General features: G+C 61.2%; 109 protein-coding genes and 1 pseudogene (2 of these 110 cut by a window edge). 72 read left to right on the forward strand and 38 right to left on the reverse strand.

Features of this window, described 5'->3' with window-relative positions; translation table 11 throughout:
- The 3 genes in view from F8N66_RS09710 to F8N66_RS09720 are tightly spaced (each overlapping or abutting the next) and all read left to right on the forward strand, a layout consistent with a single transcriptional unit that may run on beyond the window.
- A protein-coding gene (locus tag F8N66_RS09710) for a xanthine dehydrogenase family protein molybdopterin-binding subunit (RefSeq protein WP_150769949.1) crosses the window boundary here: on the forward strand, nt 1-88 show its 3' portion. 2234 nt of this gene lie to the left of the window's left edge; only the last 88 of its 2322 coding nucleotides appear in the window; its start codon lies beyond the left edge, outside the window; the stop codon is at nt 86-88.
- Nucleotides 88-1071, forward strand: coding sequence for an XdhC family protein (locus F8N66_RS09715; RefSeq protein ID WP_150769950.1), 984 nt, complete (start codon nt 88-90; stop codon nt 1069-1071). The genes F8N66_RS09710 and F8N66_RS09715 overlap by 1 nt, the downstream gene beginning before the upstream one ends.
- Nucleotides 1068-1661: an NTP transferase domain-containing protein gene (locus tag F8N66_RS09720; RefSeq protein ID WP_150769951.1), complete on the forward strand. Its 594-nt coding sequence runs from the start codon at nt 1068-1070 to the stop codon at nt 1659-1661. Before F8N66_RS09715 ends, F8N66_RS09720 begins: the two co-directional genes overlap by 4 nt.
- 142 nt (nt 1662-1803) lie before the next feature.
- Here the strand turns inward: F8N66_RS09720 and rne are convergent, their stop codons facing one another.
- Nucleotides 1804-4995: a ribonuclease E gene (rne, locus tag F8N66_RS09725; protein WP_150769952.1), complete on the reverse strand. Its 3192-nt coding sequence runs from the start codon at nt 4993-4995 to the stop codon at nt 1804-1806.
- Nucleotides 4996-5696: 701 nt separating this feature from the next.
- Between rne and rluC the strand changes: the two genes are divergently transcribed.
- From rluC to F8N66_RS09740, 3 genes are read left to right on the forward strand one after another with little or no spacing between them, the layout of a single operon-like run.
- Nucleotides 5697-6659, forward strand: coding sequence for a 23S rRNA pseudouridine(955/2504/2580) synthase RluC (gene rluC / locus F8N66_RS09730; protein WP_150769953.1), 963 nt, complete (start codon nt 5697-5699; stop codon nt 6657-6659).
- Nucleotides 6646-7308: an HAD-IA family hydrolase gene (locus tag F8N66_RS09735; protein ID WP_150769954.1), complete on the forward strand. Its 663-nt coding sequence runs from the start codon at nt 6646-6648 to the stop codon at nt 7306-7308. Before rluC ends, F8N66_RS09735 begins: the two co-directional genes overlap by 14 nt.
- 24 nt (nt 7309-7332) lie before the next feature.
- Nucleotides 7333-8322: a S49 family peptidase gene (locus F8N66_RS09740; protein WP_150769955.1), complete on the forward strand. Its 990-nt coding sequence runs from the start codon at nt 7333-7335 to the stop codon at nt 8320-8322.
- 95 nt (nt 8323-8417) lie between these two features.
- Here F8N66_RS09740 and F8N66_RS09745 read toward each other — a convergent pair whose 3' ends face one another.
- A complete protein-coding gene (locus tag F8N66_RS09745; RefSeq protein WP_150769956.1) occupies nt 8418-8996 on the reverse strand; it encodes a Maf family protein in 579 nt (192 codons plus the stop codon).
- Between the two features lie 106 nt (nt 8997-9102).
- On the opposite strand from F8N66_RS09745, the gene F8N66_RS09750 reads away from it, so the two are divergent.
- From F8N66_RS09750 to F8N66_RS09890, 27 genes are all read left to right on the forward strand, one after another.
- Nucleotides 9103-9630, forward strand: a complete 528-nt coding sequence (locus F8N66_RS09750; protein ID WP_007942001.1) for a YceD family protein — start codon at nt 9103-9105, stop codon at nt 9628-9630.
- A gap of 13 nt (nt 9631-9643) precedes the next feature.
- Nucleotides 9644-9826, forward strand: a complete 183-nt coding sequence (gene rpmF / locus F8N66_RS09755) for a 50S ribosomal protein L32 (RefSeq protein WP_003179396.1) — start codon at nt 9644-9646, stop codon at nt 9824-9826.
- Nucleotides 9827-9830: 4 nt separating this feature from the next.
- Entirely contained in the window at nt 9831-10841 is a 1011-nt protein-coding gene (plsX, locus tag F8N66_RS09760) for a phosphate acyltransferase PlsX (protein ID WP_150769957.1), read from the forward strand.
- A gap of 126 nt (nt 10842-10967) precedes the next feature.
- Nucleotides 10968-11906: an ACP S-malonyltransferase gene (gene fabD / locus F8N66_RS09765; RefSeq protein ID WP_150769958.1), complete on the forward strand. Its 939-nt coding sequence runs from the start codon at nt 10968-10970 to the stop codon at nt 11904-11906.
- Between the two features lie 16 nt (nt 11907-11922).
- Complete coding sequence (fabG, locus tag F8N66_RS09770) at nt 11923-12666, forward strand: 3-oxoacyl-ACP reductase FabG (RefSeq protein ID WP_007942004.1); 744 nt, start codon at nt 11923-11925, stop codon at nt 12664-12666.
- A 192-nt stretch (nt 12667-12858) separates the two neighbouring features.
- Nucleotides 12859-13095, forward strand: a complete 237-nt coding sequence (gene acpP, locus F8N66_RS09775; protein WP_007987170.1) for an acyl carrier protein — start codon at nt 12859-12861, stop codon at nt 13093-13095.
- 108 nt (nt 13096-13203) lie between these two features.
- Nucleotides 13204-14448: a beta-ketoacyl-ACP synthase II gene (fabF, locus tag F8N66_RS09780; protein WP_150769959.1), complete on the forward strand. Its 1245-nt coding sequence runs from the start codon at nt 13204-13206 to the stop codon at nt 14446-14448.
- Complete coding sequence (pabC, locus tag F8N66_RS09785; RefSeq protein WP_150769960.1) at nt 14448-15263, forward strand: aminodeoxychorismate lyase; 816 nt, start codon at nt 14448-14450, stop codon at nt 15261-15263. Before fabF ends, pabC begins: the two co-directional genes overlap by 1 nt.
- 3 nt (nt 15264-15266) lie before the next feature.
- On the forward strand, nt 15267-16523 hold the full coding sequence (mltG, locus tag F8N66_RS09790; protein ID WP_150769961.1) for an endolytic transglycosylase MltG: 1257 nt from the start codon (nt 15267-15269) through the stop codon (nt 16521-16523).
- A gap of 19 nt (nt 16524-16542) precedes the next feature.
- A complete protein-coding gene (gene tmk / locus F8N66_RS09795; RefSeq protein WP_150769962.1) occupies nt 16543-17175 on the forward strand; it encodes a dTMP kinase in 633 nt (210 codons plus the stop codon).
- A complete protein-coding gene (locus F8N66_RS09800; protein WP_150769963.1) occupies nt 17168-18154 on the forward strand; it encodes a DNA polymerase III subunit delta' in 987 nt (328 codons plus the stop codon). Before tmk ends, F8N66_RS09800 begins: the two co-directional genes overlap by 8 nt.
- Before the next feature lie 55 nt (nt 18155-18209).
- Nucleotides 18210-18566, forward strand: a complete 357-nt coding sequence (locus F8N66_RS09805) for a PilZ domain-containing protein (protein ID WP_150769964.1) — start codon at nt 18210-18212, stop codon at nt 18564-18566.
- A 13-nt stretch (nt 18567-18579) separates the two neighbouring features.
- Nucleotides 18580-19365, forward strand: a complete 786-nt coding sequence (locus F8N66_RS09810; RefSeq protein WP_150769965.1) for a TatD family hydrolase — start codon at nt 18580-18582, stop codon at nt 19363-19365.
- A 342-nt stretch (nt 19366-19707) separates the two neighbouring features.
- On the forward strand, nt 19708-20346 hold the full coding sequence (locus tag F8N66_RS09815; RefSeq protein WP_034149949.1) for a TetR/AcrR family transcriptional regulator: 639 nt from the start codon (nt 19708-19710) through the stop codon (nt 20344-20346).
- Nucleotides 20347-20484: 138 nt separating this feature from the next.
- Nucleotides 20485-21453 (forward strand): GTP 3',8-cyclase MoaA, encoded by a 969-nt coding sequence (locus tag F8N66_RS09820; RefSeq protein ID WP_150769966.1) that lies wholly within the window; start codon nt 20485-20487, stop codon nt 21451-21453.
- Between the two features lie 169 nt (nt 21454-21622).
- Complete coding sequence (locus F8N66_RS09825) at nt 21623-22231, forward strand: DUF4823 domain-containing protein (protein ID WP_150769967.1); 609 nt, start codon at nt 21623-21625, stop codon at nt 22229-22231.
- Between the two features lie 15 nt (nt 22232-22246).
- The gene (locus tag F8N66_RS09830; protein ID WP_150769968.1) at nt 22247-22807 is read left to right on the forward strand and encodes a DUF1285 domain-containing protein; all 561 of its coding nucleotides are present in this window, start codon (nt 22247-22249) and stop codon (nt 22805-22807) included.
- A gap of 193 nt (nt 22808-23000) precedes the next feature.
- Nucleotides 23001-23717 carry a FadR/GntR family transcriptional regulator gene (locus F8N66_RS09840; protein ID WP_150769969.1) on the forward strand — a complete coding sequence of 239 codons (717 nt, stop codon included), beginning with the start codon at nt 23001-23003 and terminating at the stop codon, nt 23715-23717.
- 152 nt (nt 23718-23869) lie between these two features.
- Nucleotides 23870-24745 carry an SMP-30/gluconolactonase/LRE family protein gene (locus F8N66_RS09850; RefSeq protein WP_150769971.1) on the forward strand — a complete coding sequence of 292 codons (876 nt, stop codon included), beginning with the start codon at nt 23870-23872 and terminating at the stop codon, nt 24743-24745.
- A 281-nt stretch (nt 24746-25026) separates the two neighbouring features.
- Nucleotides 25027-25845 carry an SDR family oxidoreductase gene (locus F8N66_RS09855; protein WP_150769972.1) on the forward strand — a complete coding sequence of 273 codons (819 nt, stop codon included), beginning with the start codon at nt 25027-25029 and terminating at the stop codon, nt 25843-25845.
- A gap of 143 nt (nt 25846-25988) precedes the next feature.
- Nucleotides 25989-26993 (forward strand): substrate-binding domain-containing protein, encoded by a 1005-nt coding sequence (locus tag F8N66_RS09860; RefSeq protein ID WP_150769973.1) that lies wholly within the window; start codon nt 25989-25991, stop codon nt 26991-26993.
- A gap of 64 nt (nt 26994-27057) precedes the next feature.
- Nucleotides 27058-28605: an L-arabinose ABC transporter ATP-binding protein AraG gene (gene araG / locus F8N66_RS09865; RefSeq protein ID WP_150769974.1), complete on the forward strand. Its 1548-nt coding sequence runs from the start codon at nt 27058-27060 to the stop codon at nt 28603-28605.
- Between the two features lie 12 nt (nt 28606-28617).
- Nucleotides 28618-29586 (forward strand): L-arabinose ABC transporter permease AraH, encoded by a 969-nt coding sequence (gene araH, locus F8N66_RS09870; RefSeq protein ID WP_150769975.1) that lies wholly within the window; start codon nt 28618-28620, stop codon nt 29584-29586.
- A gap of 198 nt (nt 29587-29784) precedes the next feature.
- Nucleotides 29785-30498, forward strand: a complete 714-nt coding sequence (locus F8N66_RS09875; protein WP_150769976.1) for a GntR family transcriptional regulator — start codon at nt 29785-29787, stop codon at nt 30496-30498.
- Nucleotides 30495-31493 carry an ADP-ribosylglycohydrolase family protein gene (locus F8N66_RS09880; RefSeq protein ID WP_150769977.1) on the forward strand — a complete coding sequence of 333 codons (999 nt, stop codon included), beginning with the start codon at nt 30495-30497 and terminating at the stop codon, nt 31491-31493. The genes F8N66_RS09875 and F8N66_RS09880 overlap by 4 nt, the downstream gene beginning before the upstream one ends.
- A gap of 220 nt (nt 31494-31713) precedes the next feature.
- A complete protein-coding gene (locus tag F8N66_RS09885; RefSeq protein ID WP_150769978.1) occupies nt 31714-33180 on the forward strand; it encodes a purine-cytosine permease family protein in 1467 nt (488 codons plus the stop codon).
- The gene (locus F8N66_RS09890; RefSeq protein ID WP_150769979.1) at nt 33173-34102 is read left to right on the forward strand and encodes a PfkB family carbohydrate kinase; all 930 of its coding nucleotides are present in this window, start codon (nt 33173-33175) and stop codon (nt 34100-34102) included. Before F8N66_RS09885 ends, F8N66_RS09890 begins: the two co-directional genes overlap by 8 nt.
- A gap of 98 nt (nt 34103-34200) precedes the next feature.
- Here F8N66_RS09890 and F8N66_RS09895 read toward each other — a convergent pair whose 3' ends face one another.
- The 3 genes from F8N66_RS09895 to F8N66_RS09905 form a co-directional block, all read right to left on the reverse strand.
- Entirely contained in the window at nt 34201-34455 is a 255-nt protein-coding gene (locus tag F8N66_RS09895) for a hypothetical protein (RefSeq protein WP_150769980.1), read from the reverse strand.
- A gap of 43 nt (nt 34456-34498) precedes the next feature.
- Entirely contained in the window at nt 34499-34837 is a 339-nt protein-coding gene (locus F8N66_RS09900; protein WP_150769981.1) for a hypothetical protein, read from the reverse strand.
- An 84-nt stretch (nt 34838-34921) separates the two neighbouring features.
- Entirely contained in the window at nt 34922-36127 is a 1206-nt protein-coding gene (locus F8N66_RS09905) for an MFS transporter (protein ID WP_150769982.1), read from the reverse strand.
- 289 nt (nt 36128-36416) lie between these two features.
- Between F8N66_RS09905 and F8N66_RS09910 the strand changes: the two genes are divergently transcribed.
- The 6 genes from F8N66_RS09910 (at nt 36417) to F8N66_RS09940 (ending at nt 42270) form a co-directional block, all read left to right on the forward strand.
- Entirely contained in the window at nt 36417-36899 is a 483-nt protein-coding gene (locus F8N66_RS09910; protein ID WP_150769983.1) for a GNAT family N-acetyltransferase, read from the forward strand.
- A 194-nt stretch (nt 36900-37093) separates the two neighbouring features.
- Entirely contained in the window at nt 37094-38086 is a 993-nt protein-coding gene (locus F8N66_RS09915; protein WP_150769984.1) for a 2-dehydro-3-deoxygalactonokinase, read from the forward strand.
- Between the two features lie 19 nt (nt 38087-38105).
- Entirely contained in the window at nt 38106-38726 is a 621-nt protein-coding gene (locus tag F8N66_RS09920) for a 2-dehydro-3-deoxy-6-phosphogalactonate aldolase (RefSeq protein ID WP_150769985.1), read from the forward strand.
- Between the two features lie 47 nt (nt 38727-38773).
- On the forward strand, nt 38774-39922 hold the full coding sequence (dgoD, locus tag F8N66_RS09925; protein ID WP_007903915.1) for a galactonate dehydratase: 1149 nt from the start codon (nt 38774-38776) through the stop codon (nt 39920-39922).
- 173 nt (nt 39923-40095) lie between these two features.
- A complete protein-coding gene (locus F8N66_RS09935) occupies nt 40096-41406 on the forward strand; it encodes an MFS transporter (protein WP_150769986.1) in 1311 nt (436 codons plus the stop codon).
- A 60-nt stretch (nt 41407-41466) separates the two neighbouring features.
- A complete protein-coding gene (locus F8N66_RS09940) occupies nt 41467-42270 on the forward strand; it encodes an IclR family transcriptional regulator (protein WP_150769987.1) in 804 nt (267 codons plus the stop codon).
- Between the two features lie 6 nt (nt 42271-42276).
- Here F8N66_RS09940 and F8N66_RS09945 read toward each other — a convergent pair whose 3' ends face one another.
- Together F8N66_RS09945 and F8N66_RS09950 are read right to left on the reverse strand one after the other, a co-directional pair.
- On the reverse strand, nt 42277-42552 hold the full coding sequence (locus F8N66_RS09945; RefSeq protein WP_150769988.1) for a hypothetical protein: 276 nt from the start codon (nt 42550-42552) through the stop codon (nt 42277-42279).
- Between the two features lie 184 nt (nt 42553-42736).
- Nucleotides 42737-43471 carry a DUF899 domain-containing protein gene (locus F8N66_RS09950; RefSeq protein ID WP_150769989.1) on the reverse strand — a complete coding sequence of 245 codons (735 nt, stop codon included), beginning with the start codon at nt 43469-43471 and terminating at the stop codon, nt 42737-42739.
- A 175-nt stretch (nt 43472-43646) separates the two neighbouring features.
- Between F8N66_RS09950 and F8N66_RS09955 the strand changes: the two genes are divergently transcribed.
- Nucleotides 43647-44036, forward strand: a complete 390-nt coding sequence (locus F8N66_RS09955; RefSeq protein WP_150769990.1) for a transcriptional regulator — start codon at nt 43647-43649, stop codon at nt 44034-44036.
- Between the two features lie 121 nt (nt 44037-44157).
- Here the strand turns inward: F8N66_RS09955 and F8N66_RS09960 are convergent, their stop codons facing one another.
- The 3 genes from F8N66_RS09960 to F8N66_RS09970 form a co-directional block, all read right to left on the reverse strand.
- Nucleotides 44158-45027 carry a DUF6279 family lipoprotein gene (locus F8N66_RS09960; protein WP_150769991.1) on the reverse strand — a complete coding sequence of 290 codons (870 nt, stop codon included), beginning with the start codon at nt 45025-45027 and terminating at the stop codon, nt 44158-44160.
- 77 nt (nt 45028-45104) lie between these two features.
- The gene (locus tag F8N66_RS09965; RefSeq protein ID WP_150769992.1) at nt 45105-45827 is read right to left on the reverse strand and encodes a TorF family putative porin; all 723 of its coding nucleotides are present in this window, start codon (nt 45825-45827) and stop codon (nt 45105-45107) included.
- Between the two features lie 214 nt (nt 45828-46041).
- Nucleotides 46042-46230 (reverse strand): hypothetical protein, encoded by a 189-nt coding sequence (locus F8N66_RS09970; protein ID WP_172668627.1) that lies wholly within the window; start codon nt 46228-46230, stop codon nt 46042-46044.
- A 349-nt stretch (nt 46231-46579) separates the two neighbouring features.
- Here F8N66_RS09970 and F8N66_RS09975 point away from each other — a divergent pair, with 349 nt between their 5' ends.
- Both F8N66_RS09975 and F8N66_RS09980 read left to right on the forward strand, forming a co-directional pair.
- Nucleotides 46580-47416 carry a S1 RNA-binding domain-containing protein gene (locus F8N66_RS09975; protein ID WP_150769993.1) on the forward strand — a complete coding sequence of 279 codons (837 nt, stop codon included), beginning with the start codon at nt 46580-46582 and terminating at the stop codon, nt 47414-47416.
- Nucleotides 47417-47558: 142 nt separating this feature from the next.
- Nucleotides 47559-48491, forward strand: coding sequence for a DMT family transporter (locus F8N66_RS09980; RefSeq protein WP_150769994.1), 933 nt, complete (start codon nt 47559-47561; stop codon nt 48489-48491).
- Here the strand turns inward: F8N66_RS09980 and F8N66_RS09985 are convergent.
- A complete protein-coding gene (locus F8N66_RS09985; RefSeq protein ID WP_150769995.1) occupies nt 48436-49614 on the reverse strand; it encodes an MFS transporter in 1179 nt (392 codons plus the stop codon). The two genes, F8N66_RS09980 and F8N66_RS09985, sit on opposite strands and share 56 nt — an antisense overlap.
- 103 nt (nt 49615-49717) lie before the next feature.
- Between F8N66_RS09985 and ptrR the strand changes: the two genes are divergently transcribed.
- Both ptrR and F8N66_RS31955 read left to right on the forward strand, forming a co-directional pair.
- The gene (ptrR, locus tag F8N66_RS09990; RefSeq protein ID WP_150769996.1) at nt 49718-50611 is read left to right on the forward strand and encodes a putrescine utilization regulator PtrR; all 894 of its coding nucleotides are present in this window, start codon (nt 49718-49720) and stop codon (nt 50609-50611) included.
- A 139-nt stretch (nt 50612-50750) separates the two neighbouring features.
- Nucleotides 50751-50879, forward strand: a complete 129-nt coding sequence (locus F8N66_RS31955; protein ID WP_007914492.1) for a PA1414 family protein — start codon at nt 50751-50753, stop codon at nt 50877-50879.
- Nucleotides 50880-51016: 137 nt separating this feature from the next.
- On the opposite strand, the gene F8N66_RS09995 is transcribed toward F8N66_RS31955, so the two are convergent.
- From F8N66_RS09995 to speB, 6 genes are all read right to left on the reverse strand, one after another.
- Nucleotides 51017-51268 (reverse strand): acyl carrier protein, encoded by a 252-nt coding sequence (locus F8N66_RS09995; protein WP_150769997.1) that lies wholly within the window; start codon nt 51266-51268, stop codon nt 51017-51019.
- 54 nt (nt 51269-51322) lie between these two features.
- A complete protein-coding gene (locus F8N66_RS10000) occupies nt 51323-52048 on the reverse strand; it encodes an MBL fold metallo-hydrolase (protein WP_150769998.1) in 726 nt (241 codons plus the stop codon).
- An 85-nt stretch (nt 52049-52133) separates the two neighbouring features.
- Complete coding sequence (locus F8N66_RS10005) at nt 52134-53513, reverse strand: sodium:solute symporter (RefSeq protein ID WP_150769999.1); 1380 nt, start codon at nt 53511-53513, stop codon at nt 52134-52136.
- 157 nt (nt 53514-53670) lie between these two features.
- Nucleotides 53671-55182, reverse strand: a complete 1512-nt coding sequence (locus F8N66_RS10010) for a purine-cytosine permease family protein (RefSeq protein WP_150770000.1) — start codon at nt 55180-55182, stop codon at nt 53671-53673.
- Between the two features lie 54 nt (nt 55183-55236).
- On the reverse strand, nt 55237-55659 hold the full coding sequence (locus F8N66_RS10015) for a YybH family protein (RefSeq protein ID WP_150770001.1): 423 nt from the start codon (nt 55657-55659) through the stop codon (nt 55237-55239).
- Nucleotides 55660-55668: 9 nt separating this feature from the next.
- On the reverse strand, nt 55669-56619 hold the full coding sequence (gene speB / locus F8N66_RS10020; protein WP_150770002.1) for an agmatinase: 951 nt from the start codon (nt 56617-56619) through the stop codon (nt 55669-55671).
- A gap of 325 nt (nt 56620-56944) precedes the next feature.
- Between speB and F8N66_RS10025 the strand changes: the two genes are divergently transcribed.
- Both F8N66_RS10025 and F8N66_RS10030 read left to right on the forward strand, forming a co-directional pair.
- Nucleotides 56945-57838, forward strand: a complete 894-nt coding sequence (locus F8N66_RS10025) for a LysR family transcriptional regulator (protein ID WP_150770003.1) — start codon at nt 56945-56947, stop codon at nt 57836-57838.
- A gap of 4 nt (nt 57839-57842) precedes the next feature.
- Nucleotides 57843-58439 carry a tRNA-uridine aminocarboxypropyltransferase gene (locus F8N66_RS10030; RefSeq protein WP_150770004.1) on the forward strand — a complete coding sequence of 199 codons (597 nt, stop codon included), beginning with the start codon at nt 57843-57845 and terminating at the stop codon, nt 58437-58439.
- 63 nt (nt 58440-58502) lie between these two features.
- On the opposite strand, the gene F8N66_RS10035 is transcribed toward F8N66_RS10030, so the two are convergent.
- From F8N66_RS10035 to F8N66_RS10045, 4 genes and pseudogenes are all read right to left on the reverse strand, one after another.
- Nucleotides 58503-59858 (reverse strand): HlyD family type I secretion periplasmic adaptor subunit, encoded by a 1356-nt coding sequence (locus F8N66_RS10035; protein WP_150770005.1) that lies wholly within the window; start codon nt 59856-59858, stop codon nt 58503-58505.
- A gap of 9 nt (nt 59859-59867) precedes the next feature.
- Nucleotides 59868-62027, reverse strand: a complete 2160-nt coding sequence (locus F8N66_RS10040) for a type I secretion system permease/ATPase (RefSeq protein WP_150770006.1) — start codon at nt 62025-62027, stop codon at nt 59868-59870.
- Between the two features lie 26 nt (nt 62028-62053).
- Nucleotides 62054-62143: pseudogene (locus tag F8N66_RS31690) on the reverse strand (outer membrane lipoprotein carrier protein LolA); the annotation flags it as partial.
- Nucleotides 62144-62162: 19 nt separating this feature from the next.
- On the reverse strand, nt 62163-63521 hold the full coding sequence (locus tag F8N66_RS10045; protein ID WP_150770007.1) for a TolC family outer membrane protein: 1359 nt from the start codon (nt 63519-63521) through the stop codon (nt 62163-62165).
- A 595-nt stretch (nt 63522-64116) separates the two neighbouring features.
- Here F8N66_RS10045 and F8N66_RS10050 point away from each other — a divergent pair.
- Nucleotides 64117-71280, forward strand: coding sequence for a retention module-containing protein (locus F8N66_RS10050; RefSeq protein WP_150770008.1), 7164 nt, complete (start codon nt 64117-64119; stop codon nt 71278-71280).
- 135 nt (nt 71281-71415) lie between these two features.
- On the opposite strand, the gene lapD is transcribed toward F8N66_RS10050, so the two are convergent.
- The 4 genes from lapD to F8N66_RS10070 all read right to left on the reverse strand — a co-directional run bounded on the left by lapD (nt 71416) and on the right by F8N66_RS10070 (nt 75240).
- Nucleotides 71416-73356, reverse strand: coding sequence for a cyclic di-GMP receptor LapD (lapD, locus tag F8N66_RS10055; protein ID WP_150770009.1), 1941 nt, complete (start codon nt 73354-73356; stop codon nt 71416-71418).
- Nucleotides 73357-73378: 22 nt separating this feature from the next.
- Nucleotides 73379-74086, reverse strand: coding sequence for a cysteine protease LapG (lapG, locus tag F8N66_RS10060; RefSeq protein ID WP_150770010.1), 708 nt, complete (start codon nt 74084-74086; stop codon nt 73379-73381).
- A gap of 169 nt (nt 74087-74255) precedes the next feature.
- A complete protein-coding gene (locus F8N66_RS10065; protein WP_150770011.1) occupies nt 74256-74642 on the reverse strand; it encodes a YbaN family protein in 387 nt (128 codons plus the stop codon).
- A gap of 10 nt (nt 74643-74652) precedes the next feature.
- Complete coding sequence (locus F8N66_RS10070; RefSeq protein WP_007975277.1) at nt 74653-75240, reverse strand: YecA family protein; 588 nt, start codon at nt 75238-75240, stop codon at nt 74653-74655.
- 273 nt (nt 75241-75513) lie between these two features.
- Between F8N66_RS10070 and recQ the strand changes: the two genes are divergently transcribed.
- The 4 genes from recQ (at nt 75514) to F8N66_RS10090 (ending at nt 80380) form a co-directional block, all read left to right on the forward strand.
- Nucleotides 75514-77640: a DNA helicase RecQ gene (recQ, locus tag F8N66_RS10075; protein WP_150770012.1), complete on the forward strand. Its 2127-nt coding sequence runs from the start codon at nt 75514-75516 to the stop codon at nt 77638-77640.
- A 120-nt stretch (nt 77641-77760) separates the two neighbouring features.
- Nucleotides 77761-78195 (forward strand): MarR family transcriptional regulator, encoded by a 435-nt coding sequence (locus F8N66_RS10080; protein ID WP_150770013.1) that lies wholly within the window; start codon nt 77761-77763, stop codon nt 78193-78195.
- Nucleotides 78196-78317: 122 nt separating this feature from the next.
- Nucleotides 78318-80000 (forward strand): FimV/HubP family polar landmark protein, encoded by a 1683-nt coding sequence (locus F8N66_RS10085; protein WP_150770014.1) that lies wholly within the window; start codon nt 78318-78320, stop codon nt 79998-80000.
- Between the two features lie 92 nt (nt 80001-80092).
- Nucleotides 80093-80380: a SelT/SelW/SelH family protein gene (locus F8N66_RS10090; protein WP_150770015.1), complete on the forward strand. Its 288-nt coding sequence runs from the start codon at nt 80093-80095 to the stop codon at nt 80378-80380.
- Here F8N66_RS10090 and F8N66_RS10095 read toward each other — a convergent pair.
- Nucleotides 80374-81267 (reverse strand): DMT family transporter, encoded by an 894-nt coding sequence (locus tag F8N66_RS10095; protein ID WP_150770016.1) that lies wholly within the window; start codon nt 81265-81267, stop codon nt 80374-80376. The two genes, F8N66_RS10090 and F8N66_RS10095, sit on opposite strands and share 7 nt — an antisense overlap.
- Nucleotides 81268-81337: 70 nt before the next feature.
- A complete protein-coding gene (locus F8N66_RS10100) occupies nt 81338-82102 on the reverse strand; it encodes a helix-turn-helix transcriptional regulator (RefSeq protein WP_150770017.1) in 765 nt (254 codons plus the stop codon).
- A 146-nt stretch (nt 82103-82248) separates the two neighbouring features.
- Here F8N66_RS10100 and F8N66_RS10105 point away from each other — a divergent pair, with 146 nt between their 5' ends.
- Nucleotides 82249-83064: a UDP-2,3-diacylglucosamine diphosphatase gene (locus F8N66_RS10105; protein ID WP_150770018.1), complete on the forward strand. Its 816-nt coding sequence runs from the start codon at nt 82249-82251 to the stop codon at nt 83062-83064.
- 154 nt (nt 83065-83218) lie between these two features.
- On the opposite strand, the gene F8N66_RS10110 is transcribed toward F8N66_RS10105, so the two are convergent.
- Nucleotides 83219-83809, reverse strand: a complete 591-nt coding sequence (locus F8N66_RS10110; protein WP_150770019.1) for an HD domain-containing protein — start codon at nt 83807-83809, stop codon at nt 83219-83221.
- Nucleotides 83810-83824: 15 nt separating this feature from the next.
- Nucleotides 83825-84136: a DUF962 domain-containing protein gene (locus F8N66_RS10115; RefSeq protein ID WP_034146218.1), complete on the reverse strand. Its 312-nt coding sequence runs from the start codon at nt 84134-84136 to the stop codon at nt 83825-83827.
- 160 nt (nt 84137-84296) lie between these two features.
- On the opposite strand from F8N66_RS10115, the gene F8N66_RS10120 reads away from it, so the two are divergent.
- Nucleotides 84297-85358, forward strand: a complete 1062-nt coding sequence (locus tag F8N66_RS10120; protein ID WP_150770020.1) for an AraC family transcriptional regulator — start codon at nt 84297-84299, stop codon at nt 85356-85358.
- Here the strand turns inward: F8N66_RS10120 and F8N66_RS10125 are convergent.
- Nucleotides 85315-86769 carry a TrkH family potassium uptake protein gene (locus F8N66_RS10125; protein ID WP_150770021.1) on the reverse strand — a complete coding sequence of 485 codons (1455 nt, stop codon included), beginning with the start codon at nt 86767-86769 and terminating at the stop codon, nt 85315-85317. The genes F8N66_RS10120 and F8N66_RS10125 overlap by 44 nt on opposite strands.
- 121 nt (nt 86770-86890) lie before the next feature.
- On the opposite strand from F8N66_RS10125, the gene F8N66_RS10130 reads away from it, so the two are divergent.
- On the forward strand, nt 86891-87457 hold the full coding sequence (locus tag F8N66_RS10130; RefSeq protein ID WP_150770022.1) for an NAD(P)H nitroreductase: 567 nt from the start codon (nt 86891-86893) through the stop codon (nt 87455-87457).
- Nucleotides 87458-87568: 111 nt separating this feature from the next.
- On the opposite strand, the gene F8N66_RS10135 is transcribed toward F8N66_RS10130, so the two are convergent.
- The 6 genes from F8N66_RS10135 to F8N66_RS10160 all read right to left on the reverse strand — a co-directional run bounded on the left by F8N66_RS10135 (nt 87569) and on the right by F8N66_RS10160 (nt 91893).
- Entirely contained in the window at nt 87569-88912 is a 1344-nt protein-coding gene (locus F8N66_RS10135) for a sensor histidine kinase (RefSeq protein WP_150770023.1), read from the reverse strand.
- 174 nt (nt 88913-89086) lie between these two features.
- Nucleotides 89087-89536 carry an LTXXQ domain protein gene (locus F8N66_RS10140; protein ID WP_150770024.1) on the reverse strand — a complete coding sequence of 150 codons (450 nt, stop codon included), beginning with the start codon at nt 89534-89536 and terminating at the stop codon, nt 89087-89089.
- A gap of 252 nt (nt 89537-89788) precedes the next feature.
- Nucleotides 89789-90466: a response regulator transcription factor gene (locus F8N66_RS10145; protein WP_150770025.1), complete on the reverse strand. Its 678-nt coding sequence runs from the start codon at nt 90464-90466 to the stop codon at nt 89789-89791.
- 7 nt (nt 90467-90473) lie between these two features.
- Nucleotides 90474-90887 (reverse strand): translation initiation factor 2, encoded by a 414-nt coding sequence (locus F8N66_RS10150; protein WP_150770026.1) that lies wholly within the window; start codon nt 90885-90887, stop codon nt 90474-90476.
- A gap of 108 nt (nt 90888-90995) precedes the next feature.
- Nucleotides 90996-91295 carry a YciI family protein gene (locus F8N66_RS10155; protein WP_084320523.1) on the reverse strand — a complete coding sequence of 100 codons (300 nt, stop codon included), beginning with the start codon at nt 91293-91295 and terminating at the stop codon, nt 90996-90998.
- 1 nt (nt 91296) lies between these two features.
- The gene (locus F8N66_RS10160) at nt 91297-91893 is read right to left on the reverse strand and encodes a septation protein A (RefSeq protein ID WP_150770027.1); all 597 of its coding nucleotides are present in this window, start codon (nt 91891-91893) and stop codon (nt 91297-91299) included.
- Nucleotides 91894-91980: 87 nt separating this feature from the next.
- On the opposite strand from F8N66_RS10160, the gene F8N66_RS10165 reads away from it, so the two are divergent.
- From F8N66_RS10165 to F8N66_RS10195, 6 genes are all read left to right on the forward strand, one after another.
- Nucleotides 91981-92844 (forward strand): PHP domain-containing protein, encoded by an 864-nt coding sequence (locus tag F8N66_RS10165; protein ID WP_150770028.1) that lies wholly within the window; start codon nt 91981-91983, stop codon nt 92842-92844.
- A 13-nt stretch (nt 92845-92857) separates the two neighbouring features.
- Nucleotides 92858-93487 carry an L-threonylcarbamoyladenylate synthase gene (locus F8N66_RS10170; protein WP_150770029.1) on the forward strand — a complete coding sequence of 210 codons (630 nt, stop codon included), beginning with the start codon at nt 92858-92860 and terminating at the stop codon, nt 93485-93487.
- Between the two features lie 120 nt (nt 93488-93607).
- Nucleotides 93608-94306 (forward strand): segregation and condensation protein A, encoded by a 699-nt coding sequence (locus F8N66_RS10175; RefSeq protein WP_191622970.1) that lies wholly within the window; start codon nt 93608-93610, stop codon nt 94304-94306.
- Between the two features lie 11 nt (nt 94307-94317).
- On the forward strand, nt 94318-95289 hold the full coding sequence (gene scpB / locus F8N66_RS10180; RefSeq protein ID WP_150770031.1) for an SMC-Scp complex subunit ScpB: 972 nt from the start codon (nt 94318-94320) through the stop codon (nt 95287-95289).
- Between the two features lie 267 nt (nt 95290-95556).
- Entirely contained in the window at nt 95557-96789 is a 1233-nt protein-coding gene (rluB, locus tag F8N66_RS10185) for a 23S rRNA pseudouridine(2605) synthase RluB (RefSeq protein ID WP_150770032.1), read from the forward strand.
- An 860-nt stretch (nt 96790-97649) separates the two neighbouring features.
- Nucleotides 97650-99068: an amino acid permease gene (locus F8N66_RS10195; RefSeq protein ID WP_150770034.1), complete on the forward strand. Its 1419-nt coding sequence runs from the start codon at nt 97650-97652 to the stop codon at nt 99066-99068.
- 175 nt (nt 99069-99243) lie between these two features.
- On the opposite strand, the gene F8N66_RS10200 is transcribed toward F8N66_RS10195, so the two are convergent.
- The gene (locus tag F8N66_RS10200) at nt 99244-100908 is read right to left on the reverse strand and encodes an electron transfer flavoprotein-ubiquinone oxidoreductase (RefSeq protein WP_150770035.1); all 1665 of its coding nucleotides are present in this window, start codon (nt 100906-100908) and stop codon (nt 99244-99246) included.
- Nucleotides 100909-101455: 547 nt separating this feature from the next.
- Between F8N66_RS10200 and F8N66_RS10205 the strand changes: the two genes are divergently transcribed.
- The 12 genes from F8N66_RS10205 (at nt 101456) to F8N66_RS10260 (ending at nt 114208) form a co-directional block, all read left to right on the forward strand.
- Nucleotides 101456-102205 carry an electron transfer flavoprotein subunit beta/FixA family protein gene (locus tag F8N66_RS10205; protein ID WP_007987229.1) on the forward strand — a complete coding sequence of 250 codons (750 nt, stop codon included), beginning with the start codon at nt 101456-101458 and terminating at the stop codon, nt 102203-102205.
- Nucleotides 102206-103135, forward strand: a complete 930-nt coding sequence (locus F8N66_RS10210) for an electron transfer flavoprotein subunit alpha/FixB family protein (protein ID WP_096512851.1) — start codon at nt 102206-102208, stop codon at nt 103133-103135. It abuts the gene before it with no gap.
- Between the two features lie 204 nt (nt 103136-103339).
- On the forward strand, nt 103340-104164 hold the full coding sequence (locus F8N66_RS10215; protein WP_150770036.1) for a substrate-binding periplasmic protein: 825 nt from the start codon (nt 103340-103342) through the stop codon (nt 104162-104164).
- A gap of 9 nt (nt 104165-104173) precedes the next feature.
- A complete protein-coding gene (locus tag F8N66_RS10220; protein WP_150770037.1) occupies nt 104174-104530 on the forward strand; it encodes a DUF4398 domain-containing protein in 357 nt (118 codons plus the stop codon).
- Complete coding sequence (locus tag F8N66_RS10225) at nt 104527-105339, forward strand: OmpA family protein (protein WP_150770038.1); 813 nt, start codon at nt 104527-104529, stop codon at nt 105337-105339. Before F8N66_RS10220 ends, F8N66_RS10225 begins: the two co-directional genes overlap by 4 nt.
- Nucleotides 105340-105549: 210 nt before the next feature.
- Nucleotides 105550-106989 carry a PLP-dependent aminotransferase family protein gene (locus tag F8N66_RS10230; protein WP_150770039.1) on the forward strand — a complete coding sequence of 480 codons (1440 nt, stop codon included), beginning with the start codon at nt 105550-105552 and terminating at the stop codon, nt 106987-106989.
- A 99-nt stretch (nt 106990-107088) separates the two neighbouring features.
- Nucleotides 107089-107556: a translation initiation factor 2 gene (locus tag F8N66_RS10235; RefSeq protein ID WP_150770040.1), complete on the forward strand. Its 468-nt coding sequence runs from the start codon at nt 107089-107091 to the stop codon at nt 107554-107556.
- 165 nt (nt 107557-107721) lie between these two features.
- Entirely contained in the window at nt 107722-107976 is a 255-nt protein-coding gene (locus F8N66_RS10240; RefSeq protein WP_150770041.1) for a YkgJ family cysteine cluster protein, read from the forward strand.
- Between the two features lie 41 nt (nt 107977-108017).
- Nucleotides 108018-108623 carry an START domain-containing protein gene (locus F8N66_RS10245; RefSeq protein ID WP_150770042.1) on the forward strand — a complete coding sequence of 202 codons (606 nt, stop codon included), beginning with the start codon at nt 108018-108020 and terminating at the stop codon, nt 108621-108623.
- Nucleotides 108624-108889: 266 nt separating this feature from the next.
- Nucleotides 108890-110989 carry an LTA synthase family protein gene (locus F8N66_RS10250; RefSeq protein WP_150770043.1) on the forward strand — a complete coding sequence of 700 codons (2100 nt, stop codon included), beginning with the start codon at nt 108890-108892 and terminating at the stop codon, nt 110987-110989.
- Nucleotides 110990-111456: 467 nt separating this feature from the next.
- Complete coding sequence (locus tag F8N66_RS10255) at nt 111457-113520, forward strand: PQQ-dependent sugar dehydrogenase (protein ID WP_191622948.1); 2064 nt, start codon at nt 111457-111459, stop codon at nt 113518-113520.
- Complete coding sequence (locus tag F8N66_RS10260; protein ID WP_224790455.1) at nt 113426-114208, forward strand: DUF1552 domain-containing protein; 783 nt, start codon at nt 113426-113428, stop codon at nt 114206-114208. Before F8N66_RS10255 ends, F8N66_RS10260 begins: the two co-directional genes overlap by 95 nt.
- 64 nt (nt 114209-114272) lie before the next feature.
- Here the strand turns inward: F8N66_RS10260 and F8N66_RS10265 are convergent, their stop codons facing one another.
- Nucleotides 114273-114410 carry the 3' portion of a DUF3309 family protein gene (locus tag F8N66_RS10265; protein ID WP_170948722.1) on the reverse strand. The gene runs 21 nt beyond the window's last position, so the window shows 138 of its 159 coding nt (coding positions 22-159); the start codon falls outside the window, past its right edge; the stop codon is at nt 114273-114275.

Raw genomic sequence — 114410 nt, forward strand, 5'->3', positions numbered from 1 at the left:
CAACGCGATTTTCGCCGCCACCGGTAAACGCATCCGCGACCTGCCGGTTCGCTACCAGTTGCAGGGCTGGCAGAAGGCCGGGGCCTGATGGACAGCGTCGATCTGAACGTTCTGCGCAGCGTGCTGGAATGGCGCCGCGCCGGTCAGCGGGTGGTGCTGTACAGCGTGGTCCAGACCTGGGGCACCGCGCCCCGGGCACCTGGCGCCATGCTGGCCTTGCGCGAGGATGGCGTAGTGATTGGCTCGGTGTCAGGCGGTTGCGTTGAGGACGACCTGATCGCGCGATTGCATGACGGTCGCATCCCTACGGACGGTCCGCCCGTGCAACTGATCACCTACGGTGTGACCCGCGAAGAGGCCGCTCGCTTTGGTTTGCCATGCGGAGGCACGTTGCGCCTGACGGAGGAACGCGTCGGCGACCCGGCGTGGGTCGCACAATTACTGGCGCACTGCGAGGATCACCAGATCGTCGCCCGTTCGCTGGATATTGCGACCGGTGAAGTGGTTTTACAGCCAGCCGACAAGACGGATGTACTGACATTCGATGGCCGTACGCTTCGGGCGATTTACGGCCCGCGCTGGCGTTTGTTGCTGATCGGGGCGGGGCAACTGTCCCGCTATGTTGCCGAAATGGCCCGGTTACTGGATTTCGAAGTGCTGATCTGCGATCCACGCAGCGAGTTCGTCTACGGTTGGGAACCGCAGCACGGCCGATTCGTCTCGGGCATGCCCGACGAGGCGGTGCTGAACATCCAGACCGACGAGCGCACAGCCATCGTCGCCCTGACTCACGACCCGCGCCTGGATGACATGGCCTTGCTCACGGCCCTTGATTCCAGGGCCTTTTATGTCGGTGCGCTGGGTTCACGGGTCAACAGCCAGAAGCGCCGGGACAACCTGGCGCAACTAGGCTTGTCTCGACAGGCCATCGAACGGCTGCACGGCCCGATCGGCTTGCACATCGGCAGCCATAGCCCGGCGGAAATTGCCTTGTCATTGATGGCCGAGATTGTGGCAATCAAGAACGGCGTCGAGTTGAAACAGAAAAAGCCGTTGCGGGAGGGCGTATGAGTGAACCCGTCGGTGTCATCGTCCTGGCGGCGGGGCAGGGCAGTCGGTTTCGCCAGGTGGCGGGCGATGACAGGGACAAGTTACTGGCCGATTGCACGGGGCGGGATGGCGTGGTCCGTTCGGTGATCGAGCACGCACTGCTGAATGTGCCGACCGCGCTGGACAGGCGCGTGCTGGTGACGACAGCCGATCGGCCGCAAGTCATCCGTATGGCCAAGGCCTATGGCTGCGAGATCGTGCTGATCGAGTCAACCGGAATGGGCGACAGCATTGCGGCCGGGGTGGCGGCGTGTGCGGGGCTGGCTGGCTGGCTGATGGTGTTGGGGGATATGCCGTTCGTCCTCCCATCGAGCATCGAGCAGGTCGTTGCGCGGGTGGCGGATGATTGCATCAGCGTGCCGTTGCAGGAGGGTGAATTTGGGCATCCAGTGGGTTTCGGGCGCAGCTTTGGTCCGGAATTGATGGCGCTGTCGGGTGATCGGGGGGCAAAACCGCTGTTTGCCCAAGGGCGGGTGATTGAAGTGGCGGTGGATGATCCTGGCGTGTTGTGGGATGTGGATGTGCCCGAGAAGTTGGTGTTTAGGCTATAGCAAAAAGATCGCAGCCTTCGGCATCTCCTACAGGGTGTACGCCATTTCAATGCAGGAGCTGCCGACGGCTGCGATCCTTTGACTGGACATAAAAAAGCCCCGCCTGGGTTCACCAGGCGGGGCTTCTTATTGGCTGGAGGAATCAGACGAGGGGTTTAGGCTCGTGCTCTTTTTCCTGGGCCTGTTCGTGTTGCTCCACCGCGTCCTGAACGGAGCGAGGTGCTTCGTGGATCACGGACTCGGCAGGCTCGGCAACCACTTCGGCAACCGGGGCAGGTGCTGCCTCGACCACGTCAGCGACAATCGCTTCAGCCGGAGCAGCAGCGGCAGCCAGTTCGGCTTCTTTCTGCAGGCGCTCGGCTTCACGCTTGCGACGACGCACTTCACGTGGGTCGTTCGGCGCACGGCCACTTGGCGTCAGGCTGCTGACAGCGGCAGCTTCGACTACGGGAGCAGGCACTTCGGCAACCACCGGCGCTTCAACCGCCGGCGCAGGCTCGGCAGCGGCAACCACTGGCTCGGAGACCACGGCTTCAACCACTTCGGCTTCAACGACGGGGGCGGGTGCTTCGGCAGCGGCTGGTTCGGCAACCCAGTTGAACGCGGTTTGCTCTTCGCGAACCTCGCGAACGGCTTCGGTCACGGTTTCGGTCACGGTTTCTGCGGCAATCACGGGTTCCGCGATGACGGCAGGTTCGGTGACCGCTTCAGCCACAGGCTGAGCTTCAGGGGCTGGCGCCAGTTCGATTTCCGGCGATGCGGTAGCTTCGACCGGTGTCGTCGCTTCAACGGCTGGCGCTTCGACTGGAGCAGTTTCCAGGCTGGCGGCAGTGGCGCGTTCGGCTTGCTCGTTGGCTTGGGCTTCGGCAGGAGCGCTGATCACGGAGCTGGCGACAGCAGCAGTCACCGCCAGGCCGGCGGCCAGGTCGGCAGCGCTTGGCGCTTCGCTGGTCTCGTTGGCGTCGCCGGACTCGGCATCATCCGAACCTTCGATCACGTTGCCATTGGCATCACGCTGACGCTCACGGCGGTTGCTGCGACGACGCTGACCACGCGAACGGCGGCGTGGGCGATCGCCTTCGGCGCCGTCCTGACCGTCTTCCTGCAGTTGCTCTTCGCTGGTTGGCAGCTCTTCTTCGGCAACGGCGGCAGCGGCTTGCTCGGCGCGCGGTTGACGTTCTTCACGCGGTGGGCGTGGAGCGCGTTCTTCGCGTGGCTGGCGGGCTGGACGCTCTTCAGCGGTCACAGCGGCAGCCGGAGCAGCATCCAGAGGTTCACGCAGTTCACGTACGCGTTCTTCACGCTCGCCACGTGGCTTGCGATCTTCACGTGGAGGGCGCGGAGCACGTTCTTCACGCGGTGCACGTGGCGCGCGTTCTTCGCGAGCGACGGCTGGCGTTTCTTCACGGACTTCACGGACTTCGCGCGGCTGACGCTCTTCGCGTGGTTCACGTGGTGCGCGCTCTTCACGCGGTGCACGTTCTTCGCGAGGCTTGCGTTCTTCGTCACGGCGACCGTTACGGTTGCGGGTCTGCTGACGACCGTTGCGACGCTCTTCGTTGCGAGCCGGACGCTCGGCGGCCGGTTTTTCAACCGCGACCGGAGCAGCTGGCTCTTCCTTGGTGGCGAACAGGCTCACCAGGGATTTCACCAGGCCTTTGAACAGGCTTGGCTCTGGCGCAGCCACTGGAGCGGCAACCGGAGCAACAACTTCAGTCGGCACCGGCGCATTGGCGCGGGCCGGTGCAGTCTTGACCGCGGCTTCCTGGCGAACCAGGGTGCGGGTCGCGGCGGCCGGCTGGACTTCTTCCACGTCGGCAGCGGCAGCGGCGATTTCGTAGCTGGACTGGTTGGTGGCGGCTTCCGGGCTGTCATCGCGCAGACGCTGGACTTCGAAATGCGGCGTTTCGAGGTGATCGTTCGGCAGAATGACGATGCGGGCGCGGGTGCGCAGTTCGATCTTGGTGATCGAGTTGCGTTTTTCGTTGAGCAGGAACGCGGCCACCGGGATCGGCACCTGGGCACGAACTTCGGCGGTTCGGTCTTTCAGGGCTTCTTCTTCGATCAGGCGCAGGATCGCCAGCGACAGCGATTCAACATCGCGGATGATGCCGGTGCCGCTGCAACGCGGGCAAACGATGCCGCTGCTTTCACCCAGGGATGGGCGCAGGCGCTGACGGGACATTTCCAGCAGGCCGAAGCGCGAGATGCGGCCGACTTGCACGCGAGCGCGGTCGGCTTCCAGGCATTCGCGGACTTTCTCTTCCACGGCGCGCTGGTTCTTGGCAGGGGTCATGTCGATGAAGTCGATGACGATCAGGCCGCCGATGTCGCGCAGGCGCAACTGACGGGCGATTTCTTCGGCGGCTTCAAGGTTGGTCTGCAGGGCGGTTTCTTCGATATCGCTGCCTTTGGTGGCGCGCGCCGAGTTGATGTCGATGGACACCAGGGCTTCGGTCGGATCGATCACGATGGAGCCGCCGGAAGGCAGTTCGACGACGCGCTGGAAAGCGGTTTCGATCTGGCTTTCGATCTGGAAGCGGTTGAACAGCGGAACGCTGTCTTCGTACAGCTTGATCTTGCTGGCGTACTGCGGCATCACCTGGCGGATGAACGTCAGGGCTTCGTCCTGGGCTTCAACGCTGTCGATCAGCACTTCGCCGATGTCCTGGCGCAGGTAATCGCGGATGGCGCGGATGATCACGTTGCTTTCCTGATAGATCAGGAATGGCGCGGAACGGTCCAGGGACGCTTCTTTGATGGCGGTCCACAGTTGCAGCAGGTAATCGAGGTCCCACTGCATTTCTTCGCTGCTGCGGCCCAGGCCGGCAGTGCGCACGATCAGGCCCATGTCGGCCGGTGCAACCAGGCCGTTCAGGGCTTCACGCAGTTCATTGCGCTCTTCGCCTTCGATGCGACGGGAAATACCGCCGGCACGCGGGTTGTTCGGCATCAGCACCAGGTAACGACCGGCCAGGCTGATGAAGGTGGTCAGGGCTGCGCCCTTGTTGCCACGCTCTTCTTTTTCGACCTGAACGATGACTTCCTGGCCTTCGCTCAGGACGTCCTTGATGTTGACGCGGCCTTCGGGGGCTTTCTTGAAGTATTCGCGGGAAATTTCTTTGAGGGGCAGGAAGCCGTGGCGCTCAGAGCCGAAATCGACAAAGGCAGCTTCAAGGCTTGGTTCGATGCGAGTGATCCGGCCTTTATAGATGTTGGCTTTCTTCTGCTCGCGTGCACCGGATTCGATGTCCAGGTCGTAGAGGCGCTGGCCATCTACCAGTGCAACACGCAACTCTTCGGGTTGAGTTGCGTTAATCAGCATTCTTTTCATGTAGTACCGTCGGTTTCCGGGCTGCCGGAAACGGCGTTCGGCACACACGACTTCTCACGGTCGGTGTCAGGTGCGTCGGGAGTGGTTGGCCAATCCCGTGTCCAGCGATGTCCGGCCAATGTGGGCCTGCATCGCGACGTACGCGTCCTGCTTGCTGTGGCTACTTAAGCACTCAGTCAGGAGGAGGAATCAACCGGCGGCTGTGGACGAGATGAAGCGTCTTGATAAAGCCTAATGCTACACAGTCCAGCGGTTGTGCATCTCCACCCTACACGTATCCCTGATAATTCGGGTGCTGCCGCGCGCAGAATCCGCAGCGGGTTGGCATTTACCGTGAGCTCCGAAAGGGGAGGTCACGCATCATGGCTAATTTAGGCGTTGTTTCCGAAGCGTTCGCTCGGGGTCATTCGCAGCTGACTGCACTTTGTGAACTGGCCATGAATATGGGCTCGCATAGCGAGTGAAAACTCTGCTCTGCGGCGTGATTCAGGCCTCATGTCACCTGCGCTTGTTACACCTGCAAACTCCACCGTTACGTAGCGAAAGCCCCGTAGGACGGCCTCGCGTCCTGGTGAATTGCGATGGTCAGGGCCGGTTTTTGACCGTTGGTCCGCTGTCCAGGCCGCTTTTGGCGGCGTTCGCGACTATAGCAGTAATGATTAAGTGCTTCAATTCCATAAAAAATTGATATCATCCGCGTCATGACGACTACTGCCCCCTCGACCCCAGGCGTACAACTGCTTGAGGTCTCGCCGGAATATGCCGGCCAACGTATTGATAACTTCCTTCTCGCTCGGCTCAAAGGCGTGCCCAAGACCTTGATTTACCGCATTTTGCGCAAAGGCGAAGTGCGGGTGAACAAAGGTCGGATCAAGCCCGAATACAAGCTGCAGGCGGGCGATATCGTGCGCGTGCCGCCGGTTCGCGTGCCTGAGCGTGACGAGCCGGTGCCCCTGGCCCAAGGGCTGCTGCAGCGCCTCGAAGCCTCGATTGTCTATGAGGACAAGGCGCTGATCGTGGTCAACAAGCCTTGCGGAATTGCCGTTCACGGCGGCAGTGGCCTGAATTACGGTGTGATCGAAGCATTCCGCCAGCTGCGGCCGGATTGCAAGGAGCTTGAGCTGGTTCATCGTCTCGACCGTGACACCTCCGGCCTGCTGATGATTGCCAAAAAACGCAGCATGCTGCGCCACTTGCACACAGCGTTGCGCGGCGATGGCGTCGACAAGCGCTACATGGCGCTGGTTCGCGGTAATTGGGCCTCTTCGATCAAGCAGGTCCGTGCCCCGCTGGGCAAGAGCAATCTGCGTTCCGGTGAGCGTATGGTCGAGGTCGACGAGGAGGAGGGCAAGGAGTCGGTGACCGTGTTCAAGGTCCTGCGTCGCTTCGGTGACTTTGCCACCATGATCGAGGCCAAGCCCATCACTGGTCGAACTCATCAGATTCGCGTCCATACCCTGCATGCCGGCCACTGCATTGCCGGTGACACCAAGTACGGCGATGACGATTTCAGCAAGGAAATCCGTGACCTGGGCGGTAAGCGCCTGTTCCTGCACGCCTACATGCTGACTGTACCGCTGCCCGATGGTGGCGAGCTGAAGCTTCAGGCGCCCGTCGATGAGATGTGGGCCAAGACTGTGGAGCGCCTGAGTGCACCCTTCTGATTACAAGCTGCTGGTTTTCGATTGGGATGGCACGCTGGCCGATTCCATTGGTCGGATTGTCGAAGCGATGCACGTGGCATCCGAGCGCTCCGGTTTTGCATTGCGCGATGATTTCGCTGTCAAGGGCATCATCGGCCTGGGGCTGCCCGAGGCGATCCGCACCTTGTATCCCGACATCGGCGATGCGGAGCTGGTAGCTTTTCGCCAGCACTATGCGGATCACTACATCGCTTCGGAGGCTGTGCCTTCGCCCTTGTTCGAGGGCGTGGTTGAGTCGATGGAGGCGTTTCGGGTCGAGGGTTATCACCTGGCGGTCGCGACCGGCAAGGCGCGTCGCGGGCTGGATCGGGTGCTGAAGTCCCATGGTTGGGAAGACTATTTTGATATCACGCGTGCGGCTGACGAAACCGCCAGCAAGCCGCATCCGTTGATGCTTGAACAGATCCTTGCCCATTGCGAAGTTCGTCCGGAGCAGGCGCTGATGGTTGGCGACTCGTCCTTCGACTTGCAGATGGCGCGCAATGCGGGCATGGACTCGGTGGCTGTCAGCTATGGCGCCCAGTCGATCGAGGCACTGAAACTGTTCGAGCCACGGCTGGCCATTGATCGCTTTTCAGAATTGCATGCCTGGCTGAGTCAGCGGGCTTAATACGTTTTTGCTGGGGTAGATGGCATGACCGACGAATGGAAAGCGCCCGCCAAGGCGAGCGCAGAGAACGGTGACGACAAAAGCTGGAAGCTGCTGGAAAAGACACTGCTGGCCGGTGTGCAAGAGCAGCGTCGGTCCCGTCGCTGGGGGATTTTCTTCAAGCTGCTGACCTTTGTTTACCTGTTCGGCGCGCTGCTCCTGTTCACGCCGCTGATGGATATGGAAAAGGCTGCCACTCGCAGCGGCAACTACACGGCGCTGATTGATGTGATCGGCGTGATCGCCGACAAGGAGCCGGCCAGCGCTGACAATATCGTGGGCAGCCTGCGCGCCGCCTTCGAGGATGACAAGGTCAAGGGCGTCATCCTGCGAATCAACAGTCCGGGTGGCAGCCCGGTGCAATCGGGTTACGTCTATGACGAGATTCGTCGTCTGCGTGGCCTGCACCCGGAAACCAAATTGTATGCTGTGATTTCGGATCTGGGTGCGTCCGGTGCCTATTACATCGCCAGCGCGGCCGATCAGATCTATGCCGACAAGGCGAGCCTGGTGGGTTCCATTGGTGTGACGGCGGCCGGCTACGGCTTCGTGGGCACCATGGAGAAGCTGGGGGTCGAGCGTCGCACCTACACCTCTGGTGAGCACAAATCGTTTCTTGATCCTTTTCAGCCACAGAAACCCGAGGAAACAGCGTTCTGGCAGGGTGTGCTCGACACCACGCACAAGCAGTTCATCAACAGCGTCAAGCAGGGCCGTGGCGAGCGCCTGAAGGACAAGGAGCATCCGGAGCTGTTCTCCGGGCTGGTCTGGTCCGGTGAGCAGGCGCTGCCGCTGGGGTTGATCGATGGCCTGGGTAATGCCAGCTCCGTGGCGCGTGATGTGATCGGCGAGAAAGAACTGGTGGACTTCACTGTTCAGGAATCGCCGTTCGACCGCTTCTCGAAAAAGCTGGGTGCCAGCGTGGCGGAGCATTTGGCGATGTGGATGGGCTTTAACGGTCCATCGTTGCGCTAACGGTCCGGTTGCATAAAAAGATCGCAGCCTTCGGCAGTTCCTACAGGAAGACATGAATCCTCGTAGGAGCTGCCGCAGGCTGCGATCTTTTGCTTTCAGGGAATCTGCGCGCCTTCCGTCAGTAGCATGTCCACCAGGCGAATCAGTGGCAGGCCGACGAGGCTGGTCGCATCAGGGCCTTCGGTGCCCTGAAACAGGCTCACACCCAGGCCTTCAGCCTTGAAGCTGCCAGCGCAGTCGTAGGGTTGTTCTGCGTGCAGGTAGCGTTCGATGCGTGCGGTGTCGAGCGTGCGCATGTGTACGGTGAAGGGGATGCAGTCGACCTGGCAATGGCCGGTCTGGCTGTTGAGCAGGGCCAGCCCCGTGAGGAACGTCACGCTGGTGCCGCTGGCGGCCAGCAGCTGTTCGCGGGCTTTTTCGAAGGTGTGTGGCTTGCCGATGATCCGGTCGCCGAGCACGGCGACCTGGTCAGAGCCGATGATCAGGTGGGCGCCATGGCGGGTCGCCAGCGCCCGCGCTTTTTGTTCGGCGAGGCGTTTTACCAGATCAACGGCACTCTCGCCTGGGCGATGGCTTTCGTCGATATCCGGCGAGCTGCAGGTGAACGGCAGTTGCAGGCGGGCCAGCAATTCCCGGCGATAAACCGAGCTGGAAGCGAGTAATAAAGGCAGCATGTGTATCTCCGTCAGGCAGGTGCGGATTCTAGCGGAGGCTTGCAAGTGACGGACAGGGCTGAATTTCCTTTGACAAGGGCGGGTGCATCCCTATAATGCTGCGCCTATGTTGAATGACCCGATTCCACCTCACGTTGACCCGCGCAAATTGGCTGATCGTGGCACCACCCTTCAAGGTGAAATGCTGCTGGCCGATTTGGAGAGACTCTGCGACCCGCTTTCCGACAATGTCGGTACGGTGCAGGCTAAATTCGTTTTTGAACGAGATGAACGTAAATCTGTGGTGATCCACAGCTTTATCGACACTGAAGTCAAAATGGTTTGCCAGCGTTGTCTTGAGCTGGTCACCCTGCCGATCCATAGCGAATGCAGTTATGCTGTGGTGAAGGAGGGTGCGAATACCCAGTCGTTGCCGAAAGGTTATGACGTGCTGGAACTGGGCGAAGATCCATTGGATCTGCAGTCACTGATCGAGGAGGAGCTTCTGCTCGCCTTGCCCATTGTGCCTGCTCATCATCCGGAAGAATGCCAGCAGCCGGCGGGAGCAGATGAGCCCGAACCGAGCGAGGACGAGGTAACGCGGTCCAACCCGTTCAGTGTATTGGCGCAGTTAAAGCGTGACCCAAACGTTTAGGAGTTAATCAATTATGGCTGTTCAGCAGAACAAAAAATCCCGCTCTGCCCGTGACATGCGCCGTTCGCACGACGCTCTCGAGGCTAGCACCCTGTCTGTAGAAAAAACCACCGGTGAAGTTCACCTGCGTCACCACGTATCGCCAGAAGGCGTATACCGTGGCCGTAAAGTGATCGACAAGGGCGCTGACGAGTAATCACTTGTCCGCTCAAGTCATCGCGATTGACGCAATGGGCGGGGACTTCGGTCCCCGCAGCATTGTCCAGGCCAGCCTCGCTTGCCTGTCTGCTACGCCCTCGCTGTACCTGACCCTCGTCGGTCAACCCTCCCTCCTTGAAGAATTGATCGCTGGCCAATCGGCTGTGGATCGCGCGCGCCTGTCGATTGTCCCGGCGTCCGAAGTCATCGCCATGGACGAAAAACCGGCCCATGCCCTGCGCGGCAAACCTGATTCGTCGATGCGCGTGGCGCTCGAACTGTTGCGTGACGGCAAGGTCCAGGCGTGTGTCAGTGCCGGCAATACCGGGGCGCTGATGGCGTTATCGCGATTTGTCCTCAAGACGTTGCCGGGTATTGATCGGCCGGCCATGGTCGCGGCGATTCCGACGCAGAAAGGTTACTGCCAGTTGCTTGACCTGGGCGCCAATGTCGATTGCAGCGCGGAGCACCTGTTGCAGTTTGCGGTAATGGGCTCGGTCGCCGCAGAAACCCTGGGGATCGTGCGCCCGCGCGTGGCCTTGTTGAACATCGGCACCGAAGACATCAAGGGCAACCAGCAGGTCAAGCTGGCTGCAACCTTGCTGCAACGTGCCCGTGGTATCAACTACATCGGTTTCGTCGAAGGCGACGGCTTGTACCGTGGCGAGGCGGATGTGGTGGTGTGTGACGGCTTTGTCGGCAACATCCTGCTCAAGTCCAGCGAGGGGCTCGCCACCATGATCGCCGGGCGTATCGAGGCGCTGTTCAAGAAAAGCCTGCCGTCGCGTATGGTCGGCGCATTGGCCTTGCCGCTGATGAAGCGCCTGCAAGCCGACCTGGCCCCGGCCCGGCATAACGGTGCCAGCTTCCTCGGGTTGCAGGGTATTGTGGTGAAGAGTCATGGTTCTGCGGGGGTCCAGGGGTTTCAGAGTGCAATTTCCCGTGCCTTGATCGAGATTCAGGAAAACCTGCCGGAACGCATACACGGTCGTCTCGAGGATTTGTTGCTTTAGGCGTTTTCGTCGGACAATGCTTAAATGTGACCGCTCAGTTCAATTGGCCATCCAACTGTCAGTTTCTTGCGTCCCCCCGAGCGGGACGTCAATTCTCCGACGACAAGATCATTAGGGGCTTGTTACATGTCTGCTTCCCTCGCATTCGTCTTTCCGGGACAGGGTTCGCAGTCCCTCGGCATGCTGGCCGAGTTGGGCGCGCAACATCCGGTTGTCCTCGAAACATTCAAAGAAGCTTCCGATGCCCTGGGTTACGACCTGTGGGCGCTGACCCAGCAAGGGCCGGAAGAGCAACTCAATCAAACCGATAAAACCCAACCGGCCATTCTGACCGCCTCGATCGCCTTGTGGCGCCTGTGGCTGGCGCAAGGCGGCGCGCGTCCGGCGTATGTTGCCGGTCACAGCCTGGGTGAATACAGCGCGTTGGTCGCGGCGGGTAGTCTGAGCCTGGGCGACGCCGTGAAGCTGGTGGAAACCCGCGGCAAGCTGATGCAGGAAGCCGTACCGGCTGGGCAGGGCGGCATGGCTGCGATCCTGGGGCTGGACGATGCCGATGTGCTGGCAGCCTGTGCCGAAGCGGCGCAAGGCGAAGTGGTCAGCGCGGTCAACTTCAACTCCCCGGGTCAGGTGGTGATCGCCGGTGCCAAGGCGGCGGTCGAGCGTGCCATCGAAGGCTGCAAGGCGCGTGGTGCCAAGCGCGCCATGCCGCTGCCGGTCAGCGTGCCGTCTCACTGCGAGCTGATGCGTCCGGCCGCCGAGCGATTCGCCGAATCGATCGCCGCGATCGACTGGCAGTCCCCACAGATTCCTGTGGTGCAGAACGTCAGCGCCGAGGTGCCGGCTGATCTGGAAACCCTCAAGCGTGATCTGCTTGAGCAGCTCTACAAGCCTGTACGCTGGGTCGAGTCGGTCCAGGCGCTGGCCGCCAAAGGCGCGACCCAACTGGTCGAATGCGGGCCTGGCAAAGTGCTGGCCGGTCTGAACAAACGCTGCGCCGAGGGCGTGTCGACTTCCAACCTCAATACCCCAGACGCTTTCGCTGCCGCCCGTGCAGCGCTGGCCTGAATCAGGAGAAACTTGCATGAGTCTGCAAGGTAAAGTTGCACTGGTCACCGGTGCAAGCCGTGGCATTGGCCAGGCTATCGCCCTGGAATTGGGTCGTCAGGGCGCCATCGTCGTTGGCACCGCGACCTCCGCTTCAGGGGCCGAGCGCATTGCCGCCACCCTGAAGGAAAACGGTATTCAGGGCACCGGCCTGGAGCTCAACGTCACCAGCGACGAGTCCGTGGCGGCTGTCCTGGCGAGCATTCAGGAGCAGTTCGGTGCGCCGGCGATCCTGGTCAACAATGCCGGTATCACCCGCGATAACCTGATGATGCGCATGAAAGACGACGAGTGGCATGACGTTGTCGATACCAACCTGAACAGTCTGTTCCGCCTGTCCAAGGGCGTTTTGCGCGGCATGACCAAAGCCCGCTGGGGACGAATTATCAGTATTGGTTCGGTTGTGGGTGCCATGGGCAACGCAGGCCAAGTAAACTACGCTGCCGCCAAGGCCGGCCTGGAAGGTTTCAGCCGCGCACTGGCGCGTGAAGTCGGTTCGCGTTCGATTACGGTAAACTCGGTAGCCCCAGGGTTCATCGATACCGATATGACCCGCGAACTGCCCGAGGCACAGCGTGAAGCCTTGCAGACGCAGATTCCGCTGGGTCGTCTGGGGCAAGCTCAAGAGATCGCGTCTGTGGTCGCTTTTCTTGCGTCCGACGGTGCGGCTTACGTGACTGGGGCTACAATCCCGGTGAACGGCGGGATGTACATGAGTTAAATGTGACGGATTGCTTCAAAAAAATGTCATACGAGCTGTCTAAAATCCGTTATAAAGCTGCAATCTATTTATAGGCAGAGGGTCACCGGGTTTGAGGAGTGAAGCTTTTCAGTTGAAAAGCTGAAAAGTCTTTCTATACACTTACCCACTGGCCAGCTGCCTGAATTTGTCCATTAGGAGTGAAAACAAGGTATGAGCACCATCGAAGAGCGCGTCAAGAAAATCGTTGCCGAGCAACTGGGCGTTAAAGAAGAAGAAGTGGTCAACACTGCTTCCTTCGTTGAAGACCTGGGTGCTGACTCCCTTGACACCGTTGAGCTGGTGATGGCTCTGGAAGAGGAATTCGAGACCGAAATCCCTGACGAAGAAGCTGAGAAGATCACTACTGTACAAGCTGCAATCGACTACGTTACTGCCCACCAGGCGTAATAGTTTGTAATCGTTGCTTGCTGTCATGGAAAAACCGCACTGCCATCATGGCGTGCGGTTTTTTCTTTAGGCCTGATGCAAAGTCGTCATTAGAAAAAGGAGAGTGCTGTGTCGCGTAGACGCGTCGTAGTCACCGGTATGGGTATGTTGTCGCCACTGGGCACGGATGTGCCAAGCAGCTGGCAGGGCATTCTGGCTGGCCGCAGTGGCATTGGTCTGATCGAACACACCGACCTTTCTGCCTATTCCACCCGTTTTGGCGGCTCGGTAAAGGGCTTCAATGTCGAGGAATACCTGTCGGTCAAGGAAGCCCGCAAGCTCGACCTGTTCATTCAGTACGGTCTGGCCGCAGGTTTTCAGGCAGTGTGCAACGCCGGCCTGGAAGTCACCGACGCCAACCGCGAGCGCATCGGCGTCGCCATGGGCTCGGGCATTGGCGGGCTGACCAATATCGAAGAAACCAGCCGCACGCTGCACGAGACCGGTCCACGACGGATTTCTCCGTTCTTCGTCCCCGGCTCGATCATCAATATGATTTCCGGTTTCCTGTCCATCCACCTGGGTGCACAGGGGCCTAACTACGCCATCGCGACAGCTTGTACCACCGGTACCCACTGCATCGGCATGGCTGCCCGCAACATCATGTACGACGAAGCGGACGTGATGATTGCCGGCGGCGCCGAGATGGCGGCCTGCGGCCTGGGCATGGGCGGCTTCGGTGCCTCCCGTGCGCTGTCGACCCGCAACGACGAGCCGACTCGCGCCAGCCGTCCATGGGACAAGGGCCGTGACGGCTTCGTGCTGTCCGATGGCGCCGGTGCGCTGGTGCTCGAAGAACTGGAGCACGCCAAGGCGCGCGGCGCGACCATCTATGCCGAGCTGATCGGCTTCGGTACCAGTGGCGATGCCTACCACATGACGTCGCCGCCCGCCGACGGCGCAGGTGCTGCACGTTGCATCACCAACGCCTTGCGCGACGCGAAGATCAATGGCGATCAGGTGCAATACGTCAACGCCCACGGCACGTCGACCCCGGCCGGCGACCTCGCTGAAGCCAATGCGATCAAGTCGGTGTTCGGCGAACACGCCTACAAGCTGGCCGTCAGTTCGACCAAGTCCATGACCGGTCACCTGCTGGGTGCGGCCGGTGCGGTCGAGGCGATTTTCAGCGTCCTGGCGATCAACAGCCAGGTCGCGCCGCCGACCATCAACCTCGATGAGCCGGACGAAGGCTGCGACCTCGATTTCGTGCCGCACACTGCGCGCAACATGGACATCGATGTGGTCCTGTCCAACTCCTTCGGTTTTGGCGGTACCAACGGCTCGCTGGTGTTCCGCCGGTTCGCAGGTTGATGGACACCTGGGTCGATGGTCAGCCGGCAGACGCACTGTCGCTGAAGGATCGCGGCCTGGCGTACGGCGATGGGCTGTTCGAGACCATCGCCGTGCATGATGGCTTTCCGGTCTTGCTGGATCGTCATCTGGTGCGGCTGGCCAAGGGCTGCCGGCGGTTGGCGATCAATCTGGATCAGGGGGTTGTGGTCGCCGAAGTGTTGACCTATGCCGAGCAACTGAACGAAGGTGTGCTCAAGCTGATCGTGACCCGCGGCGACAGCCTGCGCGGTTACGCTTTTGATCCTTCGGCCCCGGCCCGGCGCATCCTGTCGGGCAACCCTCCCGCGGTTTATCCGAGCGCCCATGCAGAGCAGGGCATTCGCCTGTTCCCGTGCACCACGCGACTTTCCTTCCAGCCCCTTCTCGCAGGTCTCAAGCACTTGAACCGTCTTGAGCAGGTGATGGCGCGCGCCGAATGGCAGGACACCGAACATGCCGAAGGCTTGATGCTCGATCAGGCCGGTCGCGTGATCGAGGGCGTTTTCAGCAACCTGTTCCTGGTGCGTGACGGCGTATTGACCACAGCGGATTTGAGCTGCTGCGGCGTTGAAGGTGTGATGCGTGCCGAACTATTGTCCCAGGCCGAATCGTTGGGCATCCCCCTGCACATCACCGATATCACGCTCGAGCAGCTGCAAGGCGCTGACGAAGTCTTTGTCTGCAACAGCGTCTATGGCGTTTGGCCGGTGAATGCCTATGCCGCACTGAGCTGGCCGGTTGGGCCGCTCACCCGTAAACTCCAAACCATTGCCCGCGCGCTACTGGATGCTTGATACGTGAGACGTAAATTCTTGCTGCTGCTGGAAACCGGACTGGTTCTGGCAGGGCTGATGTTGGGCGCTTCGGCCTGGAAAATTCACTCGGCGCTCGTGCAGCCGCTGAATATCACCCAGGAAGAACTGCTGGAGGTGCCAAAGGGCACCACACCCAACCGTACTTTCCTGCGCCTTGAAGCCGATGGCCTGATCAAGGACGCTTTCTGGTTGCGCGTCTATTGGCGCTTCAACCTGCCTAAACAACCCCTGCACAGCGGTGAATACCGCATGCTGCCCGGCATGACCGTCGAAGGCCTGATCGAGCTGTGGAAACGCGGGGAAATGGTCCAGTACAGCGTGACCCTGGTCGAGGGCTGGAACTTCCATCAGGTCCGCGCCGCCCTGGCCCGAGAGGAAAAGCTGGACCACACCCTGGAAGGGTTGAGCGACAGCCAGGTCATGGACAAGCTCGGCCATGCCGGGGTTTTCCCTGAAGGGCGCTTCTTCCCCGACACCTACCGCTTCGTGCGGGGCATGACCGATGCCGAACTGTTGAGGACAGCCTATGATCGCCTCGATGAAGTGCTGTCGAAAGAGTGGAGCCAGCGTGCGGCCGACGTGCCGTACACCGAACCGTATCAAGCCCTGATCATGGCCTCGCTGGTGGAGAAGGAAACCGGTGTGCCACAGGAGCGCGGGCAGATTGCCGGCGTCTTCGTGCGGCGCATGGCGATCGGCATGCTGTTGCAGACCGATCCGACGGTGATCTATGGCCTGGGCGATCGATACAGCGGCAAATTGACCCGCGCCCATCTCAAGGAACCGACGCCCTATAACACCTACGTGATTGCCGGCCTGCCGCCGACCCCGATTGCGATGGTGGGCCGCGAAGCGATCCATGCGGCGTTGAATCCGGTGGCGGGCAACAGCCTGTACTTCGTGGCGCGTGGTGATGGCAGTCACGTGTTCTCCGACGACCTGGACGCTCACAACAACGCCGTGCGAGAGTTCCAGCTCAAGCGACGCGCCGATTATCGCTCCAGCCCGGCGCCGGTCGGCGCGCCCGAAGCTTCGCCAGCGCCGGCTGCGGAGTCACAGGCCGCCGACGCTCAAGCGCCGCAGACGCAGGCTGTACAGGATGAGGCGCCGATCCCGGCCGCTTCGCCGAACACCGCGCCCGAGGCTCTGCCGCCGGTGCAGCCGCAAGAACCCGCACCTGAACCTGCGCCCGCCACCGCGCCCGAGCCGGATGCAAACGCACCGCAAAGCCCGCAATGACTCTGATTAAGGACTGCCTGTGACTGGCTTGTTTATTACGCTGGAAGGCCCGGAAGGCGCTGGCAAGAGTACTAATCGCGAATACCTGGCCGAGCGCCTGCGCGCCGCCGGTATTGAAGTGGTGCTGACCCGCGAACCGGGTGGCACGCCACTGGCCGAGCGCATCCGAGAGGTGCTGTTGGCACCCGTCGACGAAGTGATGAACCCGGATACCGAGTTGCTCTTGGTGTTCGCCGCGCGCGCCCAGCACCTGGCCGAAGTGATTCGCCCGGCATTGGCTCGCGGTGCGGTGGTGCTGTGCGATCGCTTCACCGATTCCACTTATGCCTATCAGGGCGGCGGCCGCGGCTTGTCACTGGAGCGAATCGCGACCCTGGAAACCTTTGTCCAGGGAGACCTGCGCCCGGACCTGACGCTGATTTTCGACCTGCCGGTTGAGGTGGGGCTGGCCCGCGCCAGCGCCCGTGGGCGCCTGGATCGTTTCGAGCTGGAAGGCCGGACCTTTTTCGATGCCGTGCGCAGTGCCTTCCTCCAGCGCGCAGCGGCGGAGCCGGCGCGTTATGTGCTGGTCAACGCGGCGCAACCGCTGGCGCAGGTCCAGCAATCCCTGGATGACCTGTTGCCGCGCCTGCTGGGGTTGACCCGTGGCTGAAGCCTATCCCTGGCAGGACAGCCTCTGGCAGCAGCTGGCCGGTCGCAAGCAGCACGCTCACGCCTATCTGCTGCATGGTCCGGCGGGAATCGGCAAGCGGGCCCTGGCCGAGCGATTGATGGCCAGCCTGCTGTGCCAGCGCCCGACCGCACAGGATGCCTGCGGCGAATGCAAATCCTGCCTGTTGCTCAAGGCCGGCAGCCACCCTGATAACTACATTCTGGAGCCGGAAGAGGCCGACAAGGCGATCAAGGTGGACCAGGTCCGGGATCTGGTCGGCTTCGTGGCCCAGACCGCACAGCTGGGTGGCCGCAAGGTGGTGTTGATCGAGCCGGTCGAGTCGATGAACATCAACGCCGCCAACGCCTTGCTCAAAAGTCTGGAAGAGCCCTCTGGCGACACGGTGCTGCTGCTGGTCAGCCACCAGCCCAGTCGTCTGTTGCCGACCATCAAGAGCCGTTGCGTGCAACAGGCTTGTCCGCTGCCGAGCGAGGCCATGAGCCTGGCCTGGCTGGCGCAATCCTTGCCCGACTGCTCGGAAGAAGAACGCATCGAACTGCTGACTTTGGCCGCCGGGTCGCCCTTGGCCGCCGTCAATCTGCAGGCCCAGGGCGTGCGCGAACAACGCGCGCAGGTGGTCGAGGGCGTGAAGAAGCTGCTCAAGCAACAACAATCGCCGACGCAGCTGGCCGAAGGTTGGAATGCGATTCCCCTGTTGCTGCTGTTCGACTGGTTCTGCGATTGGTCGAGCCTGATCCTTCGCTACCAGCTGACCCAGGATGAAGCAGGGTTGGGGCTGACGGACATGCGCAAGGTCGTTCAATACCTGGCGCAGAAAACCGCGCAGGACAAGGTGCTCGATATCCAGGACTGGATCCTCGCCCAGCGCCAGAAAGTCTTGAGCAAAGCCAACCTCAACCGGGTGTTGCTGCTGGAGGCACTTTTGGTGCAATGGGCATCGTTGCCTATCCAGAGGTGAGTGTCTGCGCCTAGACTCTGCTGGTCATCAGAAGCGCTCAGCAGTGGAGTTCCGCATGAATGAATCTGTCAGTCCGGGGCCGCGCAACGGTATTTTGTCGCTGACCATCAAGGACAAGTCCGTGCTTTACGCGGCCTACATGCCGTTCATCAAGAACGGCGGCCTGTTCATCCCGACCAACAAGAGCTACAAGTTGGGCGACGAAGTGTTCATGCTGCTGCACCTGTTCGACGAGCCAGAAAAGATCCCCGTGGCCGGCAAGGTCACCTGGGTCACCCCCAAGGGCGCCCAGGGCAACCGCGCGGCCGGGGTCGGCGTACAGTTCAACGACGGCGACAACACCGCGCGCAGTCGAATCGAAACCCATTTGGCCGGAGCCCATAAATCCGACCGTCCCACTCACACGATGTAAGTTGCAGCCCTTTATGCTCGTAGATTCCCATTGCCACCTCGACCGCCTCGACCTCGCCGCCCATGACGGCTCACTGGATGCTGCCCTCGATGCGGCTCGCCTGCGCGGGGTCGGGCACTTTCTGTGTATCGGTGTGAGCGTCGACAACGCTGCCGAGGTCAAGGCCCTGGCCGAGCGCTATGACGATGTCGATTGCTCGGTCGGCGTGCACCCGCTGGATGTACAACCGGGTGCGGCACCGGCGCTGGACTGGCTGCTGCAGGAGCTCAATCACCCACGCGTGGTGGCGATCGGCGAAACCGGCCTGGACTATCACTACGAGCCGGAAGCGGCGCAGTTGCAGCAGCAATCCTTCAAGTTGCACCTGCAAGCCGCGCAGCAGACCGGCAAGCCGGTGATCATCCATACCCGGGGTGCCCGCGCCGACACCTTGAACCTGCTGCGTGAGGCGGCGCTACCCCAGGCGGGCGTGTTGCATTGCTTCACGGAAGACTGGGACATGGCCAAGGCCGCACTGGACATGGGTTATTACATTTCCCTGTCCGGGATCGTCACGTTCCGCAATGCCGATGCGTTGCGTGATGTGGCGAGCAAGGTGCCGGCCGATCGTTTGCTGGTGGAAACGGACTCGCCGTACCTGGCGCCGATCCCCCATCGTGGCAAGCCAAACCTGCCGCAGTACGTACGTGAGGTGGCGGAATTTCTGGCAATGTTGCGGGGTGAGTCCTACGACCGGTTTGCCGAGCAGACGACGCAGAACTTCAAGCGCCTGTTCCCGCTGGCGCATGTGAAAGGTTAAATCGCAGGCAAAAAAAACCCGGGTTCTGGGGGGTGAATCCGGGTTAAGACCATTAGGAGTAAAACAATGGCACGCGGTCCGTTGGTACCAATATCGGCGTGACACTTGGGGGAGATGTACCGCCGACAGTTGAAGTATTGATCAGTATTTCTCCGAGTCCAGTTTGTCGGGCACGGTTTTTAAACAAATTTGGAATACGGGCGCTTCAGAAGAGTTCTCATCAACGGCCGAGCCTGCCGGAAATACTCACGAAACACATATATGGTCGGATGATCCGTGCATTTTTGCGTAATTTAGGCATAATACGCGGCTTCGAATTTTGACCCCTACAGACCTTTTCTTATGCATAAAGAACCTCGTAAGGTCCGTGAGTTTCGTCGCCGCGAGCAAGAAATTCTCGATACCGCGCTCAAGCTGTTCCTCGAACAAGGTGAAGACAGTGTCACCGTCGAGATGATTGCTGATGCCGTCGGTATCGGCAAAGGCACAATCTACAAGCACTTCAAGTCCAAGGCCGAGATCTACCTGCGTCTGATGCTCGACTACGAGCGCGATTTGAACGAGCTGCTGCACTCGGCCGACGTCGACAAGGACAAGGAAGCCCTGTCCCGCGCTTATTTCGAATTCCGCATGCGCGATCCGCAACGTTATCGCTTGTTCGATCGCTTGGAAGAAAAGGTGGTCAAGGGCAATCAAGTGCCGGAGATGATCGAAGAGCTGCACAAGATTCGCGCCTCGAACTTCGAACGCCTGACCCTGCTGATCAAGGGCCGGATCAGCGAAGGCAAGCTTGAAGACGTGCCGCCTTACTTCCACTACTGCGCGTCCTGGGCGCTGGTGCACGGTGCCGTGGCGCTGTATCACTCGCCATTCTGGAGCAATGTGCTGGAAGATCAGGAAGGTTTCTTCCAGTTCCTGATGGACATCGGCGTGCGCATGGGCAACAAGCGCAAGCGCGATACCGACACCCCGAGCAGCTGAATCATTCAGCAGCCTGATTGCGCCATTAATTCGCTATTGGGCGCAGTACCGCAGGAATATACTCAGGCATGGGACTTGCTAAAACTTGATTTGTGAGTCAAGTTTTAGCGGTCCGAATATTCTTCCGCCGGAGTGATCATGATCGTTGACCGTCAAGGCAGGCGTTTTCGCAATTTGCGGGTCAGCCTGACCTCCGCCTGCAACTACGCCTGTACTTACTGCGTGCCCAACGGCAAGCGGCTGGTGGCTGCGCAGGATGAGTTGTCGGCCGAAGCCATGGCGCGCGGCGTGGCCTATCTGATCGAAGCGGCGGGTATCGAGCGTTTACGCATCACCGGTGGCGAACCGCTGGTGAGCCCGAAGCTCGAAACCTTCATGACCGCAGTCGGGCAGATGGGCCTGGACGACATCAGCCTGACCACCAACGGTCAATTGCTGGCGAAAAAGCTGCCGCTGCTGGTGGACGCCGGCATCCGGCGCATCAACGTTTCCCTCGATACCCTGGACGCCAGTGCCTTTCGCGGCATCGCCCGTGGCGGCGACCTGGCAACCGTGCTCGACGGCATGGAACAGGCCCGGGCGGCCGGCCTCAAAATCAAGGTCAACATGGTGCCGCTGCGCGGTCAGAACCTCGACCAGGTCATGCCGCTGCTCGACTACTGCCTGGAACGCGGCTATGAGCTGCGCTTTATCGAGCTGATGCGCATGGGCCACCTGGCCAGTGACTCCAACGCCTTCCTGCAACAGTTCGTCAGCCTGCAGCAGTTGCTGAGCCTGATCGGTGAGCATTACGAGTACCTGCAGGCCGATGCGCCGGTGGATGCGACGGCGGTGCGCTACGCGATCCCGGGGTTGGGGCATTTTGGCGTGATCGCCAATGAAAGCGTGCCTTTCTGCCGTACCTGTTCACGGTTGCGCCTGTCCTCCACGGGCTGGCTGCACGGCTGCCTGTCGTCGAGTAACCGGCACTACGTCGGCGACTTGCTGGACAAGCCGCGTCATCAAGCCTTGCCGGCATTGCAGAGGCTGTTGGTGAAAGCCTTGGGTGACAAGCAGGAAGTGGCGTTCTCGGGTGGTGCGACCGTCATGAAAATCATCGGCGGCTGATCCGGCCTTTTCGCGGGCAAGCCTGCTCCCACAGGGTTTGCGCAATTCCTTGTGGGAGCGGGCTTGACCGCGAAGAGGTCAGTTCAGGCACCGCTGAACACGAGCTGGCGCAAAAGCTGCATCCCACGACCATTCGCCGGTTTTCCGACACCGGCCTCTGGAGGATAGGATGCGTAGCCTGGTTTTGCTGCTGGCCGTTTTGGCGCTCGGTGGCTGCATGAATGTCAGCGATATGGCCGAAGGGACTCGCTACCATATGAGCGACGCGGGCCTGCTGGATCACAGCGACAGCCGCCGCGTGAACAACCTGCGCATTCAGCCGGACTCGTTCGTCTACATTGCCCAGGGCGCCTTCGTACCGCCGGGCAGCGCCGTTTACCCACGCCCCAACGTCATCGCCGAAGTCGCCTTCGACGGCTTTGTCGAATACTTCCCGATGGTCCGCCGCGCGCGCACCCCGGAAGGTCTTGACCAGGCCATGGGCGAAGCCCGTGCAGCCGGTGCCCATTACCTGCTCTATACCCGCTTCGCCAAGTCCGATGACCGTATCGGCAACTCCGATGAATGGCTGGATCAAGAGGCCGTGGATCGCCTTGGCATCGATTCCGGCGTGATTCAGATCATGTTGATCGAGACCAGCACCCAGTATTTGATTGATACTGCACGTATCAAGAGTCGTGGCGGTTTACTGACGTTCCACGACGAAAAACCAGAAGACCTGATGGGCCCGCCGCTTGAGCAATATGCTCGCAGCCTGTTGGGGCTCAGCGACCAGTAATCCAAGGAGATCGCCATGAGTGGCCCGCAAAAAGCCAACGACCTGCTGGGGCAAATCCCCAAGACCCAAGGCTTGCCCCCGGTCCACCTGTGGAACCCCGATTTCTGCGGCGACATCGACATGCGCATCGCCCGCGACGGCACCTGGTATTACCTGGGCACGCCGATCGGGCGCAAGCCGATGGTCAAGCTGTTCTCCACCATCATTCGCCGCGACGGCGATGATTACTTCCTCATCACCCCGGTCGAGAAAGTCGGCATCAAGGTCGACGACGCGCCCTTCGTGGCGATTGCGCTGGAAGTGGAAGGCGAGGGCGAGAATCAAATCCTGCGTTTCACCACCAGCGTCGACGAGACCGCCGAGGCCGGTGCCGAGCACCCGATTCGCGTGATGATCGATCCCGACACCCAAGAGCCCGCGCCCTACGTGCATGTGCGCACCAACCTCGAAGCGCTGATCCATCGCAATGTGTTTTATCAACTGGTGGAGTTGGCGGTGAGCCGGGAGATCGACGGGCAGCGCTGGCTCGGCGTGTGGAGCGGCGGCGAGTTCTTCCGCATCGGTCTCGAGCCCTGACCGATGACCCTTGTGGGAGCGGGCTTGCTCGCGAAGTGGGTGTGTCAGTCGACATCAACGTTGACTGACACACCGCCTTCGCGAGCAAGCCCGCTCCCACATTGGATGTTCGCCGTTTTCTGAAAAATCAAATTGACACCCAATCATATGATGATTAGCGTGAGCCTCCACAGCCAGCGGCCTTGAGGTGTTCATGTCCAGCAGTTTTCACGCGTCGACGGTCGATTGGCTGGGCTGCTGGATCGCCACCGGGCAGGTCAGGCCGGGTGAGTCGCTCAAGGTCGAGGCCGACCTCGGCGAGCAACTCGGTGTCAGTCGCACGGTCATCCGCGAGGCCATCAAGACCCTGGTCGCCAAAGGCATGCTCGAAGTGGGGCCGAAAGTCGGCACACGGGTGTTGCCGGTACGGCGCTGGAACCTGTTCGATCCGCAGGTCGTGGGCTGGTTGTCCCGCAGCGGTTTGCCGGAAAACTTCGTCGACGACTTACTCGACCTGCGCCGCACCATCGAACCGATGGCCGTGCGCTGGGCCTGTGAGCGCGCAACCGTCCCGCAGGTGGAAGCTATCCTGCTGGCCTATAACGCCCTGGAGCGGGCAGTGGACAGTGGGGTCGATTACAACCGTGCCGACCAGTTTTTCCACGAGTGCATTCTGGCGGCCAGCCACAATCAATTTATCGAACAGATGATCCCGGCCCTCGGCGCCTTGCTGGCGGTGTGTTTCGAGGTATCCGCTGCCGACCCGGCCGAACTGCGTCGCACCTTGCCGATTCACAAGGACATGGCCGACGCCATCGCCGCCCGCGATGCCGCGCGGGGTGTCTGGGCCTGCATGACCCTGATTGACAACGCCGACCTGGCCATCAAGCGCTACTACCCGCAGGTCATGGCCGATAAAAAAGTGAGCTAGCACGATGAGCCCCTTGTGGGAGCGAGCCTGCTCGCGAATGCGGTGTATCAGATAGCAGAGAAGTTGAATCCAGCGACGCCTTCGCGAGCAAGCCCGCTCCCACATAAAAACTAATCGATTCAAATGAAAACAATAAGAAAGCAGGAGGTTTCATGGAGTGGACCGCAGTCACCGAACACCGGGCCCTGCTCGGCGAAGGCCCGTTCTGGGATGCGCCAACCCAGGCGCTGTATTGGGTGGACATCGCCGGCAAGCAAGCGCTGCGGCTGATCGGCGCCAATGTGCAGATCTGGCAAATGCCGGAGCACGTGTCGGCCTTCATCCCCTGCACCGGCGGCGATGCGCTGGTGACCTTGAGCAGTGGCGTCTATCGCCTCGACCTGGATTCACCCGGCCTCGACCCGCGCCTGACATTGTTTTGCGTTGCCGACCCGCAACCGGGCAATCGCGCCAATGAAGCGCGTTGCGATGCCCACGGCCGGCTCTGGCTCGGCACCATGCAAAACAACATCGGTGAGAACGGTGAAGACCTGCCGATCGAGCGGCGCTCCGGCGGCTTGTTCCGTATTGATCGCGACGCCCGGGTGACGCCGTTGCTGCGTGGTCTGGGCATTCCCAATACGTTGCTGTGGAGCGATGACGCCACCGCCGTGTATTTCGGCGACAGCCTCGATGGCACGCTGTATCGGCATTTCATCCGCACTGACGGCAGTCTTGAACCGGCGCAGCCCTGGTTTGGCCCGCATGGGCGCGGGGGGCCGGACGGTTCGGCGATGGATGCCGAAGGGTTTATCTGGAATGCCCGTTGGGATGGCCGTTGCTTGCTCAGGCTGGCCCCGGACGGTCAGGTGGACCGGGTGATCGAACTGCCCGTCAGCCGTCCGACCAGTTGTGTGTTCGGCGATGCCGATCTTAAAACCCTGTACATCACCAGTGCGGCAAGTCCGCTTGGCCATCCGCTGGATGGAGCGGTGCTGGCCCTTCGTGTCGATGTGCCCGGAAAACTCTGTAGTCGATTTTCCGGGTAAATCCCTAAATATGGGATGCAAAATTATATATTGAGATTAATCGGTCGCCGGGTTTATAGTCGGCACCATCGTTCCACGCTCAGTAACACGCACTCACACTTAAAAAAACAAAACAGGTGAAGTGATGCAGCGATATTTCCCCGCACTCCTTTGTGGAGTCAGCGTTTCAGACCGTCCCGGTGCTGAAACGTTTTCGCGCCTGCCTGATTTTCCGACGCTTTTGGACCGGACATCGATGGATGCCCGGTTTTCGACGTGCTTACGATCAGGAGCCTTGTGCCATGGCTGAGCCTCTCTCGCTGCCAGCGATGCCCGAGCCGCCCCAGGGCGAGCGCCTGAAAGACAAGGTCGTGCTGTTGACCGGTGCTGCCCAGGGGATTGGCGAGGCGATTGTCGCGGCGTTCGCCGCTCAGCAAGCCAGGCTGGTCATCAGCGACGTCCAGGCTGAAAAAGTCGAAACAGTCGCCGCGCACTGGCGCGCGAAAGGGGCTGATGTCGTCGCGATCAAGGCGGACGTCTCCCGCCAGCAAGATCTGCACGCCATGACCCGGTTGGCCGTCGAACGCCACGGGCGCATCGACGTGCTGGTCAACTGCGCCGGGGTCAACGTGTTCCGCGATCCGCTGGAAATGACCGAGGACGACTGGCATCGCTGCTTCGCCATCGACCTCGACGGCGCCTGGTATGGCTGCAAGGCGGTGTTGCCGCAAATGATCGAGCAGGGCATCGGCAGCATCATCAACATTGCCTCGACCCATTCAACCCACATCATTCCCGGCTGCTTCCCGTACCCGGTGGCCAAGCACGGGTTGCTCGGCCTGACTCGCGCCCTGGGCATCGAATATGCGCCCAAGGGCATTCGCGTCAACGCCATCGCGCCGGGCTATATCGAAACCCAACTGAACGTCGACTACTGGAACGGTTTTGCCGATCCCCACGCCGAGCGTCAGCGGGCCTTTGACCTGCATCCGCCACGCCGCATCGGTCAGCCCATTGAAGTGGCGATGACGGCGGTGTTCCTGGCCAGTGATGAAGCGCCGTTCATCAACGCTTCGTGTATCACCCTCGATGGCGGGCGTTCGGTGATGTACCACGACTGAATGACCGTGATGACAGGCGCATTACCACGCCTGAAATCCAATCATCATACGATATGACTATTGGTAGCACTGTTTCACCGACCATGGATTTTCCAGAAGAACGCTTTCAAAGAATGCTCACAAAAATAACAAGGAGACACCTTATGAATCGTCGTCATGCCATCCGTTCCCTGTGCTGTGCCGCTCTGGCGGTCGGCGCGGTCAGCCTGAGCAGCACGCTGCTGGCGGCCGAGGAAGTGAAAATCGGTTTCCTGGTCAAGCAAGCGGAAGAGCCCTGGTTCCAGACCGAATGGGCGTTCGCTGAAAAAGCCGGCAAGGAGAAGGGCTTCACCCTGATCAAGATCGCCGTGCCTGATGGCGAGAAAACCCTTTCGGCCATCGACAGCCTGGCGGCCAACGGCGCCAAGGGCTTCGTGATCTGCCCGCCGGACGTGTCGCTCGGCCCGGCAATCATGGCCAAGGCCAAGCTCAACGGCCTGAAGGTGATTGCCGTCGATGACCGCTTTGTCGACGCCAGCGGCAAGTTCATGGAAGACGTGCCGTACCTGGGCATGGCCGCTTTCGAAGTCGGCCAGAAGCAGGGCAGCGCCATGGCTGCCGAAGCGAAGAAACGCGGCTGGGACTGGAAAGACACCTATGCGGTGATCAACACCTACAACGAGCTCGACACCGGCAAGAAACGCACCGACGGTTCGGTCAAGGCACTGGAAGACGCCGGCATGCCGAAGGAGCACATCCTGTTCTCGGCCCTGAAAACCCTCGATGTACCGGGCAGCATGGACGCCACCAACTCGGCGCTGGTGAAACTGCCGGGCGCGGCGAAAAACCTGATCATCGGCGGCATGAACGACAACACCGTGCTGGGCGGCGTGCGCGCCACCGAGAGCGCCGGTTTCGCCGCAGCGAACGTGATCGGCATCGGCATCAATGGCACCGACGCCATTGGCGAACTGAAAAAGCCCAATAGCGGCTTCTATGGTTCGATGCTGCCAAGCCCGCACATCGAGGGCTACAACACCGCCAGCATGATGTACGAGTGGGTCACCACCGGCAAAGAACCGGCGAAGTACACGGCGATGGACGACGTGACCCTGATTACCCGCGACAACTTCAAGCAGGAACTGGAAAAGATCGGCCTGTGGAACTGACGGCCGGTTGATTTCATCGGCGGCGCCGGCAACGGCGCCGCCTGATCTGTGTGATGAGGTGGTTATGGCGCAAACACAAGTACAACAACAGTCTTTCAGTGGCAGCGGCAGCTTGCGTTTCAACGGGATCGGCAAGACTTTTCCCGGGGTGAAGGCGCTGGACAACATCAACTTCGTCGCTCATCCGGGGCAGGTGCATGCCTTGATGGGCGAGAACGGCGCCGGCAAGTCGACCTTGCTCAAAATCCTGGGTGGCGCCTACACCCCGAGCAGCGGCGACCTGCAAATCGGCGAGCACAGGCAGGTCTTCAAATCCACCGCCGACAGCATCGGCAGCGGCGTCGCCGTGATCCATCAGGAGCTGCACCTGGTGCCGGAAATGACCGTGGCGGAGAACCTGTTCCTCGGTCATCTGCCCGCCAGTTTCGGCCTGATTAACCGCCGTGCCTTGCGTCAGCAGGCGCTGGCCTGCCTCAAGGGGCTGGCCGACGAAATCGACCCGCAGGAGAAAGTCGGGCGCCTGTCCCTCGGCCAGCGACAACTGGTGGAGATTGCCAAGGCCCTGTCCCGTGGCGCGCATGTGATTGCGTTTGACGAACCCACCAGCAGCCTCTCGGCACGAGAAATCGACCGCTTGATGGCGATCATCGGGCGGCTGCGCGACGAGGGCAAAGTGGTGCTGTACGTCTCCCATCGCATGGAAGAAGTGTTCCGCATCTGCAACGCTGTGACCGTGTTCAAGGACGGCCGCTACGTACGCACCTTCGAGGACATGAGCGAGCTGACCCACGATCAACTGGTCACCTGCATGGTCGGCCGCGACATCCAGGACATCTACGACTATCGGCCACGCCAGCGCGGCGCGGTGGCGTTGAAAGTCGACGGGCTGCTCGGCCCTGGCCTGCGCGAGCCGGTGAGTTTCGAAGCGCACAAAGGCGAGATCCTCGGGCTGTTCGGCCTGGTCGGTGCCGGGCGCACGGAGCTGTTCCGCCTGCTCAGCGGCCTGGAACGCCACAGCGCCGGGCGCCTTGAGCTGCGCGGTCACGAGCTGAAACTGCGCTCGCCCCGCGATGCCATCGACGCCGGCATTCTGCTGTGTCCGGAGGATCGCAAGAAGGAAGGCATCATTCCGCTGGGCAGCGTCGCCGAGAACATCAACATCAGCGCCCGTGGTGCCCATTCCGCGTTCGGTTGCCTGATACGGGGCGTGTGGGAGAAGGGCAACGCCGACAAGCAGATCAAGGCGCTGAAAGTGAAGACGCCCCACGCCGGGCAACCGATCAAGTTCCTGTCCGGCGGCAATCAGCAGAAGGCGATTCTCGGTCGCTGGCTGTCGATGCCGATGAAAGTCCTGCTGCTCGACGAACCCACGCGCGGCATTGATATCGGCGCCAAGGCCGAGATCTACCAGATCATCCACAACCTGGCCGCCAGCGGCATCGCGGTGATCGTGGTGTCCAGCGACCTGATGGAAGTGATGGGCATTTCCGACCGCATCCTGGTGCTGTGCGAAGGCGCGATGCGTGGCGAACTGAGCCGCGAACAGGCCAATGAATCCAACTTGCTGCAACTGGCTTTGCCGCGCCAACGCGCTGACGGCGTGGCGAACTGAGAGGTGACTATGATGACAACCCAAAACGAAACCCTGCCAACCCAGCGCAAGCCCCTGGACCTGCGACGCTTTCTCGACGACTGGGTGATGCTGCTCGCGGCCGTCGGCATCTTCGTGCTCTGCACCTTGTTGATCGACAACTTCCTCTCGCCGCTGAACATGCGCGGCCTGGGCCTGGCCATTTCCACCACGGGTATCGCCGCCTGCACCATGTTGTATTGCCTGGCGTCCGGGCATTTCGACTTGTCGGTGGGCTCGGTGATCGCCTGCGCCGGCGTGGTGGCGGCCGTGGTGATGCGCGACACCGACAGCGTGTTCCTCGGCGTCAGCGCGGCGCTGGTGATGGGCCTGATTGTCGGGCTGATCAACGGCATCGTGATTGCCAAATTGCGGGTCAACGCATTGATCACCACCCTGGCGACGATGCAGATCGTGCGCGGCCTGGCGTACATTTTTGCCAACGGCAAAGCGGTGGGCGTGTCCCAGGAATCGTTCTTCGTGTTCGGCAATGGCCAGTTGTTCGGCGTGCCGGTGCCGATCCTGATCACCATCGTCTGCTTCCTGTTCTTCGGCTGGTTGCTCAACTACACCACCTACGGGCGCAACACCATGGCCATCGGCGGCAACCAGGAAGCGGCGTTGCTGGCGGGGGTCAACGTGGACCGGACCAAGATCATCATCTTCGCCGTGCACGGGGTGATCGGTGCCTTGGCCGGGGTAATCCTCGCGTCGCGCATGACCTCGGGCCAGCCGATGATCGGCCAGGGGTTCGAGCTGACGGTGATCTCGGCCTGTGTTCTGGGCGGCGTGTCGCTCAGCGGCGGGATCGGCATGATCCGCCATGTGATCGCCGGGGTGTTGATCCTGGCAATCATCGAGAACGCGATGAACCTGAAGAACATCGATACGTTTTATCAGTACGTGATTCGCGGTTCGATCCTGTTGCTGGCCGTGGTGATTGACCGACTCAAACAACGCTAATCCTTGTCCTCCTGTGGGAGCGGGCTTGCTCGCGAAAGCGGAGTTTCAGGCACGCAGAGGTTGGATGTGCCGGCGCCTTCGCGAGCAAGCCCGCTCCCACATTGGTCCGCGTTTTGGTCACTGTCGGGTTCATCCCATCCGTCACTTGCCACTAAATATTTCTTGCCCGCCGCAACCCGTTTCGGTTTCAATTTGTACATGATTAGACAGGTACGATTCGATAAGAAAAAACGGGTGGTCGACGAACTCATCCGGCGCATTGAAAGCGGACTCATGGAGGACGGTTTTCACCTGCCGGGCGAGCATCAGTTGGCTCAAGAATTCAAAGTCAGCCGAGGTACTTTGCGTGAAGCCCTGGCCGAATTGAAACGGCGCAATTACATCGCGACGCAAAGCGGGGTGGGCTCCATCGTCACGTTCGACGGTGTGGCGCTTGACCAGCGCAGCGGCTGGGCCCAGGCCCTGGCCGACAGCGGCGCGCTGGTCAATACCGAAGTGCTGCGGCTGGAGGCGGTCACCCGTCCTGACCTGCTGCCGCGTTTCGGCACCGACCAATTCATTACCCTCGACCGTCGCCGCCGTTCCAACGACGGTACGCTGGTTTCCCTCGAACGCTCACTGATGCCCGCCACCGGAGGCCTGGAAGGCTTGCCGCGGGTTGGTTTGATCGACAACTCCCTGACCATCACCCTGGCCGCCTATGGCTATATCGGCGAGCGCGGCGATCAGTGGATCGGCGCCGAACCGCTGAACGCCGCAGACGCCGAACTGCTGGGCCGCCCGGTCGGCACGGTATTCCTCAAGGCCTTGCGCACCACCTACGACCGGCAAGACCGCTTCATGGAGCAGGTCGAAAGCCTGCTCGATCCTGTGCATTTTCGTATGCACCTGCAATTTGGAACGATGAAATGACGGTGCTCAACCGTGCCCTGGGTGCGTTCTACGGCCTGGCCCTGGGCGATGCGCTGGGCATGCCGACCCAATCCCTGAGCCGCGACCAGATCAAGGCGCGCTTCGGTGAAATCGTCGACCTGCAAGACGCAGGTCCCGATCAGCCGATTGCCCCGAACATGCCCAAGGGCTCGATCACCGACGACACCGAACAGGCGATCCTGGTCGGTCAGTTGTTGCTCGACGGCCAGGGGCGGATCGAGCCGGCGCTGCTGGCCCAACGGCTGATCGAATGGGAGGCCGGGATGCAGGCCAAGGGCTCGCAGGATTTGCTCGGGCCTTCGACCAAACGCGCCATCGAGATGATCCTCGCCGGTCATTCGCCGCAGGAGGCGGGGCGCTACGGCACCACCAATGGCGCGGCGATGCGCATCACCCCGGTGGGGATTGCCGCGGATGTGGCCGACCCCGAGCGTTTCATCGACGCCGTGGTGCAGGCTTGCCAGGTTACCCACAACACCACGCTGGGCATTTCCAGCGCGGCGGCGGTGGCGGCGGTGGTTTCGGCGGGGATCAACGGCCTGGACCTGGGCGAGGCCTTGAACCTCGGCCAGCAGATCGCCCTGCAAGCGCAAAACCAGGGGCACTGGGTGGCCGGTGGGCTGATCGCTTCGCGCATCAGTTGGGCGCGAACCATCAGCGTCGATCACAACAAGACACTGCTCGCCGAATTACTGTACGACGTGATCGGCACTTCGGTGGCGTCGCAGGAGTCGGTGGTGGTGTCCTTTGCCCTGGCCCAGCAAGTGGCCATCGGTGAAATGAACGCCTTCGAAGCGTTGTGCATGGCGGCGAGCCTGGGGGGCGACACCGATACCATCGCGGCGATTCTCGGGGCCATGCTGGGGGCTTGCCTGGGGCTGGAGATCTGGCCGGTGGATATGATCGAGAAGGTCAAGGCCGTCAATCATCTGGAGCTTGAGCCGTTGGTGCTCGGGCTGTTGGATTTGCGCTGACTGAGCTGACGCTTTCGCGAGCAAGCCCGCTCCCACAGGTACGGCGTGTACCTTAAGGTTTGCACAATCCCTGTGGGAGCGGGCTTGCCCGCGAAGGGCGCACCGCCGATCCAATGTGATAACCCGCAATGGCACGCACCAACACGGCAGGACCGCCGGGACGTTGTGCCGATTTCCGTATTTGCCCACAACCACAAAAATGGCAACAGGAGCATTTTTCATGAGTTCATCGAACGCCGGGCAAAACGCCGGGCAACTGGAAACCCGCGGCATCGAACCGGTGCCGGAGGCCGAGTGCAATGGGCATCCGTTGCAGCTGTTCTGGGTCTGGTTCGCCGCCAACATTTCCATCCTCGGCCTGCCGCTGGGCGCGACCCTCGTGGCCTTTCGCGGCTTGGCGATCTGGCAGGCGATCATCGTCGCCATCCTCGGTGCCGCCGGTTCTTTCGCGGTGGTCGGGATCATCTCCATCGCCGGTCGCCGTGGCCGTGCACCGAGCCTGACCCTGTCACGCGCGATCTTCGGCGTGCGCGGCAATATCGGCCCGACCCTGGTGTCGTTGATGTCGCGGCTGGGCTGGGAAACCGTCAACACCACCACCGCCGCCTTCGTGTTGCTGTCGCTTTGCTCGATCCTGTTCGGCTCGCCGGTGGAAGCGAAAAGCGCGCCGCTGCTGACCCTGGTGTTCATCGCGATTTTCGTGCTGTTGACCCTGTCGGTGTCCGGCCTGGGTCACGCCACGTTGCTGGTGATCCAGAAGTGGGCGACCTACGTGTTCGGCGCGCTGAACATTCTGGTCGGCGGCTTTCTCTGCGCCACCATCGACTGGAGCGCGGTGTTCAGCGCCACGCCAGCGCCGATGAGCGCGATGATCATCGGCATCGGCACCATGGCGGCCGGCACCGGGATCGGTTGGGCCAACGCCGGCGCGGACATGTCGCGCTATCAGCACCGGAGTGTGAAAGCGGTGCGCCTGGTGGCGTCGGCGGCATTCGGCGCGGGGATCCCGCTGGTGCTGTTGATCACCCTCGGCGGCCTGCTGTCGGTGGGCAACAACGACCTGGCCCAGGCCACTGACCCGATCATCGCCATCCGCGACATGCTGCCGACCTGGATGGCCGTGCCGTACCTGATCACCGCATTCGGCGGCCTGCTGCTGTCGAACAACCTGTCGGTGTACTCCGCCGGCCTGACCACGTTGACCCTCGGCCTGAAGGTCAAGCGCGTGTACGCGGTGGTGGTGGACATTGTCGCGATCTTCGCCGGTTCCATCTATTTCATGCTGATCGCCGACAGTTTCTACGGCCCGTTCATTACCTTCATTTCCCTGCTGGCGGTGCCGATCACCGCGTGGGTGGGGATCTTCGTGGTCGACCTGATTCACCGTCATTACTACAGCCCCAAGGATCTGCTGGACGTCAGCCCGGGCAGCGCCTACTGGTATCGCGGCGGCGTCGAGTGGCGCGCGTTCGGCGCCTGGGCGGTGGCGATCGTGCTGGGCTTCAGCTTCACCACCATTGGCACCACGGCTGAGAATGTCTGGTTCAAGGGGTTCCTGTCCGACTCGTGGCTGGGGCATAACGGCCTTGGCTGGATCGTGACCTTTGTGGTCGCCGGTGGCCTTTATTTCGTACTCGGCGGGGCCAGGGATCGCCGCGCTGCGTTGACCGAGAATGCACATGCCTAAGATGTTGTACACCGGCCAGGTCATCATCGACCTGGTCATGGCCGTGGATCAATTGCCGCAACCGGGTGGCGACGCGCTGGCGCAGTCGGCCAGTTTCGAAGCCGGTGGCGGTTTCAACGTGATGGCCGCCGCCCAGCGCAATGGCTTGCCGGTGGTCTACCTTGGCCGGCACGGCACCGGGCGTTTCGGTGACCTGGCCCGCGCGGCGATGAATGCCGAAGGCATCCGCATCGGCATCGCCCACCGCGCCGAGCGCGATACCGGCTTGTGCGTGGCGATCACCGATGCTTCGGCCGAGCGCAGTTTCGTCTCCTACATCGGTGCCGAAGGCGAGCTGAATGCCGAAGACCTGGCCAGCGTGCCGGCCGAGGCGGGCGATTATGTCTGCGTCAGCGGCTACAGCCTGCTGCATGTCGGCAAGGCCCAGGCCTTGGTGGACTGGGTGCTGGCGCTGCCGGACGGCATCAAGGTGGTGTTCGATCCGGGGCCGCTGGTGGATTCGCCGGATGCGCCATTGATGAAGGCCTTGTTACCGCGCATCGATCTGTGGACCAGCAACAGCGTCGAGGCCTTGCGGTTTACCGGGGCTTCGGACATCGGAGAAGCGCTGGATCTGCTAGCCCGGCATCTGCCGGCCAAGGTGCTGATGGTGGTTCGTGACGGGCCGCAAGGTTGCTGGATTAATCAGGGTGCAGAGCGTCGGCATGTGCCGGGGTTCAAGGTGCAAGCGGTGGACAGCAATGGCGCCGGCGATGCCCATGCCGGGGTGTTTGTGGCGGGGTTGGCGCAAGGGCTACCGGCGTTTGACGCGGCACGCCGGGCCAATGCGGCGGCGGCGTTGGCCGTCACGCGTAGGGGACCGGCGACATCGCCGGGGACTGCTGAGGTGGATGAGATGATCAGCAGGACTTCCGGCGCCTGAACGGCCGCCTTGGCGAGCAAGCCCGCTCCCACAGGGATCACCTGAATCCTGGGGGCGCGGGCTTGCTCGCGAAGGGGCCCTAGTGTTCAACACATGAATCAGACATCCAGCTTGCGCGCCGCTTCAACCCCGGCGGCGCTGAGCTTGATCGGCAAGTTAAGCGAGTGCTCCCCGGCCTCGTTGCACAGCACGTTGCCGTGGTGGATCAATCCGCGTTCCTGCAACGTGGCGAGGGTGCTGGCCACGACTTTCTCCCCCCGGTAATTGTCCAGGACCTCCTTGCCCAGGCCGCTCGGGTGGGCGTGCAACAGGCGGGTCAGGACTTCTTTTTCCAGGTTTTTATCGACGTTCATGATTACCTCTTCATGGCGATGGGTAGGTGTTGCGCGAAGGGTTTTACTGGCTGGCACCGCCTTCCGAGCCCGAACCACCGGTGGTGGTTTTCGAGCCGATGCCAGCGCCTGCGTTATCGGGAGTCCGGCTGTCCGGCACGTTCAAGCCGCCCTGGCGACCGGTGTCGTTTCCTTGCGTACGGGGATCGGTGCCGGTGGAAGGGGGCAGGTTGTGGTCGACCCCCGTGCCGTCGGTGTTGATGCCGGGAGCGCTCTGGATGGCGGGGGCCCTGGGGCTTTCGACCGGGTTGGTCGGGCCGGTGCTGGAGGCGGTGGTCGCGGCGATGGCCAGCGGGGACAGCAAGGCAGCGAGGGCGAAGGCGGTCAGCCTGGACGGGATCATGGTGGTGTCTCCATTGATTGAGTGTCCTTACCTGACGTTGGTCCGCCCCCGCTTAGAATTGGTGCCTGATGAACGACGAACGGTTCAGGCCCGTTGCAGTGCCCTGGCTGTGGCGACCCGGCGCCAGATCAGCCGACCCACGGTGATCAGCCAGTTGAGCGAAGCGACCGCCAGCACCGTCAGCAGCAACGTCGCCATCCCGTGCTCGACGATGAGGGTCCCCGCGATCAGCGGAAAACCAAACACACCGATGAAGTACGACAGGCTGAACAGCAACAGGGATTGGGCGGTGGTTCCCGTTGGCGCTTCATTGGCGGCCAGGCCATTGATCACTGAATAGGTCAGCCCGTAGCCGACCCCGAGCATCACCGCCGCGAGCACGTAGCTTGCGCCGTCGTCGACCCCGAAACCGAACATCAGGATCGAGGCCAGCATCAGCCCGCTGAGCCAACATGACGCGCGCAACGGATCGCGCTTGACCACGATGCCGGCAATCAGCATCCGGCTGCTGATCGCGGCGCCCATGAAGCCGAGGAAGAACAGTGAATAGTCGAGCGAGCGTGCCGCGGCGTAGCTGGTCTGGAAACTCGACAGGCCACCAAACACGCAGCCGCCGAGGCCGACCATGATGATCGGGAACAGCGCCCTGGACGACAGCACTTGCACCGCAGCCCGCCAGGACATCCGCGACACGGTGGTCGATTGCACCGCGGCTTGCTTGAGCTGTCGATCCAGCCGCCAGAACAGCAACACACCAATCAGGCTGGCCAGTGCGGCCAGGTAGAACGCCGCCGTCACCGGAAAACCCAGGGCGCTCGCGGCGCGCCCCAGCAACGGTCCACTGCCGATCCCGGTCATCATGCTGCCCGAGAGCAAGGCAAAGTATTTGGCGCGCTGCGTGGGCGTGACCACACTCGCCACGATAATCGGCCCCAGGGTGTAGAACACGCCCCAACCCAGCCCCAACAGCAGCCCGAAAAACAGCAGCAGGTTGCCGAACCCTGGCGTCATCGCGAAGCCCAGGCTGGCGGCCACCAGCAACACGCCGAACAACGCCACCGAACGCGCCGCGCCGAGCAGGTCGGACAGGTGGCCGGAGACAATCACCGCCGCGAACGTACTGAGCATCGCCGCCGAAATCACGCTGCCGGCATCGTGCTCGTTACCCCCGCGCGAACCGATCAGCAACGACAGGAGAAAGGTCGATCCGTAGGACAGCGAGAGCAAGTAACTGGCCAGGCAAAACAGGCCGAACAACCGGCCGGAGACGGGAGGTGTTGCGGTAGACATGACGCGGTTCCTTGACCTGATAAATGCGCAGGTCGTCTATCTATCATGCAATGCGTTAACGTTAGGTCCGATGTTCACGATTTCAGGGTTAGTGCAGGCCGGAGTAAACCCCCTGTAGGAGCGAGCCCGCTCGCGAAAAACGCAAGGACAGCGCGTTTATTCAGGCCGCAAACGTCATCGTTGACGACCATCGCGAGCAGGCTCGCTCCTACAGGTGTGGGGTAGCTCCCTCGCCACAACCCCTGCGCCGACTTAGTATGGCGTTTTCATTTCCTCACAAGGCACGTCCATGACGATCGAAATCCGCCCGGCGACCCCCAGTGATGCCCCGCAAATTCTCGCGTTCATCACTGAACTGGCCGACTACGAACGTGCCCGCCATGAAGTCATCGCCAGTGTGACCGACATCGAGCGCAGCCTGTTCAGCGAAGGCGCCACCGCCCATGGCCTGATCTGCCTGCGCGATGGCGTGGCGATCGGCTTTGCGGTGTTCTTCTTCAGCTATTCCACCTGGCTGGGCAGCAACTGCCTGTACCTGGAAGACCTCTACATCACCCCGGAACAGCGCGGCGGCGGTGCGGGCAAGACCTTGCTGCGGCACCTGGCCAAGATCGCCTGCGCCAATGACTGCGGGCGCTTCGAATGGAGCGTGCTGGAGTGGAACACGCCGGCCATCGATTTCTACAAATCCCTGGGCGCGCAGCCGCAGGAAGAGTGGGTTCGGTATCGCATGGACGGGGCAGTGTTAAGGGATTTTGCCGCGGGTAATTGATCACCCCTTAAAAGATCGCAGCCTTCGGCAGCTCCTACAGGGAAAGACGAACCTCTGTAGGAGCTGCCGAAGGCTGCGATCTTTTTTTGTCGTTAATCCCAATATATGAGACTGATATTTATATATTGAGATTTTGCTGCGTGGAGGTTTATAGTCCGCCTCACTCACTGCCAAAAAACAGAACAGGTGAAGCGATGCTGGCGCAACTGATCGCGCTCGATTGGGGGACAACCTCATTACGTGCTTACAAACTTGCCGCGGGTGGCCAGGTGCTCGAACAGCGTTCGCTGTCGTCGGGGATCATGCAGCTGCCCAAGGTGCCGCGACTCATCGCCGGGCGCGAATGCGCCGACGGTTTTGAACTGGCCTTCGATGAGGCCTGCGGCGACTGGCTCGACGCCCAGCCCGATTTGCCGGTGATCGCCTGTGGCATGGTCGGCAGCGCCCAGGGCTGGCGCGAAGCGGCTTACCGCGATACGCCGGCGAACGTCGCCAGCCTCGGCACTTCCCTGCAAACCGTGCGCAGCCTTCGCGGTGTCGATGTGCACATCGTACCGGGGGTGATTCAACGTTCACGCCTGCCCAATGTGATGCGCGGCGAAGAAACCCAGGTGCTCGGCGTGCTGCAGTCCCTGTCGGGCGAGGCGGGTGCCGATCTGCTGATCGGCCTGCCGGGCAGCCATTCGAAGTGGGTGGAAGTGAGCGACGGCTGCATCGTGCATTTCGATACCTTCATGACCGGCGAGGTCTTCGCCGTGCTCAGCGAACACAGCATCCTGGGGCGCACCCAGCAGCGCGGCGGCACCTTCGATGAACAAGCTTTCGATCGTGGCGTGCAGGTGGCGTTGTCGGCGGATGGCGAGATCGGCGTGCTCTCGACCCTGTTCAGCGCCCGCAGCCTGGGCCTGACCGGTGAACTGAGCGCCACGGCGCAACCCGATTACCTCTCCGGCCTGCTGATCGGCCATGAACTCTCGGCCCTGGCCAACGTTCAGCGCCGTCGACGCCACAGCGTGCAGCTGCCTTCGATCATCCTGATCGGCAACGCCCAGCTGTGCAGTCGCTACAGCCGGGCGCTCGATGCCTGCGGTTTTGCCCGGGTGACCCTGGCCGAACAGGCCACCGAACGCGGGCTGTGGCAACTGGCGGTCGCCGCCGGACTGATTGCCGCTACCCCATCCCGTTAACCCTGACTGGAGTCCTGACATGCTCAAACAAGCACTGGCGCAAAACGGCCTGATCGCCATCCTGCGCGGCCTGCGTCCGCAAGAAGCCGCCGCCATCGGTGAAGTCCTGTACGCGGCCGGGTTTCGCGTCATCGAGGTGCCGCTCAATTCTCCCGAGCCTTACGACAGTATCCGCATCCTGCGCAGTACCTTGCCTGCCGATTGCCTGATCGGCGCGGGCACGGTGCTGACGCCGGAGCAGGTCGGGCAAGTGAAGGCGGCGGGTGGGCAGGTGATCGTCATGCCCCACAGCGATGCCAAGGTGCTGCGCGCGGCGAAAGCGGCCGGCTTGTACCTGTCACCGGGTGTCGCCACGCCGACCGAGGCCTTCGCGGCGCTGGCCGAAGGTGCGGACGTGTTGAAGATGTTTCCGGCCGAGCAGATGGGCCCGGCGGTCGTCAAGGCCTGGCTCGCGGTGCTGCCGGCGGGAACGATTCTGGCGCCGGTCGGCGGCATCACCCCGGACAACATGCAGGTGTTCATCGACGCTGGCGTCAAAGGCTTCGGCCTCGGTTCCGGCCTGTTCAAACCGGGCATGACCCCTGCGCAAGTGGCGGCCAATGCCAAGGCCTACGTGGCCGCCTGGAAAGCCCTTCGCTAAGACTGTTTGGCGCTGCGAGCGCTGCATCCAACAAGAGAGACAAGCAGATGAAAATCACCAAACTGACCACCTTCATCGTTCCACCGCGCTGGTGCTTCCTCAAGGTCGAGACCGACGAAGGCGTCACCGGTTGGGGCGAGCCCGTGGTCGAAGGCCGCGCCCACACGGTCGCCGCCGCCGTCGAGGAATTGTCCGACTACCTGATCGGCAAAGACCCGCGCAACATCGAAGACATCTGGACCGTGCTCTATCGCGGCGGTTTCTATCGTGGCGGCGCGATCCACATGAGCGCCCTGGCCGGTATCGACCAGGCGCTGTGGGACATCAAGGGCAAGGCGTTGGGTGTGTCGGTCAGCGACCTGCTGGGCGGCCAGGTGCGGGACAAGATTCGCGTGTATTCGTGGATCGGCGGCGACCGTCCGGCCGACACCGCGCGGGCGGCGAAAGAAGCGGTCAGCCGGGGTTTCACCGCGGTGAAAATGAACGGCACCGAAGAATTGCAGTTCCTCGACTCCTTCGAAAAAGTCGACCTGGCCCTGGCCAACGTCGCCGCCGTGCGTGACGCGGTGGGCCCCAACGTCGGCATCGGCGTGGACTTCCATGGCCGGGTGCACAAGCCGATGGCCAAGGTGCTGATGAAGGAACTCGACCCGTACAAACTGATGTTCATCGAAGAGCCGGTGCTCAGCGAAAACTACGAGGCGCTGAAGGAACTGGCACCGCTGACCAGCACGCCGATTGCCCTCGGCGAGCGCCTGTTCTCGCGCTGGGATTTCAAGCGGGTGCTCAGCGAAGGCTACGTCGACATCATCCAGCCCGATGCATCCCACGCCGGTGGCATCACCGAAACCCGCAAGATCGCCAACATGGCCGAAGCCTACGACGTGGCGCTGGCGCTGCATTGCCCGCTGGGCCCGATCGCCCTGGCGGCGTGCCTGCAACTGGACGCGGTTTGCTACAACGCGTTCATCCAGGAGCAGAGCCTGGGCATCCACTACAACGAGAGCAACGACCTGCTCGACTACGTGAAAGACCCACGGGTATTCGACTACGACAAAGGCTTCGTGAAAATCCCCAACGGCCCGGGCCTGGGCATCGAGATCAACGAGGAATACGTGATCGAACGCGCGGCCGTCGGCCACCGCTGGCGCAACCCGATCTGGCGCCATGCCGACGGCAGCTTCGCCGAGTGGTGATCACGCCCTGATTCACCTCTGCCCCCCTGTGGGAGCGGGCTTGCTCGCGAAAGCGGTTGATCATTCGACATCGATGTCGCCTGACACACCGCCTTCGCGAGCAAGCCCGCTCCCACAGGGTTAGCGCCAATCTTTAGACCGACCTCAATAAACATAAGAAGAGGCACCCCCCCATGCAACCGCAAACCCTCACCGGGCAGGCGTCGTTGGTGACGCCCAGCCGCAAGCGGTTTTTCATCATGGTCCTGCTGTTCATCACCGTGGTGATCAACTACCTGGACCGCAGCAACCTGTCGATCGCCGCCCCCGCGCTGACCAGTGACCTGGGTATCGACCCGATTCACGTCGGCCTGATCTTCTCCGCCTTCGGCTGGACCTACGCCGCCATGCAGATTCCCGGTGGCTGGCTGGTGGACCGGGTGCCACCGCGCATCCTGTACAGCGTTGCGCTGTTGCTGTGGTCGGTGGCCACGGTGATGCTCGGTTTCGCCGCCAGTTTCATCGCGCTGTTCGTGTTGCGCATGGCGGTCGGGGCCCTGGAAGCGCCGGCGTATCCGATCAACAGCCGCGTGGTGACCACCTGGTTCCCCGAGCGCGAGCGCGCCACGGCCATTGGCTTCTACACCTCCGGGCAGTTTGTCGGCCTGGCATTCCTGACGCCGGTACTCGCCTGGCTGCAACATGAGTTCGGCTGGCACATGGTGTTCGTCGCTACCGGTTCGGTGGGCATTCTCTGGGCCGCGATCTGGTACGCGGTGTATCGCGAGCCCCGGGATTTCAAAGGCGCCAACGATGCCGAAATCGAGCTGATCCGCGAAGGCGGCGGCCTCGTGGACATTCAGTCCGAACAAGCCAGGGTCAAAGCCAAATTCAGCTGGGCCGACCTCGGCATTGTCCTGACCAAGCGCAAGCTCTGGGGCATCTACCTCGGTCAGTTCTGCCTCAACTCGACGCTGTGGTTTTTCCTGACGTGGTTCCCGACCTACCTGGTGAAGTATCGCGGCATGGACTTCATCAAGTCCGGGCTGCTGGCGTCGCTGCCGTTTCTGGCCGCGTTCGTCGGCGTGCTCTGCTCGGGGTTCTTCTCGGACTTTTTGATCCGTCGTGGCTACTCGGTCGGCTTCGCCCGCAAGTTGCCGATCATCAGTGGCCTGCTGATCTCCACGTCGATCATCGGCGCCAATTTCGTTGAATCGACACCGCTGGTGATTGCCTTCCTCGCGCTGGCCTTCTTCGGCAACGGCCTGGCGTCGATCACCTGGTCACTGGTGTCGACGCTGGCACCGGCACGCTTGCTGGGACTGACCGGTGGGGTGTTCAACTTCATCGGCAATCTGTCGGCCATTGCCACGCCGATCGTCATCGGTTTCCTCGCCACGGGTGATTCCTTCGCTCCGGCGATTACCTATATCTCGGTGCTGGCATTGATGGGGGCGCTTTCCTACATCTTGCTGGTGGGCAAGGTCGAGCGTATCAAGTTGTAGTCGCGGCAGGAGGGCGACCATAATGCCGCCCGTTCACTCGCTCAACGGTAAAGGCTGGATATGCAGGAAGACGCCCCAAAAATCGCCAAGGACGCCGCACCGACCGGCACCCAGACCCTGCTTCGCGGTCTGGGTGTGGTCCAGGCCGTGGCCAGCGGCGCCCGCGATCTCAAGGAAATCGCCCGGCTGATCGGCACCACGCGCAGCACCACCCATCGCCTGGCCAGTTGCCTGGTGGACGAGCGTTATCTGCGGGTGGTGCCGCAAGTCGGTTATCTGCTGGGGCCCAAGCTGATCGAGCTGGGGTTTCAGGCGCGGGAAGAATTGCCGCTGGTGACGTTGGCGGGGCCGTATCTGGATGAGCTGTCGGCGCTGACCGGCGACACCATCCACCTGGCGATCCGCGAAGGCGACGAAGTGCTGTACCTGCACAAGAATCCGGGGCGCAATGGCCCGGAAATGCGTTCGCGGGTCGGCCATCGCATGCCGTTGGCGCGCACCGGGATCGGCAAGGCGCTGATGCTGGACGACACGCCGCAAGAGTGGCAACGGCTGTACGAAATCAGCTTGCCTGCGGGTGGGAAAAATCTGTTCTGGCCGCAACACCCGGAGCAATCCTGGGAGCAGTTTCAGCACCGCATGCTCGAATACGTTGCCGGTGGCTATGCGTTCGATCTGGAAGACAACGAACCGTCGATCCGCTGCGTGGCCGCGCCGATTCGCGACGCCAGCAAACGCATCGTCGCCGGCATCAGCATCGCCAGCACCGTGCCGTACATGCCGCTGGAAAAAATGGCCGAGCTGATTCCCCTGATCAAAGGGGTCACGGCCCGGCTGTCGGCGGAGCTTGGCTTGAAGGTCTAGGCACGATCAGCTTTCGGCCTTCTTTTCAGCCACGTCCAGCTCTTTCAGGCGCTGATCGATCAACTGGCATTTGTCCGGCAGGTCCTTGGCGGCAGTGCCAAGGTCCATCTTCTGCAATTCATCGTTGATTTCCTTGGCTTTGGCCGGGTTCTGCTCGGTCAGCCGGGTGACTTCCTTGGCCAGCTGTTCGCGTTTGGCGGTGGCTTCTTCTGGCGTGCAGGCCCAGACGGGCAGGGCGCAGGCGAGCGTGGCGGCGAGGGTCAGTTTCAGCAGGGTTTTCATCGGTCAGGCCTCAGTTCCGGTCAAGGCGGGTTAACCGGTTGAGGGTTCAAGAGTGGAAAAAGTTCATCGCACCTTGTAGGAGTGAGCCTGCTCGCGATAGCGGTGCATCAGTCGCCAACTATGTGACTGACACTTCGTTATCGCGAGCAGGCTCACTCCTACAAAAGCCCAGCAGTGCGAAATATTATCCGCCGTGGCAGCAGCTGGATTTCGCTGCCTCTTCATACTTGTCGTGATGCCTGACCCATTCCATGATTTCCTCTTCATTGCGACCCTTGGGCGTCAGGTCGAGGTAGTTGTAGGCGCCGACCAGCAGGTCCAGGCCCCGGGCATAGGTGGAGTAAGTGTGGAAAATTTCACCGGCGTCATTGCGATAAAACACGCTCAGGCCGGGGAGTTCTTCCTCGCTGCTGTCGGTTTTTTCGTAGTTGTAGGTGGCCTTGCCGGCGGCGACGTCCTCGGCGCGTGCCGTGACGCCAAAATCGTAATTGAAATCGCAGCCTTCGGATGACACCCAATCGAAGGTCCAGCCCATGCGTCGTTTGAACGCCTGGAATTCGGCGTACGGCGCGTGGGACACCGCCACCACGGCTACGTCATGATGGGCCAGGTGCTGATTGGCGCCGTCGATGTGATCGCTGAGAAAAGAGCAACCGGGGCAGCCCTCATCCCAGCCTTCGGCGAACATGAAGTGGTAGATGACCAGCTGGCTGCGGCCGCCGAACAGGTCGGCAAGCTTCAGCTCGCCGTGCGGTCCCTGAAAATGGTAATCCTTGTCGATCTTCACCCAGGGCAAGGCACGGCGTTCGGCGCTGAGCTTGTCCCGTTCCCGGGTGAAGGCCTTCTCGTGGGCCAGGTGCTGCTTGCGGGCGGCGATCCATTCTTCCCGGGACACGACGGGATGATTCTGAATGTTCATGATGATTGCTCCTGCGTGGGGCTGGGAGGCGACTTACACAGCCTAGTCGTTTGGCCACGGCGAAATTCGACATGCCGCCGGTCGGTAGCGACGAAAACCCCGGCTGAACGGCTACCGTCCGCGCCGGTCACAACCTATGAAGGCCCCCACACTCACGGGCACCGGAGGTTGAAGGATGACGACTTATAACTGGGATTTGATTGAACGCTTGTTGCACGAAGTGCAACACGGTGAAGCGAGCTTCACGCCAAGGCCCTACGCCGAGCAGTATGCGGCGCAGAAAGCGACGCAGGGCGAGGAAACCGAAAACCTCGACCACCTGAAAGCCGTGGCCGGTGAGTATGAAAAACTACTGTTGGCACGCGGTTATATCGAGCCTCGGCCCGAGGAGCAGGGCGGTACGGGCTCCAACTACATTTTGACGCTGCGCGGCTCCAGGTTGTTGAGCCTGATCGACAGCAGTATTCCCGGCAATGACCATCCCCGTCAGGTGCTGGATGAGCAGGACGATGCGCTGGATGAAGTGACGTTTGATGAGGTGGCTTCGAAGGCGCAGATTGCCTGAGTTTATGCAAATCCTGTGGGAGCGGGCTTGCTCGCGAATGCGGTGGGTCAGTCAATGTTTATTTCGACTGACCCACCGCATTCGCGAGCAAGCCCGCTCCCACATTGGATTCGTGTAGCCTTCAGTCCTGTTTCGCAGCCTTCAGGCATTTCAAATCGCTGAAATCCTTCTTCACACCTTCGATTTTCATCAACAACCGCTCACGTTGTTGCGGCGAACTCTGCGCCATCAAATCCACAAACAACCCGCGTGCCTGGGCTTCGGTCCTGGCGAAGGCCTGGCGGTAGGCGGGTGTCCACAATTGCTCGCGATTGACCAGAAGCGTCTCGATCCGTTGGGGGAATTGCGGGCTGTGACGTTGCGCCACGGCGGCGCTGAACTGCTTCTGCCAGTGGACGCGGTTGGCGATCCATTGCGTGTTCTGGTCACCCAGCGCGTTGGACCACGCCGCGACACGCTGTTGCTGTGAGGGGGTGAGCGGGCCCAGCCAATCACCCAGGCGTTTCTCCATGCGCTGGCCACGCTCCTTGATCTGCTGATCGAGCGTGGGCTTGAGGTATTGCTCCTGGCGTTTGCGCTGGTCCTTAGCGAAAGCCTCGTTCATTTCTGCCACTTGCTGGTCATCCAGCCCTTGCAGCAATTCGATGGCTGACGGGGTGATCTCTCGGGCGGTCTCGGCAATCGCCTGTTCGGCTTCTTCGGTGCGTGCTTGCAGGGCGGCATCCGTGACCTGGTTGGTCGCGACCATGGTTTGCAAGCGGTCCAGCCAGTCGAGATAACCGGGCATTTGCGTGGAGCAATGCCAGCTCAGGTGTTCCTTGAGGCGTTCATTGAGCCAGCCTTTTTGCTCGCCGTTCATGTCCAGGTAGTCGCTGAGCGTCCAGGGGATGATGACGTCGAGGTTGCGGTAGGCCAGGCCCATGCGACTGCACGCGCCGAGGGCGAGGGTGGCAGTGAGGACGAGGGCAATGCATTTCAACCAGCGCGTCATGGGCCAATCCTTGCGAAAGCCTGGTGTCGGGGTCTGATGCTCATGTGAACGCAGGATGCGGCCGGCAGTTCAGCCGATCAATAGAAGGCGCGTTCAGCCTTGAGCGTCACCAGCCCGTCGCACTGACTGTTGTGTCCGGAATACGCCGAGCAATAACTGCCGCTGAGGCTGGAATCGCTGTAGATCAGATCCAGGTCAATCCCCATGAACGGTCGGGACAGTTTCAGCGACCAGTCGGTAAAGCTGGCGACATAGCCACCGTTCACGGCAACGGGCGTGAGCAACCGGTGGGTGGTGTATTTCATGCTGATTCCAATCCCGAATGGCGGGTTGCCGTCCAGGTTGGCGAACAGTGTGCTGTTGCGCTTGTCCGGGTCATTGCTGAAAGCGGCACCAAAGCGACTGCCCAGCAAGGTCAGGCCGCCGAAAATCTCCTGGCTGTCGAGGGTGTCCACTTCGGGGTAGCTGTAATGAATGACACCCACTTCATAGCCGAGGGTGTGATCGAAGGGTTGTTTGAAACCGGCGTAGGAATCGACTTCGAGATTGTTCCCCGGGCTGATGCCCAGGCTGGGTGACCATTGGCCAACGTAGAAGCCACTGTCATGGGCCAGGTCCAGGCCACCATGAAACGAGCCGGCGGCAGACGGTTTGACCAGGCCTTGGGCCATGCTTCGACTGGGGGTGGTGCCCAGCTTCAGATCGAAATCACCCAACTCGCGCTGAAAGATTTGCCCGTGCGCCGTCGGACATATCGCCAGGGTGAACATCAGAAATAATGAGCAGGAGGGGTTGGGCATGCGTCACTCCTTGACTGCGAGCGTAGCGAGTACAGGCTTGAACCTGTTGAAACGCTTGATCTAGACGCGTGCAAGGATACCGGCGAATGCCGGGCAACGGGTGCCGTTCGTCGATTTCTGCAGGATGGGTCGTGTAGCGGGGAGGGTGTTCATGGTGTCCAGCCCAAGCGCTTCGAAGCTCAAAGCGCTACTGGACCAGAGGATGCCGAGGGTTTTACTTTTTACCCAGGGTGATCTGCTTGGACGGGCCGAACGTCTGGCCGCTGACGCCTTTGGCAATCTGCTGGATTTCACCGCCGGATTTGAGGAACGCAGCGATCTGGCTGTTGATCGATTCGCTGGTTTCGACGGCTGGAGCTGGCTTTGCTTTGCTGTTGGATGCTTTTACGCGCATGGCGGCCATTAACCTGTAGAAAATTAACTTGGCCAGGCATCGTACAGGAATTACCTGCCATTTGCTTGGCAAATATCCCTTGGGGGAATGGGGAGGCAAGCGAAATGAACGGCGGATCATTATTTCTAAATTTCCCCTAAGTCGCTGTTTTAAATAAGAACATCACGCGCAAAACAAGGCTGTGTGGCTGGCGGGCAGCGACGAAACTCGTCGGTTCGGTCAGACGAGTGGCCGGACGCGCCCTCAAAACCGTGGAAAATCAAGGTGCGCAGGGGATTTTCGTTCGCCAGCGGGCTGGCCGCCGAACGCAACCCGCAAAACCGGGTAGAATGCCGCCCACGCAATGAGGGTATTGGACATGGCTTTAGTCGGGCGTTACAACAGTTTGCAAGTAGTTAAACACACTAACTTCGGTTTATATCTGGACGGTGGCGCGGACGGCGAAATTCTTTTGCCTAACCGTTATATCCCTAAAGATATTCCCAGCGAAGATGAAGACTGGCTGAATGTTTTTGTTTATCTGGACAGCGATGACAAACTTATCGCTACGACTGAAAAGCCGAAAGTTCAAGTAGGTGAATTCGCCAGTTTGAAAGTTGTTGAAGTCAACAGCATCGGTGTGTTCCTCGATTGGGGGCTGCCGAAGGACCTGTTGCTGCCGTTTTCGGAAGAAAAGCGCCAGATGACGGCCGGCGAATACGTCGTGGTGCATGTCTATCTCGACAAGCACACCCGCCGCATCACCGCGACGGCTCGCCTGGACCGCTACCTGGATAAAACCCCGGCCAGCTACACCCCGGGCCAGGAGGTGGACCTGCTGGTTGCCGAAGCCACCGACATGGGCTTCAAGGCGATCATCAATAACAAGCACTGGGGCCTGATCCACAAGAACGAAATCTTCAAGTTCATGCGCGCCGGCAAGGAAGAGAAGGGCTTTATCAAGGAAGTGCGTGCAGACGGCAAGATCAGCCTGAGCCTGCAACCGGTCGGCCAGGAAGCCGCCACCAGCCTGAACTCGAAGATTCTCGCCAAGTTGCGCGAGAACAATGGCTCCCTGCCGGTCAGCGACAAGAGCGACCCGACAGTGATCAGCAGTATGTTCGGCGTCAGCAAAGGCAACTTCAAGAAGGCCATTGGTGCGTTGTACAAGGAAGGCCGGATTGTCATTCATGCCGATCGCATCGAGTTGACCTGACACCGTCCCTTGTAGGAGCGAGCTTGCTCGCGACGCGTACTGTCTGAATGAACGCGTTGCTCAGGCGATTTTCGCGAGCATGCTCGCTCCTACATGGGTAATTTCGAGTGGCTGCCATGGATTGTATTGTCGAGGTTTCCCAGTGAGTACAACCCGGCGTAGCGCCGATGGATTTGCCCTGCAAGTGATGCTGGGCCTGTGCCTGGTCTGGGGCGTCCAGCAGGTGATGATCAAGTGGGCAGCGCCCGACATTGCCCCGGTCATGCAGGCGGCCGCGCGTTCGGGCATGTCGGCGTTGCTGGTCGGGTTGTTGATCTGCTGGAAGGGCGGTTGGGACCAGGTGGGCAATACCTGGCGCGGTGGCCTGTTGGCCGGCGCGCTGTTCGGCCTGGAGTTCTTCTTCATTTCCGAAGGCCTGCAATTGACCACCGCCGCGCATATGTCGGTGTTTCTTTACACCGCGCCGATTTTCACGGCGCTGGGTGTGCACTGGCTGCTACCGAGCGAGCGCTTGCGGCCTGTGCAATGGCTGGGGATTTTCCTCGCGTTCGTCGGGATTGCCATCGCCTTTGCCGGTGGCATGTCCTGGGACAACCTCGACCACCGCATGTTGATGGGCGACGCCCTGGGTGTATTGGCCGGTGCGGCCTGGGGCGCGACGACGGTGGTGGTACGGGCGTCGCGGTTATCCGAGGCGCCGGTGACCCTGACGCTGTTCTATCAGCTGATCGTCGGCTTTGCCGGCCTGCTGTTGATTGCGTTGCTCAGTGGCCAGATCACTCACGTCAGCCTGACGACCGTGGCGTTGACCAGCGTGCTGTTTCAGGGCGTGGTGGTGTCGTTCTTCAGCTACCTGGTCTGGTTCTGGCTGTTGCGTCGATACATGGCGGCCAACCTGGCGGTGTTTTCGTTCATGACACCCTTGTTTGGTGTCACGTTCGGCGTGGTGCTGCTGGGTGAACAGCTGAGCCTGAATTTCGTCGCGGGGGCGGTGCTGGTGCTGCTGGGCATCACCTTTGTCAGTGCCGAGCAGTGGGTGCGCCGCCGCTTGCGCAAAGCGCTCGGGCAGTCCTGAGCGGGCCGAGGAGCAGGCCGCCGGCGATCAGCAGGCCAGTGCCGGCGAACATCAGCGCAGGCTGCAAGTCACCATGCAGATGGCTGCTCAGCGCCGCCAGCAGCGGCCCGCTGAGCTGACCCACGGCAAAACAGGCCGTCAGCAGCCCGGCGTTGCGTTGGGTGGCGTGGGGCGCCAGTTCCCGGGAACGCTGCATCACCAGTTGCATGCAAGCCAGGAATGGCGTGCCACACAGCATCACCCCCAACGCCAGGCCCGCAGCGTTGCCCGACAGGCAAGCGAAGACCCCGGCGGCTTGCATCCACAAGGTCGCCGTCAACCATTGGCGGGTGGTGTTGGCGTTTTGCCGGCGCAGACTCACCAGGACCACGCCGGTCGCCGCTGCCAGGCCGAAGCAGGGCCAGAACAGATCGGCTTGCCATTGGCCCTGGAACTGCGCGTTGGCCATCTGCGACAGAAACGTCGCGGGGATGATATAGCCCACACCGTATAGCGCATAAATCACCCCCAAACGGCCGACGCCCTGGCTGCCCGAGGTGGCGACGCTGGCGACAGCCGCCGTCACGGGCGGTTGCGGCAGGATGCGCACGATAGCCAGCAACAAGATCAGGGCGACTACGGCATAGGTCAGCCACAAGGTGGAAGATCCCTGGCCCAGCAAATTCGAGCCCAGCGCCAACATGCCTGTCAGAAAAATCCCCAGGCCCGGTCCGGCAAACACCAGCGCACCGAGTCGTGGGCGCCCGATAGCGGCGGCCAGCGGCTGGCTCAACGCGGTGATCATCACCAGCACCCAGGCGCTGGCCACACCGGTCCCGAAGCGCAGCAGCAGGTGCGACGAGAAGCCGTGAGCCCAGAAGGAGGCAAGCGTCAGCAGCACACACAGCCACAGCCCTCCCAGCAAGCGGTGGCGGACTTGCGCGGGGCGACGAGCGAACATCGCGTCCACGGCGCCGATGAAATACCCCAGGTAATTGGCGGCGGCCACCAGGCCGGCGGTGGTGAGGTCGATCTGGCCTTCACTGATCAGGTGCGGCAATTGCGGCGTCAAGGCAAAACGGCCGATGCCCATGGCCATCATCAGAGCGATAAAACTGGCGAACAAGCGAATCAAGGGAGACATGGTCAAAGTGCCTGCAAAGGTTCAATGACCGTCAGGCTAGGGGTGATTGACTTTCTTTAAAAATGAATAATAGTGAGAAACTTGTTCTTATTAGGAGAATGTCGTGGAGTTCAGCCAATTGCGGATTTTCCAGGCAGTGGCGCAGGAAGAATCCATCACCCGTGCCGCTGAACGCCTGCACCGGGTGCCGTCCAATCTGTCGACCCGACTCAAGCAGCTGGAAGAGCAGCTCGGCGTCGAGCTGTTCGTTCGTGAGCGTCAGCGTTTGCAATTGTCGCCTGCGGGAAAAGTCCTGATGGACTACACCGCCAAGCTGTTCGCCTTGCATGACGAGGCCCACGCGGCAGTGCAGGGCGGGCAGCCGGCCGGCGACTTCGTGCTTGGCACCATGTACAGCACGGCGGCGATTCATCTGCCCGGGCTGTTGGCGCGTTATCACCGGCGTTACCCGGCAGTGAACCTGCAAGTCCAGGCCGGACCCAGCGGGGAGTTGCTGGAGGGATTGGTCACGGGGCGGCTCGATGCGGCGCTGGTGGATGGCCCGCCGGAACTGGCCGTGCTCGACGGTGTGCTGTTGTGCGAGGAACGGCTGGTGCTGATCAGCGAGGCCGAACATCCGCCGGTACGCAGCGCGCGGGATGTGGAAGGGCGTTCGGTGTTCACCTTTCGCCAGGGCTGCTCCTACCGGATGCGCCTGGAATCCTGGTTTTCTCACGATCACGCCGCCATGGGGCGGGCGATCGAAATCGAGTCCTATCCGGGGATGCTCGCCTGCGTGATTGCCGGCTCCGGTGTGGCGCTGATGTCCGAGTCGATGCTGGCCAGCCTGCCCGGCCGTGAAAGCGTGGCGGTGCATCCGCTGCCGGAACCCTTTGCCAGCGCGACCACCTGGCTGATGTGGCGCAAAGGGATGGTCGGGGCCAACCTGAACGCGTGGATAGAGGAGCAACAGGCGCTCTTTCCGACGGCGCACAGCCCGGCCCGGGCGATTGCATGATTTAATGATGGCAGATTGTGATCGATTCAGTAACAGATCATTGCCACTTTGGGCGAGCATTGCTCATGACTTCGGACTATTATCAGTTCGAAGCGGCTACAGAATTCCGGTCGCTCGGCACTACCCTGAAGGGGGCATCATGAAAGAGAAAATCCAAAACTGGCTGCATGACCTGGGTGTCGCGCTCGGTTTGATCGAACCGCCTCTGCAACCTGTGCCCATTCGTACCGACGACGAACAACGCCGACGCCAGCAGCGTCGCCGTTAACCCGCAAGGGCGCAAAGGATCGCAGCCTGCGGCAGCTCCTGCAGGGAGTCGAGCCGGTGTTGCGATTGCACGTGAACCTGTAGGAGCTGCCGAAGGCTGCGATTCTGGCGGTCTTGAGGCTCCTGCAACCACGGCGGCTAATGCCGCCCGATCTCCATCAAAAACCGACTCAAGTCATTCACCGTCCTGGCCGTCTTGAGCATCCGGTCTTCCTCGGCGGTGAAGGCCGTCAAACCCAGTTCGTCTTCCAGATGGAAGATCAGCTCTTCGATATCCGTTTTATCCAGGCCCAACTGCGCCAGACTGGCGTTGTCGTCGAAGTCATCCTGACCTTCCAGCAAGCGGCTGATGAAGCGATGCACGGTGGCGCGGACGGCGGCTCTTTTCATGGCTGTTCTTCGAGGGCGTTACAGTGTGTGCCCAGAGACTGAGTACAGCAGGCTTCAGCCGTGTGAGCGCTGCCACTCGTCAATCATGTTGCGCAGGTGTTCCCCGGAAAAACTGGCGAAATGCCCGCCATGCACCGTGCGGATCGGCAGCCCCCGCAAGCGCTGGAGGCTGCGGGCGTAATCCTCGAGGTTGGAGTGGTAGGCGTCTTCGATCAGCGGTCCGTCGTAGATGATGTCGCCGCTGAACAGGGTTTGGGTCGCGGCTTCGTACAGGCTGATGCCGCCTGGCGAATGTCCCGGGGTGTGCAGCACCTGCAGTAGGCGATCACCGAGGTCCAGCACATCGCCTTCTTCGATCATGCCCGTGGCCGGTGCGGCCTTGACCCGGTACTCGGCGTAGCACAGCGGGCAATCGGGGTGCGCCTCGAACATGTCATCGCCGACAAAGGCCCGGCTCAGGTCGTTCTCGCCGTCCGGCGCGGCGAGGATCTGCGCCTCGGCCGGGTGCACCAGGCGTTCGGCGAATTCGTGATGCCCGGCAATGTGGTCGAAATGGCAATGGCTGGCCACCGCGACCAGGGGCCGCTCAGTGATCCAGGGCAATTGCTCGCGCAGGCTGACCAGGCCAGAGCCGCTGTCCAGCAGCAGATCCTTGTCGCGGCCCTGAATGTGCCAAAGGTTGCAGCGGTAGAAGGGGCGGATGTACGGCTCGTGGATCAGGCGAACGCCGTCGCTGAGGTGCTTGACCTCGAACCACTGATCGCGGCTGACGATCTTCATAAGCATTTTCCTTCAGGCGAAAAAAAACGAGTGTGGCAACCGACGCCACACTCGTCGAAGAAAAACTCAATCCGTTCTTTTCAGTTTAGATGGCGTTCGCCACCGCGACCGGGCGACGGGACATCAGGCTGACCACCACGAAGCTCACCAGGCCGGCCACCAGGCTGTAGTAGATCGGGGTGTTGGCGTCCAGACCGTCCTTGAACATGAACAGCAAGGCAGTGGCGAAACCCAGCCCCATGCTGGCGATGGCGCCGGCGGTGGTAGCACGTTTCCAGAAGATCGCGCCGATCAGCGGAATCAGCATGCCGCCCACCAGCAGGTTGTACGCCAGGGTCAGGGCGCTGATCACGTCGTTCACCACCAGGGCGATGCCGAGCACCACGATACCGGTCAACATAGTCACCAGGCGGTTCAGGCCCAGGCTCGATTGTTTACCGCCACGCAGTTTCGGCAGCAGGTCTTCGGTCAGTGTGGTGGCGGCTGCGAGCAGGCCGGCGCTGGCGGTGGACATCATGGCGGCCAGGGCGGCAGCGATGACCAGGCCACGGATACCGTCCGGCAGGGACAGTTTCACGATGGCGGCGAACGCGTTGTTGACGTTGTCCAGATCCGGGATCAGCACGTGAGCGGCCATGCCGATGAGGGCGCAGGCCAGGCCGTAAAGAATGCAGTAGACACCGGCGAACGTACCGGCAACCTGAGCCACTTTGGCGGTCTTGACGGTGAACACCCGTTGCCAGATGTCCTGACCGATCAGGATGCCGAAGAAGTAGATCATGAAGTAGGTGATGATGGTGTCCCAACCGATGGTGGTGAAGCTGAAGCTCGCCGCCGGCAGTTTCAACACCAGTTCATCCCAACCGCCCACGCGGTACAGGCAGATTGGCAGCAGGATGAACATCAGGCCAACGGTCTTGATCACGAACTGGACGATGTCGGTCAGGGTCAGCGACCACATGCCGCCGATGGCCGAGTAGATCACCACCACGCCACCGCCGAGCAGTACCGAGACCCAGAACGGCAGGCCGAACAGCACTTGCAACACGGTGCCGATGGCCAGGATCGAGGTCACGCCGATCATCAGCGCGTACGCCAGCATGATCGCCGCGCTCGCGGAGCGGGCCATCGGGTTGTAGCGTTTTTCCAGGACCTGGGTAACGGTGTAGATCTTCAGCTTCAACAGCGGCTTGGCGAGGAACAGGTTCAGCGCCACGATGCCGCAACCCAGCGCGGCGCAGAGCCAGAAACCGGAGATGCCATGCACGTAGCCCAGGCGCACGGTGCCCACGGTGGACGCGCCGCCGAGAACGGTGGCCGCCATGGTGCCCATGTAGAGGGTTGGGCCGAGGTTACGACCGGCGACCAAAAAGTCTTCGTTGGTCTTGGCCTTGCGCATGCCGTAATAGCCGAGTATCAGCATCGCGGCGGCGTAGATGAGTACGACGAATAAATCCAAAGCCATTATGGCGTGTCTCCGATTGTCTTTTTTATGGTGAAACTAAAACGTTTCTGTGGACTGCTTTGTGTGGGAGCGGGCTCGCTCGCGAAAGCGGTTTGCCAGTCACATCGTTGCTGGATGTGCCGCCGCCTTCGCGAGCAAGCCCGCTCCCACAGTTGATTCAGGCGACTTGTCGCATCGCCGGTTTTGCGAGCGAATCCGTGCTCTTGTTGCGTGGATCGTTGGGGCCGAACACCGCCGTCGATTCCGGGAACAGACTCAGCAATACCAGATACACCACCGAGGCCAGGCCCAGGGTCACAGGCAGGCTGATGTCGATACCACCGGCCAGCTCGCCCAACGGTCCGACGAATTGCCCCGGCAGGTTCACGAAGCACAGGCCGACGGCCGCGCTCGGGATCCAGGCACCCAGGCCACGCCAGTTCCAGCCGTGGGTGAACCAGTAGCGGCCACCGGTTTCGCCACGGGTGAACACTTGCAGGTCATCCGGGCAGTAGAAGCCGCGACGAACCAGCAGGCCGATAATCATGATCACCATCCACGGGGTGGTGCAGGTGATGATCAGCACGGCGAAGGTCGACACGCTCTGCACCAGGTTCGCCGCGAAGCGACCGATGAAGATGAAGGCAATCGACATCACACCGATCAGCAGCGTGGCCTTGACCCGCGACAGCACCCGTGGGAACACGCTGGACATGTCCAGCCCGGTGCCATAGAGCGAGGTGGTGCCGGTGGACATGCCGCCGATCACCGCAATCAGGCACACCGGCAGGAAGAACCAGCTCGGCGATACCGCCAGCAAGCCGCCGACGTAGTTGTTGGCCGCGATGTAGTCCGGCGCCTTGATCGCAACGATGGTGGCGGTGGCAAGGCCGAACAGGAACGGGATCAGGGTGGCCAATTGCGCAGCGATGACCGACAGCATGATCCGGCCTTTGGGCGTCTCACGCGGGATGTAGCGCGACCAGTCGCCCAGGAACGCTCCGAAGGAAATCGGGTTGCTCATGGCCACCAGCGCGGCGCCGATAAAGGCTGCCCAGAACCCGGCCTGACCCATGGCCACCGTGCCGGCGTATTGACTGTCAAACGCCGGCGCAAAGGCGAAAATGCCCAGCAGGAACAACAGGCTGGCCGCCCACACCGCGATACGGTTGACCCACAGCATGAAGCGGAAGCCGTAGATGCACACGGTCAGGACCAGCAGCGCGAACAGGCCGTAGGCCAGGCCCAGGGTCAGGTCGGTTTCCGGCAGGTTGACCAGGCGCTTGGCCCCGCCCACCAGCGCATCGCCCGAGCTCCAGACGGAGAGCGAGAAAAACGCGATAGCGGTCAACAGCGACAGAAAAGAGCCGACGATGCGCCCGTGCACGCCGAAGTGCGCACCGGAGGACACCGCGTTGTTGGTGCCGTTGATCGGACCGAACAGGCCCATGGGCGCCAGGATCAATGCACCGAGCACCACGCCCAGCACAATCGCCCAGACGCCCGCCTGGAACGACAGGCCGAACAACACCGGGAAACTGCCAAGCACGGCGGTGGCAAAGGTGTTCGCGCCGCCGAAGATCAAGCGAAACAGGTCGCTGGGCCGGGCGTCGCGTTCATTGTCCGGGATCTGTTCGACCCCGTTTGTTTCGATGCTGCTAAGGCTTTTTTCGTTGTTGTTGTTATTCATGATCTGCTCCGATCATAAAGGCGCGCTCATCGTGTGTGAGCGTCACCTGTTTGGCTAAGGGGTTGGCAGCCCTTCCGGCATGGCGGACAAATGTTCGTGACAGGCCAGCCACTGGCCTTGTTGTTCTTGGCCAGACGCTTGTTTCTTGAAAACAATCGTCTCGCGCTCCTGGCTGAAGTGTTGCTCCCCTTGCATGCGCAGCTCGGTGGCCACGTCATGGATGAAAATCGCCACGTCGCCCTGCAGGCTGACGAAGGCGTTGCTCGAAGTACACGACAGCACTTCGAAGCCATCCTCGGCACGCCAGCTGTCCCACAACGCCTGGTAGGCATCGCGCGACAGCAGCGGCTGTTCGAGGGTGTAGAAGACGAAGCTGGCATCGGCGCTGAACGCGCCGAAGTAGGCTTCGCGATCGTTACGGGCGAAGGCGGATACCAGATCGGCAGCCGCGTTCAAGACCTGATCACGTTCGGTCATGACCCATCCTCAGCGGTGAACCACGCCTGGCAGTACGCAGAGCATTTCGTACAGCAGGTTGGCGGCCAGCAGCGAGGTGTTACCGGTGGTGTCGTAAGCGGGCGAGACTTCTACCAGATCGCAACCGACCAGGTCGAGGCCTTGGCAGCCGCGAACGATTTCGATCGCCTGAATGGTCGTCAGGCCGCCGATTTCCGGGGTGCCGGTGCCAGGGGCCCAGGCCGGGTCGATGCCGTCGATGTCGAAGCTCAGGTACACCGGGCCGCCACCGACTTTCTCGCGCACTTCAGCCATCAGCGGGGCGAGGGATTTGTGCCAGCACTCTTCGGCCTGGACCACACGGAAGCCCTGGTTGCGGCTCCAGTTGAAGTCGTCGGCGGTGTAGCCCTGGGCACGCAGGCCGATCTGGACCACGCGGTCCGGGTCGATCAGACCTTCTTCAACGGCGCGACGGAAGGTGGTGCCGTGGGCGATTTTCTCGCCGAACATGTGATCGTTCACATCGGCGTGGGCGTCGATGTGCACCAGGCCGACCTTGCCGTGCTTCTTGTGGATGGCACGCAGGATCGGCAGGGTGATGGTGTGGTCACCGCCCAGTGTCAGCGGGATCACATCGTGTTCGAGGATGTTGTCGTAGGATTCTTCGATGATCCGTACGGCATCCAGCAGGTTGAAGGTGTTGATCGCCACGTCGCCGATGTCGGCAACCGACAGCGAGTCGAACGGCGCAGCACCGGTGGCCATGTTGTACGGGCGGATCATCACCGATTCGGCGCGGATGTCGCGCGGCCCGAAACGGGTGCCGGGGCGCAGCGAAGTACCGATGTCCAGGGGCACGCCTACGAAGGCAGCGTCCAGGCCGGCAGCGGTAGGAACATGGGGGAGTCGCAGCATGGTGGCGATGCCGCCGAAACGCGGCATTTCGTTGCCGCCCAGTGGTTGGTGAAGAATCTTGTCCACGGGTAGGGCCTCATCGTCGTTGTTTTATTTATGTCGGTTGCGCCGGTCGGGGAGACACAGGCACCGCTGTGGGCTGATTCTGCGAAAGGTAGTGGCCGGGAAGAATCGCTACGGGCAAATACTTAGTTCAGATTTTTCTAAACTAATGGCGATGGTGGCGATAGACTTCACCTTTGACTTACTGGCTGACGGATGACTCTGTAGGAGCTGCCGAAGGCTGCGATCTTTTGATTTTGATCCTATGTGGCCCTGAACGCGTCGAGAATCAAAAGATCGCAGCCTTCGGCAGCTCCTACAGTGCTCGACCTGTGTTTGGAGTGCCCCCATGGCCAACGCTTTACCCGACCTGAAACTATTGCGCATTTTCGTCAGTGTGGTGCGGCATCAGGGATTCGCCAACGCCCAGCAAGAGCTCAACCTCTCGACGTCGGCCATCAGCACCTACATGAGCCAGCTCGAATCAGCGCTCGGCCTGGTGCTGTGCCATCGCGGTCGTGGTGGTTTCAGCCTGACCAGCAAAGGCGAACTGTTCCACCAGGAAACCCTGCGCCTGCTCGGCGAGCTGGAAGGTTTCGAACAATACGCCGCCGCGCTCAAGGGCGAATTGCGCGGCACGCTGAACCTGGGGGTGATCGACTCCACGGTCAGCGACAAGGCCTTACCGTTCGCCGAAGCCATTGGCGCCTACAGCCAGGAACACCCGGCGGTGCATTTGCACCTGTCGGTCATGAGCCCCTACGAACTGCAACTGGGCGTGCAGGACAACCGCCTCGACCTGGCCATCGGCGCGTTTTCCACGCGCATGAGCGGGCTGGTGTACATGCCGCTCTACCGCGAACAGCACTGGTTGTATTGCAGCACGCGGCACCCGCTGTTCAACGAACGGCGCATTCCCGAGCAGGTCATTACCCAGCAACGCATGGTCGGGCGTGGCTACTGGAGCCAAGCCGAACTGGCGCGCCACGGCTTCAAGCACAGCGCCGCGACGGTGGAGAGTATGGAGGCGCAGCTGATCCTGGTGCTGTCCGGTGCCTATATCGGCTATTTGCCTGAACACTACGCTCAGGCCTGGGCCGACAAGGGTGACTTGCGCGTGCTGCTGCCGGCGACTTTCGGGTATCAGGCGCCGTTCTCGATGATCGTGCGCCGGGGCCGCAGCCGCGAGCCGCTGATCCAGACCTTCCGCGATCTGCTCAAAGCGCAGCTCAACCAGGTTTAAGACCATGTCCAGAATCCAGTGCCCGCGCTGCCTGCGCCCGCAAACCCACTGCCTGTGCCCACTGATCCCCAGCCTCGACAGCCGCACCCGGGTCTTGATCCTGCAACACCCCAGCGAAGTGAATCATGCGCTGAACACCGCGCGCCTGGCGGCGCTGGGCTTGAACAATGCCCAGTTGATCGTTGGCGAGGTGTTCGAGGATTTGCCAACGCTGTTGAATCAGCCGGGGTATCAGGCGCGATTGTTGTTTCCCGCCGACGATGCGCAGCCAATGCAGGCTTACAGCGCATCGGATGATCCGTTGTTGCTGGTGGTCCCGGACGGCACCTGGCGCAAGGCGCGCAAGATGCTGCACTTGAACCCGTTGCTGGCGGCGCTGCCCAGGGTGACTTTGGCCGAAGGTGGTGTGTCCCGTTATCGGCTGCGCAAGGCGCCGGGGCCGGGCGCGTTGTCGACGGTGGAGGCGATTGTGCAGGCGTTGCAGGTGCTGGAAGCGCCGGCTTCGTTCGCGTCGTTGTTGAAGCCGTTCGAAGCCTTGATCGAGGGGCAGATAGCGGCGATGGGGGCGGAGGTTTTTCAGCGTAATCATGGGTTGAAATAATCGGCGTTTTTAGGGGCTTGCTCGCGAAAGCGCCAGAACAATCACAGAAAATCCCCACTGCAACTACCTTTCGCGCATCGCCTCGGTCCGCGCTTTCAACACCGGTTTAAGCAAGTAATCCAGCACCGTTTTCTCCCCGGTAATAATGTCCACGGTCGCCACCATCCCCGGGATGATCAGCAGCGGTTTCGCATCCCCGCCCAAATGGTTCTTATCGGTGCGCACCTGAATCAGGTAGAAGCTGTTGCCCTTGTCATCGGTGATGGTGTCCGCGCCAATCAGTTCAAGCTTGGCGCTCAAGCCGCCATAGATCGTGTAGTCGTAGGCACTGAACTTGACCATGGCTTTCTGGCCCGGATGCAGGAATGCCACGTCCTGTGGCCGCACTTTGGCCTCGATCAGCAGGTTGTCTTCGAAGGGCACGATTTCCACCATGTCGCTGCCCGGTTGGACCACGCCGCCAATGGTGTTGACCTTCAACACCTTGATGATGCCCTTGACCGGCGAGGTCACGGTGGTGCGGGTCACGCGGTCGTCGATGGCGATGCTCGACGCTGTGATTTTCGACAGGTCGGTGCGTTTCTCATTCAGTTCCTTGGCCGCTTCCGAACGGAAGGTCTGTTCCGATTCGTCGATCTTGCTCTTGATCTCGGCCATCGCCGATTCCGCCCGGGGTATCGCCAGGGTGGTGGCGTTCAGCGAGCCACGGATTTCCACGGCGCTGCGCTTGAGCCGCAGGATTTCCACCGGCGACACGGCGCCGGTCTTGACCAGTGGCTCGGACATGTTCATTTCCTGGTTGACCAGCGCCAGGCTTGAGCTGTACTGCCCGGCCTTGGAGCGAAACTCCGCCAGCTCCTGGGTTTTTTGCCGCAGTTGTTCGGTCAGCGTGCGTTGCTCGCTGGCCAGTCGCCGTTGCCGTTGTTCGTACAGCGAGCGTTCGTCTTCGGCCACTTGCGGCGCCTTGGCGATCACCTCGTCCGACAGCTTGAAGGGCCGGCCCTCGGCTTCCGCCGACAAGCGTTCGACCTGCGCGGTCAGCGCGTATCGATCGACTTCGCTTTCCCCCTTATTCGACAGGTAGCGCGTGTCATCCAGGCGCAGCAGGGTATCGCCCTTGTTCACCATTTGCCCTTCGCGGACGAAGATCTCGGTGACGATACCGCCCTCAAGGTTCTGGATCACTTGCACCTTGCTCGACGGAATCGCCTTGCCTTCGCCCATGGTCACTTCCTGCAACACGGCGAACTTGGCCCAGACCAGCGCGCTGATCAGCAGCGCCGCCGCCAGCCACACGGTGATCCGCGACCAGCGCGGGGAGTCCTGCAATGAAGCGCCGGCCGTTTCCGGCATGAATTCGACTTCGGCGCTTTTGTTGAAACTGTTGAAGTAGCCACGTGAACCTTGATCCGCAGACATGGGCAACTCCTAGACCGCCGCAGAGCCGACACGGCCCTTGCGCAGTGCGTCAATGACCGCTTCTTTAGGGCCGTCGGCGACGATCCGCCCGTTATCCAGCACCACCAGTCGATCTACCAGGCTGAGCATTGAGGTGCGGTGTGTGACCAGCAACAGGGTCTTGCCCTGCATCCAGCCCTGGAGTTTTTGCCGCAGGACGTCTTCGCTGCTGTTGTCCATGGCGCTGGTGGGTTCGTCCAGCAGCATGATCGGCGGATCGAGCAACAGCGCCCGGGCCAGCAGCACGGCTTGGCGTTGACCGCCGGACAGCAGCTGCCCGCGCTCACCCACGGGCCGGTCGAAGCCTTGCGGATGTTGCCGGGCCAATTCGGTGACACCTGTCAGTTCCGCCACTTCGAGCATGCGCGAATCACTGATATAGCGCGCGCCGAGGGTCAGGTTGTCACGCAGGCTGCCGGCCAGCAGCGGCAGGTCGTGGGCGACGTAACCGATCTGGTGGCGCAGGTCGGCGACATCGAGTTGCCGCAGGTCCAGGCCATCGAGCAGCAACTGGCCTTCCGCCGGTTCGTAGAAGCCCATCACCAGTCGCGCCAGGGTGCTTTTGCCCGAGCCGCTGCGGCCGATGATGCCGATCCGTTCGCCGGGTTTGACGCTGAAGCTGACATTGGCCAGCGCCGGTGCGTTCTGGCCGTTGTAGTGGAACGTCACGCCGACTACGTCCAGTGCCCCTTGCAGCTGTGTGCGTTCCAGCGGCCGTTGCGAAGCATCGCGCTCCTGGGGCAGCGACATCAGCGCGTCGGTGCTTTTCATGGTCAGTTGCGCTTGCTGGTAGCGGGTGATCAGCCCGGCGATCTGCCCCAGCGGCGCCAGCACCCGGCTGCCGAGCATGTAGGTTGCCACCAGCGCGCCGACGCTCAGGTTGCCGGCGATGATGCTGTAGACCCCGGCGACGATGGTCGCCATGCCGGAGAACTGCTGGATGAACAGCGTGCCGTTGGTGGCCAGCGCCGCCAGGTTGCGCGCGTGGCTGTCGAGGCGGGTGAGGGCGCCGTGGGTGCTTTCCCATTTGTGCTGGCGCTCGCTTTCGGCGCTGCAGGCCTTGAGGGTTTCCAGGCCGCCGAGGGTTTCAATGAGCAGGGCCTGGCGTTCGGCGCCCAGGGTCAGGCTTTTTTGCACGGTGTCGCGCAGCCGCGCCTGAATCACCATGGCGAAAATGATCGTGATCGGGAAGGCCAGGACCGGAATCACCACCAGCCAGCCGCCGAGCAGGCCAATCACCAGCAGCATCAGCAGGGCAAAGGGCAGGTCGATGAGGCTGGTGAGTGTCACGGCGGTGAGAAATTCCCGCAGGCCCTGGAAGTCATGAATGCTCTGGGCGAAACCGCCGATGGTCGCCGGTCGCGCTTTCATCGCCATGCCGGTGATGCGCTCGAACAGCGTCGCGGACAGGATCACGTCGGTTTTCTTGCCGGCGGTGTCCAGCAAATGCGCGCGCACCACGCGCAGCACCAGTTCGAACCCGGTGCCGATCAGCAAGCCGATGGACAACACCCACAGCGTCGAGGTGGCCTGGTTCGGCACCACGCGGTCGTAGGTCTGCATCACGAACAGCGGCACCATCAGGCCCAGCAGGTTGATCAGGAAACTCGCCAGGATCGCATCGCTGTACAGCCACTTCGACAGCTTCAGGGTGTCGCGAAACCAGGCTTGCACCCGGGGCACCAGGGGCGAGCGCAGGTCTTCAAGTTCGTGTCGTGGCCGGGCGAACAGGGCCTGGCCCGCGTAATGTTCTTCCAGCGCTTGCGGGCTGATCCATTGTTCGCCGCCCTCGGCTTCGCTGGGCAGGATCAGCACCCGGCCATCCTCGCCGATGCGGCGCAACACGGCGGTGCGGCCATTGTTCAGCAGCAGCAGGACCGGCAGGTTGAGCGGGGAAATGTCCTTGAGGTCGCGGCGCAGCAGGCGCGCCTGCAAACCGGCCCGGGCCGCTGCGCGGGGCAGCAGGTCCAGGCTCAGGCGTTGGTGTGCCATTGGCAGCCCGGCACTGAGGCTGGCGCGGCTGACCGTCGCGCCATGGAGTTTGCAGAGGATCAACAGACCATCGAGAAGCGGGTCATCGAAGCTCAGGCGCGGATCGACACCGGTGTTGCCGGGTTCCATGCTGGTCACATTGATCGCTCCCGTAATTGCACGACTACTGTAGGAGCGAGCAAGCTCGCGATGAACCTGAGGGCGCCGCGGGGTGTCAGGCTTCCCGCGTCATCGTTAACGATCATCGCGAGCATGCTCGCTCCTACAGGGACCTTATTTGAGTTCAGGCAGACGAGCTTCACTTTTGACTTCGGTCTGGGCGATCGCATCGACGGGCAGCACGACCCGCTGTTTGCTCAACAACTGCCCCATGTTCGCCAGTACACGGTACATCGAAAATTCCTCGGTGTAGCGTACTTCGGTGTAGCGGCGGTTGGCGTTGTAGAGTTCGTTTTCACTGTCGAGCAGGTCGAGCAGGGTACGCTGGCCGAGGCCGAACTGATCCTGGTAGGCCATGCGCACGCGTTTGCTGGTGTCGGCGTATTCACGGGCGGTCGGGGTTTGTTTCTTGGCGTTGACCATGGCGTTCCAGGCCAGGTGAATGTTCTCGTTGAGCTGGCGCAGGGCGTTGTTGCGGATGTCCATGGCCTGATTGATCTTGTGGGCGTCGGACTGCAGCCGCGCCTTGTCGCTGCCACCGCGGAACAGGTTGTAGTTCATCACCACGCCGACCCGCCATTCGTTGTCGTGGCCTTCTTCGCCGGCGATGTTGTTGTTCGCGCCCACCGCCGCTTCGGCGTCGAAGCGCGGGTAGAACGGCGACTTGGCGACTTCGTACTGGCTCTCGGCCGATTGCACGTCCGCCTGGGCGGATTTCAGGTAGGGGTTGTTTTCCACCATGCTCTGCTGGGCTTCCTGCAGGCTGGCCGGCAGTTCGCCACGGGTCGAAGGCGGTGCTTCAAGCTCATCGGGCAGGCGCCCGACGACGGCGTAGAAGTTCGATTCGGCGTCGGCCAGGTCGACTTCGGCGGTGTCGAGGTTGTTCTCCGCCAGCGCCCGACGAGCGGTGGACTGGTCGGCGTCGGCGTTGCTGCCGACACCGCGCTCGGTGCGCAGGCCGATCTGGTCGTTGACCCGCAAGTGCGCTTGCAGGTTGTTCTTGGCCAGGGTCACCAGTTCACGGCGCTTGAGCACTTCGAGGTAGACCTCGATGGTGCGCAAGGCCAGGTCCTGGGCGGTGCCCTGGGCGTAATAGGCCCGGGAGTTGACCACGCCCTTGGTGCGCTCGACCTCGTTGGCGGTGTTGAAACCGTCGAACAGCATCTGGCGCAGGCGCAGTTCCGATTGGGTGTAGTTGAGGATTTCCGTGTGGTGATTGCCGAACGCCCGGGTGTTGGTGTTATCGCTGTAACCGCGACCGTAGGCGGCATTCAAATCGACGGACGGATAAAAGCCCCCCTTGGCGACCTTCACGTCCTCATCAGCCGACAGACGGCTGTCTACCCGCGACGCCAGCTCCGGGTGGGTCGCGATGGTGCTCTGGATCGCTTCGGTCAATGACATGGCATTTGCCTGGGAAGTGCAGGCCATGGCCAGTAAAACTGCGGAGCAGAGGGGGGTTAAAAGGCGCATGGGTGCATCTCCCTGATTCCTGATGGCGCTTATCAGTCGCCAATTATTTGACGACATTTATGGGTAAACCGTTTCATGCTTTTAACAACAGAGCTAAGAACATTCTGGAGACAACCTAAGAAGTATTTCTCATAAGCTTTATGCCGAAAAAAACTTATGCGCTCTGCAAAATCCAGCACATTGTTCAATGGCGAAGCCCTGGATTTACGAGCTTTAGGGCGCTCATCGGGGCTTGAGAAAAAGTTCCAATCCAATTATCGACATAGAGCGGAGAAGTGCTGGAGGGGAGGGACGCGGGGCGGACTGGGGTGACGGTTTTTTGTCACACGAGTGATTCAGGACCGTTACGCATCGCTTGCAGGGCAAGTTGTCGCGGAAGTAGGGCCCGATGCCATTGATTGCAAAGGGTTTGCACCCGTCCGTAGGCGACGCCCTTGAGCAATACGCTGGGCGAGATGTCGCCGGGGCAGCGGCTTACTTACGTAACGCCGCTGGTCGGTAGACGATCCGCCGGGCCACCTGCCTGGGTCATCCACACGCATGTTCTCCGTAACAAAAAAGGTGCCGACGGTGGTTGGCAGCGGAGGAGATGCACATGGCTACGCTCATCGGTATCGTCAGTAAGGTCATCGGTCAGGTGTTCGCAGTGGCGAGCGACGGCACGCGTCGCGTGCTGATCGAGGGCGACCGATTGTTCGCCGGTGATCAACTCAATACCGGTGCCGAAGGCGCGGTGGCCGTGCATCTGCAAAACGGCCAGGAGCTGACCCTGGGACGGGGCAGCAGCCTGCAAATGAACGCTCAGCTGCTGGCGCATCAATCGCCCCACGTGAACACGGCCGAGGCGGTGACGCCGAGCCAGGCGCAATTGAGCGATGTCGAGCAACTGCAAAAAGCCATTGCCGCCGGTGACGACCCGACGCAGAGCGCTGAAGCCACGGCGGCCGGGCCAGGTTCGACCGGGCCTGCCGGTGGCGCCCTGGGCGGCGGCCACAGTTTTGTCTTGCTTGAAGAAGTGGGCGGGCGGGTCGATCCGAAAATCGGCTTCCCCACCGCCGGTTTCAATGGCATCCCCGAGCTGCCCGAAGAACGCCTGGCCGGTGACCCGGACAATGGCATCGCGGCGGTCGATGCGCCGGTATCGCCAGTGGCGCCCGTGGTGCCCGATACACCGAATGATTCGAACAATCCGGTCACCCTCGACGGCCTGTCGGTGTCGGGGGGCGAGCTGACCCTCAACGAAGCCAACCTCGCCGATGGCTCGGCGCGCAATCCTGCCGCGCTGACCCAGAACGGCACCTTCACCGTCACGGCGCCCGATGGGCTGACCAGCCTGAGCATTGGCGGGATCAATATCGTCAGCGGCGGTGTCGCGGTGGGCTTCCCGCAGTCGATCACCACCCCGTTGGGCAGCACCCTGACCATCACCGGGTACAACCCGGCGACCGGCGTGGTCAGCTACAGCTACACCCTCAACGGCAGCGAATCCCATTCGACCGGTGACGGCACCTCCCTCAGCGAGCACTTCACTGTCGTGGCGGGCGACAGCAACGGCGACACCGCCACCGGGTCCCTGGACATCACCATCATCGACGACGCGCCCAAGGCGATCGACGACAGCAACAGCGGCACGGCGTCGGAAAACCAGCTGACCCTCAACGGCAACGTGCTGAGCAACGACATACAGGGCGCGGACCGTGTGCCGGTCGGTGAAAACGCCGGCCCGATCACCCCCGGTACTTTTGTCGGCAAGTACGGCACCCTGGTGCTGAACGCCAATGGCACTTACACCTACACCCTGAACGTCAGCGATGCCGACTACAAAGCCCTGCACGGTGGCGCCGCCGGCACCGAGACCTTCACGTACACGCTCACCGACGCCGACGGCGACACCAGCACCGCCAACCTGGTGCTGAACATCCGCAACGACAACGATGGGGTGACCCTCAACGGCCTCGACGTGAAGGGCGGTGAGCTGACGGTCTACGAGAAAAACCTCAGCGACGGCACCAGCCCCGACACACCGGCGCTGACCCAGCACGGCACCTTCACCGTCAGTGCGCCGGATGGCCTGCAAACCCTGACCGTGGGCGGCATCTCCGTGGTCAGCGGCGGCGTGGCGGCCGGGTTCCCGCAATCGATCACGACGCCATTGGGCAGTACGCTGACCATCACGGGCTACAACCCGGCGACCGGCGTGGTCAGCTACAGCTACACCCTGGTGGATAACGAAACCCACCCGAACGCCAACGGTGCCAACAGCCTCACCGAGAATTTCAACGTCGTTGCCACCGACACCGATGGCAGCACCGCCTCCGGGCAGATCAACGTCAACATCGTCGACGACCTGCCGACCGCCCATGCCGACGACCCTTCAGTGAGAGAGGGCGGCACGATCCGCGGCAACGTGCTGGACAATGACATCGGCGGTGCCGACGGGCTGGACCCCAAGGGCGCGGTGGTGGGCGTGCGCGCCGGTTCGGACACCTCGACCTCGGCGATCGGCGGCCTGAACGAGCAGATCATCGGCAAATACGGCTACCTGACCCTCGCTGCCAACGGCGACGCGGTCTACCACAGCAACCCGAATGCGGTGAACGGCTCGGGGGCGGTGGACGTGTTCACTTACACAATCCGCGATGCCGACGGTGACGAGAGCACCACCACCATCACCGTCGGCGTCTACGACAGCTGCCTCATAGCGGCCAGCGACCGCGACGTCACCGTGTACGAAAAAGCCCTGGACCTGACCAGGGACGGCCAGGACCTGGCCCCCGGCACGGTCGTCGGCAGCCAGCCGGGCAGCACCGGCGAAACCGCCAGCGGCTCTCTGGTCGGCTCGGTGACCGGCGGCGTGGGCGCAATCACCTACGCCCTGGTTGGCAGCGCCACCGGCCACTATGGGCAGATCGTGCTCAATCCCGACGGCAGCTACACCTACACCCTGACCTCGTCGGCCAGCACCACGCCCCAAGCCAACGATGGCGCCAACAAGGTGAGTGAAAGTTTCACGTATCAGGCCACCGACTCTCAGGGCAACACCGTCACCAGCACCATCGTGGTCAACGTCGTCGATGACGTACCGCAAGCCAAGGCTGACGACCCTTCAGTGACGGTAGGCGGCACGATTCGCGGCAACGTGCTGGACAATGACATCGGCGGCGCCGATGGGCTGGCCGCCGGCGGCGGGGTGGTGGGCGTGCGCGCCGGTGCGGACACCTCGACCTCGGCGATCGGCGGCCTGAACCAGCAGATCGTCGGCAAGTACGGCTACCTGACCCTCGCCGCCAACGGCGACGCGGTCTACCACAGCAACCCGAATGCGGTGAACGGCCCGGGGGCGGTGGACGTGTTCACTTACACAATCCGCGATGCCGACGGCGACGAGAGCACCACCACCATCACCATCGGCGTCAACGACAGCTGCATCACAGCGGTCAGCGACCATGACGTCACCGTGTACGAAAAAGCCCTGGACCTGAGCAAGGACGGCCAGGACCTGGCCGCCGGTACCGTCGTCGGCAGCCAGCCAGGCAGCACCGGCGAAACCGCGAGCGGCAGCCTGGTCGGCTCGGTGACCGGCGCCGTGGGCGCGATCACCTATGCCCTGGTCGGCAGCGCCAACGGAGCCTACGGGCAAATTCACCTCAACCCGAACGGCACCTACACCTACACCCTGACCTCTCCGCCGAGCACCACGCCCCACGCCAATGACGGCGCCAACGTCATGCATGAAAACTTCACCTACCAGGCCACCGATTCCCTGGGCAACGTGGTTACCAGCACCATCGTGGTCAACATCGTCGATGACGTGCCGAAGGCGATGAACGACAGCAACCCCAAAACGGCCTCGGAGTCGTTACTGACCCTCAACGGCAACGTGCTGGCCAACGATGTGCAAGGCGCCGATGCCGTGGCGACCGGCCCCAACAGCGGGCCGATCACTCCCGGCACCTTCGTCGGGACCTACGGCACCCTGCAATTGAATGCCAACGGCACCTACACCTACACCCTGAACCCCGCCGATGCCGATTTCAAAGCCTTGCAAGGCCGTGGCAACGGCACCGAGACCTTCACCTACACCCTCACCGACGCCGATGGCGACACCAGCAACGCCCAGCTGGTGCTGAACGTCCATAACAACAATGACCCGGTCATCATCAAAGGCCTGGATATCGATTGCGGCGAGCTGACGGTCTACGAAAAGAACCTCAGCGACGGCTCCCACCCCAACACGCCCGCACTGACCCAGAGCGGCACTTTCACAGTCACCGCCCTGGATGGCCTGCAAACCCTGACCGTGGGCGGGATTGCCCTGGTCAGCGGCGGGGTCGCGGCCGGGATTCCGCAATCGATCGTCACGCACCTGGGCAATACCCTGACCATCACCGGCTACAACCCGGTGACCGGCGTCGTCAGCTACAGCTACACCCTGGTGGATAACGAAACCCACGAGAGCGGCAAGGGCGCCAACACCCTCACCGAGGACCTCAACGTGGTCGCCGTCGACACCGATGGCAGCCGGGCGACCGGGCAGATCAACGTCAACATTGTCGATGACCTGCCCACCGCCAGAGCCGACACCCCTTCAGTGGTCGAAGGCGGCACGATCAGCGGCAACGTACTGGACAATGACATCGGCGGTGCCGACGGGATAGCAGCGGTCATCGGTGTACGCGCTGGCGGCAATCCGTCGAAGGCGGTGGTGGGCGGGCTCAATACGCAGATCATCGGCAAGTACGGTTACCTGACCCTGGACGCCGATGGCAGCGCGGTCTATCACAGCAACCCGGACTCGGTCGGCAAGGAGGGGGCGACCGATGTCTTCACCTATACCGTGCGCGATGCCGATGGCGACCAAAGCACCACCACCATCACCATCGATGTCTGCAACGCCCAGATCAAGGCCATCCCCGACACCGACGTGACGGTCTACGAAAAAGCCCTGGACCTGAGCAAGGACGGCCAGGACCTGGCGGCCGGCACTGTCACCGGCAGCGATCCGGGCAACACCGGGGAAACCGCCAGTGGCACGCTGGTGGGCTCGGTCACCGGCGCGTCGGGCGCGATCAACTACACCCTGGTCGGCAGCGCCACCGGCACCTACGGGCAACTGCTGCTCAATGCCAACGGCACCTACACCTACACCCTGACCTCGGCGCCGAAAACCTCGCCGGGCGCCAACGATGGCCCGAACACCCTGAGCGACACCTTCACCTACAAGGCCACCGATGCCCAGGGCACCAGCACCACCAGCACCATCGTGGTCAACATCGTCGATGACGTGCCCAGGGCCGTGGCGACGGAACACACGATCATCGCGGCCGGCACCGACACCAACCTGCTGCTGGTGATCGATGTGTCCGCCAGCATGAACGAGCTCTCCGGGGTAGGGCGTCTTTCGCGGCTTGAGTGGGCCAAACAGGCGATCAGTACCTTGCTCGACAAATACGACGACCTGGGTGACGTGAAGGTACAGATCGTTACCTTCGGCAGCCACGCGAATGACCCGACCTCACTGTGGGTGGACGTGGCGACCGCCAAGTCGATCATCGCCGGTTTGAAGGCCAGCGGCGGTACCGACTACGACGAAGCAGTGAAGGTGGCCAAAGACGCCTTCGACAATGACGGCAAACTGACGGGCGCACAGAACGTCGGCTACTTCTTCTCCGACGGCAAACCCAACGAAGGCTCGATCGGGACCCGGGATGAGGCGGACTGGAAAGAGTTTCTCACCGACAATCACATCAAGAACTACGCGATCGGCCTGGGCAAAGGCGTCGACAATGACGCCCTCGATCCACTGGCGTACGACGGCAATGGCGCGGGCACCAATACCAACGCGGTGATCGTCACCGAGCTTGGCCAGCTCAACGCAGTACTCTCGGGCACGGTGGTCGGCGCAGCCTTGACCGGTTCGCTGCTGGGCGAGGGCGGTTCATTCGGGGCCGATGGCGGCTTCATCAAAACCATCACCATCGATGGCACCACCTACACCTACGATCCCCGGGGCAACAGCAACGACGGCGCGCTGACCGCCAGCGGCGGTCCCAACCACGGCACCTTCAACACGCTCAACAACACCTTGAGCATCGCCACCGGCAACAACGGCACCCTGGTGGTGAACCTCGACACCGGCGAATACAGCTACGTTTCGCAGAAAACCACCTCGGTGGCGCTCACCGAAAACATCGCTTTCACCGTCAGTGACCACGACGGCGATCTCGCCAACTCGAGCCTGGTGGTCAAGGTCACTCCCAATGCGCCCCCTCTACCCGTGGCCGGCGATGATCACATCATCACCAACATCCTCTCGGCCAAGGTCACCGTGCCCGGCGACGTGCTGGTGGCCAACGACGTCAACCCCGATGGCAGTCCGCTCAGCGCGACGCCGACCACCTTCAATACCGGCTGGGCCGGCAAAGGCTCGGACCTCACCGGCAGCGGCGCGATCAGCTTCACCGGCATCGGGTCCAAGGAGTCGAACCAGATCCTCAATGACGTGCGCAGTTCGTTCGCCGGCAATGCCGCGACCATGACGGCGCTGTTGGTGATCAGTGGCTACCTGGGGCCGGTCACCGCGGCCAACATCAATGACGAGGACCGCATCACCGTCAACCTCAAGCAGGGCGAAACCCTCAACCTGGACCACAACCTGGCTGACGGCCATATCACGATGCAGTACTCCACCAATGGCGTTGACTGGACGACCCTCGGTGCTGATCCCATCATCGCGGCGTCGGACGCTGCGTACCAGATCCAGATCTCCAACGTGAAAAACCCCGGTGAAATCGGCGCCGGCGGTTCGGAAAAATACGAACTGACCCTCAAGCTCGATTATTCCGCTGCCCACGACCTGACGCCGGACTACCACGGCACCTACACCACCAACGACGGCCATGGCGGCAGCGCCAGCGGCAACGTGTCCATCAGCTATCAGGATGGCCACACCCTCACCGGGACCGGCGGCGACGACACGCTGCTGGCGGGCAGCGGCGACAACCTGCTGCAGGGCGGTGACGGCAACGACATTCTCAGCGCCGGCGATGGCAACAACGAACTGCACGGTGATGGTGGCAACGACTTGCTGTTCAGCGGCACGGGCAATGACCTGCTCGACGGCGGCACCGGCAACGATACCGTCAGCTATGCCCACGCCATGGCGGGTGTGACGGTCAACCTGGGTGAGACCGGGGCGCAGAATACGTTCGGTGCCGGCACCGACACCCTGACCGCCATCGAAAACCTCGTCGGTTCCAGTTTCAACGACAAGCTGACCGGGGACGACAACAGCAACGTCATCACCGGCGGCCTGGGCAACGACGTGCTCAACGGCGAGGGCGGCGACGATTTCCTGATTGGCGGGTTGGGCAACAACACCCTGACTGGCGGCAGCGGCGCCGACACCTTCCAGTGGCTCAAGGGCAATAGCGGCCATGACGTGATCACCGACTTCACGCCGGGCACCGACAAGCTCGACCTGTCGCAACTGCTGCAAGGGGAGAACAGCACCGCGGCGTCGCTGGATGACTACCTGCACTTCAAGGTCATCGGCAGCGGCGAGTCCCTGGTCACCAGCATCGACGTCAGCGCCCTGGCCGGGGCGGCACCGAACCAGACCATCGACCTGGCCGGCATCAACCTGGCCAGCCATTACGGCGTCACGCCAGGGGCGGGCGGGGTGGTGTCCGGTGCGGACTCGGCCACCATCATCAACGGCATGCTCAACGATCATTCGTTGAAGGTGGACACCGTGTGACCTGAAGGGCTGGTTCACGCAAATCCCCTGTAGGAGCGAGCCTGCTCGCGATAGCGGTTTCACCTTCAACAAGGCTGTTGACTGAACCATCGCTATCGCGAGCAGGCTCGCTCCTACAGGTTTATCGGGTACACATCACATCGGCTCAGGCGGCCCGATCAACCGTCCCATCACCCCGAACACCCCCAACTCCCTGATCGCCTCCAGCTCCCCCTGGGTCTCGACCATTTCGGCAATCAACGGCAAATCAATGCTGTTGGTCGCCCTGAAGATCGCCTCGATAAACAGGCGTTTGTCCCGCTGCTCGTCGATATGCCGGATATAGGCGCCATCGATTTTCAGGTAGGCCAGGCCCAGTTGGGTGAGGTTGCCGATCTGGCTGAAACTGCCGCCAAAATGCTGCAGGCCGATGCGGTAGCCGGTGTCGAGCAGGCTATGACTCAGCCGCTGTAGTTCGTCGGGCGGCGGCAATTGGCGCTCATCGATTTCCAGGATCAGCAACGGCGCCAGTTCCGGCAGGGATTCGAGCATGTCGAGGATCAGTTGCAACTGCGGCTGATCACGCAAGGTATTGCCGGACAGGCTCAGCGCCAGCGGCCAGCGATTGACAGCCAGGTAGTCCAGGGTCGCTTCGAGCATGGCCAGGTCGAAGCGTGCCGACCAGCCCAGACGCTCGATCCAGGGCAGGAAATGCCCGGCGGCAATGGTTTGTCCCTGTGGGTCGAGCAGGCGTGCAAGGACTTTGTGATGCAACACTTCGCTGGTGTCGGCGCATTGCACCACCGGCTGGAAATACAGCTGTAGTTTGCCTTGGGTCAGCGCCTCGTCGATCCAGCTGCGCCAGTCCTGCTGGGATGGGGGCGACAGGGTTTCGCCGTGGCTCAAGTGCACCCAGGGTCGGTCGACGTGCTGGCGAGCCTGGGCCAGTGCCTGATCGAGCCGCATCAGCACGTCGCCGGGTGTTTCGCCGGGATGGTAGGCGACGATGCCCAGGTGCGCGACCGGTGTGCAGTCACTGGCACCGGTCAGGCGCAGGTTTTCCAGGGTGGTGCTGATTTCGGCGGCCAGGCGTGCGGCGTCCTCGGTATCGAGGCCCGGCGTCAACAGGCTGAATTCGCCCCCGCGGTTACGCGCCGCCAGCCAGGTCCGCCGCTGCGGCGGTCGGGTCAGGCGCTTGAGCAGTTCGCCGACGGCGCTGATCAACGCATCGGTGCGTTGGCCGCCCAGGCGCTGGTTGAGTCCGGTCAGGTCATTGATGCGCAATACCAGCAAATGACCGTCGCACTGTTGTTCGGCGACCAGCAAGTGGTCCGCCAGTTGTTCATCCAGCAAGCGCCGGTTGGCCAGGCCGGTCAGGCTGTCCTGATAGGATTCGTTGCGCAGCTTTTCACTGCGCAACGCCTCTTCGGTAAACAGCGCCTTGAGCTTCTCGACCATCTGGTTCATGGCCAGCACGACGCGTTTCAACTCCGGGGTACGTGGCAGTTTCGGCAGGCTCAGGAACTCGCGCTTGCTGATGGCTTCGGCCTGTCTGACCAGGGTGTCGAGCGGACGCAGTTGCCGGCGCAACAGCCAGCCGCCGAACACCGCACTGAGCAATCCGCACAGCAACAACCAGATCAGGCTGCCCAGGGTGCTGTCCCAGAGTTTGGCCAGGGCGAATTGCGGGTTGCTCAACACTTCAACCCGGGCCGCCTGCTCCCAGCCGCGCATGATCAACGCGTCGCCGCCTTGATGGCGCAGGTTGACCAGGGTGACAAACCAGCCCGGCACGCCCTCGACCCGCGCCGGCGCATTGCGCTCCACCAGGACCTGCTCGTCCCCGGTGTCGACGATGCGAATGCTGCTGAAGTAGCCACTGTCGAAAATCGAGCTGACCATCAATTCCATCATCGCCGGGTCATCGATTTGCGCGGTCAGCGACAGGCCCAGCGCGGTCGCCGCATCCTGGGCGTGGGAGCGCAACTGGCCGAGCACCTGTTCGCGAGAGCTTTCCAGGCTGACAAAAAAGCTGCCGCTGAAGGCCACCAGCAGGAACAGGCAGATGGCGAGAAACAACTGGTTGCGCAGTTTCATCAAACGCTCCTTGCTGTGGCGTTCAGCCGTCGCCCACGGCGAAGCCTTCAGCCTGCATCTTTTGCAGTACGTCTTGCCAGCGCGACAGTTTTTTCGAGTCGCCGCTGCGTTTTCCGCCAGGAGTTCCCGGCAGGTACAGGCCCTCGGCGTTGAAGGCATACACCGGCAGCAGGTCCTTGCGTTGCGAGGCGGGGCGGATCTCGCCGATCAGGTTGTCCAGCACCAGCGGGTCGGCGGTGGGGCTGCTGTAGAACGTCAGCACCATGTGCGCCTGGTTCTGGGTCAGCGCCTTGACGTAGGTAATGCGCAGTTTTTCGCTGGGAATCCCGAGTTCGCGCAGGCTGAAATATTTCGCCAGGGCGTAGTCCTCGCAGTCGGCGGCACCCTTGACCAGTGATTCGACGGGCGTGGCCCAGTAATCGGTTTGACGCCAGATGCGCGTGTCGTCCTGGAACGTCAGCTGCTGGTTGAAGAAATGATTGACTGCCTCCAGTTGCTCACGCTCCGAGGCATTGCGTTCGTCTGGGAGCATTTGACGCCAGGCTTCGATTCGCCCCCGCGCCGGGCCGAGGGTGCCGTAGCGTTTTTCGGCGGACGCCAGGATCCGCGCAAAATCCCAGTCGGCCTGGACACTGCCCAGCACGGTCAGCAGGAAACCGCTCAGCAACAGCCATCGTCCAAACCGAAACCGGGGCGTTGGCCATCCTGGACTACGCGGACTGCGGGGCATGTCGGGCTGCTCGGATGCAGATTGGTGAAGTCTAGGTGGTGTATGGGCGGGAGTAGGGCAGGTCGTCGGACCACGCAATCTTGCGTAGGAGCTGCCGCAGGCTGCGATCTTTTGATTTTGCTTTCGAAAGATCGCAGCCTCGTTGCACTCGACAGCTCCTACACAGCTCCTACAGGGTCTTCTGCCGGAGGATATAAACCGTCACCAGCACCGCACTGGTCAGCATGAACCCGCGTGCCCACGGCATCGGCACCAGATAGCAGGAAAACAGGATGCTGGCCCACATCAGGCCGATGGCGTAGACCTTGCCCTTGAGCGGGATGCCGTTGCCGTCGAGGTAGTCGCGAATCCAGGGGCCGAGCCGTGGATGCTCCACCAGCCAATGGTAGAAGCGCGGAGAACTGCGGGCGAAGCAGGCGGCCGCCAGCAACAGGAAAGGCGTGGTGGGCAACACCGGCAGGAAAATCCCGATCACCCCCAGCACTACGCTCAGCCAGCCGATGGCCAGCAGCACGTAGCGCAACATCAGGGAGCGGTTGCCTATGGGGTTGTCCATAGGCAGAACCTTAGTGGTGACGAGGCTTGAGGATCGCCGGTTTTTCGTCTGGTGCGTTGCACAGCAGGTACAGCGCAGTCAGGGCTTCCGGGATTTGCACGATCATGTCGTCCATCAGGTTGGCGTCGGCGGCAATGTCGGAGAACTCCGGTTGCTCGTCGAACAGGCCCGAACCGACCATGATCGGCAGCAGCATTTCGCTGACTTCGTCTTCGGCGGTTTCGAACCAGGCTTCTTCGCGCAGGAACACGCCTTCCATGAAACCGATGCACCAGCCGCGCAACTCGGAGTCATCGGGATCGTCGCCCAGGTCCAGGTCGCACGGCAGCTCGAACTCTTCGTCCGAAGCCAGTTGGCGGGCGATGTGGGCCTTGAGGCCGATCAGCGTGGCTTCGATCTCTTCGCGCTGGGCTTCGCCGCTGTAATGTGGCTCTTCAGCGAACAGCGCGTCGATCCACTCGCGATCGGGAACGACTTCGGAACAGATCGACAGGGCGGTGAGGTAGCCGTGGGCGGCCACGTAGTCCAGCGCCTCGTCATGCAGTTCATCGGCGTCGAGGAAGACTTGCAGGCGGGTTAGTTGCTCAGCGAAGGACATTAAAGGGCTACCTTGGGGAATATTCGATGCGGGAATTCTAGGCCTTCTTGAGCGCTTGGGCCAGCCGCGCGGCATATTTGCACTCGTGGGTGTCTTATCAGCGGCGCCCTTTGCCGGACAGGCCTCGGGTATACTCGCCCGTTTTGTGATGCCCTGCTGGCGTCACGGCTGAAATGTGAAGCGTCATGTAATGCGCACTTACGATATGTCGGTGCAGCGTTGCGGGTTCTGAACCAGCCTTGCAGGGATGTTTCGGTGATTTTTGGAGTTTCTATGCTCGAACAGGCTCAACGCGTCCTCAAGGACATCTTCGGCTACGACAGCTTCCGTGGCCGCCAGGGTGCAATCATTGAGCGCGTGGCCAGTGGCGGCGATGCCCTGGTCCTGATGCCTACCGGTGGCGGCAAATCCCTGTGCTTCCAGGTGCCGGCGCTTTTGCGCGAAGGCCTGGCGGTGGTGGTGTCGCCGCTGATCGCCTTGATGGACGATCAGGTCGCCACGCTTGAAGAACTGGGCGTGGCCGCCGCGGCATTGAACTCCACCCTCAGCGCCGAGCAGCAACGTGACCTGGCGGCCCGCATCAAGCGCGGTGAGGTGAAAATGCTTTACCTCGCGCCCGAGCGCCTGGTCCAGCCGCGCATGCTGTCCTTCCTGCAAGGGCTGGACATCGCCCTGTTCGCCATCGACGAAGCGCATTGCGTGTCGCAGTGGGGCCATGATTTCCGCCCCGAATACCTGCAACTGGGTCAGTTGGCGGAAATGTTCCCCGATGTCCCGCGCATCGCCCTGACCGCCACCGCCGACAAGCGCACCCGGGAAGAAATCGTCACCCGCCTGCACCTGCAGAACGCCGAGCGCTTCCTGTCGAGCTTCGACCGGCCAAACATTTTCTATCGCATCGTGCCCAAGGAGCAGCCACGCAAGCAGTTGCTGGCCTTTCTGGCCGAGCGGCGCAGCGATGCCGGCATCGTCTATTGCCTGTCGCGCAAGAAGGTCGAGGAAGTCGCCGCGTTTCTCAGCGAACAGGGTTTCCCGGCGTTGCCGTACCACGCGGGCCTGCCTAACGATTTGCGCGCGTATCACCAGAAGCGCTTCCTCAACGAGGAAGGTTTGATCATGGTGGCCACCGTGGCGTTCGGCATGGGCATCGACAAGCCTAACGTGCGTTTTGTCGCGCACCTCGACTTGCCGAAATCCCTTGAGGCCTATTACCAGGAAACCGGTCGCGGTGGCCGTGACGGTCTACCCGCCGATGCCTGGATGGCCTACGGCCTGCAAGACGTGGTGATGCTCAAGCAGATGTTGCAGAACTCCGAAGGCGACGAGCGCCACAAGCGCCTGGAACAGCACAAGCTCGACGCCATGCTCTCGTTGTGCGAAGAGACCCGCTGCCGCCGTCAGACGCTGCTGGCCTATTTCGATGAGGAGATGGCCGAGCCCTGCGGTCACTGCGACAACTGCACCGATGGCGTGCAGACCTGGGACGCCACCGAGCCGGCGCGCCAGGCCTTGTCGGCGATCTTCCGCACCGGCCAGCGCTACGGTGTGGGGCATCTGGTGGATGTCCTGCTGGGCAAGGACAACGAAAAGGTGCGCAGTTTCGGGCATCAGCACCTGTCGGTGTACGGTGTCGGCAAGGCACTTGGCGAGAGCGAATGGCGCTCGCTGTTCCGCCAGCTGGTGGCGCGTGGCCTGGCTGACGTTGATCATGAGGGCTATGGCGGTCTTCGCCTGAGCGACAGTTGCCGGCCGCTGCTCAAGGGTGAAGTGACCCTGGAACTGCGCCGCGATCTCAAGGCGCAAACCTCGGTGAAAACCAGCAAGAGCCAGGCCAGCCAGCTGGTTCGCGGCGAAGAGCGGGAGCAGTGGGAAGCCTTGCGCGCCCTGCGTCGCAAGCTTGCCGAGGAGCATGGGGTGCCGCCGTACGTCATCTTCCCCGACTCGACCTTGCTGGAAATGCTCCGTAGCCAACCGGCTTCCCTGGCGCAAATGGCCACGGTCAGCGGCGTCGGCGCGCGCAAGCTGGAACGTTACGGCGAGGCGTTCCTCGAAGTCCTCGGTGGCCAGGTCGAGACGCCGAAAGTGGTGGCGGACGTGCGTCACGAATTGATCACCCTGGCGCGGGCGGGCATGACGCCGCTGCAGATCGCCGGCCAGTTGCAATGCTCGGAAAAGAATGTCTACACCATGCTCGCCGAAGCCATCGGCAAGCAGCAGTTGTCGCTGGACCAGGCACTGGATCTGCCCGAAGACTTGATGGGCGAAGTCCAGGATGCGTTCCTTGATGGAGAAGGCGAGTTACCGCCCGTGTCAGAGATTTCCGCACTGTTCGCAGGAAGAGTGCCTGAGGGCGTTTTGTACTGTGTACGGGCCGCCTTGCAGTCCGAATTCGAGATTTAGACTGAAGTGATTCATTGATGTAACGATTCAGTACAGAACAGGCCTTGCCTCCAGCCAAGGCTCATGCTTAGCTGACTAATAATTAGTATTTCTCTATTTCAGTCTAATCATGAGTGTTTTATGCCGTTAACCGATCAACACCGCTTTGGCATGCAACTGGCACATATGTCGCGGGGCTGGCGTGCCGAACTGGACCGCCGCCTGGCGGGCCTGGGGCTGTCCCAGGCACGCTGGCTGGTGCTGTTGCACCTGGCGCGTTTCGATGAAGCCCCGACCCAACGTGAGCTGGCGCAAAGTGTCGGCGTCGAAGGGCCGACCCTGGCGCGGCTGCTCGACAGCCTGGAGAGCCAGGGCCTGGTGCAACGGCAATCGGTTCTGGAAGACCGTCGTGCGAAGAAGATTGTCCTCTGTACCCCGGCACGCCCCCTGATCGAACAAATCGAAACCATTGCCAATCAACTGCGCCAGGAATTGTTCGAAGGCGTCGATGAAGCCGATCTGAAGATCTGCATGCGGGTTCACGGGCACATCCTGGCCAACCTGGAAAAATCTTGAGGCATTACCCACTGCCAGGTTTTTGAGTTACCGCAATGAGCAGACTATAAGAACTACTGGGCAATATCGTGTTCGTACCGGATGTGCGAACACAGCTTGGTCTGGTTATCTAAGGGATGCTCATGCTCGAAAGTCGGCGAGTCGTTGTACGGTATTGCGCCAGGTGGTTGCTGGCCGGTGCTGCTGTCACTTGGTCGGCCTTGGCGCCGGCGCTGGGCCTGGGTGACATCACCCTGCATTCGGCGTTGAACCAGCCGCTTCGCGCCGACATCGCCCTGGTGGATGCCGGCGGCCTGGAGGAGGGCGAGCTTACGGTCAGCCTGGCGACGCCGGACGAGTTCGCCCGGGCGGGTGTCGAGCGGGTGTTCTTCCTCAACGACCTGAAGTTCACGCCTGTCTTGCGTGGCAACCACAGTCGGATCCAGGTCACTTCCAGCAAACCGGTCAATGAACCGTTCCTGAATTTCCTGGTGCAACTCAATCAGCCCAACGGCCGCTTGCTGCGCGAGTACACGGTACTGATCGATCCTCCGGGAACGTCTGGCATTGTGCCTGCCGATGACGAACCCCTCGCCAAGCGCCCCACTTCCGCCTTTCCGAGTGTCCAGCCCGCCGCCGCACCCGCGTCGGTGCCCAGGCAGCCGCTGCCAAAGCCTGCGGCCACACCTGCACCGGATCCCCTTGCCGAGCAACTGGCGGCCAGCGTCCTGCAGAACCAGCAGTTGCAGGCAACCCTCGATGAACTCAACGCGAAGCTTCAGGCTCAGGACGAGCAGATCGCCGGTGAAAAGAAGCAAGTGCTCGAACTGCAATCGCGAATCGCCGAGCTTCAGCAGGCGCCGGCGGAGCCGGTTGCGCCCGTTGTCGAAGCGCCGGTGGTTGTCGAGGAACCCGAAACGAATTGGCTGTTGATTGGCGGGTTGTTGTTGCTGGTGGTGTTGGGGTGGCTGGTGGCATGGGGGCGCCGTCAACGGCAGCAGGCTCAGGACGTGTCCGGATCGGCCGCCCCTCTGGCCCCCCGCAATGAACCCCTGCTCAGCACAGAGCCGCTAGCGCGCTCGACCGCGTTGCAGCCGCTTCATGCTCAACCTGACGAGACACCGGCGAACGACGTGCTGGAAGCGGTTGAGATCTACCTCACGTACGGTCGGTATTCCGAAGCCATCGATCTGTTGCGAGAGGCGATGGTCAAGGAGCCGCAGCGCACCGACCTTGCATTGCAATTGCTCGGGGTGCTCGGCAAGCAGGGTGATGCCGCTGCCTACGACATGCAGGAAACCCGCCTGCGCAACAATGGCTTCGATGAGCAAACACTTCAGGAACTCCGCTCGCAGTATCCGACATTGGTGCCCGTTGTGCCGATTGCCGCCGCGACACCCTGGGTTTCGCCCAGGGTCACGACGCCGGATGCGACACCCGCGGATGAGTTCCAGTTGAATCTGGATGACCTGTCGATGGATGCGAGTTGGGACCTGGGGTCGTCGCCAGAGCCATTGCTTTCTGACCCGTTATTGAACGGTGAATCGCTGCCCGAACCGGAAATTGAATGGGAAATCGCCCCGGTCCCCCAGCCTCCGGACGACAGCCTGCTCGACAATTTCAGCGAGTTTGGCCCGACTCTGGTGCTTGAACCGCTGAGCCTGGAACCGCCCGAATCCAGCAACGCAGACAAACTGGAACAGGCACAGACCTGCATCGATGACGGTGACCTGGACAGCGCCATCGAACTGCTCAACCAATTGCTCAAGGAGGCCGAGGAGCCACTGAAACAGACGGCCCGCAGTTTATTGGCCGGTATTCGCTAGTGCTGCACCGATGAATTCAGCGTGGGTGAGAGCAAGCCAGCGCCCACATGGTTATCATGGCGCTGCCCTCTACCCCAGGAGTTCCGCCGATCATGACCGCCAGCAAACCCGAAATCGTCATCACCTATTGCACCCAGTGCCAGTGGCTCTTGCGTGCAGCATGGCTGGCCCAGGAGCTGCTCAGTACGTTTGGCGACGATCTTGGCAAAGTGTCCCTGGTGCCGGGCACGGGCGGGGTCTTTCACATTCTTTGCGACGATGTGCAGATCTGGGAACGCAAGGCCGACGGCGGTTTCCCCGAAGCCAAGGTGCTCAAGCAGCGGGTCCGCGACCGGATCGATCCGGACCGCGACCTGGGGCACAACGACCGGGCTCAGTGAGAGGCTGCTTCCGCGGTCACGGCTTTCTTGCTGGAACTGCCGGAAAGCCTGCTGGACACCACGATGGCGACGATAATCAGCGCGCCGCCGAGCAGCATGCGCAGGGTCGGGTTTTCATCGAACAGCAGCCAGGCCATGGTGATGCCATATACCGGTTCCAGGGCAAAGACCACCGCGGCGGTCCGCGCCTTGATCACCGCCAGGCTGGCGACGAACAGGCTGTGCGCGACCCCGGTACAGAACACCCCAAGCAGGCCGATCCACAGCCAATCGATGGCGCGCACTTCGCTCAGTTGCGGTGCCGCCACCGGCAGCAGGCACAAGGCGACCACCACGTTCTGGCACAACGCCGCCTGCACGGGCGGGATGCGTGAGGAGCTGGCGCGGTTGGTCAGCGACAGCAGGGAAAACAGCAGGCCGGAAGCCACTGCCCAGAGCAGACCGGTGGTGGCGCCACTGGCCAGATCGAAGTCCGGCGTGACCAGCACCAGCCCGATGCTGACCAGCGCCACCAGCAGAATTTCATTGGCACGAATCCGCTCGCGGAAAAACAGCCCTTCGAGGATCACGGTAAACGCCGGGAAACTGGCAAAGCCCAGGGTCGCGATGGCCACGCCGGCGACCTTCACCGCTATGAAAAAACTTACCCAGTGACCGGCCAGCAACAAGCCGCTGAGCAACAGACGGCGCCAATCCACGGCTTCGAGTCTTTGCCATTGGGTGTTGCTGGCGAATCGGGCAAAGAGGGCGAGCGCCAACACGGCGAATGCAGCCCGCCCAAAGACGATGATGGCCGGTGACGCGGCGGCGAGTTTGCCGAACACGCCAGTCAGGCCGAACATCAGTGCGCCGATATGCAGGGCGCCAAGGGCGGTACGGGGAGTCATGGCAATCCTTGGTCAACGTAATGAACCCGGCCATTTAACCGCGTCCGCCATCGCGCTGTCTGTCGTCAGGCTATCGACTTTTGTCGCCAGCCTCGCGCCGCAACGCGCCAGGCGATGCGCCGAACTCGCGCAGCACGGCGGCGGCAAAGGCGCTCTGGGAGCTGTAACCGACGCGACCGGCAATCTCGCCGATCGGCAGCGCTGAATCGCGCAGCAGGCCCACGGCTTTGTGCAAACGTCGACTGCGGATGTAATCCATGGGCGTCTGCCCGCATTCGGCCACGAACCGCGCATGCAAGCGTGCGCTGGAGAGACCGGCCACACGGGCCAGGTCGGCGACCTGCAATGGGTAGGCGGCGTATTGGTCGATGTGCGCATTCAGCGCGGCATAGGGCAGGCGCCGGCCGCCGACCGTGTCGGGCATGGCGCGGTTGAGGCTGGCCAGCAACAGTACGGCGCCTTGTTGCGCGATCACCGGGTCATCGACCTGGCTGTTGGCCAGCCAACTGACCAACTGGCTTTGCCCTGCATCCAGCGACAAGCGGCCGGCGGTGTCGAGCAAGCGGCGACTGGCATCGGCATGGTCGCCCAGGGACTGGCGCAGCCATGGCTCGCCCGGTACGTCCAGCACCAGGCAACGGCTGCCATTGGCGCTGCCGCAGGCATGATGAAAACCCGAGGGGACCACCACGAAACTCTGCTGAACCACCTGGCTGCCACGCCCGTCGACCTCGAAATCCAGCGCCCCCGACAGCCCGAACACCAGTTGCGCGTGCTCGTGGCTGTGGACGATCAAGTCTTTGGTGTACTGGCGAAGTGTGAGGATCGGTCTCATCGCGGGTCTCAGGGCAGTTCTGATGAGTGAGGTCGCAGTTTACACCGACATGGCGTGCGGGCGTTGTCACAGGACTGACTTGCCGCTGTCATGGGCGATTAACCCGACCGGTGCAAGCTTGCCGAAACTTGTCCTGAGGGTTGCCCATGACCAGCGCCGAGCTCGCCAAACCCAGCCGTAAGCAACGTGTGCGGACCCTATGGATTTCTGACGTGCACCTGGGCACGCGCGATTGCCAGGCCGAGCATCTGTCGCAGTTTCTCAAGGGCTACCACGCGGACAAGATTTACCTGGTCGGCGACATCATCGATGGCTGGAAACTGCGCAGTGGCATGTACTGGCCACAGGCGCACACCAACGTGATCCGGCGCCTGTTGACCATGAGCAAGCGCGGCACCGAAGTGATCTACGTCACCGGCAACCACGACGAATTCCTGCGCCGCTATTCCAGGCTGATCCTGGGCAACATCCAATTGGTGGACGAAGCGGTGCACGTGACGGCCGATGGCCGGCATCTGCTGGTGATCCACGGCGATCAGTTCGACGTGATTACCCGCTATCACCGCTGGCTGGCGTTTCTCGGCGATTCGGCCTACGAATTCACCTTGACCCTCAATCGCTGGCTCAATCACTGGCGCGCCCGTTATGGCTACGGCTACTGGTCGCTGTCGGCGTACCTCAAGCACAAGGTCAAGACCGCGGTGAGCTTCATCAGCGACTTCGAAGAAGCCATCGCCCATGAATGCGTCAAGCGCGAGCTGCATGGGGTGGTCTGCGGGCACATTCACCATGCCGAGATTCGCAAGGTCGGCGGGGTGGATTACCTCAATTGCGGCGACTGGGTTGAGTCGTGCACGGCGCTGATCGAGCATTGGGATGGCACGATCGAGCTGTATCGGCTGGCGGATGCCCAGGCGCGGGAGGCGCAGTTGAAAGCGGCGAAAGTCGCGGAACCGGCTTAGTCTGTCAGGTATGTGGTGTCAGAACTGGCTTCTTCGCGAGCAAGCCCGCTCCCACATTTGATCTCTAGCGGTCGCAAAATTTGCGTTCACTGGAGATCAAATGTGGGAGCGGGCTTGCTCGCGAATGGACCGCGCAGCGGTCCCGCTGGATCTATCAGGCTGGTGAATGCTCTTGCATCGCCGCCTTGTAGATCGAATTCTTCGGCTGGGCAAACAACCGCTCCATCATCGGTTCGAAAAAGCTCAGCGGCAGGGTGTCATACACCGGGTCGAACGCCGCTGCATCGTACTTGGCGCAGAATTCGATGGTTGCCTGGTACTGCGGATGGCCGTTGAATTGTTCGCGCAGGTGCCGGTCCATCCCCAGGTGATGGAAAAAGTAGTAGCCCTGGAAAATCCCGTGCTTTTCCACCATCCACAAATTCTCGGCGCTGACGAATGGCTTGAGGATCGCCGCCGCGATGTCCGGGTGGTTGTAGGAGCCCAGGGTGTCGCCGATGTCATGGAGCAGGGCGCAGACCACGTATTCTTCATCACGGCCATCACGCCAGGCGCGGGTGGCGGTTTGCAGGGAATGGGTCAGGCGATCCACCGGGAAACCGCCAAAATCACCCTCCAGCAGTTTCAGGTGCGACACGATCCTGTTCGGCAGTTGCCGGGCGTAGGCACTGAAATCCGCGGCGATGATCGCCCAGTCTTCCTGCGTGCCATCTTTCATGTGGGTGAAACGAGCGTTGGCATTCATCGGCAATCCTCTTTTCTAGAACGGCACGCGTCCCAGAATCATGTCCCGGTACATCACGAAATCGCCGAGCAGGCTGTAGAAGGGATGCTGGAAGGTCGCAGGACGATTCTTTTCAAAGAAAAAATGCCCGACCCAGGCGAAGCTGTAACCCGCCACTGGCAAGACCCACAACAGCATCCAGGCGCCTCGACCGATGGTCAGTGCCAGGATAAAAATGACCAGCGTGGTGCCGATGAAGTGTAATCGTCGGCAAGTACTGTTGCTGTGTTCGCTGAGGTAGTACGGGTAAAACTCAGCGAAGCTGTTGAAACGCTTGATGTTTTCCACGACTGCGATCTCTGTGGTTATTGTTCTGACTGCAAGTTGTTCTGCGGGTAGCTTATTTGAGTCTAGAGTGATCATTGGCGGCGGCCAGTGACAATCGGCGCCACTTTAGTATCCTTCGGAAATTTGCCGTGATAGACGGCTCATCATGCAAGAACCCGACATGAGCGAACGAACGACTTCTGCAAGCTGGGCGATGGGGATTGTCAAAGCACTGGAAATGGACGGCCTGGATTGCCGGGTTCTGTTCAAACAGCTGGGGCTCGACTACGCGGCGCTGGATGATCCGGATGCACGCTTCCCGCAAGATTCCATGACACGACTGTGGCAACGGGCGGTTGAGCTGTCCGGCAACCCGGCGATCGGCCTGAACATGGGCAAGGTGGTGCGACCGGCGCAGTTCCACGTGACCGGCTACGCCTTGATGTCCAGTCAGACCCTGGCCGAAGGTTTCAGGCGACTGGTGCGCTACCAGCGGATCATTGCCGAAAGTGCCGACCTGAGTTTTCGGCTGCTGGATGAGGGCTATGCGCTGATTCTGACGGTGCATGGCGATCATTTGCCGCCGACCCGGCAAAGCGCCGAAGCCTCGCTGGCCTGCGCCCTGGCGCTGTGCGGCTGGTTGACCGGACGCACGCTGCACCCGCGCAAGGTGCTGGTGCAGGGTGACCAGCCGGCGAATCTCGAACCTTATAAACAGGCCTTCCATGCGCCGCTGGTGTTCAACGCGCCTTATGACGCGCTGATTTTCGAGCGCGCTGACATGGAAGCCCCGTTGCCGACCGCCAATGAGGCCATGGCGCTGTTGCATGACCGGTTTGCCGGCGAGTACCTGGCGCGGTTTTCCGAGAGTCGCGTGACCCACAAGGCGCGCCAGGTGTTATGCCGTTTGCTGCCCCAGGGCGAACCCAAGCGCGATGCCGTGGCGCAGACCCTGCACCTGTCGCAACGCACCTTGCAGCGCCGCTTGCAGGAAGAAGGCACGAGTTTCCAGACGTTGCTCGACGACACCCGGCGCGAACTGGCCGAGCAGTATCTGGCGCAACCGACCATGACCCTGCTGGAAATCGCTTATTTGCTGGGGTTTGCCGATCCGAGCAATTTTTTCCGCGCCTTCCGACGCTGGTTCGATACCACGCCCGGCGAGTACCGGGCGCGGCTGATGCAGATGACCGAACCGGCTAATGACGCCAGAACGCCGGAATACACAGCACAAACACCGTAATGATCTCCAGTCGGCCCAGCAGCATGCCGAACGAGAGAATCCACTTGGCGGCGTCCGGCAGGGAGGCAAAATTACCGGCCGGGCCGATGGTCTCGCCCAGGCCCGGGCCGACACCGGACACGGTGCTGGCCGCGCCGGTCAGGGCGGTCATCCAGTCCACGCCGAGCAGCGACAGCAGCAGTGCGATCACGCAGATGGTGATGGCGAAAAAGAACGAAAAGGTCAGGATCGAGCGCACGATCTCTTCATCGAGGCGGTGACCGTTGTACTTCTGCTTGATCACCGCGCGCGGGTGGATCAGTTGGTTAAGGTTGGCCTTGAGCAGGATGTAGGCCACCTGGAAACGGAAAATCTTGATCCCGCCGGCGGTCGACCCCGAGCAGCCACCGACAAAGCCCAAGTAGAAGAACAGCATCAGCGAGAAGTTGCCCCACAGGCTGTAGTCCCCCAGCGCGAAACCGGTGGTGGTCACCACTGAGGTCACGTTCAGCGCCACATGGCGCAGGGCATCCAGCCAGTGCAGCTGGGTGGTCCACCAGTACCAGGTGCCGAGCACCAGCCAGGTCACCAGCAACATCCCCAGCAAGCCCTGCACCTGCTGATCCTTGATCAGCGCCCGGCGATTGCCGCGCAACGTTGCCACGTACAGGGTGAACGGCAGGCTGCCGAGAATCATGATGACGATCGCCACCCAGTGCACCGCCGGTTGCGTCCACTTGGCCAGGGATTGGTCCGAGGTGGAAAAACCCCCGGTGGAAATCGCTGACATCGCATGGTTGATCGCATCGAACGGGCTCATCCCGGCCCACCAGAAGGCCAGGCTGCCAAAAATGGTGATGCCGACGTAGGCCGCCACGATCAGCCGCGCCACCATGTGCGAACGGGGCATGACTTTTTCGGAGCGGTCCGACGATTCGGTCTGGAACAACCGCATGCCACCGATGCGCAGCAGCGGCAGGATCGCGACCGCCATGCCGATGAAGCCGATGCCGCCGATCCAGTGCAGCAGCGAGCGCCACATCAGGATGCCGGGGGACATTTCATCGAGGTGGTTGAGCACCGTCGAACCCGTGGCCGTGATGCCGGACATGCTTTCGAAGAATGAGTCGGTGTAGCTGATGTGCTGGGTCAGCAAAAACGGCAGCGCGGCGAAGATGCACACCACCAGCCAACTGCTGACGGTCAGCAGGTACATGTCCCGTGGTCGCAGGTGTACATGTTCCGGGCGTCCGGGAATGACCAGGGCCAGGCCGCCGACAAAGGTGATCATGCTGGCCCAGAGGAACGATGGCAGGTCGCCGGTGCGATCGAAGATCACCAGCGTGGCCATGGGCACGACCATGGCGATGGCCAGGGTGATCAGGAAGATGCCGATGATGAAACCAATGAGACGTAAGGTCGGCAACGCCATGAAATCCGCTCGGCTGTCATTAGGAAGGGCGCCATTCTACCTGCGGGGCAGGGCATGTAAACCGGCACCGTCGCGGCAGATACAGCTAGAATAGCCGCACAATTTTTTCAGGAGGTGGCCGATGCAGGCTCTCGACGTTTTGCTCAACCGTGTTTCCGTCCCGCGACTGATCGAACCGGCGCCAACCCGGGAGCAGCGCGACGTGCTGTTTGCCTCGGCCATGCGGGCACCGGATCACGGTCACTTGCAGCCTTGGCGTTTCCTGACCGTCGAAGGCGCGGCACGCGAGCAAATGGGCGAGTTGCTGGCCGAAGCGGCAAAGCTGCAGGATGGCGACGTCACCGAAGCGGCCATCGACAAGGCGCGTAACGGTCCACTGCGCGCGCCGTTGGTGGTCGTGGTGATTGCCCGGACACAGGAACACGTCAAATACCCGAAATCCGAGCAGTTGCTGGCGGCGGGTTGCGCAGCGCATGGCATCTTGCTGGCAGCCTATGCACAAGGCATCGGCGCGGTGTGGCGTACCGGCGACCTGGCCTATTCGCCGCATGTGGCCAAAGGGCTGGGGCTGGCGGAAGGGGAAGAGGTGATTGCGTTCCTGTACCTCGGGACGCCGCAGAAGGAACCGCGTGTGGCGGAAAAGGTGGATCTGGCCGAGTTCGTCAGCGCCTGGCCTGGCAACGCCTGAGGATCAAAAGATCGCAGCCTCGTTTCACTCGTCAGCTCCTACAGGGTTACCAGAGTCCTGTAGGAGCTGACGAGTGAAACGAGGCTGCGATCTTTTTGCATCACCCATTACTCAAGGCTGGACGACGGCCCCTGGCACCAACGGCAATTCCAGGCTGGCAATAAACCCGCCCTCCGGGTGATTGGCCAGCAACAGACAACCGCCATGTCGCTCCGCCGCACGACGGGCAATGGCCAGGCCCAGGCCGTGTCCTGCCGCCGACTGCCCCGGTGCCCGGTAAAACGGTTCGCCGAGTTGACTCAAATGCTCGGCATCAACCCCCGGTCCGTGATCGCGCACGGTCACCACGATCCGCTCGCCCTGACGCAGCGCCTGCATCTCGATCGGCAAGCCGCCCACCGGGTTGAAGCGCTGGGCGTTGCGCAGCAGGTTGTCGACAGCGCGCTCGATCATGGTCGGCCAACCCTTCAGGTTTAATTGCGTCTCGGCTTCAAGATGGACCAGTTGTTCCGGCGAGCCCAGTTGCGCATCCTTTTGCAGGGTATTGAGCAAAGCGTTGAGATCGACGTCTTCAGCGCTGGCATTGTCGGCATCGACCCGCGCCAGCACCAGGATTTCGCTGATCAGTGCTTCGAGCCGGTCGCACTCACGGGTGAGGCGTGGCCAGAGTTTTTCCCGTTCTTCGGGAGAGGCCCGTTCGGCCAGGGCCAGCGCGATACGCAGGCGCGCGAGGGGCGAGCGCAGTTCGTGGGACACGTCGCGCAGTAATTGCCGCTGACTGCCGATCAGGCTTTGCAGGCGAGCGCCCATGCGGTTGAAGTCATTGGCCAGCACCCCGAACTCGTCACGGCGATTGGCCAGTTTGACCAGGCTGTTCTGTTGATAGGTGGTCTGCCCCAGATCGTGCACGGCGCCACGCAAGCGGCTGAGCGGGCGGGTGATGGAGAAGGTCACCAGCAGGCTGAACAGGGTCAGCACCACCAGGGCGATACCCAGTGCGCTCAACGGCCAGAGCAGGCTTTCACGGTGCCAGGCGTCCAGTTCCGGATGGGGGATGCGATAGATCAGCAGGTAGGTGTCGCCGGTTTTTTCGCTGGTGTATTCGTCGGTCAGGCGGCGCCAGGGCAGGCGACGGTCATCGTTGTTCTGTCGCGCTTCGAAGGCTGCCGCACGGCGCGGGAAGGTGCCGCGTACCACCGGGTCGCCACTCTCGTTGAGCACCTGGACGTCGATGTGATACTGGCGTTTGCGCTGTTCCAGAATGTCCTGGGCGGCGTCTTCGCCCTGGGATTCATAGGTTTGCGTCCATTGTTCGGCCAGGGTGTTGAGGCCCGGATGGCGGCTGAGGATCCACGCATCCTGATTGAGCATGTGCCCGAGCAAAATGGACAGGCCTGCAACCAGGGCGATGGCCAGCCAAAAGCTGGCCAGAATTCGCCAGAACAATGAGCGCACAGAAAATCCTCAGGCAGACATCCATCCATGTGGGAGCGGGCTTGCTCGCGAAAGCGGAGTGTCAGTCAGCAACTGTGTATCTGACACTCCGCTTTCGCGAGCAAGCCCGCTCCCACATTAAATTGAGTGGTATCAGACCCAACGGCATTCAACCGTCGGGTCCGGGTTAAATCATTATTGCGTTTTTTGCGCCTGTTGCGCTTTCCACGCCTTGAACTCGGCCCATTCGGCGCGACGCTCGGCCTGTTTCTTCTGGATCTCGTCGAATTGCTTCTGTTGATCCGGTTTCAGCAGCGCCCGTACATCGGCTTCGGCTTTCTTGTGGTTGGCGGCCATCTCGTCTTTCATGGCTTTCTGGTCGGCTGGCGAGAGTTTCTCCAGGTACTTGTCGACCACTTGCTTACGCTCGTGCATCTGCTCGCCCATGATCTTGCGGATCTGCTCGCGCTGTTCGCGGCTAAGGTCCAGCTGGCTGTACGGGCCTTTACCGTGCATGCCGTGCATCTGACCGCCGTGGCGTGCACCGTCCATCGGGCCGCCCACAGGACCGTTACCTTCAGGCATGGCCATGGCCACGGTCGGCAGGGCGGCGGCGAACATCAGAGCGATAAGAGTCTTGCGCATGGTGAATCTCCTTGTCTCGTTCCCGGTACGTTCCGGATGAGTACAGATTACGGAGATCAAGGTCAGCGGCGGTCAGCGGAGCGTAAAGCTTGGGTAAAGACGTTTTTGCCCACACCTGACAAACCTGTTGATGTACACGGTCCCTGTAGGAGCTGCCGAAGGCTGCGATCTTTAGATTTTCAGCGAAAGTGATCACGCCAAAGATCAAAAGATCGCAGCCTTCGGCAGCTCCTACAGGGAATTGCGAAAATTTCAGAGGCTGTAGTAATAGCCACGGCTGCGCAGCGCCACGATGCGCGGACGGCCGTCGGGGTGCGGGCCGATTTTCTTGCGCAGGTTGCTGACGTGCATGTCCAGGCTGCGGTCGTACAGGGTCAACTTGCGACCGAGGGCGATTTGCGCCAGTTCCTGTTTGTCCAGTGGCTCGCCAGGTTGCTTGAGCAGGGCTTCCAGCAGGCGGCTTTCGGAAACAGTGAGGGAAAACTCCTGTTCATCGATGCTGACCACACCGCGCACCGGGCTGAAACACAGGTCACCGAGTTCCATCTGGCTCGACACCGCCGCCGGGTGGCTGCGGCGCAGCACAGCGCGCAGGCGGGCGGTCAGCTCCCGCGGGTCGCAGGGTTTGGCCAGGTAATCGTCGGCGCCCAGTTCCAGGCCGAGGATGCGGTCCAGGGGTTCACCCCGGGCCGACAGCATCAGCACCGGCAGATCCGGGTGGTCGCTGCGCAACTGCTTGAGCAGTTCCAGGCCGCTGCCGTCGGGCAGCATCACATCCAGCACCACCGCCGCCGGCGAGGTTTCAGCCAGCGCCCGACGAGCGCTCTGGCCATCGTGGCAGGCGCGCACCTGAAAGCCTTCCTGGCTCAGCCAACTGCTCAGGAGCTCACACAGCTCCTGGTCATCATCAATCAGTAACAGCTCGCTCATGACTCACTCAATTTAGCCATTGTCGACGTTTTCGACTTGCACCACTGGCGAAGATACCGCAGAGCAGGGCCAATAGCGCAACACCGGCGCCAATGACGAACCACTGTTGCTGGTCGGTCAGCAAGCGTGGAATCGAACTGCCAGCCTGGGTCTCCTTGAGTTGCAGCTTCAGACGCTGGTTCTCCTGGCGCAACCGGGCCAACTGGGCGCTTTCGCGTTCACCATCGGCACTCTGCAATTGTTTGCTCAGTTCTTCCCGTTGCCGCTCGCTTTCTTTCAAGCGTTGCTGCAACTCGTTTATCTGGCTGCCGGCGCTCAGGGACAGCGGCGTGGAGCTAGCGCCCTCGGCGTGTTCTTCACCGTGGGCGGGGGCCACGATCGACAACGTGACCAACATCAGACACAACGGACCTTTGCGCATCGCGACTCCAGATTCCAATACGGGTATTGGGAAGTTGTCGGCCGGCAAACGAGAATAATGAGCGATTGAGAGCGCGGTGAACCGATAAGGTTCACCGCAGGGAGGATATTACGGCAGGACTTGCTTGAACGGCTTGACCGAAACGTTGGCGTAGACGCCGGCGGCGATGTACGGATCGGCATCGGCCCAGGCCTGGGCGGCGCTCAGGGAGTCGAACTCGGCGACGATCAGGCTGCCGGTGAAACCCGCCGCGCCCGGGTCATTGCTGTCGACCGCCGGGTTCGGGCCGGCCAGTACGATGCGACCTTCGCCCTTGAGCACTTGCAGGCGCTCAAGGTGGGCAGGCCGTGCGGCCAGGCGGGCTTCCAGGGAATTGGCGACGTCTGTGGCAACGATTGCGTAAAGCATGTCAGTCCTCGGTTTTAGGCGATGTGGTATCGGTGTCATGCAGGTGACGGGACAGGTAGATGCCCTGGCCGACCAGGAACAGCAGCGTCATGCCCAGGCTGCCGAAGACCTTGAAGTCGACCCAGTAGCTCTGGAACGTGAACGCGACGAACAGGTTGGCGGCACCGCAAAACAGGAAGAACACGATCCAGGCGATGTTCAGGCGCGTCCAGACCGGCTCCGGCAGGGTCAGCGCATGGCCCATGATGCGCTTGATCAGCAGGCGATCACCAATGAAGTGGCTGCCGATGAAGCCCAGGGCAAACAGCCAGTTGACCACCGGGGCCTTCCATTTCAGGAAGGTCTCGCTGTGGAAGGCCAGGGTCAGGCTGCCGAAGACCAGGCAGGCGATGAGCGTCAGCCACTGGCTCTTCTCCAGCTTGCGCTGTTTGAGGAACAGCGTGCCGTAGACCACCAGCGAACTGATGATCAGCATCGCGGTGGCGCTGTAAATACCGCCTACAGTTACCTCGTGGCCGGCGATGTCGACGACCCGTGGATCGATTTTGAAGACGATGAAAAACAGCAGGAGCGGGATGAAATCGATGAATTGTTTCACAGTGGCAGCCAGAAGCAGGATGTGGCGGCATAATAACAAACATATGGGCGCGCGATAGCGCCAGCTGATTTGAGGTTAAAAAGCCTAGTGAATGTTGATTTGCACTGCCATAGCACGGCCTCCGATGGCGCCCTGGCGCCTGCGGTTCTGGTTGCGCGTGCGTTCGAGAACGGCGTGCGAGTCCTTGCCCTGACCGACCACGACACCCTCGAAGGCCTCGAAGAAGCGCGACACGCGGCGCATGCGTTGGGGATGCAACTGGTCAACGGCGTCGAGTTGTCCTGCACCTGGGGTGGTGCGACCATCCATGTGCTGGGCTACGGTTTCGACGTCAATGCCGCGCCGTTGGTCGAGGCGATTGCCAGATTGCACGATGGCCGCTGGCTACGGTCCGAAGAAATTAGTCGCAAGCTGGCCCTGAAGGGCATGCCCGGCGCGCTGGAAGGTGCCCGGGAAATCCAGCAGGCCCTGGGCGACAGCGGTAACGCGCCGGCCCGGCCGCATTTCGCCGACTGGATGGTGCGTGAAGGGTTCGTCAAGGATCGCGCCGAAGCGTTCCGCAAATGGCTCGGTGCCGGCAAACTGGGCGACGTCAAGCAGCACTGGCCGACCCTGGAGGAGACCGTCGAGACCCTGCGCGCGGCCAAGGCCTGGGTCAGCCTGGCGCATCCCTGGCACTATGATTTCACCCGCAGCAAACGTCGCCGGCTGATTGCCGACTATATTCAAGCAGGGGGCCACGCGATCGAGGTGGTCAATGGCCATCAGCCTGCCGAGCAAGTGGGCAGCCTGGCCATTCTGGCCCGCGAGTTCGGTCTGCTGGTCAGCGCCGGCAGTGATTTTCATGGCCCTGGAGGCTGGTCCGAGATCGGTGAATACCGCCCGCTCCCGGAGGATCTGCCACCACTGTGGTGTCGGTTCAAACATGACCCAATTATTGCCGTCGTCTGAACAGGTAGAGAATGTGAGTCAATTTTTCCAGATTCATCCGGAAAACCCGCAAGCGCGCCTGATCAAACAGGCTGTCGAGATCATTCGCAACGGCGGGGTGGTGATTTATCCCACGGACTCTTCCTACGCCATCGGTTGCCAGATCGGCGACAAGGTTGCCGTGGAACGCGTTCGCCGCCTGCGCCAGCTCGATGAAAAGCACAACTTCGCCTTGATCTGCAGCGATCTGTCGCAGCTGGGCCTGTTCGCCAAGATCGACACCGGCACCTTCCGTATTCTCAAGGCTCATTTGCCGGGGCCGTACACCTTCATTCTCAACGCCACCCGCGAAGTCCCCCGGCTGCTGCTGCACCCGAAAAAACGCACCATCGGCCTGCGGGTGCCGAGCCATCCGATCGCCCTGGCGCTACTCGCCGAGCTGGGCGAGCCGCTGATGAGCGTGACCCTGATCATGCCCGGCGATGAGGATCCGCTCACCGATCCTTATGAAATGCGCCAATTGCTCGAACATCAGGTCGATTTGATCATCGATGGCGGTTTCGGCGGGATCAAGGCGTCCACGGTGATCAGCCTCGCCGACGGCGAGCCGGAAGTGATCCGCGTCGGTTGCGGCGACCCTGCGCCGTTCATGGCCGAGGCCTAGATGTCCGCAGTAGAACCCGTTGACAGTCAGGCCGGAGCCCAGCAAGAGCTGCCCTTCGCCATGGTCTATGGCCAGGCGGTCATGGAAATGCCGCTGGACCTGTACATCCCGCCGGACGCGCTGGAAGTCTTTCTCGAAGCCTTCGAAGGCCCTCTCGACCTGCTGCTGTACCTGATCCGCAAGCAGAACATCAACATCCTCGACATCCCGGTGGCGGAAATCACCCGTCAGTACATGGGCTATGTCGAGTTGATGCAGTCGGTGCGCCTGGAACTGGCCGCCGAGTACCTGGTGATGGCCGCGATGCTGGCCGAGATCAAGTCGCGGATGCTGTTGCCCCGGGCGGAAACCGTCGAAGACGAGGAAGAAGACCCGCGCGCCGAACTGATCCGCCGCTTGCAGGAATACGAACGCTTCAAGGCTGCCGCTGAAGGCATCGATGGCTTGAGCCGCGTCGGTCGTGATGTGGTGGTGCCCAAGCTCGATGCGCCGGAAGCGCGGGTACGCAAGCTGGTACCCGATGTGCGTTTGTCAGAGTTGCTGCTGTCCATGGCCGAGGTGCTGCGCCGTGGCGACATGTTTGAAAGCCACCAGGTCAGCCGCGAGGCGCTGTCCACCCGCGAACGCATGAGCGATGTGCTCGACAGGCTCAAGGGCGGCGGTTTCGTGCCGTTCGTCGAGCTGTTCACCGCCGAGGAAGGGCGACTGGGCGTGGTGGTGACCTTTATGGCAATCCTCGAGCTGGTCAAGGAATCCCTGGTCGAGCTGGTGCAGAATGAGCCGTTCGCAGCCATTCACGTGCGAGCCCGAGCCGAATAACGAGTTGAATCATGAACCTGAGTGAACCCCGCGAGCTGGCGCCACTGCTTGAAGCCTTTCTGTTGGCCTCGGGAAAACCGCAATCGATGGAACGGCTGTTCGAACTCTTCGAGGAAGCCGAGCGTCCGGAGCCGGCGGTTTTCAAGAAAGCCCTGACTATTTTGGGCAAGTCCTGCGAGGGACGCGCGTTTGAGCTGAAAGAAGTCGCTTCCGGTTATCGCCTGCAAATTCGCGAAAAATTCTCGCCGTGGGTCGGTCGTTTGTGGGAAGAGCGCCCGCAGCGTTATTCCCGGGCGATGCTCGAAACCATTGCGCTGATCGCCTATCGCCAGCCGATCACCCGGGGTGAAATCGAAGACGTGCGGGGCGTCGCGGTCAACAGCCAGATCGTCAAGACGCTGATGGAGCGTGAGTGGATCCGCATCGTCGGTTACCGCGACGTGCCGGGCAAGCCGGCGATGTTCGCCACCACCAAGGCGTTTCTCGATCACTTCAACCTGAAGAATCTCGACGATTTGCCGCCGCTGGCAGAACTGCGCGAGCTGGAACCTGATCCGGTGCTTGATTTCGACGACGCGCCGGTGCCCGCCTCGTTGCAGGCGTTGGCCGATGCCAGCGCCGAGCCGGAAGAGCCCAAGGAGGAAACCAGTTTCCATACCTTGTTGCTGGAGCTCGACAGCATGGAGGAGGGGATCAAGACCGATTTCGATGACTTGTTGCGTGATGGTGAGGTGTCGGGGGTTGATCCTGAACTCGCTGAGATACAGCCGGAAATTGAAGTCGTCCAGGTTGAACCGGAACCCGAGCCAGACGTCGAGCCAGAGCAAGAAGACGACGTCCTTGGCGTTGCCGAAGCTCGCGAAAAACTGCTGGCAGCCGTTGCCGCTCTCGAACAGCCAAAGCCCGAGTTGAGCGACGAAGAGGCCGAAGCCCTGGCGCTGGCCGAAGCCATCGAAGCCGAGCGCCGCCAATTCGACGACTGACCCACTACCTGTGGGAGCGGGCTTGCTCGCGAAAGCGGTATGTCATGCAAAGCAGTGCTGGCTGACACCCCATATTCGCGAGCAAGCCCGCTCCCACAGGTTTTTTTGTTCAAACTGCGCGCCACCGGTCGGCGGAAAAGCCAATAACCTTGCATCGATCAGCTAGTCTCTGATGCGCGAACGCCGCCATGAGCGTATGATTCGCGACCCTTCGGCGATCCCTTCGCCAAAGTACCCAGTTTTCAGACCACACCGGGAGGTGCCCAGATGAGTATCAACGACCAGAAAGACGACCAGCCAATCGGCCCAGCAGGCGAAAAACTGCAAAAAGTCCTCGCCCGTATCGGCGTCGGCTCGCGCCGTGACGTGGAAGCCTGGATCAGCCACGGCCGCATCAAGGTCAACGGCAAGGACGCGACCCTCGGTCAGCGTGTCGATATGCATGACGCCATCACCATCGATGGCAAGGTGATCAAGCGCGAAGAAGCCGCCGAGTCGGTACGCCGCGTGATCATGTACAACAAGCCCGATGGCGAAATCTGCACCCGTGTCGACCCGGAAGGTCGTCCGACAGTGTTCGACAAGATGCCGCGTCCGAAAGAAGGCCGCTGGATCAACATCGGTCGCCTGGACATCAACACCACCGGCCTGCTGATGTTCACCACCGACGGCGAGCTGGCCAACCGCTTGATGCACCCTTCCTACGAAATGGACCGCGAATACGCGGTACGTGTGCGTGGTGAAGTAGACGACGAGATGATCGAGCGCCTGAAAGCGGGCGTTGTGCTCGAAGACGGTCCGGCCAAGTTCACCGACATCAAGCAGGCACCCGGCGGCGAAGGCTTCAACCACTGGTATCACTGCGTGGTGATGGAAGGCCGTAACCGTGAAGTTCGTCGCCTGTGGGAATCCCAGGGGCTGGTGGTCAGCCGTCTGAAACGCGTGCGTTTCGGTCCGGTGTTCCTCAACTCCGACCTGCCGATGGGCCGCTGGCGCGAAATGAGCCAGTACGAAGTCGACATTCTGAGTGCTGAAGTGGGCCTGACCCCGGTGGCCATGCCGCAGATGAACGCCAAGAGCAAGGACAAGCTTGAGCGTATGCAGCGTAAGTCGTCCCGTCCGATGGCCAAGACCGAGCGCGTGCGTACCCTGCGCCCGGCTACCGGTGAGGCGGCTACCAGCCCGCGTCAGAATCGCGAACCGCAGATCGAAGGCGAGCGTCCGGCTCGCAAGCCGGCAGCGCGCCAGGACGGTGAGCGTGGCCCACGTACTCCGCGTCCGGCCAACGGTCGCACCGAGCGCGGCGAAGGTCGTGATGCGCCAGCCGGTCGCGGTACGCCGGTAGCGGACCGTCCGGCCGACACCAAGCGCCCGGCCAAGCCTGCGCCGAAGCGTCCGGGGATCAAACTGGTCGACGGCGACAAGCCGTCGGGCAAGCGTCGCGGCGCACCGGCCGGTTCCGGCCAGCGTCCGGGGTTTGGTCGTAAAAAACCAGAGTAAGGCAGCTACGAGCTTCAAGCTGCAAGTGAAAACGCCAACCTTCGGGTTGGCGTTTTTTTTGTTCTGGCCTACATAAGTGGTGTGGTGTTTTTCAGTGCGCCTTCGCGAGCAAGCCCGCTCCCACATTTGAACCGCCTACACCTCGGTCCAATGTGGGAGCGGGCTTGCTCGCGAAGGCGCTGGTATGAATCGCCGCAATATCCAGGATGGAATGCCAGTTTTACAGCTTGTAAAGAAAGGCTGACAATTTACGGCGATTGGTCTCGTGAAATCATCATCCTGCAAAGGCTGTAAGAAAATTCTTCCGTTTTCATATGCCCTCAATGCATCCCCCCGCTCTATCCCGCTTGTTTCCACTCGCCAGGCAAGGTGTCATGCGCTCCATGCCTGTCGTGCAGGTGCATAACAAAAAGGAGGCGCAATGAACGCCGCAATCCATTTCCAGCGCTCCGCGCGGGCCGGTTTTCCTGCCGTCCCCGTCACTGGCCCGCAAAGGCCCGACTCCCTTTTTGCAACCGCCCGAGGCGCTCGTGGCGGACACAGGCAATCCCGGCAAACGACACACTGATCCAGTGGGTCTGGCAGCAGGGGGTTAGCGGTGTACAATGCGCCGCGTTTTATACCTGTGACCTCCTGCGCATCTGCGCAAACCTCAAGGCTACCCGCCTTGTTCACTCCGCCGCGTCACGAGCGTGTCGGGTTCGATTTCGTCACAGATAAAAACAAACAGGTGACGCATGACCGTTGTAAATACGCTGAACTCCTGGTGCCTGCGCTGGGGTTTGATCGGTGCCGCTTAACGTCTTTCCTGAGCAGCAACGTCTACAGAACATCATCAAACCTTGCGTGAGACCCTTTTCATGAGTGGACAAAACTCGCATTCGGGCGAGCTGAAACGCGGCCTGAAAAATCGCCACATTCAATTGATCGCCCTCGGTGGCGCCATTGGTACCGGTTTGTTCCTCGGCTCGGCCGGGGTACTGAAATCCGCCGGCCCGTCGATGATCCTCGGCTACGCCATCTGCGGCTTCATTGCCTTCATGATCATGCGCCAACTGGGCGAAATGATCGTCGAAGAGCCGGTGGCCGGTTCCTTCAGCCACTTCGCGCACAAATACTGGGGCGGCTTCGCCGGCTTCCTGTCGGGCTGGAACTGCTGGATCCTGTACATTCTGGTGGGCATGTCGGAGCTGACCGCGGTCGGCAAATACATTCACTACTGGGCGCCGGACATCCCGACTTGGGCCTCGGCTGCCGCCTTCTTCGTGCTGATCAATGCGATCAACCTGGCCAACGTCAAAGTCTTTGGCGAAGCCGAGTTCTGGTTCGCGATCATCAAGGTCGTGGCGATCGTCGGTATGATCGCCCTGGGCAGCTACCTGCTGGTCAGCGGCCATGGCGGTCCGCAAGCGTCGGTGACCAACCTGTGGTCCCACGGTGGTTTCTTCCCGAACGGCGTCAGTGGCCTGGTGATGGCCATGGCGATCATCATGTTCTCCTTCGGCGGCCTGGAAATGCTCGGTTTCACCGCAGCTGAAGCCGACAAGCCGAAAACCGTGATCCCGAAAGCCATCAACCAGGTGATCTACCGGATCCTGATTTTCTACATTGGCGCACTGGTGATCCTGTTGTCGCTGACGCCATGGGACAGCCTGCTCGCCACGCTCAACGCGTCCGGTGACTCCTACAGCGGCAGCCCGTTCGTACAAGTGTTCTCGATGCTCGGCAGCAATACCGCCGCGCACATCCTCAACTTTGTGGTCCTGACGGCGGCGTTGTCGGTGTACAACAGCGGCACCTATTGCAACAGCCGCATGCTGCTGGGCATGGCCGAGCAGGGCGATGCGCCCAAGGCCCTGGCGAAAATCGACAAGCGCGGCGTGCCGGTGCGTTCGATCCTGGCCTCGGCTGCCGTGACGCTGATCGCGGTACTGCTGAACTACCTGATCCCGCAAAACGCGCTGGAACTGCTGATGTCGCTGGTAGTGGCCACCCTGGTGATCAACTGGGCGATGATCAGCTATTCGCACTTCAAGTTCCGCCAGCACATGAACAAAACCCGCCAGACGCCGCTGTTCAAGGCCCTGTGGTACCCGTACGGGAACTACATCTGCCTGGCGTTCGTGGTGTTTATCCTGGGTGTGATGCTGTTGATACCTGGGATCCAGGTGTCGGTGTACGCGATCCCGGTGTGGGTGGTGTTCATGTGGATCTGCTACGGCATCAAGAACAAGCGTCGTGATTCAGCTGCTGTGGTGAGCACTGCAGCACAAGGGTGAACACACACCCTGTAGGAGTTTTCGCAGGCTGCGATCTTTTGATCTTGCTTTAAAGAATGAAAAGATCGCGGCCTGCGGCAACTCCTACAGGGGCTAGCCGAGTCATGAGCCAAGTTCAGATGCAGAAAAACAAAAGCCCCGACAAGTCGGGGCTTTTGTTTTTCTGGCGTTCGGCTTACATGTTCGGGTAAGTCGGGCCGCCAGCACCTTCAGGGGTCACCCAGGTAATGTTCTGCGCAGGGTCCTTGATGTCGCAGGTCTTGCAGTGAACACAGTTCTGGGCGTTGATCTGGAAGCGCTTCTCGCCGTCTTCCTTGGTCACCACTTCATACACGCCGGCCGGGCAGTAGCGCTGGGCAGGCTCGTCGTACAGCGGCAGGTTCTTGCTGATCGGGATGCTTGGATCGGTCAGCTTCAGGTGGCACGGCTGCTCTTCTTCGTGGTTGGTGCCGGAGATGAACACCGAGCTCAACTTGTCGAAGCTGATCTTGCCGTCCGGTTTCGGGTAGTCGATCTTCTTGCAGTCGGCCGCCAGTTTCAGGCACGCGTAGTCCGGCTTGGTGTCGTGCAGGGTGAACGGCAGTTTGCCGCCAAAGATGTTCTGGTCCAGCCAGTTGAAGCCACCGCCGACGATCGCGCCGAACTTGTGGATCGCCGGGCCGAAGTTGCGGCTGGCGAACAGTTCTTCGTACAGCCAGCTGTTCTTGAAGCTGTCGACGTACGCCGTGAGTTCATCGCCGCCTTCGGAGTCGGCGAACAGACGATCGGCCACGGCGTCAGCGGCGAGCATGCCGGACTTCATGGCGGTGTGGCTGCCCTTGATCTTGGCAAAGTTCAGGGTGCCGAGGTCGCAACCGATCAGCGCGCCGCCCTTGAACACCATCTTCGGCAGCGAGTTTAGGCCGCCTTTGCAGATGGCGCGGGCGCCGTAGCTGATGCGCTTGCCGCCTTCCAGGTACTGCTTGAGCACCGGGTGATGCTTGAGGCGCTGGAACTCGTCGAACGGCGACAGGAAGGTGTTGCTGTAGGACAGGTCGACGATCAGGCCAACGACTACCTGGTTATTCTCCAGGTGATAGAGGAATGAGCCACCGGTGTTCTCGGTGCCCATGATGTCCATCGGCCAGCCGGCAGTGTGGACCACCAGGCCAGGCTGATGCTTGGCCGGATCGACTTCCCAGATTTCCTTCAGGCCGATGCCGTAGTGCTGCACGTCGGAATCGTTGTCGAGGTTGAAGCGCTTGATCAGCTGCTTGCCGATGTGGCCACGGCATCCCTCGGCGAACAGCGTGTACTTGCCGCGCAGTTCCATGCCCGGGGTGTACAGGCCTTCTTTGGGCTGACCTTCGCGGTCAACGCCCAGGTCGCCGGTGATGATCCCGCGTACCACGCCGTTTTCGTCGAAGAGCGCTTCCTGGGCGGCGAAGCCCGGGTAGATTTCCACGCCCAGGTTCTCGGCCTGCTGGGCCAGCCAGCGGCACAGGTTGCCCAGGGAGATGATGTAGTTGCCTTCGTTGTGCATGGTCTTGGGCACAAAGAAGTCTGGAACTTTCTGCGCGCTTTCGGCGTTCTTGAGCACAAAGATATCGTCGCGGGTCACCGGCGTGTTCAGCGGCGCGCCGAGTGCTTTCCAGTCCGGGAACAATTCGTTCAGGGCCCGTGGTTCGAACACGGCACCGGACAGGATGTGAGCACCGACCTCGGAGCCTTTTTCAACCACGCAGACGCTGATTTCCTTACCGGCTTCGGCGGCCTTCTGCTTCAATCGGCAGGCGGCGGACAGGCCAGCGGGGCCGGCACCGACGATGACCACGTCGAATTCCATGTATTCGCGTTCCACAGGCTATCTCCTACTCAAGGCTCAACAGTTTTTTCTAATTTTTAAGGTTCGGTGTCGCATCCATGAATCCCGGCGCAACGTCGGGAGCGGACAATCGATCAACCACCTTTCTCTTTGGGTGGCGCATTATATCTACACCACTGTCAGGGTCCAATACAAACGTTTGTTTGAATTGGCTCAAAGCCAGAGAAATCAAAGTCACGCGGGTTATGAACGGCTATTTTGCCGTATTGACCGGAATAGGTGTTCCGGTCAAGATACGGGCGGTTTTGCGCTCGCCGTAGGCTGACTGTTGGTTTCAAGAGCACCTCTAAAGACAGGGCGATGGCAGTACAAAGTGATGCGCGGTTCAGGTTGGCCGCACAGTTTACACGCCGCGATATTGAATGACTCGTCAGTCACTCCTGACGAACGGTCATAAGCATCGTGAGCGATGGTCACTTGACACGAATGCCGGCGTTTTTAGAGGTGCCCTTGCGCCCGATGAGCATCAACCGCCAGGTTCGCCTAGGCGACTTTCTTTTCACCGGAGAGTAACGAGGAATCCATGAAGGTTCTTGTAGCTGTCAAACGCGTTGTGGATTACAACGTCAAGGTCCGCGTCAAGGCGGACAATTCCGGCGTCGACCTCGCCAACGTCAAGATGTCGATGAACCCATTCTGCGAAATCGCAGTGGAAGAAGCCGTACGCCTGAAAGAGAAAGGCGTTGCGACTGAAATCGTCGTCGTCTCCGTGGGCCCGTCCACCGCTCAAGAGCAACTGCGCACCGCGCTGGCTCTGGGTGCCGACCGCGCCATCCTCGTCGAATCCGCCGAAGATCTGACTTCCCTGGCCGTTGCCAAGCTGCTCAAGGCTGTTGTCGACAAGGAACAGCCTCAGCTGGTGATCCTTGGCAAACAAGCCATCGACAGCGACAACAACCAGACCGGCCAGATGCTCGCTGCACTGAGCGGCTACGGTCAGGGCACGTTCGCTTCGAAAGTCGAAATCAGCGGCGACAGCGTAGCTGTTACCCGTGAGATCGACGGCGGCGCGCAGACCGTTTCCCTGAAACTGCCGGCCATCGTCACCACCGACCTGCGTTTGAACGAGCCGCGCTACGCGTCCCTGCCAAACATCATGAAAGCCAAGAAGAAGCCTCTCGAAGTGCTGACTCCGGACGCTTTGGGCGTTTCCACCGCCTCCACCAACAAGACCGTGAAAGTCGAAGCGCCGGCTGCACGCAGCGCGGGTATCAAGGTCAAGTCGGTGGCTGAACTGGTCGAGAAACTGAAAAACGAAGCGAAGGTAATCTAAATGACTATCTTGGTTATTGCTGAACACGACAACAAAGTGCTGGCCCCGGCCACGCTGAACACTGTGGCTGCCGCTGCCAAAATCGGTGGCGACATCCACGTGCTGGTAGCAGGCCAGGGCGCTGGCGCGGTGGCTGAAGCCGCTGCGAAAATCGCTGGCGTGAGCAAAGTCCTGAACGCTGACAACGCCGCTTACGCGCATCAGCTGCCGGAAAACGTTGCTCCTCTGGTTGCAGAGTTGGGCAAGGGCTACAGCCACATCCTGGCTGCCGCTACCTCCAACGGCAAAAACATCCTGCCGCGCGTTGCCGCTGCACTGGACGTTGACCAGATCTCCGAGATCATCTCGGTAGAAAGCGCCGACACCTTCAAGCGTCCGATCTACGCCGGTAACGCCATCGCTACCGTTCAGTCGAACGCTGCGGTCAAGGTGATCACCGTGCGTGCCACCGGTTTCGACCCGGTTGCCGCTGAAGGCGGTTCGGCTTCGGTTGAATCCGTTGCCGCTGCTCACGATGCTGCGATCTCCAGCTTCGTTGGCGAAGAGCTGGCCAAGTCCGATCGTCCGGAACTGACCGCTGCCAAGATCGTCGTTTCCGGCGGCCGCGGCATGCAGAACGGTGACAACTTCAAACACCTGTACGCCCTGGCCGACAAGCTGGGCGCTGCCGTCGGTGCTTCGCGCGCCGCGGTCGACGCAGGTTTCGTACCCAACGACATGCAGGTCGGTCAGACCGGCAAGATCGTTGCTCCACAGCTGTACATCGCCGTCGGTATCTCCGGCGCGATCCAGCACCTGGCCGGCATGAAAGACTCCAAAGTGATCGTAGCGATCAACAAGGACGAAGAAGCGCCGATCTTCCAGGTGGCCGATTACGGCCTGGTGGCGGACCTGTTCGAAGCGATCCCTGAGCTGGAGAAGCTGGTCTAATCCGGCGGCTTCACTTATAAAGAGCCCGACCTTCTGGTCGGGCTTTTTTTTGCCTTTTTCCCTTGTAGGAGCTGTCGAGTGAAACGAGGCTGCGATCTTTTGATCTTTCGCTTTGGATTCAAGCGGGCCTGAAAAGATCGCAGCCTCGTTTCACTCGACAGCTCCTACAGGGGGCACAACCAGTTTTGAGTGGAGTGTAGTGCCATGGATCTGCGTCGCGTATCTGGCTGGTCAATGCTGCTGGGAATGGCGCTTTTGCCAACGTTGTCGATCGCCGCAGGCAAGTGCGAGCGCCTGGTGGTGACCGGCAGCCCGGATGCGCCACCCTACCTGTGGCAAGACCCGCAAAACCCCAAGCACCTGATCGGCGCCAGTGCCGATTTGTTGCAGCAAGTGGCGGGAGAGTTGGGCATCAAGGTTGAGCTGCTGTATGCCGGCAAACGCTCCCAGGCACTGGAGGAGGTACGCAGCGGCCGCATGGACATGCTGGCCGATGCTTCGTTGTCGGTCAGCGAGTTGGAAACCCTGGACTACATTCATCCACCGTTGCTGGAGAATGATTACCTGGTCTGGACCCGCAAGGATTCGCCACTGGTCTACAACGAGGTGCAGGACCTTCATGGTCATCCCGGCGCTTTGTCGGAAAAGTCCCGGCTGACCTCGGCATTCGCCACGTTCGCCGAGCAGCAATTGACCCTCACCCGCACGTCCAATCTGACCCAGGCCTTTCAGAAATTGCTGTTGGGCGAGGTGGAGTTTGTCCTGGCCGGGCGCTACTCGGGCATGGCGATGGCGCAGACCCTGGGCATGGCCAACGACCTGATTGCGCGGGCGCAACCCGTCGATAAGCCGGGATTGTTTCTGGCGGTTTCCCATAACTCGGCCTGCAACGATCCGTGGTTGCGCGGACAGCTGGCCAAAAAGATGACAGAATTGCCCGCGTCCGGACTGACGGAAGCTGTGCTGCAACGCAACATAGAGCGTTGGGACACGCAGCAGAAACATCCTGTCAGTACCCCAAAACAGTAGGGATTTTTAGTGAGTATTCCACCTCTTTTCGCTGCCCTGGCCGTTCTGGCTCTGGCGGGTTGTGCAGCCGATCCGGCGCCGAATGAACAAATGCGCCTCACCGCGCAAGCGCTGGAACAAGCCAAGGCTGTGGGCGCCACGGCCGATGAAGTGCCGGAAATGAAACTGGCCGAAGACAAATACAAGCGCGCCCAGGGCAGCATGGCGGATCAGTCGTTCAAAAACGCGCGCATGCGGGCCGAGCAGGCCGAACTGGACGCGCGTTTGGCTGAAGCCCGGGTCCTGACCCTCAAGAGCGAGGAACAGTTGACCGTGCTCAATACCCGCATCGCCCGGCTGCGCAAGCAATTGGGAGATGCCCAATGAGCCTCGGGTCCAAGGTTATCGGCGGTTTGATCCTGGCCGGTTGCGCGAGCCTTTACGGTTGTGCCGGTCAGCACAGTGAAGCGGCGTTGCAGCAAGCCGGTGCCGACTTCCAGAAGGTCAAGGAAGACGCCAACGTGTTACGCATCGCGCCCAAGGATGTGATTCGCGCCGGTGAGTCCCTGGCCCGTGCCGATCGGTTGTCCAGCTACTGGGGCAGCAGTTCGGACGTGGCGCAATACGCTTACCTGAGCCAGCGCTACAGCGAAATTGCCCGTGAACACACCAATCAGGTGCTCAACGAAGAGCGCGCGGCCAAGCTCGAACTGGAACGCCAGCGCCTGCAACTGGCCTTGCGCGAGTCCAAGCTGCTCAGTGTGCAGCAACAGGGCAAATGGCTCGAAGAGCAGATAGTGGCGCTGGCCACTACGCAGACTGACCGTGGCTTGGTCATGACCTTGGGCGATGTGCTGTTCGACACCGGTGAAGCGGAGTTGAAAAACTCGGCCAACCGCGTGGTGTTGAAGATCGTGCAGTTCCTGCAGCTCAACCCCAAGCGCGTGGTGCGTATCGAAGGTTACGCCGACAGTACCGGCGGCAAGCAGGAAAACCTCAAGCTGTCCCGTGACCGTGCGCAATCGGTGGCGGACGTGTTGATGGACCTGGGCATCGACGACAAGCGGATCAAGGTCGAAGGCTACGGCGACGAGTACCCGGTGGACGCCAACGCTTCCGAGCGGGGACGCGCGCAGAACCGTCGGGTGGAAATTGTGTTCTCCGACGAAAAAGGCCAGCTCGGCGCCGCCCGTTAAGGGTTGCGTCTCTGGAAAGCCCGGCCTGCCTGTCAGTGCCGGGTTTTTTTACGCCTGCCAATCACTGCACATTTTCAACACAAGCAGTACAGATTTTGCTGACACTGCACTGTATGGTCGACTATTGTGGCAACTGTCCCAGTACACTTCTAAACTGTTACGGTATCTTTTCTACAAGAATAAAATGCCTGTGAAATCGAGTGCTGCGTCATGACCAACCTCTTGCTCTACCAACGTATTGCTCAGCAACTGGCTGAAGATATCCGCCGGGGTGTCTATCAACCGGGGGAGCGCGTGCCTTCGGTGCGCAAGATGAGTTCGCAGCTCAATGTCAGCCATGCCACGGTCTTGCAGGCGTATGCCAACCTCGAAGACCAGGGCTTGATCCGCGCGCGGCCACAGTCGGGTTATTACGTGCACCAGACACCGGCCCTGACCGCGCCGACGCCGGACATTGCCCGGGTCGAACGCCCGGGCCTGGTGACCCGAAGCAGCATCATCCAGCAGGTACTGGTCGAATCCCGCCGCGAAGGGGTGTTCCCCCTGGGCGCCGCTGTGCCGAGTGTCGAATACCTGCCGGTTCGGGCGCTGCATCAGCAATTGGCCAAGGTCACCCGTTTTCATAGCCCTCGCGCATTCAGCTACATGTTCAGCCCCGGTTTCGAGCCGCTGCGCCGACAGGTGGCGATCCGCATGCGCGATGCCGGCGTGGTGGTCGACCCGTCGGAAGTGGTGATCACCCATGGCTGTGTCGATGCCTTGCAGATGTCACTGCGGGTGCTGACCCGGCCCGGCGATCTGATCGCCGCCGAGTCGCCGACCTACTACGGCTTGCTGCAACTGGCCGATCTGTTGGGGCTCAAAGTCATCGAGATCCCCAGCGACCCGTCCACCGGCATGAGCCTCGAAGCCCTGCAACTGGCGGCCAACCAATGGTCGATCAAGGCACTGGTGCTGACCACGCGCCTGAGCAATCCACTGGGCGGGACCATGCCCGAAGAGCGGCAGAAACAACTGCTGCGCCTGGCGTCGGATTTCGATATTCAGATTGTCGAGGACGATATCTATGGCGAACTGATGTTCGAGCAGGGGCGCACCAAGGCGCTCAAGGCTTACGACCGCCTGGACCGGGTGATCTATTGCTCGAGTTTTTCCAAAACGTTATCGCCGGGCGTGCGTATCGGCTGGATGATCGCCGGCAAGTTCCAGCAGGAAATCCAGCGCTTGCAGACCTTCAGCACCCATTCGGCCTGCAGCGTAACGCAGATGGGCATTGCCGCTTATCTGGAGAACGGCGGTTACGACCGGCATTTGCGCTACATCCGTCAGGAATACCGCAAGAACCTCAGCGCCTTCCAGCTGGCGGTGCAGCAATACTTTCCCGAAGGCACGCAGATGACGCGGCCAACCGGTGGCTTCATTTTGTGGGTGAGCCTGCCAGGCAGGGTCAATACCCAGGAACTGCATGTGCGTGCCTTGCAACAGGGCATCAGTATTGCGCCGGGGCTGATCTTCAGTAACACCGAGCAATTCAATCACTGCATCCGGCTCAATTGCGGCATCCCCTGGAACCGTGAAGCGGAGCGTGCGTTGATGACCCTGGGCATGCTGGCCACCCAACTGTGCCAGGAAATGGCTACCGGCTTTTGATGACGCGGGCAGGTGACACTTGCCCGCGCTTGTCATGACGCTTGCAACAGGCGAGCATATGGCCCCTCTGTCGTTCGCGCGAAATGCGCCGTTGGGTCCATGAAACCGATTTTTCCTGTCGCCTGGTTCTTGATCTGCCTGTTCGTCAGTGCTCAGCCGGTTGCCGTGATGGCCGCTTCCGTTCAGGACAAACCGGCGGCCAGCGCCCCTTCGAAAAAAACACCTCCCGCGAAAAAAACGCCACCGGTCAAGCAGAAAGCCCCGGCGGTGAAAAAGCGCCCACCGGTTGCCTCCAAGTCGAAGCCGGCCAGTGAAGTGGTGAAAACCCAGCTGCCTTCAGCCAATCTGGATTTGAGCCTGCCCAAGGACATGGTCGAAGAATTGGAGCCGGTCGGCACCGTGCCATTGCCCAAGCGCGACCCGGTGTTGCCGCAAATGTTCGGTGAAAAAAGCAGCCAGTTTCAGCTCAACGGACGGCTGATCAGTAACGAAATGCAGTTGCAGCTGCGCAACGAAGAGCGCCGTGAAGTCGAGGGCGCCGCACTGGAATTCGAGTTCAAACGCTGATTCCCGCCCATCCGTGACCCGTTTGGCCGACGCTTTGTCGGAGACTGGCCGGTCACGCCTGTTTCCGGGAAAAAACCCCGGGTGAAACAATTTAAAACAACTGTTTTAGCGGTTACTCTGTGCCCCGTCCTTTTACACATCACCCGTCGCGAGGAGCTCGTCGTCATGAAATGCCGTGAAGGCTGTGGCGCCTGTTGCATTGCCCCATCCATCAGCTCGCCCATTCCCGGAATGCCCAATGGCAAAGCCGCCGGGGAACGCTGCCTGCAATTGTCCGCCGACAACCTGTGCAGCATTTTCGGCAAACCCGAGCGCCCGGCGGTTTGCTCGGCGTTCGAGGCCGACGTCGAGGTGTGCGGCGCCAGCAGTGAAGAAGCCATCAGGCTGATTGGCTGGTGGGAGCAAATGACCGCCGCGTGATGTGTTCTACGAACGGAACTTCAACAATAAGGAATAAGACTATGGGTTCGCTGCATCGTATGGCTGTGCTGTGTGGGTTGACGGTTGTCTTGGCTACGTCGGTCGCCCAGGCCGAAGACTGGAAAGTCGCCAAGAATGAAGACGGCATCAAGGTGTCCCTGAGTGAAGTGGCCGGTTCCGACTACAAGGCTTACCAAGGCGTCACCCTGATGAAAACCACCATGGCCAAGTTGCGCGCATTGCAGGAAGACGTCCCTGGCGCCTGTGCCTGGATTCACGAGTGCAAGACCCAGAAGTTGCTCAAGCACGAAGGCGATCAGAGCTGGACCTACACCCAATTCAATACCCCGTGGCCGGTCACTCCGCGTGATTCGGTGCTGCATGTCACCACCGTTGAAGGCGCCGACGGCAGCCTGACCCGCAAGCTCGAAGGTGTGCCCAAGTACCTGCCGGAAGAGAAAGGCTTCGTACGGGTTACCAAGGTGGATGGTTTCTGGAAGTTCGTGCCCAAGGGCGATCAGATCGAAGTGACGTATCAGGTGCATACCGAACCGGGCGGCAGCATCCCGTCGATGGTCGCCAACAAGTTTGTGGTCGATGCGCCGTTCAATACCCTGAAAGCCCTGAAAGAACGCGCCGAAAAATAACCCGCCTGTCGTTTCGAAAAACGCCCCGCTTCGCTCGGGGCGTTTTTTTAAAATTTGTTTCCAAATGCACGTTCCACAATATTTTCACAATGTGTCCAAGACAATTCGCCCCCCTGTCGACGGGCTTGCCAGTAATGAATGGTAATGCAGTGATCGTTCGGGCAACATTTGCACACCGCGCAAACCCCGCGCCAGGTACTGGCAAGTAGAGGGCAGGGCGCAGCTGTATTTTTGAAACTTCAACTTCCAATGGGTCCTAAAACGACATGGCAATCCCGGACGCCCTGAATCAGCAGCGAGCCTCGAGTCGCCTGCTGCAACCCACCGTCAAATCGCATCTGGCCTACACGCTGCTGTGTGCTCTGGTCATGATGGTGATGTTTTCCGTGCTGCGCCTCGCGCTGCTGGTCTACAACCGTGAAATGATCCTCGATACACCGGCCTCGACCTTTATCGAAGCGTTCGCCAACGGCCTGCGCTTCGACCTGCGCCTGGTGGTTTACCTCAGCATTCCGTTGTTGCTGGCACTGTTCAGTGCCCGGGCGATGGCGGCGCGCGGGTTTTTCCGCCTGTGGCTGACAGTAGCCTCCAGCATCGCGCTGTTCCTTGGCCTGATGGAGATGGATTTCTATCGTGAATTCCACCAGCGCCTCAACGGCCTGGTCTTCCAGTACGTGAAGGAAGACCCGAAAACCGTGATGAGCATGCTCTGGTACGGTTTTCCGGTGGTTCGCTACCTGCTGGCGTGGGCCGTAGGCACCTGGCTGCTCAGCCTGGCGTTCAAGGGCGCGGACCGTGCGACCCGTCCTCGCGGCCCTTTCAGCGGTGGCAGCATCGGCACTCGCCAGGTGGCGCCCTGGTACACGCGCGTCATGGTGTTCGTGGTGGTGCTGCTGATCTGCGTGGTTGCCGCCCGTGGCACCCTGCGCCAGGGCCCGCCGATGCGTTGGGGTGACGTCTACACCACCGACTCCAACTTCGCCAACCAGTTGGGCCTCAATGGCACGCTGTCCCTGGTAGCTGCGGCGAAGAGCCGGATGTCCGAAGATCGCGACAACATCTGGAAAGCCACGCTGCCTCAACCGATGGCGCAGCAGACCGTGCGCGACATGCTGGTGATGAAGGACGACAAACTGGTGGATGGCGAGACCGCGGCGGTGCGTCGCGACTACACGCCACCGGCCGACAAGACCCTGCCGATCAAGAACGTCGTTGTGATCCTGATGGAAAGCATGGCCGGTCACTCGGTCGGCGCGCTGGGCGCATCGGGCAACATCACGCCGTACCTCGACAAACTGTCGAAGGAAGGCCTGCTGTTCGACCGCTTCTTCTCCAACGGTACCCACACCCACCAGGGCATGTTCGCCACCATGGCGTGCTTCCCGAACCTGCCGGGTTTCGAATACCTGATGCAGACACCCGAAGGCAGTCACAAACTGTCTGGCCTGCCGCAGTTGCTCAGCGCCCGTGACTACGACGACGTGTATGTCTACAACGGCGACTTTGCCTGGGACAACCAGTCGGGCTTCTTCAGCAACCAGGGCATGACCAACTTCATCGGGCGTAACGACTTCGTCAACCCGGTGTTCTCCGACCCGACGTGGGGCGTGTCCGACCAGGACATGTTCAACCGTGGCCTGGAAGAGTTGAAAGCCCGCGACGGCAAGGACAAGAAACCGTTCTATGCCTTGCTGCAAACCCTGTCCAACCACACCCCCTACGCCTTGCCGACGCCATTGCCGGTCGAGCGCGTGACCGATCGCGGCAGCCTGAACGAACATTTGACCGCCATGCGTTACGCGGACTGGGCACTGGGTCAGTTCTTCGAGCAGGCGCGCAAGGAGCCGTACTTCAAGGAAACCCTGTTTGTCGTGGTCGGCGACCACGGCTTTGGCAACGAGCGTCAGATCACTGAAATGGACCTGGGGCGCTTCAACGTGCCGCTGCTGCTGATCGCACCCGGCATCCAGGAGAAGTTCGGCACCCTTGACCACACGGTCGGTACCCAGGTCGACATCGTGCCGACCATCATGGGCCGGATCGGTGGCGAAGTGCGTCATCAGTGCTGGGGACGCGACCTGCTCAACCTGCCTGAAGGCGATACCGGTTTTGGTGTGATCAAGCCCTCGGGCAGCGAGCAGACCACGGCCATTGTGACCGCGGACCAGATTCTGGTATTGCCACGGGATAAGGACATGGCGCCGAAAATGTACCAGTACGAACTGGGCGCCAAGCCGCACGCCGAAGTCGTGCCGGATGCACCGCGCACCGCCGAGATGAAAACCAAGCTGGAAGCGTTCCTGCAAACCGCGACCAAGAGCCTGATCGATAACACCGCCGGTGTGATCGATGGCAAGCCGGACTAAGTCACTCTCCGGTTGAGCTGAAACCCATCGCTCAAGCCTCTACGCCTGCTTGTTTAAAGCGAAAAACAAGATCCGATGCCCATTTGGGCATCGGATTTTTTTGCATTTGCGGGACGCGATGTTCCGCAAATAAAGGTACATACCTGTCAACTCTGACAGTAGACGGTCCTGCGATTTGGGCGTTTTATACAGTTGCTTCTGCCGCCTGATCCGACGAGTGCGATAGCGCCGTTGATGGCGGGCAGTGCGAAGGATGAGTGTCGGTTTGTTCCTGTCTCTATGGCTTTCGGGCCATGTCTTGGTCATGCAGTGGAGCAGTATTGGAAGACATTCCAATAGAAAACATCGGGGTTGGCATTGGCGCTTCATGGCCGGCCACTTCGGTTCAGGTGGTTCGCCGCAGGACGCGAAATCAGCAGGTTCGTCCGATCGGTTGAAACACTTGGATGAAGAGTGAGGCTTGCTTCATGGATAAGTCTGTCGGTGTGTTTCGTTTGCTGTGGATCGTGTGCCTGGTGGCGCTCGCCGCTGTCATCGCATGGGTAGTATTCACTAGAACATCAGAGTCAGCTCCCTCACCTCAGTCCTGTTCCGCACCCGCTTATGAGAAGGATAAACCCTACCAACAAGGGCAACAGGTTCTGCACTCCGGTCGACAGTTTGAATGCTGGAAAGATGCAGAGGCACCGCTAGGTCCTGACAGTTGGAAATGGTGTCAGCAGGCGGCCTATGAACCACTCCTCCCAACGGAACACTGGAGAAATGCATGGAAGGACCTCGGTGAGTGCGGGGGTTTCGAGGGCAATCGCCTGACATTGAATTTTGCCACCCTCAGCGGCAAGGCCCCCTTGAAACCGGCGGTGCCCGGTGTCGCTCGTGCTGATCAGGTGGTCACCGGTACCTTGCGCTGCAAGGCCGAAGAAATTGCGATTAGCGCCAAGGCTGACGAAACGATCCACCTCGATGATCTGAAAGCTTGCGACTACCAATTGGTGATGAACAGCGCTGATGGATACATCCCGCTGAACACCCCTCGCATGGTTTCGTTCAAGGAAGATAAAGGCGAAGAACAGGAGTTTACGGTGAAGTATCGCCCGCCCGTGGACTTGAGAAGGCTCAGCGGTTTGCCGGGGATAAAAATCGAGCTGTTTGCCCAAGGTCTTGTTCAACCCAGGCAGATGGTGATGGGCAAGAATGTGTTGTATGTCGGGTCCAGTGCCATTCCCTCTTACATCTATGACGGAAAAATAGCCGACATGATTTATGCGTTGCCGTTGGATGGGGCGGGTAAACCGACGGGTATTTATGTGGTCGCCAGCGGCCTGGAAGAGCCCCATGGCGTAGCGTATCGCGACGGTGATCTGTATTTCTCGACCACCGGGGGGTTGTATCGCGTGCGCAATGCGGATGACACTTTCAAAGATCCTAAACCCGAGTTGGTATTTAGTTTTCCAGCGGACGACAAGCCTTTTCCTCTGCCCCCTCAGTCGTCAGGGTCGAGTACCCGTATCTGGCACATGAAGCACCCGTTGCACTTCAATCCACTCGACCCATCAGACAAGTGGCTTTATACGGCGGTCGGCACGCCCTGCAACTTGTGCATGATTCCCGCCGATAAGCGTTACGGTTCGATCTTGCGTTACTCCCTTGAAACCGGCGAATCCCAGATTTTGGCCTTGGGGGTGCGTAACTCGGTTGGCTTCGACTGGAACCCTCAGGACGGCAAAATATGGTTCAGTGATAACAATCGCCAGGGCTTTCCCAATTCTGATGAGGTCAACGCGATAACTGGTCCCGAGAAGCATTTTGGTGTGCCTTACCGCTTCGGCAAGGACACCCCCGGGTTTACCGAGGAGGAATACCTCAATCCGGGCGTGATCCAGCCACCTCTTGTCACTGGCGCGATCGTTTCCGACAAATCACTGGAGCAGATCAACCCGGCTGACTATGTTCCAGCCGCCTTTGAGCTGGGGACCAATACAGCGCCGCTCGGCGTCAAGTTCTGGAGAGGATACCTGGCCAAACCGGGTACACAACATTTGCTGGTCGCGGTACATGGGGCAGGTTCTGTCGCCAGGCCGGGCACGGATATTCAGATGCTGACCATCCAGAATGGGCGAGTGGTCAGCCAGATCCCATTGATCAATGGCTTTGCGCAGACCCCGAAGGGTTCCGATGTCTATGCCCTGACGTATCCCGGTACTGGCCGCCCCGTCGAGTTTCTGGAACTGGCCGACGGCAGTTTGCTGGTCAGTGACGACGTCGCCGGGGTCATTTATCGCGTGCATTATGACGCGACCGGGTTGCCGGCGACTCAATTGGCGTTGCGCCCGATGCTGCCACCCCCTGGTCTGGAAAATGAGTTGGTCAGTGGCAACCTCATAGGTCCTGATGGCAATAACAGGCTGGTGCAAATGTCCTTGAACCCGACGTGCATTGGAGCCCGGAGCAGGAAAACTGCTGGAGGCATCCCTGGCGGATATTCAGGAAGTCAAAAGCAAGCTCTCTGCGGGGCAAAGGCAGAAACTTGATACCCATCTGGACTCGGTGGAGCAGGTTATCAAGGACCTTGAGGAGACAAGGCCGCCGGTGGGGGCGTGTGAGCCAGTGACCCTCGAGCCGCTGGATTATCAATCGGCCCTGCATCGTACGCGTATTCAGTCCGACCACCATAAAGTGGTGGCCACTGCCTTGAGTTGCGGAATCACCCGCGTCGCCACTATTCAGATCGGACGTTCGGCGGAGTCCCTCAACATCGTTGATGTCAGTTCCACCAAGAATCCCCATGATTGCGCGCACCGTTATGCCGGGGAAGAGCTCTGGAAGGGAACACGGCAATGGTATGTCAGGCAGGTCAAACTGTTGATGGATGAACTGGCCAGACATGCAGACCCTGAGATGCCCGACCGCAGTCTGCTCGAATCCACGCTCGTCATCGTCACCAGCGAAATGGCTGACGGAGCTCCCGAGCATTCCATTGATATGCCGCTAGTCCTAATGGGGGGCGCGTGCGGATTATTAAAAAGCGGGGACGGTGCGGGACGGTATTTCAATATCACGGCTCAAGCTGATCGTGCACACCACACTGGGAACCCGGTAATCGGCAAGAATTTCGTCGACATGCAGCGAATCTGGGCAACGGTTGCCAAGGCCGCCGGAACCAGTGTTCCTTACAGTGGCAATATCGATCCGGTCAGCGGCATATTCACTAACGTATGAATCAAAACAAGGATGCCAGTCAGGTGAGCTGACTGGCATCGTCTTTTTCGTATCTCTCAGCTCTTCATATCTTGCCAAGTAACAACAGGATCAGTATCACCACCAACACCACGCCGATGATACCGGACGGGCCATAACCCCAACTTCTGGAGTGCGGGAAGACCGGCAGACCACCGATCAGTAACAGAATCAGAATGATGAG

Origin of the sequence: Pseudomonas fluorescens, from assembly GCF_902498195.1 — a bacterium.
Lineage (GTDB): Bacteria > Pseudomonadota > Gammaproteobacteria > Pseudomonadales > Pseudomonadaceae > Aquipseudomonas > Aquipseudomonas fluorescens_BU.

Bases quoted from the DNA above. Each gene is read 5' to 3' on its own strand.
- F8N66_RS09715 (WP_150769950.1), top strand. From the start codon at position 88: ATGGACAGCGTCGATCTGAACGTTCTGCGCAGCGTGCTGGAATGGCGC.
- F8N66_RS09720 (WP_150769951.1), top strand. From the start codon at position 1,068: ATGAGTGAACCCGTCGGTGTCATCGTCCTGGCGGCGGGGCAGGGCAGT.
- rne (WP_150769952.1), bottom strand. From the start codon at position 4,995: ATGAAAAGAATGCTGATTAACGCAACTCAACCCGAAGAGTTGCGTGTT.
- rluC (WP_150769953.1), top strand. From the start codon at position 5,697: ATGACGACTACTGCCCCCTCGACCCCAGGCGTACAACTGCTTGAGGTC.
- F8N66_RS09740 (WP_150769955.1), top strand. From the start codon at position 7,333: ATGACCGACGAATGGAAAGCGCCCGCCAAGGCGAGCGCAGAGAACGGT.
- F8N66_RS09745 (WP_150769956.1), bottom strand. From the start codon at position 8,996: ATGCTGCCTTTATTACTCGCTTCCAGCTCGGTTTATCGCCGGGAATTG.
- F8N66_RS09750 (WP_007942001.1), top strand. From the start codon at position 9,103: ATGTTGAATGACCCGATTCCACCTCACGTTGACCCGCGCAAATTGGCT.
- rpmF (WP_003179396.1), top strand. From the start codon at position 9,644: ATGGCTGTTCAGCAGAACAAAAAATCCCGCTCTGCCCGTGACATGCGC.
- fabD (WP_150769958.1), top strand. From the start codon at position 10,968: ATGTCTGCTTCCCTCGCATTCGTCTTTCCGGGACAGGGTTCGCAGTCC.
- fabG (WP_007942004.1), top strand. From the start codon at position 11,923: ATGAGTCTGCAAGGTAAAGTTGCACTGGTCACCGGTGCAAGCCGTGGC.
- acpP (WP_007987170.1), top strand. From the start codon at position 12,859: ATGAGCACCATCGAAGAGCGCGTCAAGAAAATCGTTGCCGAGCAACTG.
- pabC (WP_150769960.1), top strand. From the start codon at position 14,448: ATGGACACCTGGGTCGATGGTCAGCCGGCAGACGCACTGTCGCTGAAG.
- F8N66_RS09805 (WP_150769964.1), top strand. From the start codon at position 18,210: ATGAATGAATCTGTCAGTCCGGGGCCGCGCAACGGTATTTTGTCGCTG.
- F8N66_RS09810 (WP_150769965.1), top strand. From the start codon at position 18,580: ATGCTCGTAGATTCCCATTGCCACCTCGACCGCCTCGACCTCGCCGCC.
- F8N66_RS09815 (WP_034149949.1), top strand. From the start codon at position 19,708: ATGCATAAAGAACCTCGTAAGGTCCGTGAGTTTCGTCGCCGCGAGCAA.
- F8N66_RS09820 (WP_150769966.1), top strand. From the start codon at position 20,485: ATGATCGTTGACCGTCAAGGCAGGCGTTTTCGCAATTTGCGGGTCAGC.
- F8N66_RS09825 (WP_150769967.1), top strand. From the start codon at position 21,623: ATGCGTAGCCTGGTTTTGCTGCTGGCCGTTTTGGCGCTCGGTGGCTGC.
- F8N66_RS09830 (WP_150769968.1), top strand. From the start codon at position 22,247: ATGAGTGGCCCGCAAAAAGCCAACGACCTGCTGGGGCAAATCCCCAAG.
- F8N66_RS09840 (WP_150769969.1), top strand. From the start codon at position 23,001: ATGTCCAGCAGTTTTCACGCGTCGACGGTCGATTGGCTGGGCTGCTGG.
- F8N66_RS09850 (WP_150769971.1), top strand. From the start codon at position 23,870: ATGGAGTGGACCGCAGTCACCGAACACCGGGCCCTGCTCGGCGAAGGC.
- F8N66_RS09855 (WP_150769972.1), top strand. From the start codon at position 25,027: ATGGCTGAGCCTCTCTCGCTGCCAGCGATGCCCGAGCCGCCCCAGGGC.
- F8N66_RS09860 (WP_150769973.1), top strand. From the start codon at position 25,989: ATGAATCGTCGTCATGCCATCCGTTCCCTGTGCTGTGCCGCTCTGGCG.
- araG (WP_150769974.1), top strand. From the start codon at position 27,058: ATGGCGCAAACACAAGTACAACAACAGTCTTTCAGTGGCAGCGGCAGC.
- araH (WP_150769975.1), top strand. From the start codon at position 28,618: ATGACAACCCAAAACGAAACCCTGCCAACCCAGCGCAAGCCCCTGGAC.
- F8N66_RS09875 (WP_150769976.1), top strand. From the start codon at position 29,785: ATGATTAGACAGGTACGATTCGATAAGAAAAAACGGGTGGTCGACGAA.
- F8N66_RS09880 (WP_150769977.1), top strand. From the start codon at position 30,495: ATGACGGTGCTCAACCGTGCCCTGGGTGCGTTCTACGGCCTGGCCCTG.
- F8N66_RS09885 (WP_150769978.1), top strand. From the start codon at position 31,714: ATGAGTTCATCGAACGCCGGGCAAAACGCCGGGCAACTGGAAACCCGC.
- F8N66_RS09890 (WP_150769979.1), top strand. From the start codon at position 33,173: ATGCCTAAGATGTTGTACACCGGCCAGGTCATCATCGACCTGGTCATG.
- F8N66_RS09895 (WP_150769980.1), bottom strand. From the start codon at position 34,455: ATGAACGTCGATAAAAACCTGGAAAAAGAAGTCCTGACCCGCCTGTTG.
- F8N66_RS09900 (WP_150769981.1), bottom strand. From the start codon at position 34,837: ATGATCCCGTCCAGGCTGACCGCCTTCGCCCTCGCTGCCTTGCTGTCC.
- F8N66_RS09905 (WP_150769982.1), bottom strand. From the start codon at position 36,127: ATGTCTACCGCAACACCTCCCGTCTCCGGCCGGTTGTTCGGCCTGTTT.
- F8N66_RS09910 (WP_150769983.1), top strand. From the start codon at position 36,417: ATGACGATCGAAATCCGCCCGGCGACCCCCAGTGATGCCCCGCAAATT.
- F8N66_RS09915 (WP_150769984.1), top strand. From the start codon at position 37,094: ATGCTGGCGCAACTGATCGCGCTCGATTGGGGGACAACCTCATTACGT.
- F8N66_RS09920 (WP_150769985.1), top strand. From the start codon at position 38,106: ATGCTCAAACAAGCACTGGCGCAAAACGGCCTGATCGCCATCCTGCGC.
- dgoD (WP_007903915.1), top strand. From the start codon at position 38,774: ATGAAAATCACCAAACTGACCACCTTCATCGTTCCACCGCGCTGGTGC.
- F8N66_RS09935 (WP_150769986.1), top strand. From the start codon at position 40,096: ATGCAACCGCAAACCCTCACCGGGCAGGCGTCGTTGGTGACGCCCAGC.
- F8N66_RS09940 (WP_150769987.1), top strand. From the start codon at position 41,467: ATGCAGGAAGACGCCCCAAAAATCGCCAAGGACGCCGCACCGACCGGC.
- F8N66_RS09945 (WP_150769988.1), bottom strand. From the start codon at position 42,552: ATGAAAACCCTGCTGAAACTGACCCTCGCCGCCACGCTCGCCTGCGCC.
- F8N66_RS09950 (WP_150769989.1), bottom strand. From the start codon at position 43,471: ATGAACATTCAGAATCATCCCGTCGTGTCCCGGGAAGAATGGATCGCC.
- F8N66_RS09955 (WP_150769990.1), top strand. From the start codon at position 43,647: ATGACGACTTATAACTGGGATTTGATTGAACGCTTGTTGCACGAAGTG.
- F8N66_RS09960 (WP_150769991.1), bottom strand. From the start codon at position 45,027: ATGACGCGCTGGTTGAAATGCATTGCCCTCGTCCTCACTGCCACCCTC.
- F8N66_RS09965 (WP_150769992.1), bottom strand. From the start codon at position 45,827: ATGCCCAACCCCTCCTGCTCATTATTTCTGATGTTCACCCTGGCGATA.
- F8N66_RS09970 (WP_172668627.1), bottom strand. From the start codon at position 46,230: ATGGCCGCCATGCGCGTAAAAGCATCCAACAGCAAAGCAAAGCCAGCT.
- F8N66_RS09975 (WP_150769993.1), top strand. From the start codon at position 46,580: ATGGCTTTAGTCGGGCGTTACAACAGTTTGCAAGTAGTTAAACACACT.
- F8N66_RS09985 (WP_150769995.1), bottom strand. From the start codon at position 49,614: ATGTCTCCCTTGATTCGCTTGTTCGCCAGTTTTATCGCTCTGATGATG.
- F8N66_RS31955 (WP_007914492.1), top strand. From the start codon at position 50,751: ATGAAAGAGAAAATCCAAAACTGGCTGCATGACCTGGGTGTCGCGCTC.
- F8N66_RS09995 (WP_150769997.1), bottom strand. From the start codon at position 51,268: ATGAAAAGAGCCGCCGTCCGCGCCACCGTGCATCGCTTCATCAGCCGC.
- F8N66_RS10000 (WP_150769998.1), bottom strand. From the start codon at position 52,048: ATGAAGATCGTCAGCCGCGATCAGTGGTTCGAGGTCAAGCACCTCAGC.
- F8N66_RS10005 (WP_150769999.1), bottom strand. From the start codon at position 53,513: ATGGCTTTGGATTTATTCGTCGTACTCATCTACGCCGCCGCGATGCTG.
- F8N66_RS10010 (WP_150770000.1), bottom strand. From the start codon at position 55,182: ATGAATAACAACAACAACGAAAAAAGCCTTAGCAGCATCGAAACAAAC.
- F8N66_RS10015 (WP_150770001.1), bottom strand. From the start codon at position 55,659: ATGACCGAACGTGATCAGGTCTTGAACGCGGCTGCCGATCTGGTATCC.
- F8N66_RS10025 (WP_150770003.1), top strand. From the start codon at position 56,945: ATGGCCAACGCTTTACCCGACCTGAAACTATTGCGCATTTTCGTCAGT.
- F8N66_RS10030 (WP_150770004.1), top strand. From the start codon at position 57,843: ATGTCCAGAATCCAGTGCCCGCGCTGCCTGCGCCCGCAAACCCACTGC.
- F8N66_RS10035 (WP_150770005.1), bottom strand. From the start codon at position 59,858: ATGTCTGCGGATCAAGGTTCACGTGGCTACTTCAACAGTTTCAACAAA.
- F8N66_RS10045 (WP_150770007.1), bottom strand. From the start codon at position 63,521: ATGCGCCTTTTAACCCCCCTCTGCTCCGCAGTTTTACTGGCCATGGCC.
- F8N66_RS10050 (WP_150770008.1), top strand. From the start codon at position 64,117: ATGGCTACGCTCATCGGTATCGTCAGTAAGGTCATCGGTCAGGTGTTC.
- lapD (WP_150770009.1), bottom strand. From the start codon at position 73,356: ATGAAACTGCGCAACCAGTTGTTTCTCGCCATCTGCCTGTTCCTGCTG.
- lapG (WP_150770010.1), bottom strand. From the start codon at position 74,086: ATGCCCCGCAGTCCGCGTAGTCCAGGATGGCCAACGCCCCGGTTTCGG.
- F8N66_RS10065 (WP_150770011.1), bottom strand. From the start codon at position 74,642: ATGGACAACCCCATAGGCAACCGCTCCCTGATGTTGCGCTACGTGCTG.
- F8N66_RS10070 (WP_007975277.1), bottom strand. From the start codon at position 75,240: ATGTCCTTCGCTGAGCAACTAACCCGCCTGCAAGTCTTCCTCGACGCC.
- recQ (WP_150770012.1), top strand. From the start codon at position 75,514: ATGCTCGAACAGGCTCAACGCGTCCTCAAGGACATCTTCGGCTACGAC.
- F8N66_RS10080 (WP_150770013.1), top strand. From the start codon at position 77,761: ATGCCGTTAACCGATCAACACCGCTTTGGCATGCAACTGGCACATATG.
- F8N66_RS10085 (WP_150770014.1), top strand. From the start codon at position 78,318: ATGCTCGAAAGTCGGCGAGTCGTTGTACGGTATTGCGCCAGGTGGTTG.
- F8N66_RS10090 (WP_150770015.1), top strand. From the start codon at position 80,093: ATGACCGCCAGCAAACCCGAAATCGTCATCACCTATTGCACCCAGTGC.
- F8N66_RS10095 (WP_150770016.1), bottom strand. From the start codon at position 81,267: ATGACTCCCCGTACCGCCCTTGGCGCCCTGCATATCGGCGCACTGATG.
- F8N66_RS10100 (WP_150770017.1), bottom strand. From the start codon at position 82,102: ATGAGACCGATCCTCACACTTCGCCAGTACACCAAAGACTTGATCGTC.
- F8N66_RS10105 (WP_150770018.1), top strand. From the start codon at position 82,249: ATGACCAGCGCCGAGCTCGCCAAACCCAGCCGTAAGCAACGTGTGCGG.
- F8N66_RS10110 (WP_150770019.1), bottom strand. From the start codon at position 83,809: ATGAATGCCAACGCTCGTTTCACCCACATGAAAGATGGCACGCAGGAA.
- F8N66_RS10120 (WP_150770020.1), top strand. From the start codon at position 84,297: ATGAGCGAACGAACGACTTCTGCAAGCTGGGCGATGGGGATTGTCAAA.
- F8N66_RS10125 (WP_150770021.1), bottom strand. From the start codon at position 86,769: ATGGCGTTGCCGACCTTACGTCTCATTGGTTTCATCATCGGCATCTTC.
- F8N66_RS10130 (WP_150770022.1), top strand. From the start codon at position 86,891: ATGCAGGCTCTCGACGTTTTGCTCAACCGTGTTTCCGTCCCGCGACTG.
- F8N66_RS10140 (WP_150770024.1), bottom strand. From the start codon at position 89,536: ATGCGCAAGACTCTTATCGCTCTGATGTTCGCCGCCGCCCTGCCGACC.
- F8N66_RS10145 (WP_150770025.1), bottom strand. From the start codon at position 90,466: ATGAGCGAGCTGTTACTGATTGATGATGACCAGGAGCTGTGTGAGCTC.
- F8N66_RS10150 (WP_150770026.1), bottom strand. From the start codon at position 90,887: ATGCGCAAAGGTCCGTTGTGTCTGATGTTGGTCACGTTGTCGATCGTG.
- F8N66_RS10155 (WP_084320523.1), bottom strand. From the start codon at position 91,295: ATGCTTTACGCAATCGTTGCCACAGACGTCGCCAATTCCCTGGAAGCC.
- scpB (WP_150770031.1), top strand. From the start codon at position 94,318: ATGAACCTGAGTGAACCCCGCGAGCTGGCGCCACTGCTTGAAGCCTTT.
- rluB (WP_150770032.1), top strand. From the start codon at position 95,557: ATGAGTATCAACGACCAGAAAGACGACCAGCCAATCGGCCCAGCAGGC.
- F8N66_RS10195 (WP_150770034.1), top strand. From the start codon at position 97,650: ATGAGTGGACAAAACTCGCATTCGGGCGAGCTGAAACGCGGCCTGAAA.
- F8N66_RS10205 (WP_007987229.1), top strand. From the start codon at position 101,456: ATGAAGGTTCTTGTAGCTGTCAAACGCGTTGTGGATTACAACGTCAAG.
- F8N66_RS10210 (WP_096512851.1), top strand. From the start codon at position 102,206: ATGACTATCTTGGTTATTGCTGAACACGACAACAAAGTGCTGGCCCCG.
- F8N66_RS10215 (WP_150770036.1), top strand. From the start codon at position 103,340: ATGGATCTGCGTCGCGTATCTGGCTGGTCAATGCTGCTGGGAATGGCG.
- F8N66_RS10225 (WP_150770038.1), top strand. From the start codon at position 104,527: ATGAGCCTCGGGTCCAAGGTTATCGGCGGTTTGATCCTGGCCGGTTGC.
- F8N66_RS10230 (WP_150770039.1), top strand. From the start codon at position 105,550: ATGACCAACCTCTTGCTCTACCAACGTATTGCTCAGCAACTGGCTGAA.
- F8N66_RS10235 (WP_150770040.1), top strand. From the start codon at position 107,089: ATGAAACCGATTTTTCCTGTCGCCTGGTTCTTGATCTGCCTGTTCGTC.
- F8N66_RS10240 (WP_150770041.1), top strand. From the start codon at position 107,722: ATGAAATGCCGTGAAGGCTGTGGCGCCTGTTGCATTGCCCCATCCATC.
- F8N66_RS10245 (WP_150770042.1), top strand. From the start codon at position 108,018: ATGGGTTCGCTGCATCGTATGGCTGTGCTGTGTGGGTTGACGGTTGTC.
- F8N66_RS10250 (WP_150770043.1), top strand. From the start codon at position 108,890: ATGGCAATCCCGGACGCCCTGAATCAGCAGCGAGCCTCGAGTCGCCTG.
- F8N66_RS10255 (WP_191622948.1), top strand. From the start codon at position 111,457: ATGGATAAGTCTGTCGGTGTGTTTCGTTTGCTGTGGATCGTGTGCCTG.